At 42.7% G+C, this 115,343-nt stretch carries 105 protein-coding genes, 1 pseudogene and 1 riboswitch (1 of these 107 running past the window's edge); of the genes and pseudogenes, 58 read left to right on the top strand and 48 right to left on the bottom strand.

Annotation, left to right across the window (positions count from 1 at the left end):
* The 3 genes from BUB37_RS05810 to BUB37_RS05800 form a co-directional block, all read right to left on the bottom strand.
* A protein-coding gene (locus tag BUB37_RS05810; protein ID WP_170863117.1) for a tetratricopeptide repeat-containing sensor histidine kinase crosses the window boundary here: on the bottom strand, positions 1–1,401 show its 5' portion. It extends 612 nt beyond the left edge of the window; the window shows 1,401 of its 2,013 coding nt (coding positions 1–1,401); the start codon lies at positions 1,399–1,401; the stop codon falls past the left edge of the window.
* 259 nt (positions 1,402–1,660) lie between these two features.
* Positions 1,661–2,218, bottom strand: coding sequence for a hypothetical protein (locus BUB37_RS05805; protein WP_072990210.1), 558 nt, complete (start codon positions 2,216–2,218; stop codon positions 1,661–1,663).
* Between the two features lie 118 nt (positions 2,219–2,336).
* Positions 2,337–2,735, bottom strand: coding sequence for a hypothetical protein (locus tag BUB37_RS05800; RefSeq protein ID WP_072990207.1), 399 nt, complete (start codon positions 2,733–2,735; stop codon positions 2,337–2,339).
* 129 nt (positions 2,736–2,864) lie between these two features.
* Here BUB37_RS05800 and BUB37_RS05795 point away from each other — a divergent pair, with 129 nt between their 5' ends.
* Positions 2,865–4,097: an IgaA/UmoB family intracellular growth attenuator gene (locus BUB37_RS05795; protein ID WP_094766572.1), complete on the top strand. Its 1,233-nt coding sequence runs from the start codon at positions 2,865–2,867 to the stop codon at positions 4,095–4,097.
* A 144-nt stretch (positions 4,098–4,241) separates the two neighbouring features.
* On the opposite strand, the gene BUB37_RS05790 is transcribed toward BUB37_RS05795, so the two are convergent.
* The 20 genes from BUB37_RS05790 to BUB37_RS05690 all read right to left on the bottom strand — a co-directional run bounded on the left by BUB37_RS05790 (position 4,242) and on the right by BUB37_RS05690 (position 22,985).
* A complete protein-coding gene (locus BUB37_RS05790) occupies positions 4,242–4,946 on the bottom strand; it encodes a hypothetical protein (RefSeq protein WP_072990201.1) in 705 nt (234 codons plus the stop codon).
* 66 nt (positions 4,947–5,012) lie between these two features.
* Positions 5,013–5,414: a hypothetical protein gene (locus BUB37_RS05785; protein WP_072990198.1), complete on the bottom strand. Its 402-nt coding sequence runs from the start codon at positions 5,412–5,414 to the stop codon at positions 5,013–5,015.
* A gap of 1 nt (position 5,415) precedes the next feature.
* Positions 5,416–5,697 (bottom strand): hypothetical protein, encoded by a 282-nt coding sequence (locus tag BUB37_RS05780; protein WP_072990195.1) that lies wholly within the window; start codon positions 5,695–5,697, stop codon positions 5,416–5,418.
* On the bottom strand, positions 5,687–6,235 hold the full coding sequence (locus BUB37_RS05775; RefSeq protein ID WP_072990192.1) for an SMI1/KNR4 family protein: 549 nt from the start codon (positions 6,233–6,235) through the stop codon (positions 5,687–5,689). The genes BUB37_RS05780 and BUB37_RS05775 overlap by 11 nt, the downstream gene beginning before the upstream one ends.
* 212 nt (positions 6,236–6,447) lie before the next feature.
* Entirely contained in the window at positions 6,448–7,212 is a 765-nt protein-coding gene (locus BUB37_RS05770) for a hypothetical protein (RefSeq protein ID WP_072990188.1), read from the bottom strand.
* 15 nt (positions 7,213–7,227) lie between these two features.
* Positions 7,228–7,719: an SMI1/KNR4 family protein gene (locus BUB37_RS05765; protein WP_262987425.1), complete on the bottom strand. Its 492-nt coding sequence runs from the start codon at positions 7,717–7,719 to the stop codon at positions 7,228–7,230.
* A gap of 37 nt (positions 7,720–7,756) precedes the next feature.
* Positions 7,757–8,128 carry a hypothetical protein gene (locus tag BUB37_RS05760; RefSeq protein ID WP_072990180.1) on the bottom strand — a complete coding sequence of 124 codons (372 nt, stop codon included), beginning with the start codon at positions 8,126–8,128 and terminating at the stop codon, positions 7,757–7,759.
* Positions 8,115–8,603 (bottom strand): hypothetical protein, encoded by a 489-nt coding sequence (locus BUB37_RS05755; protein WP_072990157.1) that lies wholly within the window; start codon positions 8,601–8,603, stop codon positions 8,115–8,117. The genes BUB37_RS05760 and BUB37_RS05755 overlap by 14 nt, the downstream gene beginning before the upstream one ends.
* Positions 8,596–8,982 carry a carboxypeptidase-like regulatory domain-containing protein gene (locus BUB37_RS21420; protein WP_072990135.1) on the bottom strand — a complete coding sequence of 129 codons (387 nt, stop codon included), beginning with the start codon at positions 8,980–8,982 and terminating at the stop codon, positions 8,596–8,598. Before BUB37_RS21420 ends, BUB37_RS05755 begins: the two co-directional genes overlap by 8 nt.
* Positions 8,983–9,019: 37 nt before the next feature.
* Entirely contained in the window at positions 9,020–9,721 is a 702-nt protein-coding gene (locus BUB37_RS05745; RefSeq protein WP_072990133.1) for a hypothetical protein, read from the bottom strand.
* 32 nt (positions 9,722–9,753) lie between these two features.
* Complete coding sequence (locus BUB37_RS05740) at positions 9,754–10,494, bottom strand: hypothetical protein (RefSeq protein WP_072992551.1); 741 nt, start codon at positions 10,492–10,494, stop codon at positions 9,754–9,756.
* 111 nt (positions 10,495–10,605) lie between these two features.
* Complete coding sequence (locus BUB37_RS05735; RefSeq protein WP_139278074.1) at positions 10,606–13,284, bottom strand: toxin-antitoxin system YwqK family antitoxin; 2,679 nt, start codon at positions 13,282–13,284, stop codon at positions 10,606–10,608.
* A gap of 26 nt (positions 13,285–13,310) precedes the next feature.
* Positions 13,311–14,636 (bottom strand): hypothetical protein, encoded by a 1,326-nt coding sequence (locus BUB37_RS05730; protein ID WP_072990126.1) that lies wholly within the window; start codon positions 14,634–14,636, stop codon positions 13,311–13,313.
* A gap of 320 nt (positions 14,637–14,956) precedes the next feature.
* Positions 14,957–15,334 carry a DoxX family membrane protein gene (locus BUB37_RS05725; RefSeq protein ID WP_072990123.1) on the bottom strand — a complete coding sequence of 126 codons (378 nt, stop codon included), beginning with the start codon at positions 15,332–15,334 and terminating at the stop codon, positions 14,957–14,959.
* Positions 15,335–15,586: 252 nt separating this feature from the next.
* On the bottom strand, positions 15,587–16,042 hold the full coding sequence (locus tag BUB37_RS05720) for a DUF6789 family protein (protein ID WP_072990120.1): 456 nt from the start codon (positions 16,040–16,042) through the stop codon (positions 15,587–15,589).
* 11 nt (positions 16,043–16,053) lie between these two features.
* Entirely contained in the window at positions 16,054–16,635 is a 582-nt protein-coding gene (locus BUB37_RS05715) for a YceI family protein (protein ID WP_212635260.1), read from the bottom strand.
* A gap of 101 nt (positions 16,636–16,736) precedes the next feature.
* On the bottom strand, positions 16,737–17,288 hold the full coding sequence (locus BUB37_RS05710) for an RNA polymerase sigma factor (protein WP_072990114.1): 552 nt from the start codon (positions 17,286–17,288) through the stop codon (positions 16,737–16,739).
* A gap of 230 nt (positions 17,289–17,518) precedes the next feature.
* The gene (locus BUB37_RS05700) at positions 17,519–21,547 is read right to left on the bottom strand and encodes an NACHT domain-containing protein (RefSeq protein WP_072990090.1); all 4,029 of its coding nucleotides are present in this window, start codon (positions 21,545–21,547) and stop codon (positions 17,519–17,521) included.
* A complete protein-coding gene (locus BUB37_RS05695) occupies positions 21,544–22,593 on the bottom strand; it encodes a radical SAM protein (RefSeq protein WP_072990087.1) in 1,050 nt (349 codons plus the stop codon). The genes BUB37_RS05700 and BUB37_RS05695 overlap by 4 nt, the downstream gene beginning before the upstream one ends.
* Before the next feature lie 2 nt (positions 22,594–22,595).
* Positions 22,596–22,985 carry a hypothetical protein gene (locus BUB37_RS05690; RefSeq protein ID WP_072990084.1) on the bottom strand — a complete coding sequence of 130 codons (390 nt, stop codon included), beginning with the start codon at positions 22,983–22,985 and terminating at the stop codon, positions 22,596–22,598.
* Between the two features lie 319 nt (positions 22,986–23,304).
* On the opposite strand from BUB37_RS05690, the gene BUB37_RS05685 reads away from it, so the two are divergent.
* Both BUB37_RS05685 and BUB37_RS05680 read left to right on the top strand, forming a co-directional pair.
* Positions 23,305–23,985, top strand: coding sequence for a metal-dependent hydrolase (locus tag BUB37_RS05685; protein ID WP_072992549.1), 681 nt, complete (start codon positions 23,305–23,307; stop codon positions 23,983–23,985).
* A gap of 148 nt (positions 23,986–24,133) precedes the next feature.
* On the top strand, positions 24,134–24,676 hold the full coding sequence (locus BUB37_RS05680; RefSeq protein ID WP_072992546.1) for a dihydrofolate reductase family protein: 543 nt from the start codon (positions 24,134–24,136) through the stop codon (positions 24,674–24,676).
* A 67-nt stretch (positions 24,677–24,743) separates the two neighbouring features.
* On the opposite strand, the gene BUB37_RS05675 is transcribed toward BUB37_RS05680, so the two are convergent.
* Genes BUB37_RS05675 through BUB37_RS05655 form a run of 5 tightly spaced genes read right to left on the bottom strand, consistent with a single transcriptional unit; the run spans position 24,744 to position 28,901 of the window.
* Entirely contained in the window at positions 24,744–25,421 is a 678-nt protein-coding gene (locus BUB37_RS05675; protein ID WP_072990081.1) for a type 1 glutamine amidotransferase domain-containing protein, read from the bottom strand.
* A 28-nt stretch (positions 25,422–25,449) separates the two neighbouring features.
* Positions 25,450–26,610, bottom strand: a complete 1,161-nt coding sequence (locus tag BUB37_RS05670; RefSeq protein ID WP_072990078.1) for an iron-containing alcohol dehydrogenase — start codon at positions 26,608–26,610, stop codon at positions 25,450–25,452.
* Between the two features lie 32 nt (positions 26,611–26,642).
* The gene (locus BUB37_RS05665; protein WP_072990075.1) at positions 26,643–27,641 is read right to left on the bottom strand and encodes an NADP-dependent oxidoreductase; all 999 of its coding nucleotides are present in this window, start codon (positions 27,639–27,641) and stop codon (positions 26,643–26,645) included.
* Positions 27,642–27,651: 10 nt separating this feature from the next.
* Positions 27,652–28,284 carry an NAD(P)H-dependent oxidoreductase gene (locus tag BUB37_RS05660; protein WP_072990071.1) on the bottom strand — a complete coding sequence of 211 codons (633 nt, stop codon included), beginning with the start codon at positions 28,282–28,284 and terminating at the stop codon, positions 27,652–27,654.
* Between the two features lie 35 nt (positions 28,285–28,319).
* Positions 28,320–28,901, bottom strand: a complete 582-nt coding sequence (locus BUB37_RS05655; protein ID WP_072990068.1) for a TetR/AcrR family transcriptional regulator — start codon at positions 28,899–28,901, stop codon at positions 28,320–28,322.
* Positions 28,902–29,046: 145 nt separating this feature from the next.
* Here BUB37_RS05655 and BUB37_RS05650 point away from each other — a divergent pair, with 145 nt between their 5' ends.
* From BUB37_RS05650 to BUB37_RS05635, 4 genes are all read left to right on the top strand, one after another.
* Positions 29,047–29,907, top strand: a complete 861-nt coding sequence (locus tag BUB37_RS05650) for an aminotransferase class IV (RefSeq protein WP_072990065.1) — start codon at positions 29,047–29,049, stop codon at positions 29,905–29,907.
* Positions 29,908–29,933: 26 nt separating this feature from the next.
* Entirely contained in the window at positions 29,934–30,551 is a 618-nt protein-coding gene (locus BUB37_RS05645) for a DUF6134 family protein (RefSeq protein ID WP_072990062.1), read from the top strand.
* 45 nt (positions 30,552–30,596) lie between these two features.
* Positions 30,597–31,361, top strand: coding sequence for a patatin-like phospholipase family protein (locus BUB37_RS05640; RefSeq protein WP_072990059.1), 765 nt, complete (start codon positions 30,597–30,599; stop codon positions 31,359–31,361).
* Between the two features lie 127 nt (positions 31,362–31,488).
* On the top strand, positions 31,489–34,437 hold the full coding sequence (locus BUB37_RS05635; protein ID WP_072990056.1) for a T9SS type B sorting domain-containing protein: 2,949 nt from the start codon (positions 31,489–31,491) through the stop codon (positions 34,435–34,437).
* 149 nt (positions 34,438–34,586) lie between these two features.
* Here BUB37_RS05635 and BUB37_RS05630 read toward each other — a convergent pair whose 3' ends face one another.
* Positions 34,587–35,471 (bottom strand): AraC family transcriptional regulator, encoded by an 885-nt coding sequence (locus tag BUB37_RS05630; protein ID WP_072990053.1) that lies wholly within the window; start codon positions 35,469–35,471, stop codon positions 34,587–34,589.
* Between the two features lie 169 nt (positions 35,472–35,640).
* Here BUB37_RS05630 and BUB37_RS05625 point away from each other — a divergent pair, with 169 nt between their 5' ends.
* The 14 genes from BUB37_RS05625 (at position 35,641) to BUB37_RS05560 (ending at position 48,626) form a co-directional block, all read left to right on the top strand.
* Positions 35,641–36,315 (top strand): NAD(P)H-dependent oxidoreductase, encoded by a 675-nt coding sequence (locus BUB37_RS05625; protein ID WP_072992542.1) that lies wholly within the window; start codon positions 35,641–35,643, stop codon positions 36,313–36,315.
* 25 nt (positions 36,316–36,340) lie between these two features.
* Positions 36,341–37,348: a zinc-binding alcohol dehydrogenase family protein gene (locus tag BUB37_RS05620; protein WP_072990050.1), complete on the top strand. Its 1,008-nt coding sequence runs from the start codon at positions 36,341–36,343 to the stop codon at positions 37,346–37,348.
* A 15-nt stretch (positions 37,349–37,363) separates the two neighbouring features.
* Positions 37,364–38,197 carry a DUF4437 domain-containing protein gene (locus BUB37_RS05615; RefSeq protein ID WP_072990047.1) on the top strand — a complete coding sequence of 278 codons (834 nt, stop codon included), beginning with the start codon at positions 37,364–37,366 and terminating at the stop codon, positions 38,195–38,197.
* 1 nt (position 38,198) lies between these two features.
* Positions 38,199–39,305 (top strand): L-dopachrome tautomerase-related protein, encoded by a 1,107-nt coding sequence (locus tag BUB37_RS05610; protein WP_072990044.1) that lies wholly within the window; start codon positions 38,199–38,201, stop codon positions 39,303–39,305.
* A 30-nt stretch (positions 39,306–39,335) separates the two neighbouring features.
* Entirely contained in the window at positions 39,336–40,256 is a 921-nt protein-coding gene (locus BUB37_RS05605; protein WP_244526745.1) for an AraC family transcriptional regulator, read from the top strand.
* 124 nt (positions 40,257–40,380) lie between these two features.
* Positions 40,381–41,226 (top strand): enoyl-CoA hydratase/isomerase family protein, encoded by an 846-nt coding sequence (locus BUB37_RS05600; protein ID WP_072990041.1) that lies wholly within the window; start codon positions 40,381–40,383, stop codon positions 41,224–41,226.
* Between the two features lie 39 nt (positions 41,227–41,265).
* On the top strand, positions 41,266–42,249 hold the full coding sequence (locus BUB37_RS05595) for a zinc-dependent alcohol dehydrogenase family protein (RefSeq protein ID WP_072990038.1): 984 nt from the start codon (positions 41,266–41,268) through the stop codon (positions 42,247–42,249).
* Positions 42,250–42,452: 203 nt separating this feature from the next.
* Complete coding sequence (locus BUB37_RS05590; protein ID WP_072990035.1) at positions 42,453–43,415, top strand: 2OG-Fe(II) oxygenase; 963 nt, start codon at positions 42,453–42,455, stop codon at positions 43,413–43,415.
* Between the two features lie 61 nt (positions 43,416–43,476).
* Positions 43,477–44,262 (top strand): SDR family NAD(P)-dependent oxidoreductase, encoded by a 786-nt coding sequence (locus tag BUB37_RS05585; protein ID WP_072990032.1) that lies wholly within the window; start codon positions 43,477–43,479, stop codon positions 44,260–44,262.
* Positions 44,263–44,378: 116 nt separating this feature from the next.
* Positions 44,379–45,251, top strand: coding sequence for an AraC family transcriptional regulator (locus tag BUB37_RS05580; RefSeq protein WP_072990029.1), 873 nt, complete (start codon positions 44,379–44,381; stop codon positions 45,249–45,251).
* A 110-nt stretch (positions 45,252–45,361) separates the two neighbouring features.
* Positions 45,362–46,207, top strand: a complete 846-nt coding sequence (locus tag BUB37_RS05575; protein WP_072990026.1) for an SDR family oxidoreductase — start codon at positions 45,362–45,364, stop codon at positions 46,205–46,207.
* A 190-nt stretch (positions 46,208–46,397) separates the two neighbouring features.
* Positions 46,398–47,258 carry a nuclear transport factor 2 family protein gene (locus tag BUB37_RS05570; protein WP_094766568.1) on the top strand — a complete coding sequence of 287 codons (861 nt, stop codon included), beginning with the start codon at positions 46,398–46,400 and terminating at the stop codon, positions 47,256–47,258.
* Positions 47,259–47,595: 337 nt separating this feature from the next.
* Entirely contained in the window at positions 47,596–48,216 is a 621-nt protein-coding gene (locus BUB37_RS05565; protein ID WP_072990023.1) for a MarC family protein, read from the top strand.
* Between the two features lie 23 nt (positions 48,217–48,239).
* On the top strand, positions 48,240–48,626 hold the full coding sequence (locus BUB37_RS05560; RefSeq protein ID WP_072990019.1) for a nuclear transport factor 2 family protein: 387 nt from the start codon (positions 48,240–48,242) through the stop codon (positions 48,624–48,626).
* Between the two features lie 43 nt (positions 48,627–48,669).
* Here the strand turns inward: BUB37_RS05560 and BUB37_RS05555 are convergent, their stop codons facing one another.
* Positions 48,670–49,062: a DoxX family membrane protein gene (locus BUB37_RS05555; RefSeq protein ID WP_072990016.1), complete on the bottom strand. Its 393-nt coding sequence runs from the start codon at positions 49,060–49,062 to the stop codon at positions 48,670–48,672.
* A gap of 351 nt (positions 49,063–49,413) precedes the next feature.
* On the opposite strand from BUB37_RS05555, the gene BUB37_RS05550 reads away from it, so the two are divergent.
* On the top strand, positions 49,414–50,133 hold the full coding sequence (locus BUB37_RS05550) for a hypothetical protein (RefSeq protein WP_072990013.1): 720 nt from the start codon (positions 49,414–49,416) through the stop codon (positions 50,131–50,133).
* Between the two features lie 196 nt (positions 50,134–50,329).
* On the opposite strand, the gene BUB37_RS05545 is transcribed toward BUB37_RS05550, so the two are convergent.
* Positions 50,330–51,079, bottom strand: a complete 750-nt coding sequence (locus BUB37_RS05545; protein WP_072990010.1) for a DeoR/GlpR family DNA-binding transcription regulator — start codon at positions 51,077–51,079, stop codon at positions 50,330–50,332.
* Positions 51,080–51,418: 339 nt separating this feature from the next.
* Between BUB37_RS05545 and BUB37_RS05540 the strand changes: the two genes are divergently transcribed.
* From BUB37_RS05540 to BUB37_RS05510, 7 genes are all read left to right on the top strand, one after another.
* Positions 51,419–52,732: a SusD/RagB family nutrient-binding outer membrane lipoprotein gene (locus tag BUB37_RS05540; protein ID WP_094766567.1), complete on the top strand. Its 1,314-nt coding sequence runs from the start codon at positions 51,419–51,421 to the stop codon at positions 52,730–52,732.
* A 522-nt stretch (positions 52,733–53,254) separates the two neighbouring features.
* A complete protein-coding gene (locus tag BUB37_RS21415; protein WP_139278073.1) occupies positions 53,255–53,458 on the top strand; it encodes a hypothetical protein in 204 nt (67 codons plus the stop codon).
* Positions 53,459–53,463: 5 nt separating this feature from the next.
* Positions 53,464–54,756: a Glu/Leu/Phe/Val family dehydrogenase gene (locus BUB37_RS05530; RefSeq protein ID WP_072990004.1), complete on the top strand. Its 1,293-nt coding sequence runs from the start codon at positions 53,464–53,466 to the stop codon at positions 54,754–54,756.
* An 88-nt stretch (positions 54,757–54,844) separates the two neighbouring features.
* Positions 54,845–55,264, top strand: a complete 420-nt coding sequence (locus tag BUB37_RS05525; RefSeq protein ID WP_072990000.1) for a GreA/GreB family elongation factor — start codon at positions 54,845–54,847, stop codon at positions 55,262–55,264.
* Entirely contained in the window at positions 55,261–55,662 is a 402-nt protein-coding gene (locus tag BUB37_RS05520) for a hypothetical protein (protein ID WP_072989996.1), read from the top strand. The genes BUB37_RS05525 and BUB37_RS05520 overlap by 4 nt, the downstream gene beginning before the upstream one ends.
* An 8-nt stretch (positions 55,663–55,670) precedes the next feature.
* On the top strand, positions 55,671–56,516 hold the full coding sequence (locus tag BUB37_RS05515; RefSeq protein WP_072989993.1) for a universal stress protein: 846 nt from the start codon (positions 55,671–55,673) through the stop codon (positions 56,514–56,516).
* Between the two features lie 395 nt (positions 56,517–56,911).
* Positions 56,912–57,172, top strand: a complete 261-nt coding sequence (locus BUB37_RS05510; protein WP_139278072.1) for a hypothetical protein — start codon at positions 56,912–56,914, stop codon at positions 57,170–57,172.
* Between the two features lie 173 nt (positions 57,173–57,345).
* Here BUB37_RS05510 and BUB37_RS05505 read toward each other — a convergent pair whose 3' ends face one another.
* Positions 57,346–58,698, bottom strand: a complete 1,353-nt coding sequence (locus BUB37_RS05505) for a hypothetical protein (RefSeq protein WP_094766566.1) — start codon at positions 58,696–58,698, stop codon at positions 57,346–57,348.
* A gap of 337 nt (positions 58,699–59,035) precedes the next feature.
* On the opposite strand from BUB37_RS05505, the gene BUB37_RS05500 reads away from it, so the two are divergent.
* Positions 59,036–60,517, top strand: a complete 1,482-nt coding sequence (locus BUB37_RS05500; protein WP_072989987.1) for a T9SS type A sorting domain-containing protein — start codon at positions 59,036–59,038, stop codon at positions 60,515–60,517.
* 100 nt (positions 60,518–60,617) lie between these two features.
* Here the strand turns inward: BUB37_RS05500 and BUB37_RS05495 are convergent, their stop codons facing one another.
* Together BUB37_RS05495 and BUB37_RS05490 are read right to left on the bottom strand one after the other, a co-directional pair.
* A complete protein-coding gene (locus BUB37_RS05495; protein WP_072989984.1) occupies positions 60,618–62,846 on the bottom strand; it encodes a nitric-oxide reductase large subunit in 2,229 nt (742 codons plus the stop codon).
* A gap of 10 nt (positions 62,847–62,856) precedes the next feature.
* The gene (locus tag BUB37_RS05490; protein ID WP_072989982.1) at positions 62,857–63,198 is read right to left on the bottom strand and encodes a cupin domain-containing protein; all 342 of its coding nucleotides are present in this window, start codon (positions 63,196–63,198) and stop codon (positions 62,857–62,859) included.
* Positions 63,199–63,729: 531 nt separating this feature from the next.
* Between BUB37_RS05490 and BUB37_RS05485 the strand changes: the two genes are divergently transcribed.
* The 3 genes from BUB37_RS05485 to BUB37_RS05475 all read left to right on the top strand — a co-directional run bounded on the left by BUB37_RS05485 (position 63,730) and on the right by BUB37_RS05475 (position 64,934).
* Positions 63,730–64,203, top strand: coding sequence for a MarR family winged helix-turn-helix transcriptional regulator (locus BUB37_RS05485; RefSeq protein WP_072989979.1), 474 nt, complete (start codon positions 63,730–63,732; stop codon positions 64,201–64,203).
* Between the two features lie 2 nt (positions 64,204–64,205).
* Positions 64,206–64,469 carry a YgjV family protein gene (locus BUB37_RS05480; RefSeq protein WP_072989976.1) on the top strand — a complete coding sequence of 88 codons (264 nt, stop codon included), beginning with the start codon at positions 64,206–64,208 and terminating at the stop codon, positions 64,467–64,469.
* Between the two features lie 168 nt (positions 64,470–64,637).
* A complete protein-coding gene (locus tag BUB37_RS05475) occupies positions 64,638–64,934 on the top strand; it encodes an EF-hand domain-containing protein (protein WP_139278071.1) in 297 nt (98 codons plus the stop codon).
* 148 nt (positions 64,935–65,082) lie between these two features.
* Here the strand turns inward: BUB37_RS05475 and BUB37_RS05470 are convergent, their stop codons facing one another.
* The 4 genes from BUB37_RS05470 to BUB37_RS05455 form a co-directional block, all read right to left on the bottom strand.
* Complete coding sequence (locus BUB37_RS05470; protein WP_072992528.1) at positions 65,083–65,643, bottom strand: DUF4494 domain-containing protein; 561 nt, start codon at positions 65,641–65,643, stop codon at positions 65,083–65,085.
* 254 nt (positions 65,644–65,897) lie between these two features.
* The gene (locus tag BUB37_RS05465; RefSeq protein WP_072989968.1) at positions 65,898–66,761 is read right to left on the bottom strand and encodes an outer membrane beta-barrel protein; all 864 of its coding nucleotides are present in this window, start codon (positions 66,759–66,761) and stop codon (positions 65,898–65,900) included.
* 205 nt (positions 66,762–66,966) lie between these two features.
* Positions 66,967–68,262, bottom strand: a complete 1,296-nt coding sequence (locus tag BUB37_RS05460; protein WP_072989965.1) for a Na+/H+ antiporter NhaC family protein — start codon at positions 68,260–68,262, stop codon at positions 66,967–66,969.
* 49 nt (positions 68,263–68,311) lie between these two features.
* Positions 68,312–68,409: riboswitch (SAM-I-IV-variant riboswitch) on the bottom strand.
* A 72-nt stretch (positions 68,410–68,481) separates the two neighbouring features.
* On the bottom strand, positions 68,482–70,563 hold the full coding sequence (locus tag BUB37_RS05455) for a helix-turn-helix domain-containing protein (protein ID WP_072992524.1): 2,082 nt from the start codon (positions 70,561–70,563) through the stop codon (positions 68,482–68,484).
* Positions 70,564–70,783: 220 nt separating this feature from the next.
* Between BUB37_RS05455 and BUB37_RS05450 the strand changes: the two genes are divergently transcribed.
* The 3 genes from BUB37_RS05450 (at position 70,784) to BUB37_RS05440 (ending at position 73,190) form a co-directional block, all read left to right on the top strand.
* A complete protein-coding gene (locus tag BUB37_RS05450) occupies positions 70,784–71,371 on the top strand; it encodes an ankyrin repeat domain-containing protein (RefSeq protein WP_072989961.1) in 588 nt (195 codons plus the stop codon).
* Positions 71,372–71,398: 27 nt separating this feature from the next.
* A complete protein-coding gene (locus BUB37_RS05445; RefSeq protein ID WP_072989958.1) occupies positions 71,399–72,499 on the top strand; it encodes an acyltransferase family protein in 1,101 nt (366 codons plus the stop codon).
* A gap of 121 nt (positions 72,500–72,620) precedes the next feature.
* Positions 72,621–73,190, top strand: coding sequence for a dual specificity protein phosphatase family protein (locus BUB37_RS05440; RefSeq protein ID WP_072989955.1), 570 nt, complete (start codon positions 72,621–72,623; stop codon positions 73,188–73,190).
* 69 nt (positions 73,191–73,259) lie between these two features.
* Here the strand turns inward: BUB37_RS05440 and BUB37_RS05435 are convergent.
* Positions 73,260–73,520, bottom strand: a pseudogene (locus BUB37_RS05435) (DUF3526 domain-containing protein); the annotation flags it as partial.
* 21 nt (positions 73,521–73,541) lie between these two features.
* A complete protein-coding gene (locus BUB37_RS05430) occupies positions 73,542–74,768 on the bottom strand; it encodes a hypothetical protein (RefSeq protein ID WP_072989948.1) in 1,227 nt (408 codons plus the stop codon).
* Positions 74,769–74,879: 111 nt separating this feature from the next.
* On the opposite strand from BUB37_RS05430, the gene BUB37_RS05425 reads away from it, so the two are divergent.
* From BUB37_RS05425 to BUB37_RS05415, 3 genes are all read left to right on the top strand, one after another.
* On the top strand, positions 74,880–77,234 hold the full coding sequence (locus tag BUB37_RS05425) for a TonB-dependent receptor (RefSeq protein ID WP_072989945.1): 2,355 nt from the start codon (positions 74,880–74,882) through the stop codon (positions 77,232–77,234).
* A gap of 76 nt (positions 77,235–77,310) precedes the next feature.
* Entirely contained in the window at positions 77,311–78,345 is a 1,035-nt protein-coding gene (locus tag BUB37_RS05420) for a 2,5-dihydroxypyridine 5,6-dioxygenase NicX family protein (RefSeq protein ID WP_139278070.1), read from the top strand.
* Positions 78,338–79,606, top strand: coding sequence for a purine-cytosine permease family protein (locus tag BUB37_RS05415; RefSeq protein ID WP_072989939.1), 1,269 nt, complete (start codon positions 78,338–78,340; stop codon positions 79,604–79,606). The genes BUB37_RS05420 and BUB37_RS05415 overlap by 8 nt, the downstream gene beginning before the upstream one ends.
* Here the strand turns inward: BUB37_RS05415 and BUB37_RS05410 are convergent.
* Entirely contained in the window at positions 79,544–79,879 is a 336-nt protein-coding gene (locus BUB37_RS05410) for a helix-turn-helix domain-containing protein (protein WP_244526744.1), read from the bottom strand. The genes BUB37_RS05415 and BUB37_RS05410 overlap by 63 nt on opposite strands.
* A 236-nt stretch (positions 79,880–80,115) precedes the next feature.
* Here BUB37_RS05410 and BUB37_RS05405 point away from each other — a divergent pair, with 236 nt between their 5' ends.
* On the top strand, positions 80,116–81,159 hold the full coding sequence (locus BUB37_RS05405; RefSeq protein WP_072989936.1) for a hypothetical protein: 1,044 nt from the start codon (positions 80,116–80,118) through the stop codon (positions 81,157–81,159).
* 105 nt (positions 81,160–81,264) lie between these two features.
* Positions 81,265–82,044 (top strand): C40 family peptidase, encoded by a 780-nt coding sequence (locus tag BUB37_RS05400; protein WP_072989933.1) that lies wholly within the window; start codon positions 81,265–81,267, stop codon positions 82,042–82,044.
* Between the two features lie 113 nt (positions 82,045–82,157).
* On the opposite strand, the gene BUB37_RS05395 is transcribed toward BUB37_RS05400, so the two are convergent.
* Together BUB37_RS05395 and BUB37_RS05390 are read right to left on the bottom strand one after the other, a co-directional pair.
* The gene (locus tag BUB37_RS05395) at positions 82,158–82,538 is read right to left on the bottom strand and encodes a response regulator (RefSeq protein WP_072989930.1); all 381 of its coding nucleotides are present in this window, start codon (positions 82,536–82,538) and stop codon (positions 82,158–82,160) included.
* 362 nt (positions 82,539–82,900) lie between these two features.
* Positions 82,901–84,190, bottom strand: a complete 1,290-nt coding sequence (locus tag BUB37_RS05390) for an aryl-sulfate sulfotransferase (protein WP_072989927.1) — start codon at positions 84,188–84,190, stop codon at positions 82,901–82,903.
* Positions 84,191–84,628: 438 nt separating this feature from the next.
* On the opposite strand from BUB37_RS05390, the gene BUB37_RS05385 reads away from it, so the two are divergent.
* Positions 84,629–85,228 carry a DUF6642 family protein gene (locus tag BUB37_RS05385; protein ID WP_072989924.1) on the top strand — a complete coding sequence of 200 codons (600 nt, stop codon included), beginning with the start codon at positions 84,629–84,631 and terminating at the stop codon, positions 85,226–85,228.
* Positions 85,229–85,320: 92 nt separating this feature from the next.
* On the opposite strand, the gene BUB37_RS05380 is transcribed toward BUB37_RS05385, so the two are convergent.
* Positions 85,321–86,352 carry a nucleoside hydrolase gene (locus BUB37_RS05380; protein ID WP_072989920.1) on the bottom strand — a complete coding sequence of 344 codons (1,032 nt, stop codon included), beginning with the start codon at positions 86,350–86,352 and terminating at the stop codon, positions 85,321–85,323.
* 250 nt (positions 86,353–86,602) lie between these two features.
* Here BUB37_RS05380 and BUB37_RS05375 point away from each other — a divergent pair, with 250 nt between their 5' ends.
* A complete protein-coding gene (locus BUB37_RS05375) occupies positions 86,603–86,812 on the top strand; it encodes an ABC transporter permease (RefSeq protein WP_072989918.1) in 210 nt (69 codons plus the stop codon).
* A 163-nt stretch (positions 86,813–86,975) separates the two neighbouring features.
* Here BUB37_RS05375 and BUB37_RS05370 read toward each other — a convergent pair whose 3' ends face one another.
* Complete coding sequence (locus tag BUB37_RS05370; RefSeq protein ID WP_072989915.1) at positions 86,976–87,416, bottom strand: DsrE family protein; 441 nt, start codon at positions 87,414–87,416, stop codon at positions 86,976–86,978.
* 492 nt (positions 87,417–87,908) lie between these two features.
* Here BUB37_RS05370 and BUB37_RS05365 point away from each other — a divergent pair, with 492 nt between their 5' ends.
* From BUB37_RS05365 to BUB37_RS05355, 3 genes are all read left to right on the top strand, one after another.
* Complete coding sequence (locus tag BUB37_RS05365) at positions 87,909–90,500, top strand: tetratricopeptide repeat protein (protein ID WP_094766564.1); 2,592 nt, start codon at positions 87,909–87,911, stop codon at positions 90,498–90,500.
* A gap of 448 nt (positions 90,501–90,948) precedes the next feature.
* Positions 90,949–91,836 (top strand): ABC transporter ATP-binding protein, encoded by an 888-nt coding sequence (locus BUB37_RS05360; protein ID WP_013995684.1) that lies wholly within the window; start codon positions 90,949–90,951, stop codon positions 91,834–91,836.
* Between the two features lie 32 nt (positions 91,837–91,868).
* The gene (locus BUB37_RS05355; RefSeq protein WP_072989911.1) at positions 91,869–95,513 is read left to right on the top strand and encodes an ABC transporter permease/M1 family aminopeptidase; all 3,645 of its coding nucleotides are present in this window, start codon (positions 91,869–91,871) and stop codon (positions 95,511–95,513) included.
* A gap of 175 nt (positions 95,514–95,688) precedes the next feature.
* Here BUB37_RS05355 and BUB37_RS05350 read toward each other — a convergent pair whose 3' ends face one another.
* On the bottom strand, positions 95,689–96,996 hold the full coding sequence (locus BUB37_RS05350; protein WP_072989910.1) for an NAD(P)/FAD-dependent oxidoreductase: 1,308 nt from the start codon (positions 96,994–96,996) through the stop codon (positions 95,689–95,691).
* A 277-nt stretch (positions 96,997–97,273) separates the two neighbouring features.
* Here BUB37_RS05350 and BUB37_RS05345 point away from each other — a divergent pair, with 277 nt between their 5' ends.
* The gene (locus BUB37_RS05345; RefSeq protein ID WP_072989909.1) at positions 97,274–97,741 is read left to right on the top strand and encodes a response regulator transcription factor; all 468 of its coding nucleotides are present in this window, start codon (positions 97,274–97,276) and stop codon (positions 97,739–97,741) included.
* Positions 97,742–98,040: 299 nt separating this feature from the next.
* Here BUB37_RS05345 and BUB37_RS05340 read toward each other — a convergent pair whose 3' ends face one another.
* Entirely contained in the window at positions 98,041–100,419 is a 2,379-nt protein-coding gene (locus BUB37_RS05340; protein WP_072989908.1) for a hypothetical protein, read from the bottom strand.
* Between the two features lie 553 nt (positions 100,420–100,972).
* Between BUB37_RS05340 and BUB37_RS05335 the strand changes: the two genes are divergently transcribed.
* From BUB37_RS05335 to BUB37_RS05285, 11 genes are all read left to right on the top strand, one after another.
* Positions 100,973–101,545 carry a Crp/Fnr family transcriptional regulator gene (locus BUB37_RS05335; protein ID WP_072989907.1) on the top strand — a complete coding sequence of 191 codons (573 nt, stop codon included), beginning with the start codon at positions 100,973–100,975 and terminating at the stop codon, positions 101,543–101,545.
* Positions 101,546–101,663: 118 nt separating this feature from the next.
* On the top strand, positions 101,664–102,146 hold the full coding sequence (locus BUB37_RS05330; RefSeq protein ID WP_094766563.1) for a cupin domain-containing protein: 483 nt from the start codon (positions 101,664–101,666) through the stop codon (positions 102,144–102,146).
* A gap of 33 nt (positions 102,147–102,179) precedes the next feature.
* Positions 102,180–103,277: an L-dopachrome tautomerase-related protein gene (locus BUB37_RS05325; RefSeq protein WP_094766562.1), complete on the top strand. Its 1,098-nt coding sequence runs from the start codon at positions 102,180–102,182 to the stop codon at positions 103,275–103,277.
* Positions 103,278–103,411: 134 nt separating this feature from the next.
* Positions 103,412–104,350: a cyclase family protein gene (locus BUB37_RS05320; protein WP_072989906.1), complete on the top strand. Its 939-nt coding sequence runs from the start codon at positions 103,412–103,414 to the stop codon at positions 104,348–104,350.
* Between the two features lie 19 nt (positions 104,351–104,369).
* Positions 104,370–105,578 carry an MFS transporter gene (locus BUB37_RS05315; protein ID WP_072992513.1) on the top strand — a complete coding sequence of 403 codons (1,209 nt, stop codon included), beginning with the start codon at positions 104,370–104,372 and terminating at the stop codon, positions 105,576–105,578.
* Positions 105,579–105,585: 7 nt separating this feature from the next.
* Positions 105,586–106,527, top strand: coding sequence for an aldo/keto reductase (locus BUB37_RS05310; RefSeq protein ID WP_317616546.1), 942 nt, complete (start codon positions 105,586–105,588; stop codon positions 106,525–106,527).
* A gap of 57 nt (positions 106,528–106,584) precedes the next feature.
* On the top strand, positions 106,585–107,544 hold the full coding sequence (locus BUB37_RS05305; RefSeq protein ID WP_072989905.1) for a TIGR03571 family LLM class oxidoreductase: 960 nt from the start codon (positions 106,585–106,587) through the stop codon (positions 107,542–107,544).
* 496 nt (positions 107,545–108,040) lie between these two features.
* Complete coding sequence (locus tag BUB37_RS05300) at positions 108,041–108,331, top strand: type II toxin-antitoxin system TacA family antitoxin (protein ID WP_072989904.1); 291 nt, start codon at positions 108,041–108,043, stop codon at positions 108,329–108,331.
* Positions 108,328–108,825 carry a GNAT family N-acetyltransferase gene (locus BUB37_RS05295; protein ID WP_072989903.1) on the top strand — a complete coding sequence of 166 codons (498 nt, stop codon included), beginning with the start codon at positions 108,328–108,330 and terminating at the stop codon, positions 108,823–108,825. Before BUB37_RS05300 ends, BUB37_RS05295 begins: the two co-directional genes overlap by 4 nt.
* 777 nt (positions 108,826–109,602) lie before the next feature.
* The gene (locus BUB37_RS05290; RefSeq protein ID WP_072989902.1) at positions 109,603–112,197 is read left to right on the top strand and encodes a hypothetical protein; all 2,595 of its coding nucleotides are present in this window, start codon (positions 109,603–109,605) and stop codon (positions 112,195–112,197) included.
* A gap of 11 nt (positions 112,198–112,208) precedes the next feature.
* On the top strand, positions 112,209–114,593 hold the full coding sequence (locus BUB37_RS05285) for an alpha/beta hydrolase family protein (RefSeq protein WP_072989900.1): 2,385 nt from the start codon (positions 112,209–112,211) through the stop codon (positions 114,591–114,593).
* Positions 114,594–115,069: 476 nt separating this feature from the next.
* Here the strand turns inward: BUB37_RS05285 and BUB37_RS05280 are convergent.
* Positions 115,070–115,343 (bottom strand): integrase core domain-containing protein (locus BUB37_RS05280; RefSeq protein WP_139278069.1); only part of this gene is annotated, 274 nt, incomplete at its 5' end.

The raw sequence follows: 115,343 nt of genomic DNA, 5'->3' as shown, positions 1-115,343 counted from the left end.
CGAGGCTTTTATGCTTTTCAGTTCCTGTTCCTTTTTGAGGTTCGAAATTTGCTTGGCGTTCAATTCCTCCTGTTTTTTGGCCAAAGCCCTTTGGGTCCTTAATTTTTGGTAATACACTACGAGTAGAATACCCAAGGGAATACTGAACACGATGAAGCCTATGAGGTAGGCATTTTTTAGTTGTTGCGATTTACTGGCCTCGGCCTCGGCAAGTTCCCTGCTCTTTTTTAACAGGATTATTTTGTTTTCGTTCTCACTTCTGTCTTTTTGTAGTTGAAGAATGGTGTTTTGGTGTTGTGAGGCCTCAAGCTCCTTTTCAAGGTTTAAGGCTTTTAGGGCCTTTTCCTTTTGCGAAATTTCCAATTCGTTCTTTTTTCCTTGAAGTTTTAGAAATTCGATTTCCCGTTGTTTCTCCTTGGTCTCATAGGCAATCTTTAATTCTTCGAACTGTTTGTTTTTTTCGATATTGAAGACACTGTCCCTAAGGGCCCCGGCTTTTTTTAGGTAGGTAAGGCTTTTTTCATAATTGCCCATGTTTTCATAGACCGAGGCATAGGTGTCGTATAAGTTCAATTGGTAGTTGATCGAAGGCTCCTTATTTAAAAAAACGGTCGCTTGATCCAAATAGGGCAGGGCCTTAAAGCCTTGCTTAGTCTTGTTATAGGCGATGGCCAGATGCAACAAGGATGATGTAGTAAGTAGTTGGGCGCCAATTTCCTCTGAAAGGGCTATGGTTTTTTCATAATATTCTATGGCCTTTTTGTAGTTGCCGTCTTCAAAGAATATTTTGGCGTAACCGATATAGATATGGCATAAGGCCATGTTGTCCTTGTTTTTTAAGGCCAGCTTTTCGGCCTTATCGTATTCTTGTTTTGCTTTCTGGCTTCTATTCGTCTTTAGGTAGACCTCACCGAGATTAATGTACTTGCCCAACTGTAAATGCTCGTTCAAATATTGATCGGTGGTCTGGTGGAAGTATTTTTCAGCCTCCGTATAATTCTTTTTGTCTAGTAATAAGACGCCTATTTGGTGGAGTACGGTGGCCTTGCTTCTTGCGGAGTAATTTTCGGAAAAAACCAGGGCCTTTTGATAGTTTTTCATGGCGAGCAATGATTTTCCCTTGCCTTTGTAGACGTCTCCCAAAACCCGATAATTATTGGCGTGAAATTTAATTTTGGTTTTTTCGTCGCAGGTTTCGATCAAGGGGATGTTTTCCTCTAAAACGGCGACGGCTTCCGAAAGGTTACCTTGGCTGTTCAGGGCAACTCCTTTTGCAAACTTGATCTGTATGAGCAGTTCCTTTGCGGGATGTAGCGATGCAGCGGAATCCAGGACCTTTATTCCCTCGTCATAGTTTTGTTGCCGGTCGATCAGCACTAGTCCCTTCTTGAACAAGTGCAAGGCTTCCCCAGGTTCTTGTGACCAACAGATTTGTACAAGAAAAAGGGAAACAAGAAATAAGCCTATATTTTTATACCGGGGCAACAAGAATTGGGAGGGTTGTTTTTTTATTTCATCTTTTTTAAATAAAACACTAAAATAAAGGAAATGTTGTTTGGTTATTTGAGGAACTCTAAAACTCCGGTTCATGACCGGTCGATGTCGAAGTTCTCCGTGTAGGGCAAGGGGGAATGACATTTCGATTTTGCCGGATGCCTTTTTAAGCAGGACTTTTACGCTTCTTTTTTCCATGGGCGGTAGAAGTGTTGCACTCCATAGCCTCGATCAAGTTTAGGATTTCCAAATTGTTTTCATGGTTGAGTTTTCCGTAGAACCGCATTTCGTTTTTTTTGTTTTCCGGTCGATATAGCAGGGTTTTGCGGTCTATTCGCCGTAATTCGGTAAAGGGTAGTGTATCGTTGGTCGAGAAGGGGACAAGGCGTATTACGGAATCTTTTTCCGCCCAACGGATCTTAAAAGACTGCGTGGTGGATTTATTTTCTATATGTCCCGTACCCTTCTTATCGAGGTGTAATGTTATTTGCGTTATCGCCCCTTTCATATAGTTATATGTTGTGTACGTAATCTGTTTTTCCGCCGCTTGTATTTGACTTATCAGGTCATTTTCATTTGTATGATTTTCATATTGTTCGAGAGAAAGGCCTTCTTGCCTATGGGATGTATTTACTTTATTTTGACCTTGCAGAAAAGAAAATCGTTCACAGGAAGAAAATAAGGTGAAGCAGAGAACCGTGATATGTAAATGAAGTACTTTCAAATGTATTTTACTTTTTAAAAATGCTTTGGGATGCTAATTTCCCTTTTTGGCTACGGATAGAAGAACAACCGTTATACAGAACAAAAGGATCTGTGTTGATTGCTTTCATTAAAAGGGGTCAATTGTCTTTGTATATGTGTGTCGAGAGTGCCCATTGTGCAGCTTTGTCAAACCGCAGGGCCTTGGAAAAAGCGTTTATTTTCTTAGGGTCGTATACAAAGGAAAATGATAAATCGATAGACGCCTGTAAATAATCATCGCCTATGGCTCTATACAGGGTAAAGGATTTAGTGTGAAATTCGAACCCCTGAAGCGATAGCTTTTTACTAGTCCTTGCGATATAGTCCGTATAGTCTTGAAACACATCACCTACGGCTTCATTTTCAACGAGGTGCTGTGAAATGGTCAGATTTATATCGGCCATTTCCTTTGTTTGCGGATGGTCTTGACTCCATGAGCAATTGAGGAGGCAAATTGAGAAAAGCCAGGGGATACCCAATCTAAACTTTGTCTTCATACGATTGTTTTTTACAAAAGTAGGTGGGCCCGCAAAAAGTAAAATCCCTGTTTTCAGGTATTTTATCCTTGGCTAAAGTCAGGATATTTGGCAACGTGTCAAAACGCATATCCAATTAAAACCCTATCTATGAACACACTTTATATCGTACTTGTTTTCGGAGTGCTCCTATACTCTTTGTACAATGCCATCATATACAACAAACGAAGGTTACAAGATAAAAAAACCACTAAAGAAGCCCTTGATGCCATGGTTTACCATCGGGAATTGACAGAAGAAGAGCAGAGGCTTTTGGATGGGTTGCAAAAAAGGAAAGGGCTTAAAAAAACGCATAGGAGAATAGATGATAAGGTCTATTTGATCAAGGGCGGGTATAGAAGACACGGTATCGAAACACGCTACAATACCACATGGCACAATTTAATTGGCGGATTGGAGGTGACGATGGACGACCGTGCCCTCGACTATATAAGGGATATCAATATAGCGGAAGTGGTCAAGACCGATAAATTCCCCTTAGTTATTGGCCTGAACCATGATTTTTCCCTTTTGGGCCATATCGCAGCCGAAAAACAACTGGAAAGCGGGGCATTGGGAAAAATGCCCGGCAGTGGGGCAGAACTAATCCATAACCGGAAGCAAACCGTGCATGAGATACAGGCGGTCGAAAAATTATGGCAGGGGACCCTCGGTGCCTTTATAATGGTTGCGGCCTTGTTCTTTTTGGCCTTGACATCGATATGGGGGGTCGACGTGCAATGGGGAGCCATTCCGGGGGGGATACTCTTTTTAATTGCCTTGTATTTTGTTTGGCGCAAACCCAAATACACCAAACCCAAGGATGTAAGGGTATTGAAGGGCATACCCAGCTTTACGGCTATTTTGGATGCCGCCCAAAACATAAAGGGCGTTAAGGCCTTTATCGGAAAGACGGAGCTAAAATATGAAGGTCTATGGTTGCCTTTTATGGCCTCGGGTGACGATAATACGGCTGTGGACGTAGATGTAACCATCGATGGTCGGCTCATGCGTTTTGGTCCGCACTTGTCCTTGGGGGACGAAGAAAAGCAATTTCCTTCAAAAGCTTGGTATCGCCACGGTATCATTGCCATAATAGCTATCATAGCCGCTATTGGGGTATGGACCTTGGTACTTAGATCAAGATATTATGTCTTGATCGAGTGGGAACAAGGTCTTCCCTTTATTGAAGACGTGTTTCTGTCCGTACCGGGCATCTTCTTCGTTTTAAATCTATTCTTAATCGCCATACATGGGCCCTTGGCCATAATAGGATATAATTATACTAAAAAACGAAAAAAGAACATTCACCGATATTATTCACAACTTATTGAAGTACAATAACCGGTCATCGGCTTTCAACAAAGACATGGACAAAAAAATACCGAGGGCGACAACCCTCGATATTTAATTACCCCTTCTGAAACAAGGCAATGACTTCAATTCAGCCTTTTTTAATTATACTGATAGGAAAAACTGAAGGGGAAGTTAATTAAAGCTTTTGGCATTGGGGTTAACCTGCAGGTCGTTGATGGTGGCATTTTCCCATGCTTTGATATTGAGGCCTAAAGCGGTATTGATTTGTTTTAGCTTTTCGAGACCTTCCATTTGATTCTCCTTAGGGCAAGGAAATCCGGTCTCGAATACCAATTGCCCTTGTTGGTAAAACCCAAAGAGGTACATGGTGTGGTTGGAGTTTACCCAGTAAACCACAGCTTTGTATTGGTCGTTTTCCTCATATAGATAGGTTTCATATAAGGAGGCCCTATAGGTTTCGTTTAAGGCGTCGGCACCGGAGAAAATTACATTGCCGCTCTCCCTATAATAATCTTTTAAGAACAATTCCTGGGGTTGGTACAATAGCATGCCGTACATAAAGGATTCTCCCCAAACGGAATCTTTGAATATTACAGATTGCTCATCGTACACAGGAGGGTTTTCTTTGTTTGTTTTTTCAAAACCCTTGAATTTTCCCATAAAGGGAAAAACTTGGTCTAGATTGGTAAAAACATAGGCATCGCCATCGTTATCAATAATCCACTCGTTATCAAAAGGCGCTTTTCGCAACCACGCTTTTAAGTTTTTATTGGTAAGTTGGGCCACATCATCGTCCCATTCCAAAGGTTTCTTGGTGTTACATGAGATAAAGGAAAGCGTTGTAACAAAAAAGAAGAAAAAGGTTTTGATTTTCATGTGTAGGTGTTTTATTCGTTCATTAATTAGGGTGCCAGAGCACCTTTTTTTATAAGAAGCCGGGTTTCATGCTTTTTGGGAAGTGGCTTTTAATAGCTCTTCCTTGATGGCGCGTCTGTCGTTTTTATGGAATTCCTTAAGGGGAAGCTTGATTGTTTTAGAGGTTTTCGTAGTAAAAACAAATTTTTTGCCCTTTTCCATAAAATAGGTATCCTTTAAATCGCTATACCGCACCATACGCTTGGCCTGTATGGGGCTCAGGCTAAATTCTAAATGATCTTCGTCCAGAATCAAGGCCTTATGGTTCTGTTGCCAAAAATATCTGAAGATTAAAACCAGAAGCGGCGGAATCAGTATAGGGTTGATGCTTCCGGTCTTTTTAAAAAACATAAACGAGATGCCTATAACGACTACAATGGCAACAAGTATGATTTTGTTGGTGTTCGGGTTGAGTTTATATACTTTCATTTTAATTTGTGGTTTGTTCGATAAGTTTATTGGATGCCAAAATTCCGATTACCCCGGCGGGGATAAATAGAAAAGAGGTGTATTTAAACAACTTGGCACCTATTGCTGATTTACTTGTAAACAGGGCCAACATGAGGCCTATAAGGTTCAGTGCCAAGGGAATTGTGCAAAAAAGGCCCACGCTTCTGCGCATGGGGTCGTTGTCCAGCGCGAAAGAAGCCACTATGCCACAGTGCACCAGAAAGCCGATGTACATGCCTATTGGAATTTTTTTAATTGTCATGGTATCCTTGTTTTTGGTGAACCCAGTTTTTAAAGAGCGAATCGTTGACATTCATAATTTCGCTTCCGGTTTTGGGTATGGTGACATGAAATGTAGCGCTTACCCATTTTTGAAAATCGGGGTTTATACTTTCATCATCGTCATCACTGTTCCATTCCTCAGCCGTTTTTGTCATATCTGCACTGCCTATTTCCGAATAGCCTATGGCCAGTAGGCGTAAAAAATCGACAAAAGAATCGGCCAATATGTAGAGGGCATCTCCTTCGGAGCCTAAATGCACAATTTTTTGATGGCCATCGTCATCTATCCATAAGGCGTAGAGCGAACCATCGGGTCCTGTTCCAAAAACACCGAATCGGTCGGATACATCCTCGGAATCGAACCACGAACCTATGCTCTCGCCATCATCTGCCATTAACTCAAAGCCACCGCTGATGGGATAATCGTTTTCATCGACCCAGTCGCACAATAGTTTTAATGCTTTGGGAACCGGTATGGTTTCTGGAATGCCATTTTTAATTTCTGAAAAAGTTCTCATGTCATTAATTTGAATTGTGAAGAGCCAAAATTATGAGCGGACAAGATGGTATTTATCCCCAAAAACAGGGATTTCGTTGAAGTGGTGATTATAAAGAGAGAGAGTTATAGTACTTGGTACCTTTAAAAACGGCTTTGTAAATAGTTTTTTTGGTTTCCGGTCTCTATAAAATCATCAGTTTTAATGAAAGTTAATAGCACAGGATTTTTGATTTATAGTTCAGAAAGTAAGTGGTCTACAATGTTCTTTATATTTGGATCTTTAAATGTTTTGGTCCTTGTTCCATTTCCGTTTTGAATAAGGATTTTGAGGACGGACGTATCACGACTTTCCCAACCATAGTGGAAGGTATAGCAGGTTTGGGTAATGGTATCGGTAAGGCTTAGGCTGCTTTCTGGTATTTCATAGGGTTCTATGTCGTCTGAATTATGGGTTACACTAAATCTATGACCGAATTTTTCCTTGAAAGTATTAATGGTATCTAAGATCCATTGTTCGGGTTTCCAATCACGGTCAAAAACATATAGTTCCCTTTCGTTTTTTAATAGTTGCTCACGAGAAAACCAAGCGTGACTATTTAGAAACTCGTTATTCGTTTTTATAAGTTGGGCATACGCCTTGATTTGTTCTAAACAGTTACTTTGATACCAATTTAACATTACATTGTTGGTATGAATGTCTTTGTAGTAAGATATAAGTCTTTTAAAGGGGAGGTAATTAAAATTGTCTTTAAAACACGGCATTTTGCCATTAATAATTCGTTTAAACACACCATAAAAATTTGTGTTGCCATTGGATAACATCTGAAAACGTATTTCTATAAGTCTATTGTATATTTTATTACCATATTCAAACACATAAAAGGTGTTTTGGTTGATGCTAGGAGCTGTGTATTGTTTTAACTTATAGTGATATTGGCAACTAAGAAATTTAAATTCTTTTTTAATGGAATTTTCTATTGAAAGCAACTTACCCATAAATCAAAATTTATTTTATAGTTCTTCATCGGTTACCAAGTTTGTGGTAAGACTTCCGAATGAATTGGTAAGAAAATACATGTTGTTTAAGATTTCATTCTCATTATCAAACTCATATTCTTCTTCGTGGTCCCAAAAGTAAACAGCCCCATTCGTACTATTTGAGGAAACATCCAAGCAGATTTGGTTTCCACCAGGGTCATCTCCAATTGCAAGGAACCTTTTAGGTATGCGACCGTCGTAAATTTCAATATTCCAAACTAGTCCATTTTTGCCTTTCAATAAACCATTCAACCAATTGATTGCAATAATACCTAAATCTGGGTTTTTAGTAAACAAACATGGTTCAGGATAGCCGCCATTATGGTTGAGTAAAAACTTGAAATAATCGGTTGGTAAATGTATTTTGTAGTATTGTTCCAATGCAAAAACTTCGGCTTTGCTTGGTTTGTAATTGGGACTACGATAGGTTACAGGATGTTTTTTCATGGTTTTTAATAATTCAATTCGTTAATTTCATCTATACACCCTTTTATGAGTGCAATTAAACTAGCGTACTCATGATTTTTGTATAACTTATATTTGAAGCATCACCTAAACAGAATTTGCCATGTACCCATCGTAAGGTGTTACAATCGTTTTGCCCAAGCCAAAGTTCACCGTCTTCCCACCACTCAAAAATACTTTCATCAGTACAGGAATGAAATTCTAAAACGGCTTCATATCTAAAATTATTAGCTACAGTATATAGATCTAGTAATTCGTTAATAATCATTTTATTAACTCCAAAAGCAACTGCGCGATATTTGAAAGCTTCTAACTCTTTTTGTGTAGCTGGAATCAAGGCGCTTCTGTGTTTTTTAGGAAGTGCGTGCAACAATGCCTTTATTTCATCTTGGTTGTTAGTCGTTTTCATAACTCATGTGTTCGCCAAAAGTGTCAGCACAGGGTTTTAACCATTGCTGCATTTTAGAGTTCTTTTTTAAATACTGTTTTGGTTCTATTCCTATTGTGCTTATATCAATATGGCGTATAAATTTTACATCGAGTGCTGATTCTAAAGCAGGGATTATAAGCGGAAATTTAGTATAAGATGCTAGTTTTGGCCACGGTATTAGTCTGCGATATTTAAGCTGTTGTGATTCTACCGTTAGTCCACTTTGTCGCCATTGCGCTATAAAAAGTCGGTCTTTTCGTTCTAGTTGTGCTATCCAATCTCCTGAAATGCCCATGCTTAATGTAAGTTTTAAATCTTCAGGTTTTAATTGGTTACGGCTGTAAAACCAATGTTCAATATTTACCGTGCTCATGGTGAGTTTCATGACCCAATATTCCTTATTGTATTTAAGGTTTAAGGATGAAAGCCAGTTTTCTAAAGATTCTTTATTCATTAGTTCTATAGTTTATTTTTTTCTTTAAATATATGGTGTCAAGATTACGGGAAGCACCTTTTTTAGTGCCGCCACCTCGGGGATTGATAAATGAAATATAGGTGGTTTTATAGCCTTCTTTTTTTACAGGGATGTTATATGCAATAGGAGGAGCTTCCATAATGAATAATTCTGAAAGTAAAAATTGGTTGTAGCGTTTTTCTGGAAGATAAAAATACCCACTACTATCCGTTGTTGTTTCCCCAATGGTACAATTTGCGATAGGGTGTTTTTGCATATTGACTACGGTTCCATAGAGTGCATGTTGTTCTAGTCTAGATATGCAACTAGAGAGTGTTACTAAAAGTACGGCTATGGTGATTGTTTTGTTGCCAGTCATTTGTCACAGTTGTTATTTTCGAGGGTTCTAATCACTATTATCTCAAAATACCTTTATCAGCCTCTATATAGTTGCATATTTTTTCAAAGTTTGGCCATTGTTGCACTTTACCCTCATTATCCGTCATGCTTTCTATCAATTCGGGTTGAATGACCTCCGAATAGGGAAAGGCCTTTTGGTCTTGCCAATGGCAGTTTTTGTTCGCTTTATATTCGGGTATTTCAAATCCCCAATAATCATGGGTAAGCAACAAATGGGCGAATAGTTTTTGGGCCCTTATGCGCCCGTGATTGTAGTGCGCTATAAAGCTATTGGCTACGTGAATGGTTTTGGCCACATAAATGTCGCTACCGGAACAAATGAAATTTTCCGCCTCTAGGTTTCCCATTACGACCAAGGAAGTGTTGATATCTATTTCTGCATCTATGATCAAATGGTCTACGCTAAGGTTGCCATTGACCACCATGCTGTTTTCCGAAATAGAAGACAGGTCCAGTTGCTCTAAAACCAGATCGTGATCGTAATATAGTGCCGTGGGTTCGGGCACTTGAAACGCTTGCTCACTTGTGGGCATTGTTTCTAGGTACGCCTCGGAAAGCAAGCCCTTCAATTCACCGAGCATATCTTCTTGCTCCTTTTTTCCTTGAGGGCTATTGCTGTATTTGTACTCTTCAATTAACCTGAGTGTGGGGAAGTCGGGAATCTCCTCCGATAGTTTTATAAGGCTCTTTGTTGTCATGGGCGGTATGGGGTATACGCTTTTCTATCCGTTCAATTAGTGCAGTTACCATCGATTATATCCTGTAGGGTGGGATTGTATGCGTTCCCTTGGGTAATAAAACTAATGGTTTCGACATTTTCGGCAAGGCAATTGTCCAAGGCACAAAAGTCGCTTAAATTGGAATTGAGATATATTTTGATTTCAGAACTATGGGAAAGGCCTTCAAGGGCACTAATATCCGTTAGGCTGTTATTGTTCGTCAGTAAGAGCTCCTGGACTTTACTTAAGCTGTTGAATCCCTCTAAATTCCCCAGCGCAGGGTTGTTCATTACAGACAGTTGTACACCCACCGTTTCTAGATTTAACAGACCTGATAGGTCATTAAGAGTGGGGTTGTCGTTGATGTTTAGGGCTTCCGAAAGTTCGGTTAAATTTTCAAGTCCGTTTAAAGAGATCAACTCGGGGTTATTGCTTATTTGCAAATTCTTTAGGCTTGCAATACGCTCCAACCCCTCAAGGGAAGTCAACATATCGTTATAACTGATAATGATGCTGCCCTGTACTTCTTCCAGATGGGCCAATGCGCTTAAATTTTCAACATTTTCCGTATAATGAACGACCAGATTACCGCCTATTGTTTTGTAATTCTGTATGTTGGGGTCATCCAAATCCGCTTGGGAACGAATCTCCAAATCCCCGTCTAAAAAGGTGCTTTCAGGAGTGGCATCATCGTCCGTATTACAAGAAAGAAAAGTAATGATGGTTGCCAGTAAAAGTAGGGACTTTGTCATTTTTATGGTTTTTGGTTTTTTCAAATGTAATGTGGCCGTATGGCACAAAGCTCCCTGAAAACAGGGATATTGCTTTTTTGGGCAATACCCGATGCCATGACGCTTTGCGGACTACGGATTATCAAATAGATCAATTTGTAGAAGATCACTTCCCCTTACTTTTAAATCATAGCCCAGTCTATAAGACAAAATACGTTCGCCATAATCTTTGTACAGTTTTGGGACAATCTCGGCACCAAACAAAAGTTCTTGATTTTCGTTGTAGGCTTTTAAGGTAACGGTACCGTTCTGTTTGCTTAATTGGGCATATTTCTCCGAAGGAAACCTACTGGAGGTTTTTAGCCAAACGGTGCCTTCTTGCAACTCACCATTCTTGAAAACGGCTTTGTACTTGGGCCTGTTGTTGCTATACTGAACCACTTCGCCCTGCAATTCGCGGTACGCCTCGGTATAGGTAAGCAGGCGTTTACCCTCTAGATCATAGACCTCTTTCTTTTGGGTGTGTTCATCGAGATAGGTGGTAACGGTTTTAATGTTTTGGTAATTGTCTTGAAACTTAATTTCGGTCAGTCTGGTGTCTTTAACGATGCTTCCGTCTTTATATATTTTTTCGTTGCCATACGAGTCGACCAAAACACCGTCGTAGGGCTCGTTGTTTTTATATAGCAGGCGATAGGTTTTACCGGTATTTTTATCGTAAGATGTGGCATAGCCTTCGCGTTTGCCATCCTTATACAAGACTTTCGATATCTCCTTTCCGGTTTTGTCATATGTAATGGTATAGCCGTCTTTTACACCATTTTTGTAGTTCTCCTCTAAGGTCTTGGTATTCTTTGCCTCGTAGGATGTTCGGATGCCCGTCCATTTTATGAAGGTACCGTGCTTTTTATCGTTAAGATACTGTCCTTCTTCCTTAATGGTTGTTCCATTCCCGGCGTAACGTATATACTTCCCGTGTCTTTTTCCCTCCTTAACCTCATATTTTCTATGGGTATTGTTGTTGTAAACTACACCAGACCACGGTTTTCCGTTTTTAAAAACAGCCTTGCCGATCAGGGTGCCTTGTCTGGAGTAAAACGCCGATTCGCCATTGGCATTGATAACTTCGCGAAGCATGTTCTTATGGCCTTTAAGGCTCCTGTCATACTCCATCCGGTAGTCTTTACGGCTTACGAGTTCGCCATTTTTTTGGGTTGATATTTCCTTAATTGCATCGGATTGGGAATGATACTCATAAAAAGTACCCGTCTGGGTCGTATAATCGAACTCTGAGATTTGTTCGCCTTTTTCGTTAAAGAATACGCCTTTTTCCTTCTCTTCGGTCTCCGGGTTATAGAACAGCTCGGATCGTTTGTTTCCGTTGCTAAAATAGAAGCTGTGCTTTATCGGTTTTTCGTTTCGGTTATAGACCATCTCTTGCCTAAAACAATGGTCGTCTCTATAATCAAGTATGGTTTTTTGGGTCTTTTTATAGTCTTTGAAGGTGGTCTTCTCTACAATTCTATTTTTATGGTCGTGAAAAAACAGGGTCCCCTCTACGGGAATCGGGCGATATGATCCATTCTCCAGTTTATCCGGTAAGCCTCCGTTTTTGCTCAAGGCAATCTTAAGTGTTCCCATGGGTTTTCCTATGGTGTCGTAGTACGTTACTACAGAATCTTTTAGCTTGGCAAATATCTTTTTGGAGTTGGGGTAGGGGTACTGTGCCTTGATAACGACGCCGTTTTTATAGGTGATTATTTGGTTGTTTTCATTTCGAACCGTACCGTTCAACTCCCCGTTGATTTTGGTAAGTTCTCCCAGTTTTTTGCCATCATCGGTATAGCTAACGACTTTTACCACTTCGGTGTCGTCATAAAATTTTTCGCTTGTTAAAACACCAAAGGTGTTAAAGGCTTTGCTGTTGACCCGTTTTTCGTTCGCATAGGTTTCGATTAGCCTTACCGTTCTTTCGTCATGGTAAAATTCAAAACGCTTCCCCTGTAATATTGATAAGTAACTGAGTTCGCCCTTATACTGCAAGGAGCCCATAACCTTCCCCTTTTCGTCAAAGTAGGTTTTAAGCTTTTGTATGGTATCAAAACTACTACGTTGTTCTCCGTTAGGGTAGTAGGCGTAAGAATACAATTCAAAGCCGTCCTTGATCCTCGCAATTCGCTTAGGGCGCATGGGCATCTTGTAATAACTTACCGAGGTGCCGTAGTCATTGCCATAGTCCAATGCATGGTAGGTACCCAATAACTTTCCTTCGGTATCATAGAACAGCTTTTTGTAAACGCTGCCCTGCTTATAGAAATATTCCTCGCGGGCACCCTTTTTGTCGGTATCGTAAATAACTTCCTCTATTGGGGAATTGTCCTTGTAGGTAACTTCCCGTATATGATAGATGCAATTTTCTTTTGCTGCCCCATTGCTTAGGGGGATGTCATTTTCACGGGTATTCTTTTTACATGTATCGTACTTATAGTAAGTACAAACGCCGTTTAATTTATTGTTTTTATAAGTTTCGGTTTGCATTGCTTTACCATCCCTACGGTACCAAGAGGCCTTTCCTTCGAGGAGCACGCTGTCCTTAAATTTGGAAAGACCGGTCATTTGCAGGGTACCGTCCAGGTAATAGTCGTTAATGCGATAAAGGCCAGAGGCTTCCTTCTTAACCGGCGGCCTGTAATAATGTGCGCTGTCTTTGGTGGTTTTGTTCCAATTATGGTCAAACCATAGGGTGTCTTGTTGGGCCAAGGCGTTTATGGAAAAAGTCGCTATTAAAAGTAGCGTTGTATATAATTTCATGGAGTTGGTATTAATGGTATTCGTTTTTATAAACTATTATCTGGGTATAGGCCATTGTACAGTTCGTTAAAGAGGTGTACGGACCAAAAATAACGTTCGGGCTGATTGCCTAGAATAAGTTCCATTTCTTCATTTTCTTTAGAAAAGTAGACCAAGTAGTCTTTCTGATACGATTTATAATAAAACATATCCAGCCCCACCTTTATACCAAGCATAGGCAATATCTCCTGTTTAAGGTTTTCTTGATTTATATGGCGCACATGGTACACAAAGGGTTTTGCGGGAAAGGGGTGCTCGTCATCATAAGAAGAAGAACTAAAACGCATGTCGCTTACAATTTGACGTAATTTTTTATAGTCAATCTGTGGGAAATAAAACATTGTGTTCTCAATACTGGTCAAGGTGCGTTCCCATAGCTTCTGTAAGGGGTCATCGGGTTTTAGAAGCAGGGTATCGTTTGTGCTGTTATTTAAAAAATAGTCACGGGTATTCAGTAGTTTTGATTTATAATGGATATAAAGTTGTTCCGGGGCTGAATCGTTCCACAAAAAAGAGCATTCTTCATCGGGGTTGTTTATTGCTATCAAGTAATTTTGTGTTTTTTTCCCAAAAAGACGTTTAAGGATATTTCTATGTTCATCTTTTTTCTCTCTAAGAATCTCTACATATTCTTCCAGATTATTGTAAAGCCAGTAAGTGGTGCGGTCCTGTAACAAGTCGCTGTTCAATATCTTAAAAAAGTTCTTGGAATTTATGGAGCGGTCTGTAAAACAAACAGGGGTTTCAGGTCTTTTTTTCTCGTATAGCAAAGGGAGCAGTTCAAAAGCATCCTTTATAGGTATGCTGGGGTCTGCAATGGTATCGGAAACCTTAAAATAAGAATTGTTCAAACATAGTTTTTGTAATTCTTTAAGGTCGTTGAATGCTACTGGCAAGAACACCAAGTTATCGCCGTCGATATCGATAATCAAAACCTTTTGTTGGTGTTTTTCAAATAGCCCATTAAGGAAATTATAACTCGCTACTTCGTCGGTTTCGAGTTCTTCGTTGGTGTGGTCATAGGGAACTTCAATGTGATGGAAAAATTTATAAATGTCCAAAGCATCATACATATCAAAACAATAGTCGTTCACATAAATCAACTCCAATTCGTCTAGTTTATCGATGATGAAAAGGGTGATTCTGTCTTGAGGTGTTAGTTTTTTCTCAGGATACAGCTTTTCGAAGTCAACTTTTTTCCTATGATAGAAAACAGCTTCCAGTTCGTCTTTTAATTCGGGGTTAAAATGTGATTTAAAAAGTACTTCACAGATGCGTGTTAATGTGTTTAACGACTGTTCTTTGAGGTTCATACGAGTAGGTGTTGTTACTTTGAACCACAAAAATGCTATATAGGCCGAGAGGATTTATCCCTATTTTCAGGGAAATATCATTTTGTGACGGGGAAGAATATGCCCGTACATCTAAGGTTTAAGGATGTTTTAGGCAAGGCGGATCGGCAGTATATTTTTATGAATTTGAATAAGTGCTATGTGATGGAGACACGGCGTGTCAGTGCCTTACAAGGAATCGGGAAAAGGGCAAAAATCACCTAGACCCTCATGTAGGGTATGATGGTTATTCTATGGCAGAAGGGCAGTGGTGGAGGAAACCCGAATATCACCCGGCGTTGTCAGCCCTTAACGATCGGGGCGTATTTGTCCCAGTTGGCGGCAATGGCCCAAAGGTTGATGGCGAACATGACCAAGGGTATCACAAGGCCCGCCATGTCGTGTACCAGGTGGTGGACCATGATACCAACCATTACGGGGAGAATGACCAAGGCTCCCAAGGCACGGGTCTTGGGAATGGCGATCAAGGCGCCCCCGATAATTTCGACAAGGGCCACCAGTGGAAAAATCCATTTTACGGCCATAAACCCGTTCATCACCTGCATCATCGCTTCCGATACCTCGGGCATGGGCATGTAGTTAAGGAATTTGTTCAATCCGGCATTGATCATCATTAGTCCGAATAAGACACACAATACGGTAAGTACTTTGCTTTTCATGGTTCTATTGTTAGGGTTGGAATATTTATAAAGTTAATCATTATGGCTTATAAAAACAACGGTTTTCTTTTGACAGCCAGTTGTTTATGTAAGGTTGTGTTTGACCCGTAAAGACCTGAAGAAAACAGGGGCTGCCTATCGGTAAACCTTGTTTTCAAATTCCCCGCCCTTTTGTTTTGGTTTTGTGTCGGGCACAAAAAAAGCCCCGTAAAGGGGCTTGTGGATCCATGGTCCGTATTGTTGTAGACCGTTCTATGCCGTTTTCGTTGCGCAGGAGCCATTCACAGAATACGCCTCGCCAAGGGTTTTGGCCACGGCCATTCCAAAAATGATGTGCCCCACTAAGCTACCGATGGCATTTAAGACCATGGGACCTTCCATTTTGGGCATGGACATCATCATTCCCATTGTTCCCATCATCAATTGGGCAAAGGCAAAGGCGATAATGCCGAATACGGTGCCTTTTAGCCAAACATTGCCGATTTTGTGTATAAAAACGAACCAATAGGTGTAGGCGAGGGCAAAGGCTATTCCAATCATAAAATGCATTATCCAGCCTATAAAAAGGGGCATTCCCAACATTCCCGAAAGCATTTTTGGAGGCGACATTTTGGGCATGCCCATCATGGGGGCGATCATCATTACCACGGTCATTACGGCCGTACCGATAATACCTGCCCATACGCTTCTTTTAATTTTTGTGTTCATAACTGATCGGTTTATTGTTTACGGTTTAACTCCATTGGAATATGAATTCGCACTTCGTCGCCTACGACCATGGTAGCGGCCCAGTCTCCCGTACCAACGCCGTAATCGGTTCTGTCGATCGTCGTATCGATCACTACCCCTAGAATAAGGGTGCCCTTCATCATCGGATGCTCCATTTCTCCCGTTATTTTCATGGGAAGCTTTACATTCTTTGTTTTGTCCTTAATGGTCAATTTTCCGTGCATTACATATTCCTTATCGGAATTTTTTGTGAATTTGGTAGATGTAAAGGTTATTTTCGAATAGGTCGCCGCGTCAAAGAAGTCCGCCGATTGCAGGTGCTTGTCCCGTTTGGCGTCATCGGTATCAATGCTGTTGACCGCTACCGTAAAATCGGCCTTGCTTCCCTTTAGGTTGTTGGGGTCGAAATGTACCGTTCCGTCAAAGTCCGTAAATTTTCCGGTAACCGCCGAAAAGAAGTGGTTTACGGAAAAATTGACGGAGGTGTGCGACTTGTCCACTTTCCACATAGAGGCATTTTGTGCGTTTACCGAAAGTGTACCTAAGGCAGTAATGGCTACTGCGAAAACCATTGTTTTGATTGTTGAAACCATTGTATTTTAATTTTAAGGTTACGATAGCCAAAATGAACTATCCATACCTTTATACCAATGGTTTCAAAAAATCACCCAGGTCACCCGACTTTTTTTAATTTTTCTTCTTTCTCCTTTACTTTTCTGATTTGCTCTACACACTTATGCTTTTGGTTTTGAGCGTTATGGCGTGAAGAATAGCCATAGTCTTTTTGAATTTGCCCAATGGCCTTTTCCTTAAAGAAAATGTCGTGGATAAGCCTGTTGCAATGGTCGGTAATTTTGAGCAAATAGCCCTTGAGCCTTTCCAAATAGTTTTTTTCGTCTTCAATGGAATCGTTAATGGAGCTTAAAAAATCGAAGGATTGCATTTCGTCTACCGAAAGCTCGTAGTTTTTGTCGCGAAGCTTTTTAAACCACAGGTTTTTGCAAATGGCATAGACATAGGTGTCTATTGATGCCGTAAGTTGAAAGTTGTCTTGTCTAAGCTTTTCTACAAGCACCATCATGGCATCTTGAAAAAGGTCTTCGGCATCGGCTTGGTTTCCGCTGTTGTTTTTTACAAACTTTGCGATTTTGGCAAAATTGTCGCGGTACAATTTACCGAAGGTAAAGTTGTTCTCGGTCTTTAAGTCGATTGTAATGTTGTTCATGTTCCATTGGTCGTAATTTTTTTGGATTTCCTACAACAGGGTAGGGACAACGGTTTTGTTTTGGGGACATGCCCATTTAACCGTGGTTTTTGGTACACCCGTTTCGGTAAGGCTTTCTTCTGCGCTTTCCGATTTCAGCGGGATACAAAAAAAGTCCCGAAAAGGGACTTGTGGGAATGCGGTTTTTTGATTGGTGGGGGGGAGGAAGGTGCGCTTGTTAAATTAGTTTTTTAAACAGTATCTTTATATTGTATTATTTTCCTTAAAGCTTTATATGATGGATTCAATTCATTGTCTTGATATTTTCCAAACTCTCCATACTTAGATACAAATTGATACCAAACATATTCCTTTTTCAACTTTTCAGTCAATCCTTCTATTATCTCTTTTTTAGCATAATAAAGTTTTGAATTTTCCGTCCAAACAATTTTAGTTACTTGTTCACTTTTCTTATTGTAAAAACATAAGTCATTAGGATTAAATTCCAAGTCTAACATTTTAGAAAGCTCAGGATTTAAAAATTCAAAATGAGGGTTTTCAAAACGATTAGTTGTCCAACTAGTCCATGAATATTCTCGCATAACATCGATTAAATTCAACCCATCATTATAGTAGTCATCTTCACTTGGAATTACAGAATCACTCCAATTTATTTCTCCTGAGTATATTTGATGAAAAGAAGTTGAATTATGATGAAATCTTCCGGAATTAATAGTACTTTTTAAATTCTCAATATCATTATCAGGGATTAGAAAACTACTGAGATGCACATTTATTCTTGTGTCATTATTGCCTTCTTGAGTCATACTTAGAGAAAGTAATACCCATTCATCATCTGTATATAAGTCGTGAATTAGAAATTCGTCTACAAGATTATCGTCTTCTGAATTAATCCAATCTTGTATATTATCACCTTTAGTAGGAAATAAACAACTAGTAATTAACTGAAATTTTCTTGGTAATCTAGGAAATGTTGGGTCAAAAAAATTGTCACTACTTCTGAATCTTTTTCCATCTTCTGATTTTAAACGCCCATCTAAAACGAGATAGCCTACCAACTCAAAATATGATTGCCATAAGTATTTTTCTGAATATTTAATCAAGTTGTCATTTCCTCTACTTCCTCCATATTTGTAATTCCTATCTTCTTGGAAATCCTTATTTATTAATTCAAATCTACTTTCATCATAGCCTTTCATTTTTACATTACTTAATATGATAGCAAGACATTCAGATGATGTAAATGTATCTCTTTTATCGTAATGGTCAGAAGCAATACCTTTTATTTGATATTTATTAAAATCATATAAGTCAAGACCAAAATGCCAATCGTGATAAATGTTTTTTCCTATTTCTTCTTTGATTTTTTCATCAATCGAAATATTGTAATTTTCTTTCGAGAATAATACTTCTTTTGTAAAATCCAGATTGAAGATTGTTTTGGCAAATTCTTGAATGGTAAAGATGTATTCTATAATGCAAATATGTGTATTGTCAAAATTAGGGATGAATTGAGTCTCTAAAAATGTAAGACAGTTTTGAGTGAAATTTTTACTTCGTATTGACAGGGTAGTACCACAAATTGCAACAACAATCGATTCAAGACTATTTATATCTGGAAAAGAAATTGTAATGTTTGCTAATTCTAATAATTTTTCAGGATGTTTTTTACCAATTAAAAATAAATTTTCAGTTGCTAAACTTCTGATTGATTTATCACTTGAAGTAGTTGATAAAAATGATAAATACAAATCTTGTTCAGTATTTCTTTCTATAATACTACTTTTTAAATAAATCTGATTTATTTCTCTAAGTAAAGGGTGAACAGAATGTTTATTTTTTCTAATTAATTCGCTCCAATGTATATCTATTTCAACTTGTGATAAAGAAGAAAGAACTTTAATTGTAAATTCACCTAAGCCGTGAACTTCTTTTTTATAATTATTTTCAAAAAGTTTTTCAAACAATATTTTTATATTCCGACTGTCTTTGGCTTCATTTTGAATATTTTTTAGAATTTTTATTTGTCCTTCAGGGTTATCAACAAAATAGTCAATGTTGTTATATGCTTCTTCTAAAACAGAGTCGTTTTCAAATAATTCGAATAATTGAATGCCAAATCTGGTAGGTAACAAGTGCAAAAGTGACATTAAGATATCTTGACGAAGAGGATGGTAAGTTTTTTCGTTAAAAAGCATCTTCTCCACACCAAGTCCAATTAATGCGTTTTTTACTTGTTCCGACTTTGTTATATTATTTAGAAGGACTTTTGATGCTATAGCATATCCTGCAACTAAATCGTAAGTAAACTGAACAGTTTCATTTTCGTCATCTAAGTTTTTTTGAAAACATAAACCTTCATCCAATAATTTTTGAGTTAGACTATTCGAAATTGTGGGACTTTCAGGAGCCACAATAGAATGAAAATCTTCAAGAGATATTTCTCTTGTATTATTCTTCCATAAATTAAGACAGTATTCACTTATTTTGCCTTTTACTCTTTTCTTTAGAATTTTATCAATTGAAGAGTCAACAATACTTGACTTTTCCTCAATTTGATGAATATAGCTATCAATACTTTCAAATACGTTTTCTAAAGAAATGTGGAGATTATCGGAATCTTTATTTACTTCTGAAAAAATTTTTAATAGAAGTGGATTGATAAATAAATCTTGATTAAAATTCCAAGATGTTGGTATGATATTGTACTTCTTAAAGTATTTTGGTATTGCTTCAAGTCTTTGTTTTTCAGTAAGTCCGCTAAGTGTTTTTGCATTTGGTATTTTAGTGATGTCAGGTTCTTCGAAAATTGCTTCTACATAACGATTTCTACAAGTTGTAATTAATAAAACATATTCAAGCTCGTTAATATCTCTTATAATATCTTTAATATTAGATTTCCAAATATCGTCAAATGGTTTACTTTCATTTAGACCATCTACTATAATTGGTATTTTAACACCTTTTGTAAATCCTAGAGTATTTAATGCTTGCAAAAACTGTTTGAAGGTGTATTGAGTGCTTATTCCTAATTGCTCTAATATTATTGTTTGTGGAAATTCAGTTTTTCTAAATGACGAACCCAAGATTAATAATGAAGGAATATTTTTTTCTAGTGTTTCTACACATATATTACAAGCTATATTAGTTTTACCGTAACCAGCACTACTTAGAATATGAATGTCCTTTGTTTTTACATCATTGATAAAATCTAATAGACAGCTTTCCTCATCTTCTTTTGATGATATAAGATAATCTCTAAGTTTTGTTATTGAAGGGACGAGATATCTTTCATTTGTATGTATTTCATTCCAGTTTTTCTCATCAATAATGTATTCTTTTGATTTGATTTTCCTATCTAGAATAATTGCTGAACTTTTATATTCTTTAGCGAAAGAAAGCAATAAGGATTTAAGAATTTCGACTTTTCCTATTGATAATCCGGATGTAATAATGCTGATGGCTTCTTTTGATATTTGAACACACTTCTTTAGTAATGCTTGAGCTGTTTCTATATATTCTATATCAAAAGCCGTGAATTTAGCATTAAATGAGTCGTCTTTTTCTATTTCATCTAAATCATCTTGTAAGTATTTGATTTTTATTTCAATCTCTTCAAATATTGCTTTATAGCTCATTACAAAAAAGACTTCATCATCATAATGTGATGGTGTATATAAGTCTGTGTCAAATTTCTTTTGTAAATCTTCTATTCTCCTTTGGGAATATTTTTTAATAAATTCAAAACCAATAAAATTCGTATTGAAGTAATGGTTAAAGACATCATTGAATTTGTCAAATTCTTGAGTCAGGAAATTGGTGAATGAGTCTTTGTTCCAATGAGAAATTATTATATCTGATTTTAGTTTTGCTAACGTTGTTTTTAGCTCAATAAATTTATCTTCAACAAAACTTCCCGGAGTACAAATAATCCATAATTTTATATTAGGATGTCTTTTAAGTGTTGTAGTAAAACCTTTTTCTAACTCATCACGCCTATTTGCTGTAAGTGATGTATTTTCTTCACTATTAAACCACCATTTCACCTGCCAGCCAATCTCATCACCAGCGTTAAGATTCAGTTCAGGACAGTCTGAATGAAGTGTAAGATAATATTCTGAGCCTGGTGTATTGTAGAAGTTTTCAAAATAACCATAATCCTTATATTTTATGTACGCAACTTGAAAACAAAAAGATTCAAAACTAATATCTTTAGCTTGTTGATTTTGCTCAAATTGACTCCATTGAAAACTTGTCATATAAGAGCTTTTGCTGGTTCACTGGTTTTGCAAAGATTAATTTGGTCGTAATAGGGACAACCACCTCTACAATTGCTTGAGTTTTTGCACTCTCTTTGACAAGTGTTTACTTGAGCACTTCGATACGATTCCCAATGGTTATTCCAAATTTCATCAAATGAATTATCTTTCAAACTATGGTTATCTCTGTTGTGACTAGTAAACGAACAAGGTTTAACAACTAGATTTTCATCAATATATGCTGAAAAAAATGCACACTCACAAGGCTCAATAAAATCAATTGTAGTATTTGTAAAGTGCATTAGCATTGGCATAAAACAAGAATCAAAACCAATATTTAAAGAGCACTTATTTTTATCAATAAGTTGACAAAACTTTTTTAAGTCGTCATTTAGTTCAAGACATAAACTGTCGTCACCTCTTCCCATTGGTTTAAATGTTAGAAAAATGAGAGAGTTAAAACCTTTTAAAATATCGTTGTGGTTTCCTTCTAAAATTTCAATTCCTTGCTTAATACTCTTCTTATCCAGAATAAAATGGATATTTGTTCTTATACCTTCTTCAATGAATATCTGAGCTTTTGATTTAGGAATACTTCTAATATTTGGAAATGAAATAGCAACAGCTCCTACGAGAGGTTTAATCTCAGCAGCTAATTCTTTGGTTATGTGCATAGCATTTGTAGTGAAATTTGGTACTACATTGTATTTACGTGAAATTTTTAATATTTCTATAAAATTAGGATGTTCTAATGGTTCACCACCGCCAAGAGCAACTTGAAAAACATTACCCCATCTTTCGCTATTCAATGATTTAATGGCAAATTCATAATCTTCTAAACTCATAAAAACATTGTTCGGAACACTATCCCGATAACAAAAGGAACACCCTTTGGTACAATGATTTGAAATTGAAATATCTACTAATTCCGGTAGAGGTGCTCGATAAGGGTCATCTTTAAAAGTTTTACCCCATCTCATCGTAACTCCAGTTTCATTGTCAGCTACAAAATTGTACCCTTCACTATGTCTTCTAATTAATGCCATATCTAATAAGTTTCTACTTGTGTTGAACCAAAGCCAGCTATTTTAGCAATTTCTCCTTTAAGAATATATTCTCCAAATATGTAACTCCACAATTCTTCATCAGTCATTTTTTCAACATCAACTTCTTTTCCTTCTTCTTCAATCCATTCTCTATTAGTAGTATCTCCATCAGTTGCAAATTCAATCTTTTTGAATAACATTTCTTCCCCTTCCATATAAATTCTCGTACCATTTTCAGAAATGTCATTTTTCAAAAACTCGGTTACTTTTTGAATTTCTTTATCTCGGTAATCACCATAGAATCTTTCAAACGTTTCAACAATATCTTTTTTCATTGTTATAATGTAGCTAACAGAACTACTATTCGATACGAAGTCATTTCTTATTTTCATTTTTTTAGTTTTGATATGAATAATCTCTTTTTGTTATTCGTTCTGTTTCGAGAAATTACATTTTTTAATCTGTACTTTGTTTTTGCTTTAATGAGAACGACCAAATACCCCAAAGGGTTTTCGATCCACCCAAATTAATAATTCCATGGCTGTTATAGGCCATTCGTATATAAATCCTATCAACAGATTAATCAACATAACCCCTTAATCCTAAGCTATATGGGGTTTTGTTTAAGGCCTATCCTTGTTATTTAGTGCCCCAGGGTTGGAAAAAAACATTTCCCTTAGTAATTTCATTCCCGTTTTAAAATCGATACCCATGAAGATCACACATTACGGCCACAATTGCCTGGCCATAGAAATAGGAAACAAGAACATTATCGTAGATCCCTTTGTTACCGATAACGACCTGGCGAAGGACAAGGTGGACATTATGCAGCTAAAGGCCGACTATATTTTCCTTACCCACGCCCATTACGACCATACCCTCGATGCCGAGGCCATTGCCAAGAATACGGGCGCTACCATTGTCAGCAATTTTGAGATCTATAGCCACTATGCCGAAAAGGGACTCAATGCCATGCCCATGAACCTGGGTGGGGTACGCGAATTTGATTTCGGAAGGGTAAAATACGTTACCGCCCTACACAGTAGCAGTTTTGCCGATGGCAGCTATGGCGGTAACCCGGGCGGCTTTGTCTTTACCCACGGAGAAAAGAGCATTTACGTGGCGGGCGATACCGCATTGACCATGGATATGAAACTGATCCCCATGCAGACCAAGATCGACCTGGCCGTACTGCCCGTAGGCGACGTGGTGACCATGGGCGTCGACGATGCCATTATCGCCAGCGACTTTGTGGAATGCAACCGGGTTATGGGCGTGCATTACGACTCTTTTCCCTTTATAAAAATAGACCACGAAGCGGCCAAGGAAAAGTTTAAAAAGGCCGGAAAGGAACTGCTGTTGCTCGAAGTAGGGGAGTCCGTCTCCATTTAAACAGGATATTGATCGTTTACAAGGCCTGGAAACCTCGGTTTTCAGGCTTTTTTATTTTGTAATGGACCTTATCTGTGTCCCATTTTTAGGTACATTCGTTTGCATTATACTGTAAATGCGTAACTTACATAACTTAAAATACAGTACGATGCAAAAACTTGTGTATTATGTGGCCGTTTCCTTGGACGGATTTATCTGTGGGGCGGATAGCGATATCAGCGGCTTTGTAAGTGAAGGAAGCGGGGTGGTCAAATACATGGCGGACCTACAGCAATACGAGACCACCATCATGGGTAGGAATACTTATGAGTTTGGGTATGCCTACGGATTGCAGCCTGGGCAACCCGCCTATGCGCATATGGACCACTACATATTTTCCAAGACCCTAAAATTTGACAATACGCACGAGAAGGTTCATGTGGTTCCCGATTATGATGTGGATACCATCCACAAATTGAAAGAAAGTTCAAAAACCGATATTTATGTATGTGGGGGCGGCGTTTTTGCGGGATGGCTCTTTGACAAACAACTGATCGATGTGCTAAAGGTAAAGGTCAATCCCTTGATCCTGGGTAAAGGGGTACGCCTTTTTGGGGAATCGACACAAGGCTGCCAATTGGAACTTGTGGAAACCGAATCGCACGATGGCGGTCTACAGCTTAACAGCTACCGAGTACAATACGGTGCATAAGAGCCAAAACCATAAAAAAGCCTGCGAACCAATGCTCACAGGCTTTTATCATTTGGTGCATTTTGCCCTAATTTAAACTGGCCAACAGTTTCTCGGCCACCAATTCGGACGAGGCAGGGTTTTGGCCCGTAATCAAATTACCGTCCTGTACGGCATAGGCGGCCCAATCATCGGCCCTCGAAAAAATGCCTCCGTTTTCTTTGAGTGCGTTCTCTACCAGAAAAGGCACTACGTCGGTAAGCTGCACCGCTGCTTCCTCGGTATTGGTGAATCCCGTCACCTTTTTGCCCTTAACCAGAAAGTCGCCATCCTTTCCCTTTACCTCTTTTAGAGCGGCTGGGGCGTGGCATACGAAGGCAATGGGCTTGTCCTGCTCATTGAACTTTTCGATCAAGGCCTTGGAACGGGCATCCGTTGCCAGATCCCATAGGGGACCGTGTCCACCGGGATAGAAGACCGCATCAAAATCATCGGCCCTCATATCGGCCAAGACCTTGGTGTTCTTGATCTTTTCCTGTGCAAGGGGATCGTTGTTAAATCGCTCGGTGTCCTTCGTACTGGCATCGGGCGTATCACTACTGGGGTCAATGGGCGCGGCGCCCCCTTTTGGGGTTGCCAAGGTAATCTCGGCCCCTTTGTCCAATAGGGTATAATAGGGATTGGCAAATTCCTCTATCCAGAATCCCGTTTTTTTTCCTGTATCCCCCAATTGATCGTGGGAGGTTAAAACAAACAATATTTTCATCTTTTTAGTCTCTTAAATTAGTAGCGACCTAGTAGGCCATTTTTACGATTTTCTCGGCATCTTGCGGCCTTAGGGCCTGGCGTTCGCCAAGTCCCTTCCAGCCACGGTCGGTAAAGCGTTGTGCAATGGTTTCAGCCGTACCTTCATAGTCCGACGTGTAATCGGAGAGCTTGGTATCGATGCCCAGTTCCTTAAAAAAGGCTTCGGTCTTTTCAATGGCCGCATAGGCCTTATCGTCCATACTTCCTTCGGTAAGGTTCCAGACCCGTTCCGCATACTGGGCCAATTTTTCCTTTTTAGCCTCAAAATTGTACTTGTAATGGCTAGGGGCAATAACGGCCAAGGTACGTGCGTGGTCGATGCCAAAGAGGGCCGTAAGCTCGTGGCCCATCATATGCACGGCCCAGTCGCCGGGAACCCCTTGTTGAATGAGTCCGTTCAGCGCCATGGTACAGCTCCACATAAAGTTGGCCGCCGCCTCATAGTCACTTGGGTCTTTTAGCACCCGTGGGGCCACCTCGATCAGGGTCTGCAAGATACTCTCCGCAAAACGATCCTGTAGAAGTCCCCCAGCAGGATAGGTCATGTATTGTTCCAACACATGGGTAAAGGCATCGGTGATTCCATTGGCCAGTTGCCTTTTTGGAATAGATCGGATGACCTGTGGATCCAGAACCGAAAATTGGGGAAATAGGGCCGGGCCGCCGAAGGCCAGCTTTTCTTGGGTCTCTTTTCTAGAGATAACGGTACCCGAATTCATTTCAGATCCCGTGGCCGGTAGGGTAAGTACCGTACCAAAGGGCATGGCCTTTTCGGGACGCACCTTGTTCTTTACAATATCCCAGGGTTCATCGCCTTCGTACACTGCGGCGGCGGATAAAAACTTGGTACCGTCGATCACCGACCCCCCGCCAACGGCCAGTAGGTAGGTAATATTCTCTTCCTTGATCACTTTCAGGGCTTCCATAAGCACGGCGTACTCGGGGTTGGCGGGAATACCGCCGAACTCCACCACATCGCTTGCCGATAGGGCCGTCTTTACCTGATCGTAAATACCGTTCTTTTTGATGCTTCCACCTCCGTAGAGCATCAATACCTTGGCATCCGAAGGAATTTCAGAGGCCAACTTTTCAATGGTATCCTTTCCAAATATGATTTTGGTCGGATTTTTATATTCAAAATTATTCATCACTTTTTTATTTATGGGTTATGGGAGTGGGCTTAGATTTTAACCACCATCTTCCCTTTGTTTTTTCCGTCGAACAGATCGATAAAGGCCTGGGGCGTATTTTCAAAACCTTCGACGATTGTCTCTTCGTAGGTTAATTTACCCTCTTGCAGCCATTGGGCCAATTGGCCGATTGCCTGCGGGAATTTGTCCGCATAGTTCGAAACGATAAAGCCTTGCATCAATGCACTGTTCTTTACCAAAAAGGGCTGTACTGCCAGTCCCTTGGGCGCTTCGGTATCGTTGTAGACCGATATGGCCCCACAGATGATGATACGGGCAAACTTGTTGATGCTGAACAATACGGCATCGGAAATGGGTCCGCCTACATTGTCAAAATAGATATCCACCCCCTTGGGTGCCGCTTTTTCGATGGCGGCCTTCATATCGTCGGTGGTCTTATAGTTGATGGCGTGGTCGAAACCGAATTTCTCGATCAGCATTTCGGTTTTTTCATCGCTACCGGCAATACCGATAACGTTCAGCCCCAAAATCTTTCCGATCTGTCCCACGACACTGCCTACCGCACCGGCAGCCCCGGATACGACCAGGGTTTCGCCGGCCTTGGGCTTGCCAATTTCATGGAGTCCCAAGTAGGCGGTAAGGCCCGTCATGCCAATAACGCCCAAATAAGCACTTAGGGGCGCCTTGTCCTTCGATACCTTCTGTAGCCCCTTGCCATCCGTTACCTGTTGGGTTTTCCATTCGAGCATTCCCGAAACAAAATCGCCCTCCTTAAAATCGGCGTTCTTTGAGGCGATCACTTCCGCTACGACCCCGGAGCTTATGGGTTTTCCCAGTTCAAAAGGCGGCACATAGGATTTGGCATCGCTCATGCGCCCCCTTAAATAGGGATCTACCGAAATGTATTTGGCCTCCAAAAGCAGTTCGCCATCTGAAAGGGAAGAGGCCACCGAGGTTTCCTGAAATTCAAAATCTTCCAAGGTGGGCCTGCCTACGGGCCTTTTCTTTAATATGATCGTCTTGTTCATCTTTATCTTCTTAATCGATTACGGTAACAAGGTCTTCCTTGCTCCTTCTTACTTTTACCAAGTTCACCAACCAATCCTCTTCCGTATTTCTATAACCGATGGGCAACAGAACACAGCTACGCAGCCCTTTTTCCCTCAAACCTAGGATTTCGTCGACCGCATCGGGGTCGAAACCTTCCATAGGGGTGGCGTCTACTTTCTCAAAGGCAGCGGCGGTCAGGGCTTCGGTAAAGGCGATGTAGGCCTGTCGGGCCGCATGTTGAAAGTTTACCTCCGGATCGCGTTGTGGGTATATGCCCAACAATTGCTGTCTGTAGTTTTCCCAGCCCTCGTTCTTAAACCCTCGGATCTCGTTGGTAAGGTCGAACATTTTATTGATGCGCTCCTCGGTATAGTTGTCCCAGGCGGCAAATACCAAGAGGTGCGAACAATCGGTGACCACGGACTGGTTCCAGGCCACGGCCTTTATTTTTTCCTTTATTTCCGGATTGGTAACCACAATGATCTCAAAAGGTTGCAGGCCACTTGAGGTAGGGGCAAGGCGTGCCGCTTCCAAAATACGGTCCACTTTCTCTTGGGGCACTTTTTCCCCGTTCATCGCCTTGGCGGCATACCTCCATTTTAGTTTATCAAGTAATTCCATTCTGTTGTAATTTATTATTTGTTATGTTGTTTGTGTTATTCTGATTTGATACTGTTCCAGGCGGCCAGGTAGGCCGACTCTAGTTCTTTCTTCCCAATTTTAAATACACCCCTTTGCTGCATCAGCATTAAAAAGGATAGGGGATTTACGGTGTAGGCATACAAGATATAATCCGATAGGGGTTTGATACTGCCCTCTTCCTTACCACGTTTCCATAGATCGAGCAAGGGCTGTAAATGCTTGATTCCCTCTTGCCTGATAGGTTCATCGATAATCGGGGTATTGTCGCATTGGGCCAAAAACATGGCCTCTTGGCATTTGTTGAGCTTAAACTCGGCAATGCGTTTCCAGATGACCTCAAAACCTTGCTCAACCGGCATTTTTGGGTCGTAGGTCTCAAAGGCATAGGCCGTGAAAACGGACTTTACCTCTAGGTACACCTGGTTTACGAGATCTTGTTTGTTTTCAAAATACAAGTAAATGGTACCTGGGGAAACATTCGCCATTTTGGCTATTTTAGACATGGGGGCCGCGTGAAAACCGTTGTTGTTCACCAGTTCCATGGTCGCCTGTACCAAGGCGTTCCGTTTGTCCGTACATTTTTGAAGTTGTGCCATTGTTCTCTAATCTGGTACAAAGATAGAGAGAAAATGAATGAACGTTCATTTTTTATCTGCCTTTAACGAATGTTTAATAATTCGCTTCCATAGCCCTCTATCGCAGAATTGCCTAATTTTGTCCTTAAGGGAAAAAAACGAAAGAATGGCCGACTACCCCGAAGTAGTATATTTAAACGGAAAGATCATAAAGTCGCATGAGGCCAAGATATCGGTTTTTGATCGGGGGTTTATTTTTGGCGACGGGGTCTATGAGGTAATGGTTCGTATCGACCAGCGTTTTTTTTACAAAAAGGCCCACATGGAACGCCTTCAGGCTTCTTTAAACAAAATCGGTATAGCCTATGATGTCGATGCCCTTGAAAGGGAGATTCCCGAATTGCTCGCATCGTCGAACCTAAGTCATGATGACTGTCTCCTGTACATTCAGATAACCCGTGGCGTGGCCCCTCGAAAGCACGCCTATCCCGAGGGTATAGAGCCCACGGTACTTATGTACGCCCTTTCCAAAAAGCTGCCCGACATCAATGCGGTACACGCCAAGGTAGTTACCACGGACGACCTGAGATGGTTGCGCTGCGATATAAAGATGACCTCGTTGCTCGGCAATGTAATGGCCAACGAATATGCCATGGCCAACAATTGCTACGAAACCTTGTTGGTGCGCGACGGACAGATTACCGAAGGCTCGCATAGCAACGTGTTTTTTGTCAAAGACAGTAGGGTCTATACCCACCCGGCCAATACCTTGATCTTGAACGGCATCACCCGACAGATCGTGTTGGAACTCTGTGGCCAGCTCAACATTGAGGTACGCGAAGAGGCCATATCCTTAAAGGACATAGCAACTATGGACGAGGCCTTCTTAACCGGTACGGCTACCCAAATTGCATCCATCCAACAAATAAACAATCACTATTTTTATAAAAATGAAGCCATAGGCACTCTGACCCAAAAATTGCAGACGGCCTTTTTAGCGCTAAAAAAACAAAAAGAGCTTAATTAGTTTACAACCTTCATCCCCCGACGCCCATGGTATCCGTTAACCAAATTATTTTCTTCCTATTTGTTCTCACCCAGATGGGAACGGGGGAAACCCCACCCGATATAACTACCGCGACGGATTCCTTACGTTTTGATATCGTAATGAAGGGAAAGGTAGTCGGAAATCTCGAGGCCATCAGAAAAAAGAAAGAAGGCAAGGTGCGTTTTCAAAGTTCGACGACCATAAAAACAAGGGTCATCACAGATATTGAGGTCAATTACAATTACGACGTGGTCTTTGAGGACAAGGTCTTGGAGCAGGCCTACGTGACCATTGAAGTCAACCAAAAAACGCACGCCAATACCACGACGAAACGGGAGGGAAACGGCTATCAAATCTTGATCAACGACAAAAAGGACAGGGTGGTAGAGGAGCCCATTAACTACGCCACCATACAGCTTTATTTTGAAGAGCCCGTGAATACCACCCGCTGCTATTCGGAACAGGACGGGACATTTAACAGCCTTGTGCCCTTGGGCGGCCACAGGTATAAAAAAATCAATTCAAAAGGCAAGGAAAACACCTATTCGTATTCCAACGGTTATCTTGAAAAGGCAAATATCGATGGGGGCTTGGTGAAATTCGATATTGTGGCCCATAGGTAAAACAGAACAGAGGGCGCTATTGTGCATTATATCTAATAAATAAATATGGAGATAGGCTTAGTGTTATCAGGAGGCGGTATAAGGGGCGTTGCCCATATTGGGCTGATAAAGGCCCTTGAAGAACACAATATATACCCGACCTATGTTTCGGGAACAAGTGCCGGTGCCATTGTAGGGGCCTTGTACGCAGGTGGGGTTCCGTGGTCGGACATCTTGCACTTTTTTAAGGTCATTCCCATATTTCACACCAAGCGGTTTGCCCGTAGAAAACCGGGCTTTATCGACACTGAAAAGTTTTACGAGGAGTTTAAGAAGTTCTTTCCCAACGACAGCTTTGAAGCCCTGGCCAAAACCCTGTTCGTTACCGCCACCAATATAATCAAAGGCGAACTAAAAATCTTTCACAAGGGCGAATTGATACGTCCGGTATTGGCCTCTGCTACCTTCCCCGGGGTGTTTTCGCCCATCGACATCGACGGAAATTTTTACGTCGATGGTGGAGTTCTCAACAACTTCCCCGTAGAGCCGCTTAAAATACCCTGTAACCAAATTATCGGTAGTTATGTGAGTCCGCTTAAAAGCATTGGTGCCAAGGACCTCAAGCACTCCTACGACGTGGTGGACCGGGCCTATAAATTAAAGTCCGCCTCCGACTCCCTTGCGAAGTTCAAGGACTGTGATTTGGTCGTTTCCCCCGAGGAGTTGAGCCGTTTTGCCACTTTCGACATGCGAAGTATCGACACCATCTTCGAGATAGGATATCGAAGTGCGGGCGAAGCCCTAAAAACCTATAAATTGACCGGGCGCTAAGGCCTTGGGCGATATCGAACAGTGCTTCCCCAAGGCATGAAATTTTAGTGCTTATTTTCAATAATTGTATATTAGTGGTATCCGAGACCGTTATATTTTGTTGGTCAACGCTTAGATGTATCATTGCATGAAATTATATCTCTTACTCCCGATTCTCTTCTTTTTTCAATTTATTGACGCCCAAGTAACCCCCGCCGAAAAAGCCGCCCTACAGGCTTTTTATATCGCTACCGACGGTCCAAATTGGGATAGTGAAACCGATGGGGACCCAACGAACGATTGGGATTTTACCGGTCCCGTTACCGATGATTGGTATGGATTGACCATAGTAGGGGGGCATGTTGTTGGTATGGATATGAACCCCACCGACAACGGTTATGGCAACAATAATTTAACGGGAGTAATTCCCGAAGAAATAGGGGATCTGTCCTTTTTGCAAACTCTTGATTTGAGCAATCAAAATCTGAATGGTACTATTCCCAATAGATTGACAGAACTTACGGAATTACAATGGCTTCAATTAAAAGCCAACAATTTTACCGGCACCATTCCCAGCGATATAGATAATTTGACAAAACTTATCCATTTAGATATATCGAGCAACCAAATGACCGGGGAAATTCCTTTGGCGGTTACCCGGCTAGCGAACTTAAGAACCCTTAACCTTCGGGGCAATAAACTCAGTGGGGAAATACCTATTGAAATCACGGATATGATCAACTTAAGGGTTCTTCGTTTGGGCAATAATCAATTTACGGGTACTGTTTACCCGGAATATGGAAACCTGACCAATCTCACGGAACTCGGACTCGGAAGCAATCAACTTAGTGGGGAAATTCCCATAACCCTTCAGTCCTTGATCGATTTAAGGATTTTAAATTTATCGCACAATCAACTTACGGGTACATTGCCAGTGGAGCTAAGATCATTGATAAATGCGGAAATCATTGATTTCTCCTATAATGGATTGGTTGGCAATATTCCTCCTGAATATGGGGAATGGCTAAGCATTGTTAGCCTAAGCCTATCAAGCAATCAATTGTCGGGGCAAATACCGGAAAGTTTCAATAAACTTGTTACCCTGGAATATCTTGACCTAGGGCATAATTCCTTAACCGGAACCCTTTTTCCCTCTTTCTCTGCTTGGACCAAAATAAAAACGCTCAATTTATCGGCTAATCAGCTCTCCGGAAATATCCCCGACAGTTATGCTTCTTTTGTAAACTTGGAAAGCTTGTGGTTGTCCGATAATCTTTTTTCCGGTGAATTATCCCCGTCGTTTTCACAATGGACCAACATTAAGAGTCTTTATTTGTTCCTCAATAATTTTAGTGGGGAAATTCCGGAAACCTATTCAAGCTTCGTCAACCTGGAATATTTGAATATATCGAAAAATCAGTTCAGCGGGGAGCTATCCCCATCTTTCAGTAATTGGTTAAACATCAAGACCCTTGATTTTGGCCACAACCAATTTGAGGGCTCGGTGCCAAATTTCACAGGGGTACTTACGGGTACTGATTTTCTTGAAATTCGCAGTAACAATTTTCAATTTGGGGATTTTGAGGACGAGTTCGACTATTACGACCAAAGCATTGCTGGTTTTCACTATAGTCCCCAAGCCAAGGTCAACGATACCGAAACATTTAATCGTTGTACCGGGTCCAGTTTAACATTGTCCACAGTCGTTAGTGGTTCGGCCAATGTATACCAATGGTTTAAGGACGGCGCACCCATTTCCGGTGCAACGGATGCCGATCTTGTCTTGGACCCCTTGTCCGTTTCCGATGCCGGGGTATATACCTGTGAGATAACAAGTACCATTGTTACCGGTCTTACCCTTGAGCGCAACCCCATTACGATTACCGTTAACAACAATGGCCCCACGGCCAATGTGGTGGCCGATATTTATAGCTGCGACCTTGACGGTGACGGGTACACTACCTTCGCTATAGACCTTGCCGATATCGAAGCACAGGCCATAGGCACGCAAACCGGGGTTACCGTTTCGTATTTCGATGTTTCGGGAACCCCCCTGGCCCTTACCGACCCGTACACCAATACCGTCCAGGACCAAGAGGCCATTACCGTTAGGGTGTCCGATTCGGGAGGTTGCTACAATGAAAGCGTTTTTAACCTTATAGCCACACAGCCCATAACGGCGGACAGCCTTGAAGACGTAATCGCCTGCGGTAGCTACATATTGCCGGCACTGAATACGGGCAACCGTTATTTTACCGGGACAAACGCAAGCGGAACGCAATTGCAGCCGGGAGATGAAATTACAAGCTCCCAAACCATTTACATCCACACCGGGGCAGGAAATTGTGGGGATGAAACTAGTTTTAACCTTACCATAGATGCCCCGGCCACCGTCGACCAACTGAACGACGTTACCGAATGCGAGGCCTACGTACTACCCGAATTGGTCAATGGCAATTATTATACGGAAAGCGGCGGACAGGGCATTGCCTTGTACGAAGGGGACAGCATTACGGAAACCACGACCCTCTATGTTTATAAGGAATCGGGGTCCTGTTCCAACGAATCCAGTTTTACGGTAAATATAGTCCCATCCCTATCGGTCGACCAACTGAACGACGTTACCGAATGCGAGGCCTACGTACTACCCGAATTGGTCAATGGCAATTATTATACGGAAAGCGGCGGACAGGGCATTGCCTTGTACGAGGGGGACAGCATTACGGAAACCACGACCCTCTATGTTTATAAGGAATCGGGGTCCTGTTCCGATGAGTCCAGTTTTACGGTAAACATCGACCTGCTTGCCTGTGAAGGCCCCAATGACCCCAAACGGGTGCTGTTTCCCAAGTTCTTTACGCCCAACAACGATGGTGTAAACGACAGGTGGAAGGTAGACCAAGAATTCTTTACCCTGGAGGGGACCGTTTCCATCTACGACCGCTACGGTAAGCTTTTGTCTCACTTTGATGCCCTTAGCGGTTCTTGGGACGGCACCTTGAACGGCCGTAGGCTACCTGCCAGTGATTATTGGTTCAAGTTCGTGGAAAGGGATGGGAAAACTACCATTACAGGCCATTTTTCGCTTAAAAGGTAATTCAGTTGCCATTTGTTTAGGTAGCACTAAAAACGATTGCCATAAACGGCACGGTGGTACATTAGGTTATAAAGAACACCGTAAAACATAGCTTGCTTTATCGACCGACGACGCCCTTCCTGGAAGGGGTGGGTCGGGGAAGCTGATTTTTAAGCCGTACACACATTACGGGTAAGCATACGATACTCGCCCTGGTTCTTAAATTCGCGAATGGAAAGTCCCACATAGCGCTTAAAGGTTTTACTTAGATGGCTTACATCGGTAAAGCCCAGCTCGTCTGCAATTTCGCCCAGGGAATAATCGCTGTTCAACAGGCGTATCTCCACCAATTTTAAGCGGGCCTTTATAATGTATTCCCGTAGCGACATGTGTACCTGTTTCTTAAAATATTCGCTAACGTAGGTGGGCGACATCGAAAATCGGTCCGATAAGGACTCTATCTTAAGTTTTTCGGGGTCGCTTATATTTTCATTGAGGTATTGCAAAATGCGTACGATACGGTCGTCGGTCTGGTTTTCTATCGATTCAAAATAAATGGTCTTCTTGATATTGCGCATCAAAATCTCCAAAATACCGGTGAGCAGACTTGTAATAAGTCCGTTGAAAGACTCGGTCTGGTTTCGTGACTCTTGCAGTATCATATCTATCAGACGCTCCATATGCTGGCGATCTACCTCCGACTTTATAATACTACCGGGCAGCTGATTGTAGTTCGAGAGTATATAGGAAGCCTCGTTGAACCAGGCCTTTCTATCTATGGCCGATCTACCTACCTGTTTAAAAAAAGTATCGGAAAACTTTAAGAAAACGAATGTGCTCGGTTCCTGTATCGTAAAAGAGTGACATTTTAGTGGGGGATGCAAAAAAATATCCCCCTGGGCATAGGAATGCTCGTTGTAATTAATACACTGTTTGCCCTGGCCTTGCCTGACCCATACCAGTTCAAAAAAATTGTTCTTCACGGGGCGTTTCTTCCACTCCTTCAGCGTCAATTCTTGTATTTCAAAAGGTTTATAAGCTTCTATTACCTCCATTTTAGGGAAATTTAGGGCCAAATCTACACCATAATCGCCTATAATCCCTTAAAAAAGGCGTACAAACCTTTATTTGTACATAAATACCCATTTTTTTTACCACAAACATCCTGGGTGGCAGGCCTACATTTGCACCACAATTATCAATCTCATACTAAAAAACATACAAATGGATACACCTAACATTGCAAAGGAAGCTATAATCAACGCATTCAAGTTTAGACACGCGACCAAGGAGTTTGATCCTACCAAAACCATTTCGGACGAGGATATGAGATTTATCTTGGAAACCGCTCATTTATCCCCCAGCTCATTTGGTTTTGAGCCTTGGCATTTTATTGTCGTTCAAGACAAGGCGTTACGTGAATCGTTAAAGCCGGTGGCTTGGGGAGCCCCCATAAAATTGGATACGGCCAGCCACTTTGTTTTGGGCTTGGCCATGAAGGCCCCCATGGTAAAGCACGATTCGGAATACATCATGCACATGATGAAGGACGTAAAACAACTGCCCGAAGAAGTTATTGAAACGTATTCCAAATTTTATAGGGAATTTCAGGAGCGGGATTTTAATCTTGACAGTGATAAAAAGTTATTCGATTGGGCTTCAAAACAAACCTATATCGCCTTGGGCAATATGATGACGGCCGCCGCCTTGACGGGAATAGACAGTTGCCCAATCGAAGGTTTCCACCAAGAAAAAGCGGAGGCCCTGTTACAGGAAAAATTTGGGATCGACACCCATAAATACGGCCTTGCTTATATGGTCGCCTTTGGACATAGAAAGGCAGACCCTGAGTTTCCGAAATCGAGAAGAAATTTTGAGGATATCGTTACCTGGAAGTAAACGCATCCACCTAAATAAAACTACCATGAAAGCTATAGGATACAAAGAGAATCTTCCAATAGAAGATAGTAAATCATTACAAGACGTAGAATTGGCCATGCCAAAGGCCACGGGTCACGATATGCTGGTCGAGATAAAGGCCATTTCGGTCAATCCCGCCGATTATAAAGTCCGTGCCAATATGCCCGTAGAAGGTGATGATTGGAAGGTGATCGGTTGGGACGCTACCGGAATTGTAAAGGAAGTTGGCGAAGACGTCACACTTTTTAATGTTGGTGATGAAGTTTGGTATGCCGGCGATTTTACCCGTCAAGGGAGTTATGCCGAGTATCAAATTGTAGATGAGCGCATTGTGGGCAAAAAACCGCAAAGCTTGTCTTATGCGGAAGCAGCTGCCTTACCCTTGACTTCGCTTACGGCCTGGGAAATGTTGTTCGATAGATTGGAAGTGGCCAAAAACGATGCTAGTAAGTCCATTTTGGTCATTGGTGCCGCCGGTGGTGTGGGCTCCATTTTAGTGCAATTGGCTAAAAAATTGACCAAATTGAATATTATCGCTACCGCTTCACGTGAGGAAACTACGGCTTGGTTAAAGGAATTGGGTGCCGACTCGGTTATTAACCATAGAAATAAACTAAGTGAGGAGTTCGAGAAATACAGTCTTCCTGCGCCAGAATATGTAGTAAGCCTAAATGCAACGGAACAACATGTAGATGAAATTGCCAAGTTGATCAAACCCCAAGGTAAATTCGGATTTATTGACGACCCCAAATCATTGAACGTAATGCCTTTTAAAGGTAAGGCCGTGTCTATTCACATTGAGTTAATGTTTACCCGTTCCATGTTCCAAACAGAGGATATGATCGAGCAGCACCACATTCTCGATAAAGTTTCAGAATTGATTGATAACGGCACTATAAAAACCACCTTAGGGGAGAATTTCGGGACCATAAATGCCGAAAACCTTCGCAAGGCCCACGCTTTTTTGGAAACGGGAAAGGCAAAGGGGAAGATTGTTTTAGAGGGATTTTAAAAATCGATTTTAAAAATGAAAAAGAATATTTTAGTTGCATTCGCACTACTTGTTGGGGCATATGCAAACGCACAAACGCCAACGACAGACGATATTAAGTCTAAAAACGAAGTTGTCACCGCAGGCCAAGTAGAATGGGGATGGTTAAATCCGCTACGAGGCGATAAAAGTCCGGCCGCAGGAAAACTTTGGGGCGACCGTACCAAAAACGAACCCGCAGGATTTTTAGTAAAATTTAACAAAGGATTTTCGTCGCCACCGCACATTCACAACATTACCTATCGTGGTGTGGTTATACAAGGATTGTTGCACAACGATGATGAAAATGCCGAAAAACAATGGTTGCCAGCGGGTTCGTATTGGCAACAACCTGCAGGCGAAGCACATATCACCGCGGCTGATGGGGAGGAGAATATGGCGATCTTAGACATTCAAGAGGGGCCCTATTTGGTAAAACCGACTTCAGAAGCTTTTGACAATGGGGAACGCCCCGTGAATGTAGATCAATCGAATATGGTTTGGTTACATGCCAACGATATCCAATGGGTGTCCGACAAAAGTAAGGTGGAAACCGCCTTTTTGTGGGGCAGTCACGATGAAAACCAATTGCGTGCGACACTTTTAAAACTACCGGCCGGTTTTAACGGAAGCATAAAAAACTTGAGTCCGAATTTCAGGGCAGTGGTTATTTCCGGAAACTTAGGCCATCAATTTTCTAAAAAAGAAGCTAAAAACGAATTACGACCGGGCTCGTATTTCGGGGCTGAAGAAAATGCCAAGGCCTTCATTTCCACAACTAAGGAAACGGTTATTTACATACGAAGTAATGGTGATTTTGAGGTAAAGTAAGATGAAAAAGACAAGTTTACTATTGAGTTTATTTACTTCGGTCATGGTCGTTCAAGCACAAAAAACCTTGGCAGAAGCGGAAACCTATGCCACGGTAGACCAAGCGGTAGGCAATATTGCCTTTACCCACGATGGGCAATTGGTATACAGTCACCACCCCTTTTTTGCACCGGAAATTCGAGTGGTCAAGTTCGATAAAAAAACAAATACGACCACCCCCTTCCCCAATTTGGAATGGAACACCCCAAGAGCTACGGATGATAATTATTTGAGCAATGTTTTGGGTATCCGTAATGATGAAAACGGGGTTGTTTGGATGATCGATATGGCCCAACGCGACAATGTAACGCCAAAAATTGTAGGCTGGAACACCAAAACCGATGCCTTGGAGCGCATTTACTACTTGCCAAAATCAGCAGTGCCAGCAATTGCACAACCCAACGATATGGTAGTGGATACCAAGCACGGTTATTTTATCATCGCCGATGAAGGTATCGGTAACGGGGGCGATGGGAGCAAAGCGGCATTTATTATTGTTGATATGAAGACCGGAAAGACACGTCGTGTTCTCGAGGGTACGCGTACCACAAAACCTGAAAATACTCCTACCGTAATCAATGGCAAGCATCTGGCAGTAAATGGAAAGGATTTGTTTATCGGCAATGACGGAATTACTGCCGATGCTAACTTTGAATATATCTACTACGGACCTTTGAACGGACCAAAAATCTACCGTATCAAAACCGTGGATTTGGTCAACGAAGCCCTGACCGATGCCGATTTGGACAGTAGAATAGAAACGTATTCCGACAAACCCAACAATGGAGGAATGTCCATCGACAAAGAGGGAAATCTTTATTTAACTGCGCTGGAAACCAAAAGTGTTGCCGTCGTCATGGCCAAAGACCGCAGTGTAAAAACCATGATACAGGACGAAAATATGGTATGGCCCGATGGCGTAAGCTACAACCATGTAGACGGTTACATGTATGTTTCCGCCGCCCAGGTAAACCATGGGGCCGTATTTAACAATGGGAAGGACAAATCAACAAAACCGTTTTACATCTTTAGGTTCAAACCGGTTGTAGAAGGGGTTTATTTTCGATGAAAATTAATATGGGCTTAACCCACTTAGAGGTTGTTTTTTAGTATCTTACTTAAAGAACTGCCCTATAAGGAAACAAGAAAATCGCATATGGCCCGTACCATTATAGAAAATATTGTAATTGCGAAATACGAAGAACAGACTTTCTTTGAATTTTGCAAATACACGACCATTCGTTTTTTTGAAATACTGTATTTTGAAAAGGGAACGGGAACTATAAAAATAAATGGCAAAACCGTTCCCTACACCTCAAATAGTATATTTGTTTTTATTCCGGATGATATTTACATCGTAAATCCCGATTCCGCTACGACTACCGTGGCCATAAAGTTCTTAAAGAGCTTCTTCAGAAACACATCTTCCCAAAACGGAAAATTGCCCGTAAACGGTTGGTTCCGAAAAATCGAGGAAATCCTCAATAGTGAAAGTCATCAGCTTCGTGAAATGCAGTTTGAAACCGAATCGGATAGATTACACTTGGTATCCTTGATCAATATGGTTGCCACCGAGTATATGAGAGAACAGACCTTCGATAATTTTATCATTCAAAATTCCCTGTCGGTCATATTGCATCTTATTGCTCGAAACATTCAGTTTATCAATACGGCGGAGACCGTAAAAGCAGTAAAATCATCCAAGATTCAGCAAATCATCAACTACATTCACACTAATATTTACAATTCCGAATTGCTCACTACCAAGAGCTTGGCCGAAGAATTTCACATGGCCGACAATTACATCAGCGAATACTTTAAAAAACATACCGATGTATCCTTAAAAAAGTACATCATCAACTACAAATTAAAATTGGTGGAGACCCGATTAAAGTACACCGATGCACAAGATTCGGAAATTGCTATCGATCTTGGTTTTACAGATTCTAGCCATTTAAACAAGATCTTTAAAACCTACAAAGGCATCAGTTTGAGGGCATTTAAAGCCAATCTGGCCTAAGTCATTGCCAGAAACCTTATTTTTTACCAATACCGCTGGTTTTTCTACCAAAATAAAGCTTGGGTACCCAGGTAACTTTGTCCTGTACTAATAACAGAAGACTAAATAACCTAAACCCAAGATTATGGAATACAAGAATTTTCAAACATTTACGGCAGAACAAAAAGGAGGAATTTTAACAGTGACCATCAACTTTGGGCCTGTAAACGTACAAGGGCAAGAAATGCTGGCAGACTTAAGCAGTCTTTGTCTGCGATTAGAGCGGGATAGAAGCGTAAAAGTAGTCGTTTTTGAATCTTCAAATCCAGGATATTGGGTATGTCATTACGATACCAATTTACTTAGGGACATGTCCACAGAAGCCGTGCCAAGAAACGAAGTACAGCTATTGGATTTACAGTCTGTTTTAGAAAGATTGAGCAAGGTACCACAAGCAACCATAGCAAAAATTGAAGGTTTTGCACGTGGTGGCGGACACGAAATGGCATTGGCCTTGGATATGCGTTTTGCGGTGAGGGGAAAAGCCAAATTTATGCAAATGGAAGTAGGTATGGGCATTTTACCTTGTGGTGGTGGGGCTTCACGTATGGCAAGACAAACCGGTTTGGGAAAGGCACTGGAAATTATTTTGGGTGCCAAGGATTGGGATGCGGACGAGGCAGAAAAATTCGGAACCATTAACAAGGCATTGGATGCAGATGAGATCGGACCTTATGTAGATGCCTTGGCGGAACGTATCTCCAAATTTCCAGCAGATTCCATTGCGGCTAGCAAACGTGCGGTTTATGCGTCTATAGACTTACCGATCAAAGAGGCTTTAAAAGAGGAAGCCTACCAATTGTTTCAGGCAACAAGCAAAACGCCTGCCATCAAAAGATTCACCTATGCAGATGAAAATGGTGCCCAGTTTGACCATAACAACCAAAAGAACTGGGAGCAAATGGTGATGGATATTCAAGAAGTAAATTAATAAAACAAGAATTACAATTAAATAAAAATAGAGATTGATATGAAAGCAATGTTATTGAACAGTTACGGAGAAAATGCAACGTTTACGGCAACTGAAATTGAAAAACCAGCAGTAAAAGCAAATCACGTATTGGTAAAAATAGCGGCATCTAGCGTAAATACGATAGACACTATGATTAAGAATATGGGCTCCGATTTGCCCTTGTCTCCTGCTACACCAGCCTTATTGGGAATGGATTTCTCAGGAACTGTGGAGTCGGTTGGCGATGGGGTCGAAGGTTTTAAGGTAGGCGATGAAGTCTACGGTTGTGCCGGCGGATTAGCCGATTTACCAGGAACCTTAACGGAATATATTGTAGCGGACAGTAAGCTTGTAGCGCACAAACCAAAAGGCTTAACTATGCGCGAAACTGCAGCCTTGCCATTGGTGGCCATTACAGCATACGAAGGATTGACAAGGGCAGGCGTACAAGAAGGACAAAAAGTATTGGTACACGGTGGTTCCGGTGGTGTTGGTCACTTAGCGGTACAATTGGCAAAGTATTTTGGAGCAGAAGTTTTTGCTACAGGTACAGGTGATAATCAAAAAGCTATTGTTGAAAAATTTGGGGCCACGTTCATCGATTTTAAAACTGAAAAAGTAGCCGATTATACTGCAAAATATACCGATGGTGGTTTTGATGTGGTTTTTGATACCGTGGGTGGTGCAAACCTGAACAATTCCATTGAGGCGGTTGCCTTAAACGGACACATTTCCACTACGGTTTCCTTATGTGAATTAGACTTAACGCCATTGCACTTTAAAGGTGCCTCATTGCATGTTGTATTTATGTTGATACCCATGTTGCACAATTTTAAAAGGGACGTACACGGTAATATTTTAGAGCGTTTAGCTGAAATTTCCAACGAAGGATATTTAACTCCAATAGTAGATGAAAACAAGTTTTCGTTAGAACAGGTGGGTGATGCTTATGCCCACTTACAAAGTGGAAAGGCTATTGGCAAAATAGTAGTTGAAAATTAAAGGTGATAAGGATATGTAATGTATCCTTATGGTTGATTGGTTGTGTTAAATGCCTCTTCTTAGAGGCATTTTTCTTTGAGGGATATCAAAACCTTATTTTTTACCAAAACAACCCTTTTTACTACCAAAGGCAAGCAGCTCTTCGTGCTTAATTTTGTTATAGATAAAAACAATAGCAGTAGCTATTCTTAAAAATAGATATTATGAAAACAATGGAACATACAAATGCACTTGCAGAAGCTCGTGCTCTAGAAGTACCATCAAGAGAGCTATCATTAAGACGCGATCCATCGGTTTCAAAATTTTGGAATGACAATCGTAAATTGTTAGAAACTGCTTGGGTACAATGGGAACAAGAAAACAAAGGCAATTTACTATTGCCAGATGAATCTTTGCTAGCCCCAAAATTGAGAAAAGTCATTAACGATGCTTGGGAAAACCCGGAAAAAGAAACTGCTGTAGCCGATTTATGGGAAGAAATTATTCCTGGAGTTTATGAAACGCAATTTTTCGATTTAGAGCGTTTGGCAGATTTTAGAAAGTATTTAGAGGATGCTGTAAATTCAGGAATTCCAAAACGTGCACCTTACGGTATTCAATTAAATCGTTACGGGATGATGTTAGATCCTCGTTCCGAAGGTCATTTTGCGGCACCAAGTTTCCAAGCATTTTATAACGCTATTATGGACCGTTATATGCGTCCGATTTCTCGACTTTTATTAGGGACTTACGGCTATGACAATCAAACTTTCGGATTTTCAATACAGTACAATCCGGATAAGGACAAGGATTTACACGCACATACCGATGCTTCATCAGCAACCTTAAATATCAATACCAATTTACCTGATGAAAAATTTACAGGTTCGGTAGTAGATTTTTATGACAAAGCTTCTGGTAAAACGGTACAAACAAAGTTTCAACCTGGTAAAGCTATTATCCATAGAGGTAATGTACCACACGCCACACATCCAATAGAAAGTGGGCAACGCAGTAATTTAGTAGTTTGGTTATACGGAGACCGTATGCAAATACCACGTGGCAGTACCAGTAGTTACGGAAACATCGGTAGCAATACCATTAAAGATGTCGCTCTGGAAAATGTAACGGCTCGTCAACGGTGGAGTTTACCTGATGGTCCTAAAGATACCGTTGCACCGTTTTAAAAAAACATAAGAAACTGGCAACATTGGTGTTGCCAGTTTTCATCAACATTAAAAAACAAAAATGAAACATATATTGATAACAGGAAGTACGGACGGCATAGGCAAATTATTGGCCTTGCGTTTAGCAAAAGAAGGTCATTTTATAGCCATTCACGGTAGAAGTGAAACCAAATTGGCGGCTACAATAAAAGAAATCAAAGAGCAGTCCAACAATGAAAACATACAGGGCTTTTTAGCGGATTTTTCGGACTTAAATGCAGTGAAAAAAATGGCTAAAGAAGTTGCCGAAAAGATGCCGATAATTGATGTGTTGGTCAACAATGCAGGTGTTTTGATGGCAAACGGCAAAAGCACTAGTACCGATATACGATTTTTGGTAAATTACTTTGCTCCTTATGTATTAACCAAGGGATTGTTATCCAATATAAAGGCATCGGCCGCACCGCGAATTGTAAATTTAAGCTCCGCTGCACAGACAAGCATCAATATACAGGCGTTAGGGGGAAAAACAGGTTTGGGTGCCAACGAAGCTTACGCGCAAAGCAAACTGGCACTGACCATGTGGAGTTTTTACTTGGCGGAACAAGAACCTTCGATTACCGTAGTGGCGGTAAATCCGGGTTCTTTATTAAATACCAAAATGGCCAACGAAGCCTACGGGCAGCATTGGTCCCCAGCGGAAAAGGGAGTCGACATTTTATACGATTTAAGTATGACCGACCTGGCCCAAACTGGTAAATATTTTGACAACGATAAAGGCTTTTATTCAGATGCACATCCCCATGCTTATAATCCGCTTAAAATTAAAGGATTGATAGATGTTACAGATACATTGCTGTCTATTTAAATTTACAAAAAACCTTTACCCCCTTGAAAATGTGAAATTTCATTTTATCCCATAAGTAACCCGTTTAAAATCCTACTTTTGATTCTTTTACGGCGTTATTTTCACAAAAACCGTTAGTGATCGAGATACAGAATATTAAATTCAACAACGAAACAAGGCCCGACCTGGGCTTTGAATTGATTCGGCTGGAAGACCTTTTGGCGCGTGAGATCGAGCAAGATATCACCCAACTGCACAAGGTGGCCTTCTATCAAATCTTGATCATTACGGAAGGGGAGGACAAGCACACCATAGACTTTACCGATTACGAATACGGTCCACAAACCATATTTACCATTAGGAAAGATCAAATACACCGTTTTTTTAAAAACCCACGGACCAAAGGATTCATATTGATATTTACCGAAGATTTCTTGGCCAGCCTGTTGAGCCATAAAGAAGTGGCCCGCTCCCACGAACTGTTCAACGAATTCTTGACCTCACCAAAAATAAGCGTCGACCATGAAGATTTTAAGCCCATTGCGTCCCTAATGGCGGATATTGAACTGGAATACACCAAAAATTACGACGAATTCTCAAGTGGTATCATTCGAAATGCACTGCACATATTGATCTACAGATTGTTCCGTATAAAGGTAAGGCAAGGTGCGACCGTGGTTCAGCATAAGTATGTGAGCGATTTTATCCAATTTCAACACCTGATAGAGGAACGTTGTTTTGAGACCAAAAAAACCTTGGACTACGCCAATTTAATGGGCTGTACGCCAAAGACGCTTAATAATGTATGCAAGGCCATTGTCAATAAATCATCCAAAATGGTCATAGACGAGATCTTGGTCACCCAAATAAAGCGCTTGCTGATCAATACCACAATGTCTATTACCGAAATAGCCTATACGGCTGGTTTTGAAGAACCTAGCAACATGTACAAGTATTTTAAAAAGCATACCGGGGTTACCCCGGAAATGTTCCGTCAACAACACTTATAGCAACTTTCCCTTTTTTACAGTACATCTGCATTTTTTTATAGTCCTGTCCCTCACCGTCCGATATACTTTTGTCCTATAGATTTTAATTCACTTTTTAAAACATAAGGAATATGAAAATTGCTGTAACCGGAGCCACCGGAAAATTAGGCAGACTTGTTATTGAAAAACTAAAGGAAAGAACCGACGACAGTACTATTATCGCATTGGCGAGAACACCGGAAAAAGGGAGGGACCTGGGAGTTGAAGTACGTGCATTTGACTATGCCAATGTCGCACAAATGACCGAATCTTTGGAGGGAGTGGACAAGCTTCTTATCATATCCGGCAGTGAATTGGGCCAGCGCATTGAGCAACATACCAATATCATCAATGCCGCCAAAAAGACAGGGGTAGGTTCGATCGCCTACACCAGTCTCCTAAAAATCGAGACCTCTACATTATCCTTGGTACCCGAGCATAAGGCCACCGAAAAAGCATTGGCCGAATCCGGAATTCCGTACACCCTGTTAAGAAACGGGTGGTACACCGAAAACTATACCGACTCATTAAAAGCGACCGTTGAACTTGGTACCTTATATGGTGCATCCGGTAACGGGAAAATCTCATCCGCTACGCGGGAAGACTTGGCGGAAGCAGCCGCTATCGTATTGACCTCGGAAGGTCAGGAAGGCAAAATATACGAACTGGCAGGAGACGAGGCCTTTACCATGGACGACTACGCCAAGGAAATATCCAAACAAACCGGAAAGCCTATCCCTTATGTAAACCTTTCGGAGGAAGAGTACGCACAGGCGCTTCAAGAAGCGGGACTCCCAGCCCCAATTGCGGCGTTCTTGGCCGGATCCCATACCGCCACCGAAAAAGGGGACTTGTTCAATGATAGCCGTCAATTATCGGAATTGTTGGGTAGGCCCACAACCCCTTTGTCTAAAGCAATCGCCGACTCCTTGGCATAGAGGCCCTAAAAAACAAGTAGAACACAAGGTGCAGGTCCGCCAGGGTCTGCACTTTTTTTGTTCCAGGGTGGAAAACAAACTATGGGGGTATTGAAACTTTCCGTTTTTTACAGTTTTTGGGCGCTTTTTAATAGGCCCTAGGCTATTACCTCCATCTATTTTTGCCCCACATATAATTAAACAAAAAACAATGAAAAAGACATTTTTATTTACAGTTTTAATTTTAGGTCTATGCCTAACCGCGTGTAGCGACGATGACGATGTGTCGACCACTGAAATTTCAAACGAGGAAAAGGTGATTGCCTTGCTCAAATCAATTGAAACGGGAGACCAAGAACCCGCCGCTTACATCAATCCCGATAAATACATACAGCACAACTTGGGCGTAGCGGACGGATTGGCCGGTTTTGGTGAAATTTTGCAGGCCTTGCCCCCAAATTCAGCAAAGGTAAATACGATCAGGGCCTTTGAGGATGGGGATTATATATTTACACAAACAGACTACAACTTTTTTGGTCCGAAAATAGGCTTCGATATCTTTAGGTTCGAAGACGGCCTGATCGTAGAACACTGGGACAACCTACAGGTAACCCCTGAACAACCGAACCCAAGTGGCCATACCATGATCGACGGTGCCACGGAAATTACCGATTTAGACAAAACCGAAGAAAACAAGGCCTTGGTAAGGAACTTTATAAGCGATATTTTGGTAAACGGCAATATGGATCAAATTGGGAATTACTTTGACGGGGACCACTATATTCAGCACAATCCGAACATTGCGGACGGTCTGTCGGGCTTGGGAAGCGCCTTGGCCGCCATGGCCGAACAAGGGGTTACTATGGAGTTTTCGGTAATACACAAAGTATTGGGACAAGGTAACTTTGTCTTAAGCATCAGTGAAGGTTATTTTGGAGGGGAACACACCTCTTATTACGACCTCTTTCGGGTAGAGAACGGAAAAATAGCCGAACACTGGGATGTTATAGAAACGATTGCTCCCGAAGCGGAAAGGCTAAATACCAATGGTAAATTTAATTTTCCGGATTAAGGGCGAGGAGCGAACAATGAGTTCAATGCGGATGGAAAAAATGAAGGGAAGACCATTGTGTACGTTAATGAACAAGATGATTCGGAAGTAAAAAGGCAGCCGTTTGGCTGCCTTTTGTTTTAATGCACAAAGTATCTAATACCAATAAAGTGAACGACTCTCAATAAACCTATTGATAGATAGCTTCGTCTACCTATGGCCAAGTCTGCCCCATGTATCAAAACCTGAATAGTTTTTTTAGCTAACTTGTGCCTTTAATTCCTTAACGGTATTTTATTGAATCAGAATTGTAACACAATTTTTTCATCTGGCACCGTAAAGAAAAACAGTAGTTTAAATGGATAACATCCTGACCTTTTCCATTACGGTGTTCACTGGCTTTTTCGCCATAATGAACCCACTTTCGAACATGCCCATTTTCTTGTCGTTGGTGGGAGGGGCAGATCGGAAGACCCAGCGTAACATCAGTAAAAAAGCGACTTTTACGGCCTTTGTTATCGTTACCCTCTTTCTGGTACTGGGCAAGTTTATATTCCTTCTTTTTGGAATTACCATACCCGCCTTTAAAATTGCCGGTGGGATCTTGGTTTTCTTTGTGGGCTTCGATATGCTTCAGTCCAAAAAATCGAATGTAAAACATTTAAAGGAAACCCATATTGATGAGGATATCGCCATTTCACCCCTCGCCATTCCCATTTTGGCTGGACCCGGTACCATTGTTACCGGCATGAACTTTGTTTCAAATGCAGGTTATCTGAAAATTGGCATCGTCATATGCATATTCGGACTCCTGTGCTGGATGACCTATTTCACTTTTATGCTCAGCGAAATGTTCATTAAAAAAATCGGTCACAACGTCATATCCGTTATCGGAAAAATCATGGGATTAATCATTGCGATCATAGGCACCGATATGGTCATACAGGGAATTAAAATTTCATTTGCCCTTACAAACTAAATAGACTTTTTTTCTTTCCTAAAATGAGACAGCTAGATACCGAAAAAAACAAGAAAAACGCCATGGCCTTTTACCGAATGGCCTATGAAGGAAATCCCAAAACCGCCATTGAAACCTATTGCGAGGGACAGTATATTCAGCACAATCCGCATGTAGCCGACGGTCCGCAAGGCTTTATCGACTATTTTGAAAGAATGCACAGGGAGTACCCTGAAAAATCGATTGAATTTGTACGGACCATTGCGGAGGGCGACCTAGTGGCCCTGCACACGCATCAAATCTGGCCCGATGACGACCAATATGTTACCATGGATTTTTTTCGATTCGATGAAAACGGGAAAATCTGTGAACATTGGGACGCCATCCAACAAATACCCAAAACATCGGCAAATACCAATACCATGTATTGATGATTATTTGTATTACGGCGACAAAAGACTGTAAAAGCCATAATCACTTTCCTAGTTTTAAGTCCAAGGCCCAGGTATTGTCCTTTACATAATTAAGAAGTACTACAAAAAAGGCCACATGGATTAGTTGTGACGGTAAAATGGCCCAGTTCTCTATCAACGTGGTCCCAAAGATCAACATAAGCATGATCAACGCTCCCAAAAGAATCGCCTGCCTGGTAAAAAGGCCTATCAGCAATAGAAGCCCTACGCACAGTTCAAGTACGGGAAGTGCATAACTAAAGGGGGTAACAATGATTTCGGGCAACATGGAGCCCTCAAAACTTTTGACCATCCACTTACTAAAACCCGACAATTTGGGCAAGCGCACCAATCCGTGCCCGAACATGCTTAAGCCAATGGCCAAACGAAGTATTAAATAACCGGTCTTATCCATTTATCTTTTATTGCAAATATAAAGATAAAGGGCACTAGAAGGGGGGAGGTCTATAATAAATTCCTCGAGGAAGCGAGGAACGAATACCTTATAGAATATAAATGAGAGGGTAGTTTGGATCGTGGGTCGTGGTCATCCGAAAATTGGAGGTATTTGCAAGACCCTTGCCATATAGGTATGGTTTTACTGACCGAAAACCTTAATTTTAGTCCCGTGCATTGGGACTTAAGGTTGGTGGTCGTCGAAGAAGAGGCTTGCCCCAGGGCTTGCCACATAGGCTCAATCCCTACCTTTTCCCTTGTACCAAAGTTTTGACAACCCTTTTAATAATTTAAGTTATCTATTCAGGCTATGAACAAGGCAAAGGAAATTTTCTACCTCAAACTGTATTCCATCACGTTAACCGCTATTCTGTTGGCATTGGTGCTCACTTCCTTCACCCAAAAAAACACAACCGGTAAATTTGACGAAATCACGGTGGAACGAATAAACGTGGTTGAGCCCAACGGTGATTTAAAAATGGTAATCAGCAACCAAAACCGGCAACATGCGGGAATGTTCGATGGGAAAGTTCTCTTCGAAGGTCGAAAAAGACCGGCCGGAATTGTATTTTTTAACGAGGAACAGGACGAGGTGGGAGGTTTGATGTACCAAGGAAACAAGGAAGGCGGTTCTTCGTGGATTTTGTCGGTTGACCAGTACAAGACCGACCAAGTTATGCAAATGCGGTATTTGAGAAACACCGACGGAGAATCGAGGTACGGTATACAGTTCTGGGACAAGGACGAGGACTATACCATGCCCGTTATCGCCCAAAAAATCGATTCGTTGACCAAGGAGGGCAAGGGCATGGGCGAGGCAATCGAAATCATCAAAAACGCAAAGGAAGGAAATCCCATAACGGCCGAACGGATGTTTATCGGAAAAACATCGGATAAACAAGCGGGACTCTTTATTCAAGACCAAAAGGGAACCGACCGCTTGCGAATTTATGTCGATAGTACGGACCAACCCCGTATCGAAGTGCTCGACAACAAGGGCGAGGTAGTCAAAAACCTTGTCGCCCACTAGGGGATTTGTAACCGATACCTCTTGGTTTCAAGCTACTCTTACAGGTCGGCCGTACCTCGGGTTACGTGTTCCTGCCAAAGGTTCTTAGCATAAGGGCTTCACACTTTTTTTGAGGACAATCCGATGGAAAGTCAATCCGGATTGCGAGGTTTGGTCCGCTCCTTCTTCAGGTTGCATCCCTTGAAAGGGTAGGCTTTTAGAGCAAGGATATATTCATTTCCTTGAATTTTTGCAAAACGCCGTCTGCGGGATCAAGTTCGGTTACCAAGACATCAATATCTTCAATATTGCAGATCTTGTACCGTTGAAAGGAAGCAATCTTTTCCGAAATAACCGGGGCGACCACCTTTTTCGACGCTTTGATCATGGCTTTTTTCATTTCAACGATTTCCCAATCGAACTCGGTCAGCCCGTGTTCCAGGTCGATGGAGTTCGTTCCCATAAAACACAGGTCCGCCTTCATGTCCGACAGCATGTTTATCGCAGTTCCCCCGACGGCAATCTGCGAATCTTTCGACAGTTTTCCACCGATCAATATCACTTCAACATTGTGTTTTTTGACCAATTGGTTGGCAATGGCCAGGGAAGGGGTAAAACAGGTGATGGTCAGGGAATGGGGCAGTTCCTTTGCCAATTCCAGATTGGTCGTTCCTCCGCTGAACAAGACCACTTGTCCGTTTTTAAGAAGCCGGATGGCCTTTTTGGCTATTAAGGACTTTTTTTCAATGGAGTACACTTCCTTTTCGGGAACATCGTAATGGTAAAAACCCAATGAAATGGCACCCCCGTGTACCTTCTTAAGTTTTTTTTCATCGTGTAACTCCTTTATATCCCTTCTTACGGTATCGACAGATACATCGACCAGTTCGGCGATATCGGTCAAAAGTACACGGTTGTGTATTCGCACCTCGTTCAATATGAGTTGTTTTCTTTCCTCTTTTAACATATATGAACTATTAAAAAATTGTAAATGCAAGTTTTAATTGCATATAACGACATCAATATACCTTTTTATTTGATTATTACTTAATAATTCGTGTTAAACTGCAAAATATTGCAATAAATTGCATCATATTGCATATTTTTGATAGAAATATCTCGCGGTTGCATCCTTCCTTTCAATCTTTGAAGGGCAATGGTATACCCTCGGGATAAAGTAACTCTTCTTTTAAATCAAATGTTCAATTTTAAAACCGGCCAATGAAAAAAGGATTGAATCCAATACGCCATTGAAAACACCACGGGAACTGCACAGTACCGAGGTACCCGTGAGGTTTTGGGAATTATGCAGTACGGCTCGCAAAACGTTGCCGACTACTATTCGGAAACCTGGAGTGCGGAATTGACCACGGGACGTTATTTACTATGGCAAAACGCCTACGTATACGCCCTTCCGAATACCGCCGATTTAATCGTGCTGGGCGAAAAGTACAACGCCCCCAACTATGTGGCCGTGGGAAAGATCCTCAGGGCCTACATCTTGGGCATGACCACCGACCAATATGGTGATATTGTCATCGAGGATACCTACGACGGGGAATCGGCCATGAACATTACCCCTGGGTTCGTCACCCAAAAAGAGGCCTATCAGACCATTTTGACCATGTTGGACGAAGCCATCGCCCAACTCCAAGAACCCAGTGAGATCGACCTGAACCTCGAAGATGGCGATGTGCTGTACCAGGGCAACCAAGACAACTGGATCAAGTTCGCCTACGCGATAAAGGCCAGGTACCTGAACCATTTGAACAAGAAAAGTTCGGGTGATATGGCCTATGACCCCGATGCGATCATAGAGGCCTGTGACATGGCCATCAACTCCAACGCCCTTAACGCCCAAAAGAATTACGGCGGGGGCGAAATGGAAAACGACAACCAGCCCTTTAGCGAAAATGGATACGGCTCCACACGCTTCGACTATTTTTCCCACTTTTTTGTTGAATTGTTGAAGAACCCACTCCAATTGGATACTCCCTACGAAGACCCAAGACTGCCCTTGATCGTCCCCGAGGCGGTCAACGGGGGCTATCGCGGTGTGGTAACGGGCAGTGGAGTCGATACCACCACCGATGAAAACGCCGGGGACAACTTCTCGGTAGGAAATGGTGGATTTTATACGAGTCCCACCTCACCGACCTATATGATGACGTATAGCGAGGTCAAGTTTATTTCTGCCGAGGCCCGGTTCAGAAAGGGAGACCTCGCAGGCGCCTATGCAGACTTTAAGGAAGGGGTAAGGGCCGATTTGGAAAAGGTGGGGGTAAGTGCCGATGAAGGCAATGATTACCTGGCAAAACTTGATGAGGAAATTGGAACATCGGGCATCAACCTATCCCATATCTTTGTTCAAAAATATATTGCCAACATGCTCAATCCCGAAACCTGGGTAGACATGCGAAGGGCCGATTACAGTTCGGACATCTATCCCGGTTTGGAACGTCCCGAAAACGTAAACCTGGATATCTTCCCCAATGAGGACGATTGGATCCAAGCCATGATGTACGAATACAATGAAGAAGATCGCAATTACGAAAACATGCCCGACAACAACCCTTATATAAGGTTGACAACTCCCCTGTGGTGGAATACCGAGGAATAAAGGGAAGTACATACATTGAACAAAAGGGGCTGGTCTAGCCCCTTTTTTTATGCCTTCTGACCAGCCCATCCGGGGCAGTCGCCCCATAACCATGCACGGCCCTATTCTTCGCTGTACTATAGCCCAATACTACGCAGGTGGGTAATTTTTCCCCAGCAAGGGTAGTGGGTCCTTATTTTTGACTACAATCTATTTAATTGATAATCAGTGTATTGCACTGTATTGTTATATTTCAAACGAATAGGCATGCACTTTGTTACATCTAAAAGCGGACAAGGCCTTGTTAGCCTTTTTCCCATCGACCTTCAAAGGAAAGGTTGGCCGACCGGAAGGATCGGCCAGGCCGAAAAAGAAAGCATGTACCGTAAAGGGATAGGGAAGGGGAAATGGGCGAACCAAGGAAATACAAAAGACAATAAAGTTGGGTTGGATGTTAGACCTGTCCGATAGGGATGTTTTGATGTTCAAAGTTTAGATGTACCAACGGGCAGGTCTATTATAGGATTTTAAAAAATTGTAAGGATGAAAAAACTGTACGGAAGCATTTGTTCTACTTGCAAATATGTTGCAGGATGTACGTTGACCCGTGCCAAGGACCGTGTCTGTTCGTGTAGCGAATATGTACACCGGTTACAGCAGGACAATGGTCCCATGTTTACCCTGACCCTTCAAAGTATGGGAGAGAAAGGGTTCCGGAACTTACATGAAGAACTCGTTTTAAACTAAACATAATGATTGCAAAAACACAAAAAAAGAAGAACAACCTAAAACAGGGGATGTTGAACAACGTCATGCGCCAGTTCGACAATGCGGCCGACATCATCGACCTGAACCCCAATATTCGCAAGATTTTGGAGGTGACCAACAACGAGTTGGTCGTCCACTTTCCGGTTCGCATGGACAATGGGGAGGTAGAGGTGTTTACCGGCTACCGGGTTCAGCACAACAATTCCCTAGGGCCTTATAAGGGGGGACTCCGTTACCACCCTACCGTCGATATCGATGCCGCACGCGCCTTGGCCATGTGGATGACCTGGAAGACCTCGTTGGCCCGGTTGCCCTATGGTGGCGCCAAGGGAGGCATCCAATTGGACCCTAAAAAGTATTCGCAGGCGGAGCTCGAACGGATAACCCGACGCTTTACCTATGCCTTGGGCGACAACATCGGTCCCGAACTCGATATTCCCGCCCCGGATGTCAACACCAATGCCCAGACCATGGCGTGGATATTGGATACCTATATGTCGACCAAGTCGCCTACCGAACGTTCGACCAATATGCATGTGGTAACCGGTAAGCCTATCGGGGCCGGAGGCTCTGAGGGCCGGGACCGCGCTACGGGCTACGGGGTATTTTTGACCATCAAGTTTTGGGCAGAGCAAAAGAAGGTCGATTTGAAGGACAAAAAGTTTATCGTTCAGGGTTTCGGAAACGTAGGGTATTGGGCCTCCCATTTTTTGGAGAAGGAAGGAGCCATTCTTACGGCCGTCCAAGATGCCTCAGGTAGTATCTATAACGAAAACGGCATTTCGGCCGAACAGCTTTGGGCGTATTCCGAGGCCAACAACAGGAACATAAATGGCTTTTCAGGCGCCAATTCCTTGGAAAACGGGGATTTCTTCGGTTTGGATTGCGACATTATCGTCCCTGCCGCGCTGGGCAACCAGATAACCGCCAAAAATGCCAAAAAGATAAAGGCCTATCTGATTGCCGAGGGGGCCAACGGTCCCACCGATGTCGAGGCCGAAGAAATCCTGCTTAAAAAGGGCGTCGATATCATACCCGACATCCTGTGCAATTCCGGAGGGGTAATAGGCAGTTATTTCGAGTGGTTACAGAACCGGAATGGGGAGATATGGCAACTCGACGAGGTAATGGCCAAATTGGAAAAGAAACTGAAGGAGTCCTTTACCAGCGTTGTGGATACCGCCAAGAATAGAAATGTGGATATGCGTACGGCAGCCTTTATCATAGCGATCGAAAGGCTGGAACAGGCCTATGTACAACGGGGCATATTCCCATGATGGAAATTTGAAATTAAAAAATGGGACGAGGCTGCAATTGGGTAGCCCCCCGCAATAGCGGTCTCGTCCTTGTTTTAAAAAAATACAGATGAAATACGAAAAATTGATAATAGAAAAAAGAGAGTTTGTATTACTCAAGCGCTTTATGAACTTGTCCAAGTACTACAAAGACGATACGCTGGGCGAATCGATAAAGAAACTGTCGGGCGAACTGGAATTGGCGTCGGTTTGCGATGAGGCCGATATGCCAAAGGATGTCATCCGTTTTAACAGTACCGTAACCATCGCAGCGCAAAACGGTTGGAAAAAAAAGTTCCAGTTGGTGATGCCCAACCATGGCGATGTGAAAAATGACAAGATTTCGATTTTGACGCCCATGGGCGCCGCCGTAATCGGTTATGCGGAAGGCGATTCCATCACGTGGAAGTTCCCTGCGGGCGAACAGACGATGACCATCGAAAAAGTAGAACAGGAAGGTGCCCCGATCAATTTAAACATGGTGTTATGAATGCGACAAAACCCTTTTATAGCCATGAGTCCGACAGTAAGATAATGCTGAAAAAGGATAAATTGGAGGTACGTGGCTGGACCGACGACCTCGAGCATGTGAACGAAGAGGTCGAATACCTGTTGCAGCTATACGACCTTGTGCCCTATGGCCTTGACCTGTACCAACAGCTTCAAATGATACGCCGTGAAAACCAGTTGAAATTGGGGGCCTTGTACCGTTACGAGGCTACCATCCGAAATGCCGCCGAATGCGACACCACGGCCTGCGATGCCTACTACCTACACAATCATGAAAAGAACAGGAATCTCTACCTCGACCATATCAAGGGGTACCGCATCCTGAAAACAAAGGTGTTCAAGAAAATTCTATTGCGCACCAAACGAGGAACCCAATAACAAACGACATGAAAAAAAACATTCTATTGCCCACCGATTTTTCGAAGAACTCATGGAACGCCATCCAGTATGCCATTAAACTCTATGGCAAAGAGCAATGTGATTTTTATATACTGAACACGTATACCATTGACACCCATGTTATCGACACCCATACCCTTTTAGATCCCGACCACTCCTTCGACAGATTGGCGGAGAAAAGGTCTAAAACGGGATTGGGCGATATCATGGTACGCCTGACCTTCGAGAACGACAATCCCCTCCATCATTTTTACGTCCTTTCCCGTTCAACCCCTTTTGTCGCCACCATCAAAAAACTTACCGATGAGATAAAAATCGATTTGATCGTCATGGGGGCCAAGGGCATGACCGACAGGTCTGAGGGGCGATACGGCAAAAATACCCTTTCCGTTATCGAGAGCATCCGCGATTGTCCGGTCTTGGTGGTACCGAAGGCCGCAACCTTCCAACATCCGGAAGAAATTGTTTTGGCGACCAACTTCGACAGCGACTTTAAGGTAGAACAGATAAAGCACCTCGCCGAAATCGCCCGAATAAGCGGGGCGAGCATTCAGGTTCTCAGCTTTGAAGACCACAGCCTATTGAGCCCCAAGCAGATCAAGAACAAGATGTTGCTGCGCAAATACCTTAAGCATGTCGATTATCGCTTTAACGTACTTCACAATGTAAAGATGGCGACAGCGCTCAGCTGCTTTGTCAAAATAAGGCAGAGCGGAATGATCAGCTATATCGACAAAAAGCCCTCGTTCTGGCAATTGATGGGCCTAGGCAAGCGAACCTTGGGCCAACTGGGGTTCTATAAGGACGTGCCCGTACTGGCCCTGCACGCCTAACCGAACAATTGCTTTATGTTTGCCTAATGTTGGCCAAGGCGTTTCGACACAGGCAAGCAGGGGCCGCAAAACCAATGTGGGGGAGTGCGGGCGTTTAACCGAAATGCCTTTTCCTATATAGGCCTGATGCTTCCCAGAGCCCACCCCTTTAACCTCCTTCCGTACCTGCCCATAGGAGGAAGGGGATTTTGATGGTTGCCAAGGCTTGCTACAATACCCTTATCGTCTCCTTCCAAAGCGTTTAAGCCTAAAAGGCCCGGTTGGCGAATTTACTTTACGAATCGATTCTCCCTGTTCACAGAAAACAAGGGGCCGATCGCTGACCCTTAAAAACGGCTTCCCTTTTTATCCACAATTTTGCCCCATAACCTTACATCATTCAATCAATGTTTGGAATGAAAAAAGTATACCTCTTTATGGTATTGGCCATGTATTTGGTCTTTACCCCTTCCTGTTCGGACGGGAATATTTTAACCAGTACGACTACTGACGGGGAAAATAATGAAACCGTACTTGGCGACGACGGCAAAGTCTATGGGGAGGACTATTCGGACAACTCCTGCTTGAGCCCCGGTGCTAATTTTCAGGCCGCAATCAACGAATTGAAAGGCCATATGGCGGAAAGGGCCACGGCGGTAGACAAGTATTTGAATTAGCGTGTTTTTATTTTGTGGTCGAGAAGACCGGTATGGGTCCAAAAAAGGCCCATCGCTATAGGTCGATGGGCCTTTGAAAGCCTAAGGGCATTACACAAACAAAATGTTTTCGCTATGTACAATTAAGAAAATGGTCTCGCAAGAAACCATTTTCCTTTTTAGGATTTGGCATTTTACTTATTAAAGGAAGGAAGCTCGACCACGTAAGACTCTACCGATTTTCCATCGTCTTCACCGCTCCAGTCCGAACCAAAAAGCACTCGTGTTCCGGTCGGACTGATGACGGCATGGGGCTCTCCCCAGTAATCGAATTCGTCCTCGTCTGCCCTGTGGTGGCCGATACGGTATACTTCCACGTTTCCGGGCTCAACTCGTGCGATCACCAACTCTTGGTCCAAAAGCTTTTGTCCGTCTTGCTCATAGCCCATCATCGAAGCGGCGATCCATCCCGGGTTTTTATGGGCAACGGCAGAGATATGGGTGCCGCTCTTGGGGTAGTCGTATCCCAGTTCTTGGGAAATAACGGGCAAACAATCCCCCGTATTCAGGTCATAGGCGATAATGTTGCCTAGGCATCCCCCATTGGGGCCCTCGCCAAAGGTTACGGAAAAATCGGCATCGGTTCCGTTGGCCATCTTGCCCAAACAGGAATGTTCCATTTTTTGCTTGTTAAGCCTGGCAACCAATTTTCCGTCCGTGCCGTACGACGATACGTTGTGGTAAAACAAATTGCCACTGGGGGCGGGCATGGTGGCCACGTAGTTGACATCGTCAACGTCAAGGGCGGTGAGCTTTTGTGTTGAAAATTTATAGGAAAAGGTTTTGTCGTTATCACATCGGAAACCAATGGCATCGGAATCCCAAGACATCATTTGAACGTCGTTGCCCATGCTGATGCTTCCCGTACAACCGGAAATTTCCCTTAAGTTCACCATAACCTCCTTGTTGCGGGACGATACGGAATACTTGATAAAGTCGTCGGTCGACCGATCGAGGTAGTAAAGTATATCGGGGTCGTTAAAATCCCAGAACAACTGCTCTATGTCGTCGGGAGCCACGTCGTCAAGGTTTCGGATAAAGGTATAGTCCATGCCGTCCAACAGTTGGTGAACGCCGTTGGTCTGATCGTACAAGATCATTCGGCTCTCATCGGCGTTCCACGCCTGAATGGTACTGTACATCGGTTTTATGACCCCGCCATCACCGGCATCGGTAATTCTTCTGATCACCGTACCGAAAGAGGGGTCTACTATGGTCTCCAAGTATCCGGGCCTAGGCACATCCTGCATAGGGTGCGGCTCGAGGTCGTTGGCGGTAAGCTCGGTTGCTATGTCGACGGTCGTGGACCCATCTTCCTCATTTGTATCTTCTTCGGTGGTGTCTTCCCCTTCATTGTTTTCCTCCCCTCCGGTATCTGTCGTTTCTTCCCCGTTATCTTCCTTGATTATCGGGAAATTGTCGCTGGTACAGGACGTAAGTGTCCAGCCAAAACAGAAAATTGCTAAATAAATTTTTAAATTTTTCATATTGTACTAATTATTTTGGGGTTTTTAAGAATGTACGGAGTACTCCAAGGGAGTGGATGTTGCCCCGGGGAGTTATCCGAACCCGTACCGCCATAAAAACCTACCCGCATGTAGCTTTTTTTGCACGCTTTTTTGAAGGCCCGATAGGGTAGCGCACGAGGGGGGCACAATAATTTCCGGATGGGTTCGCCCTGTTTATTGTTGTTGCTCCGAGGATTCTGACAAGGTTCAAAAAACACAACATTCCATCCTTGCTTACGTTAGTTAACTAGTCGTCTCGTTTGACCTCTTTTTTTTTAAAATTTTTTTAATCTTTTTTTCAAAACCATTAAAAAAGATGAAAAGTGCATGTTTTTTTTTGGTGCTTATAGCAAGTACATTCCTTTACCCAATAGCGGCCCAAAGTCCCGAGGCCCTTCCCTTGTTCGATATATCACAGCTCACCTATGAGGGAGGTTTTCGTATAAGGGCGAGTCAGAACGGTGTCTCCGATGTCAATTATTCACAAGGGCCCATTGCCTACAATTACGAGAACCATTCCCTGTTCATCGTGGGCCACACCCATCAGCAGGCCATAGCCGAATATGCCATTCCCGATATTGTAAAAAGCGAGCAATTATCGGAGCTTAACATGGTAGAAAGTCCCATACAGGTCTTCAGTCAGGTATTGGACAGGGCGGCGGACGGAAACCCTGAAAAATTGGACAGGGTAGGGGGGCTCTATTACGTCAACCACGGTGGACAGCCCAAACTGATCGTCAATGCCTTCGAGTATTACGACGCCCCGGCCGACAATACCTTGAGTACCCTGATTATAAATAATGCCAGTGACATTGAAAACTCCCAGGTCAGTGGCTATTTTCGGTTTGACGGCGGTGCCGCACATACCTCGGGCTGGATATCGCCCATCCCCGAAGCTTGGCAAGAAACCCTTGGGGGCTCGCATATTACGGGCCACTCGAGTGGAATCCCCATTATATCTCGATGCAGTGTCGGCCCTTCGGCCTTTGCCTTTGGGATGAACGAGGCCCTGAACGCCACCGACGCCATCGAGACTACGGCCTTATTGGACTTTAACCTCTCCCATCCCTTGCACGAGGACTTGGGCAACGAATCGGGGACCAATGATATCTGGACGCACCTGTCGAGGGCTACCTACGGTTTTATCGTTCCCGGTACGCGGACCTATCTGACCATCGGAAGCAGTGGCGGTCATGAAAGCGGCGTTTGTTATAAATGTGTCCAAGACAACGGCAACCTATGCGGGGGCTATTGCACCCCGGAAGCCGATGACAATTACCAATATTATTGGCTTTGGGACGTGAACGACCTGGTAGCGGTCAAAAACGGAAGTTTGGAGCCCCATGAGGTAAGGCCCTACGACCACGGTTTCTTTAATACCCCCTTTCAGGCCAACGGCTCCAAAAAAATCGGGGGAGGAAGTTTCGATTCCGCTACCGGAAATTTGTATTTATCGATACAGAGTGGAGATACCGAACAAGGGGTTTATGCACGACCACCGGTTATTGCGGTGTACAATGTAAATGGGGAAGTGCTTACCGACAATACACCCATCGGCACTTTGGAACTTACCATGTACCCGAACCCGACCTCGGGTATGCTCTATATTGAGGGACTGCCGGATAGATCGCATATTCAAATAAACGATATGGCCGGAAAACTGGTGAGGACCCTTACTACCGACAAGACCGTATACGAACTCGATATGGGCCAACTTTCCTCAGGAGTCTACGTGGTATCGGTTCACGACATGAGCAGTCGAAAGGTGGTCACCGAACAGATCATCAAGGTCGATTAAGCCTTTTGGGCCCACCGAAGACATGCAAAAACAAAAGCAGAAGGCCGATAAGACCTTCTGCTTCTTTTTTGGGACACCTACCATAGCATAGGGGGGCTACTTATTCGCTTTTCAATTTCCTTCTAAAGCTGTATAGGGTTTCAGAGATGGTAAACCAACAGAAATAGAATATACCCCCGGAGAAAATAATATCGCCGATCATTCGTAACCATTTCAAGGTCTGTACGGTCGGTGAGTACAACAATTCCGAATCGCGGGCGAAGGAATAGCCCTCGGTTATCGATGTGTAGGCCTGAATGATCCCTACGGGAAGCAGGCTAAAAAGCACCATGGCCACCAATCCAATATTGAGGAGCCAGAAGGCGCGGGTCAGTTTTTTGCTTTCCCAGGCCCGGTCGGAATAAAACCGCAGGCAGATCAAGATGAAGCCCATGCCCAACATACCGTATACGCCGAACAAGGCGGTATGGGCGTGTACGGCCGTCGTATTCAGCCCTTGGATATAGTACAGGGCAATCGGCGGGTTGATAAGGAAGCCGAAAACACCGGCCCCGATAAAGTTCCAAAAGGCCACGGCGATAAAGAAGAATATGGGCCATTTGTATTTTTGCATCCAAGACCTGCTTTTTAGAATGTTCCAGTTTTCCCGTATTTCAAATCCCATTAGGGTTAGGGGAACCACCTCGAGCGCACTAAAGGTCGCGCCCAGGGCAATGGCCTGAATAGGCGTACCCGAATAATAGAGGTGATGTAGGGTACCGATAATACCTCCCGCCAAGAAAATGGAAGCCGAGGCTACGGACACCCGACCCGCCGTTTTGGCCGAGATGATCTTCATTTTAGAAAAGATAAAGGCGATAACCACCGTAGCAAAGACCTCAAAGAATCCTTCTACCCAAAGGTGGACCAACCACCATCTCCAGTAGTTGATCACCGGTAGGCTGCTGTTCTCCCCATACATAAGTCCGGAAAAAAAGAACATACCTATGGCCATTACCGAAAGCAAGAGTATGATCAACAAATGTTTTGAGGCGTCGTTCTTACGGATGGCATATACAATATGCCTACTTACCATAATGACCCAAAGCACCAGTCCTATCCCCAAGAATATTTGCCAAAAGCGCCCAAGGTCCATGTATTCGTAGCCTTGGTGGCCAAAAAAGAAGTTGGTGGTCAGGTTCAGGAATTGGTGTACCCCGAGCCATTCGCCCAGCATAGACCCCAAAACAATGACAAGTAAGGCGATGAAGAGAAAATTGATACCGAATACCTGGTATTTCATTTCCTTGCCCGAGATCATCGGGGCCAAAAACAGTCCTGTCGCCAACCAGGTAGCCGCAATCCAGAACACCGCCAATTGGGTATGCCAGGTACGGGTAATCGAATAGGGCAGGTAATTGGCCAGGTCAAAACCGAAGAAGGCCTGTCCCTCTACCGTATAATGCACGGTTAAGATTCCCAGAAGCACCTGTAGGCCGATCAAGAGCGATACCACGATAAAGTACTTGAGTACCGCCTTTTGCGACGGAAACATCTTCATTCCCGTCAAGGGGTCACTGTCGGGCTTGGTGATGATCTCCCCTTTTTCATGGTTTCTTAAATAGTAGTAGGTAAGAATACCGATGAACAGGAGCAATAGTACAATGGACAGCCCCGACCAGACCAGGGAGCCCTTGGTAATAAGGTTGTCGATCAAGGGTTCGTGCGGCCAGTTGGAGGTATAGGTGTAATCCTTACCCGGCCGGTTGGTACTTGCCGCCCAGGAGGTCCAGAACAAAAAGGCGTTCAATTGCTCCAATTTTACCGGATCGGTCAAGGCCCCTTTCGGGATGGCATACTCTTCCTTTCCTTCGGAGAAGATAGAGGTATAATGCTCCACATTGGCCTTAATGGCCGCCCACCGCTCCTTCGATATGGTCAGGGTATTGTTGGTCTTATCAAAGGTGTTGGTCTTGATATCTTTGATCAAACGGGCCTTAATGGCCGCCTTGTTCTCGACATCCAAGCTGTTATAGGCTTGGTTAAAATCGGTTTCGGACCAGTATTCCAGCAAAAATACCGCCTCTTTGTGTATCCAATCGGCCGTCCAATCGGGGGCGACATAACTACCGTGTCCCCAAATGGATCCAACTTCCATCCCGCCGATGGACTCCCAAACATTTTGTCCGACTTGAATGTCCTCCTTTGTATATACGATCTCTCCCGTACCTTTTACCCGTACCAACTCCGGTATGGGAGGTTGTTTTTGATAGACTTCCGTTCCTACCCATATAAGCACTATAAACGAGAGTATTACCACACTGGCAAATGCAATCCAAACTTTTTTCATCGTGTAAATTTTATTGGGAAACTTTATTAACGCGTTCTATTGTATCAAGTACCGAAATGGACAGGCGTACGATACAATTCGAAATACAATCCAGGTCATGGGGTACATTGGCTTCCAGTGCGACCATATCGCCCCGTTTAAGAAGTTGTTTCCCGCCTTCGATGCCGAAGTCGACTTCCCCTTCAAACAGTTCTATGACTATGGGGTAGGGGGCCTTATGCTCCTTCATAAATTGTCCCTTCTTCATGACGATCCTGAGTTCCTTGGTACTGGGAGTTTTAAGTAAGACCGTCACCGTAGGGCTTTGGTTGTCTTGATAGCTTATGTTTTCGATTAAGGATGCTTTATTCATAGTTCTATTTATTGATAGGTGATAAGCTTAGCGTCCTAAGCCTTTCGATGTTTATATTCCTAAGCTGTTAGGTTCACAATTGGCGATTTGCATTGATGTTCCGATGCTTATACAAGAAAGCTTACTTCCTTTTTAGATTAAAAAGTATAAAAAGGTCTTTTTATCCGATTTAAGATTCTTATGCGTCATAAATATATTTTAGAACAGTACGCTTCATAAGATGTACCTCATCACAGCTATACAAAGTGCGAAGATCACATCGAACTAATAGGGAAGCAATATCCTTCTAATTATCGGGGCGAAATTAAACCTAAAATTAATAACGGACAAATTTATCCGATTTAAGTTTGCTATTTTTTGAAAAGTTAATTGCCAACCCGTAAACATGCATTAGGGAATACGTATTAGGGGAGGTGCGGCGGATAAAATGAACCGATTGATTTCCAATTTGAAAATAAAAACATCAAAACTTCGTAACTAGTTACGTAAAATAACATACATTTGCGTAACCAGTTACTTAATTTAGGCTTAATGGAAGATTTTCTAATACATATGGAGTACGAGGGACTGACCAGTAGGCTCAAACGCCTAAGCGATGCCTTGCTGTACAGCACCAAGGACCTGTACAAGAGCAAGGGTCTCGACATAGAGCCCAATTGGAACCTGATATTCCGCCTATTGCAGGAACACCAGGCCATGACCATAACGGAAATGGCCGACACCTTGCAATTTTCGCACCCTGCGGTGGTAAAGATTGTCAAAAAAATGAAGCGGAACGGATATATCGCTACCCAAGAAGACGATAGCGATAAGCGCAAGCAAGTACTCTCCCTGACCCCAAAGGCACATAAGCACATTGCCGTATTCAAGCCCTACTGGGAGGCGGGAACCGAGGTTACCCGCGATATTTTGGCCGATAGTCCCCATTTCATGGAAGAACTGGCACGGATCGAAGAGAAATTAAACGAGGCAAATTATAAGGAACGTACCTTAAAAAAATTGTGAACATGAACCTTTATGCTGAAATTTTGGGCTATATGGCCATATTGGCGGGCTTTTATGCCGTAACCAAAAAGGATATGGGCGGCTTTAGGCTATGGCATATGATCTCCAGTTTCTTCTATGTGATCTACGGCGTGTTTTTGGAGTCGGGCCCCTTGATTATTTCAGGAGCTATCTTCTGTGTCATACATACTTACCATCTGCGCAAGCTACGGCAGCAACAGAAAGGACCAAAGCTCGACAACCACACCAACTGCCCTTCCTGTTGATTTTCTTTCCATAGGTAAAAATGGGCAAGCATGCCGGCTGCCGGGAAGAATAGGCCTGCTTCATCTATGAATTTGACAAATTCGTAGGATCATCGCCCGTATTCGTCTATTCCTTTTATGCCGAAGGGGGGATAGGCCTACCTTTGCGCGCTCAAAAAGTCATTAACTATGAAGAAAACAATTTCATCTCTAGCGCTTGTATTGGCCCTAACGGCCTGTAACGGCGTCAAGAACGTAAACACGTCAAATGTTTCCGATGCCGCCACCTTGTTGGCATCCTTAAGTTCGAACTCTACGGTTCAGCAAGTGGCCAGCCTTTTCAGTTTATTGGATACCAATAACGACGAGGCCATCAGTTCAACGGAGGCCATCGGTTCCGTGGCCGAAAATTTTGATGTATTGGATACCGACAGCGATTCCAGTCTTAACCTTAGCGAATTACAGGGGATTCTTTCCCTATTGTAATATATAAACCGAGTGTTATACAGTTGGGGGCATTCGTATGGATGCGCCTTTTTTTTCGTCCCTACGGCAAGCGCCTTGATCGGGGCCAAAAAAAAAATCCGCCAAGTGTTTGCAAGCGGATTTTTTTATAGTTGGGGACTGCTGCGGGCTATTCCTCCTCGTCCGATAGCACATCGGCCATCTCCAGTTCTTCGTCCATATCGTTATCGGCCGGTACCGAAGCTTTCAGGGCATTGAACCTTTCCAAGCGGTCCAGTTCGTCCTCCTCGCCCGAAAAATAAGGAAATACGTCCATAATGGGCGATTCCGAAATGGCCGGTATGGTATAGTCGCCCATGGTGTCCTTCATAACGCTGACCGTGTTGTCGTAGGCTTCCTTGACATCGTTGGCCTGTACCAATAGGTACATATTGGTCTTGCGTTCCTTTCCGCTTTCCTCGTCAAAGGCGATCAGGGAAACCTTGGATTTGAACCATCGGTCGGAATTCTCAAAGGGATGGATCTCGGCGTAATTGGCTACCTTGATGTTGGTGATCTTGATTTCTTCGGTATCGCTCAGATAAGCGGACATCTCTTCGGTAATCCTGCTTTCGGCCTCGGTATACGAAATGGCATCGACCAGAAAAGGTTCGGTCTTTACCCTGAGCATGCCCGATGTTTCATCGATTTTTTTGTATTTAATTTTGCACTCGTACCAGGTTGCACTCATAATAATTTGTTTTTGGGGTGCCAAATATAGGGTATCGCCGAGGCCCAAAATGAAAAAAACGCGAATAGATATCCACAATTTCACCTTGGGGTTTGTACCGTTCGGGGTGTGAAACGATTAGGGTTCGAATAGTACATCAAAGCTTCAAATACCCAAACCTTCTTCCTTAATGGACAAACGAAAACGGCCCCGGTAAAACAAAACATCTTACCGGGGCCGTACATGGGGCGTTGCACCATTGAAGGGTCGAAAGCCTAATTGTTCTTCTGGGAACGTTGAAACTTGTAGGTAATCCCAAAATTGAGCCCGAACGACGAATAGGGTACCTTTTGCGACAACTCCTTGGAGGTATCGGTATTGGTATTCGACAACTCGTCGACATAGTTGGTTTTGCGTACATAACCCTCGGGAAGGTTATCCAAGGTATACAGTCCGCTTACCGCTACCGTACCGTCCGGAAGTACCACATCGGTATTGAACTCGGCAATTTCCGAATCCTTTCTTTTTAAACTGATGCCGTAGTACTCGGCCTCCACGAAAAGGCTGAAATTGGAATTCAGGTTAAACTTATAACCCATGGCACCTACAAAGCCCAAGGGAAATTTTCCATGATAATCTTCCTTGTAATTCGTCTCGGAATACGAGCCTTCCGGTACGCCAAAGGCTTGGGCCTCGGCTTCCGAAAAGACGGATTTTTGGTACACGACCGCCTCTGTTTTTCCACCCAGCTTGATCAAGGCGCCAAAACGGCCGTACAGGCTATTGGTAAATTTATACACCAAGGAGGCCGAAGCGCCAAAGGCACGGGCCCGGGCGACCGCATCTACCTCCGTGTCGGGCAAGTTGACCACCGATATATCCTGGTCCGTACCCTGCAAGTAGCCCACGCCAAGGTCCACACCGAACGAATCGTCAAAATAATACGTTCCCCTGATCTGTACATTGGCGCCTTCCCCATAGCTCCCATATGCGTTTTCGGTTTCGGACAGGCTTACGCGTTCCCCTAGTTTCATGGTCGCACTACCAATGGCATAACCGGTACTTACGGAAACTTCCATCTGTCCGTACGATACTGCACCGATCAAAACAGCCGTACATGCTGTAATTAAATGTCTCATACTAATAAGTAAAGTTTAAAGTGAAAAAAAACGGACCTGGAAAAGCCTATGGGGGATGCCCCTTGACTTTTACATAGCCCTAATTCAAATTGAGACCGTAAAGATACCCTTAAAAAGAATTTTCCTGCAAAATCCCCTTTGGTTTTAACACCAAAAAATGTCCCATCCTTGGTCATGGTTATCGGGTGATATCCCGTACCAATAGCTATTTCGCTGGTTTAAAAATGATAAAGAGCAAGGTATAGCCAAGCAAGAACAAGAGGTACCAGGTATTGAGCACCAGATCCGGATAGTCCAACCTTCCCTTTGAAAAGCTTAAGATCATCAAAACCTGCGCCCCGTAGGGCAATAATCCTTGTGAAATGCAGGCAAAAATATCAAGAATGGAGGCGGTGCCCTTAGTATCCAGGCCGTAATCATCGTTTATGGTCTTGGCAATGGGGCCGGCTATGATAATGGATACGGTGTTATTGGCTATGGCCAAATTGGTCGTGCCCACCAAGGTCGCGATGCCCAACCGGGCCGTTTTCTTGCTTTTGATGCGTTTTTTTATATTGACCAGAATATAATCGATCCCTCCATTTCTTTCCACCAAGGCCGCCAAACCTCCCGTGAGCAATGACAATAGAAAAATCTCCGTCATATTGGTAAACCCGGTATAGGCGATCCGGGACGATTCCATTAGCGTAAAATCCCCGGAAACAATTCCCAGGAGTCCCGCTGAAACAACTCCCAGCAACAAAGTCACGAACACATTGACACCTAGAATGGAGAGAACAATGACCAAGACGTAGGGCAGTATTTTTAGTACCGAATAGCTATAGGTGGCCGCCTCCGTTTCGGCATATGTAAGGTCCCAACCCTGAAAGAGTAGGATACCCGTGGTAAGCAGGGCCGCAGGCAAGGCAATTTTAATATTCTGTCTGAACTTATCGCCCATTTTACAACCCAGGGATTGGGTGGCCGCAATGGTGGTATCGGAGATTACGGATAGATTATCCCCGAACATACTCCCTCCCAACAAGGCACCGCACAAGAGGGCCAGATCGGCACCGCTTTCATCGGCAAACCCGACTACAATGGGAGACAGGGCTACGATGGACCCCACCGAGGTACCCGTGGAGACCGACAAAAACCCTGCAATGACAAAGATTCCCACATAGATATAACGAAGGGCGATTAAGTCCAACCCCATATTAACGATGGCATCCACACTTCCGGTTTTTGTGGTAATGGCGGCAAAGGCTCCGGCCAAGAGATAGATCAAGCACATGGTCAATATCTTCTCGTCACCACAACCTTTTAAGAAGGTGCTAATCTTTGCTGACACGGATTCCCCGAACATTATAAATGCTACCACAACGCCAACTATAACCGCCATAGGGGCGGGCAGGGCGTAAAAATCGCTTTGGTGGACACCAACGCCCAAAAAGGTAAAAACAAAGACCAAAAGGGGGATTAACGCCGAAAATTTAGGGGTGACCTTGCTTGTAACTGCCATTGCTCCATATGCATTTCAAAAAGGAAACAGCGGCAAATACGAGGACGTATGGGGTAACATTTGTTCCAACGGATTGGCCTATCTCTTGAGCACCTTGCTTGTTATTGCAGGTTGCTATCTCCTCTTTTGAGATTCTTGATAATTAATTTAAGCCGGCAAAAGTAGGGTATAAAACCATCGGCCTATCTTAAAAAAAGTTAATTTCCCGGACCTGCTTCCTTAGAGTAGTTTTTTGGCTTGCAAGGTTTCCTGCAACCGGTCGTGGTTCTCCCAAAACCGATCTTCGATTTTTTGCATTACCGATTCAAATTCGGGATGTTTTTGTAAAGGTGCTATTGCGGGATCCAATTTCATAAACAACAGGATCCAGTATTGGTAATGGTTTTTGGTCGCAAATTCCTTGAGTTGGGCAATCGCCAGGTCGAGCTTTCCCTCGTGGGCATATCTGACCGCCATACTGGCCGGCTTATAAATGGATCGATCCCGTTCACAATAGTCTACATACATCTTGAAAAACCGGGAAGCCTCTTCGGCAAACCCCATTTTTTCATATACCAAGGCAAGTTTAATATCTTCCTGGGGGTAGATGGCCAACCCTTTTGATGTTCTAATTTCATCAAACCGTTTGTAATAGTGGTAGGCACTGTCGTATTCCCTTTTAAAATAATGCAACTTGGCGGTTTCCTGTAAAATATCCAAGCGGTTAGTGTCTTTTTGCAATTCCGTTTTGATAAGGTTAAGGGTTTGTTGCAAATCCCTGTCCTTGGCGTATAAAATATAGGCCTTTACGTAGGGCGCGTAGTAATTCTGTGGATTGAACCGCAGGGACGTTTCAATATAATCCAAGGCCTCTTCGGTAAAACCCGATTGAATGAGGGCATTGCCCAAATTTAGATAGATGTAACTCCTAGCTACGGAATCATTGGCCGCAATATCCAATTGGATTCCCTTCAAGGCATATTCGAGGTATTTTCCGGTATCGGGTATAAAATTGGAATACAGGAGGGCCAGCATCTGTACCACCGCCGAAGAATTCGGATTGTATTCCAAGGCTTTTTGAAGGTGGGGCACCGCCAAGCGATAATCGCCCGTATGCTGGTAGTAAAGGGCTTTGGCCATAAGACTTTCGGCAAGCTTGGGATCGTAGAGCAGGGCTTTATCGGCATAATTGTTAATTTGCTCCGTGTACTTCTTTTCCTTTTTATAAAGATCCAAATAGTAATAGGCAATGGCCAGATCGGCATAGACCAGGGCAAACTCGGGATCTTCTTCCAGGGCTTTTTCAAACAAGGGAATAGCTTCTTGCAAGCCTGCTTCCGATCTCAATAAAAAAGGCTCTTGGGCCTTGAGGTAGTAATCATAGGCCACCAGGTTATCGGTAGGCTTTTTATCGATCTGTTCCCATTCCGAAGGGGTCACGTTCGCCTCAACGGCATTGGCGATCTTTTTGGCCACTTCGTTCTGCAGGGCAAAGATATCTACCACTTCGTGGGTATATTGTTGTCCCCAGATGCGGGAATCGGTAGCGGCATCGATCAACTGTATGTTCAGCAGCACCTGATCGCCCACTTTCTGCCCGCTGCCCTCCACAATATAACTGACCCCCAGGTCGGAGGCTATCTCACCGATGTTCTGGTCGGAATTGCGATATTTTTCTACCGAAGTACGGCTGACCACCCTTAGATCCTCGATTTTCTGCAGGTTGCCCAAAGCGGCCTCCATCAAACCATTTACAAAATAGAGGTTGGTCGAATCGCTGCTCTCGTTTTTAAAGGGAAGCACCGCAATCGATTTTTCAATATCGGGTCTCTGGGAAGCCTCGGAACCCGGGGAGAAGGGGTTCCACAAAAAAAAGGACCCTATGAGCAACAACAAAATTGCCCCTGTCAAAGGCCATTGAAAGCGTTTTAAAAAAGGAAGCTGTTTTTCGGGGACCTGCCCGGGATCAAGAATCGTTTCCGTCACAGCGTGTTTGCCCACTTCCCCGGGGGGATAGCCATAGTGTTCCCTAAAACATTTGATAAAATAGGAAGTACTGCCAAAACCCACGCGATAGGAAACCTCGGAAACCGTAAGGTCGGAATCCTTCAACAGCTCCATCGCCTGTTGTAGGCGTACCTGCCGAATAAACTGACTGGCCGAAAGTTGGGTCTGTTTTTTACATTTCCGCAAAAGGTTGGAACGGCTCATGTGCATGGCCGCCGCCAGTTCCGATACCCCAAAATGCTCATCGCTTAAATGGGCTAGGATCAAGGCTTCGGCCTGCTCGGTAAACGGACTTCCTTTTAACGGGTTCGGCATGGTATTTTTTTGGTGGCGGGCCACGGGTTAAACAAATATAATCGAATACGCGCCAAGATAAAAATAAGGGAGTTGCGTCATAATTTATATGCCTGCGCCATAATTTTTATCACTTCCGCAAGGCTTATACACATTGCCCCATAGGTGATTGGTGCTGCATCAGCGTATACGGGACCTTTGGAATATCAAATTATTAGTCAAATCACAAAAAAGTAAAATCATGAAAAAACAAGAAAACCGTCCCGTCAAACAAATGAGCTATGTACTCCTTATTATAGCCATGTGCTTAGCCGCCTGCGGACAACAAAAACAGAAGGGCAATGACCAAACCATGGCCAAGACCGAAGTAAGCGCACCGGATATTCCCCTGACACAAGCCGTGGTAAGTGGCAACCTCGAAGCCGTAAAGCAGCATATCGAAGCCGGTACCGACCTTGACGAAAAAGATGCCCTAAGTGGGGCCACCCCTTTAATGTCGGCCATAACCTTTGACAAGACCGAAATCGCCGCTGCCCTTATCGATGCCGGTGCCGATCTTGAAATAAAAAACAACGACGGTTCCACCGCCCTTCACGTGGCCGCGTTTTTTGGTAGGGTAGAACTGGTACAGTTACTAATGGACGCCAAGGCCGACAAAACCGTCAAGAACAACTATGGCGCTACCCCCCGGGAAACGGTCTCCGGACCTTTTGAGGACATGAAACCCATCTATGAAATGATGCAGCAGCAATTGGGGCCTATTGGATTGGACCTAAACTTGGCCGAACTGGAAAAGGCACGTCCCGTTATCGCCATGATGCTACAATAACATATAACCCTTCAAAAAACGACAGTCATGAAAACCGTTCGACGTTACGATATAGACTGGCTAAGGGTCATCGCCATAGCCTTGTTATTGATCTACCATATAGCCATTGTTTTTCAGCCCTGGGCCATGTTCGTTGGCTTTGTACGCAGCGAAAACGCCCTTGAGGGATTGTGGGTACCCATGAGCATGCTCAATGTGTGGCGCATTCCGATTCTATTTTTTGTATCGGGAATGGGACTCTTTTTCGCCATGCGAAAGCGCAACTGGAAACAACTGATAGGAGAACGCACCCAACGTATACTTATACCCTTCCTGTTCGGTATCGTGGCCATTTCGCCCCTGCACATGTATCTTTTTCAAGCCTTCTACAAGCAGCCGTTGACGTACTATCCCCATACGGGCCATCTGTGGTTTTTGGGCAATATTTTTGCCTATGTCCTTATTTTTCTTCCTGTTTTTCTTCTGTTGAAGCATCGCGGGGCAAGGCTTAAAAAGCTATTGGAAAAATTAATGGGTACCGTGGCGGGGCCACTGACCGTTTCCCTGTTCTTTGTACTGGAGGCCATTTGGGTAAAGCCACAGATCTACTCCCTTTATGCCGAAACCTGGCACGGCTTTTTTCTGGGAGCCCTGGCTTTCTTTTTCGGATACCTGTTCGTCTATATCGGTAGTCCGTTCTGGAATACCCTGAAAAAATGGAAATGGGCCTATTTGGCACTGGCGCTAGGGCTGTACACCCTACGACTTATAGCGTACCATATGGAAGCCCCGGGCTATTTAATGGCCTTGGAATCGACCTGTTGGATATTCGGTATTTTCGGACTTGCGTTCCAATACCTTAACAGGCCCGGCCGACTGTTGGAATATTTGAGCAAGGCGGCCTACCCGGTGTATATCATCCATATGTTCGCCTTGTATTTAGGGGCTTGGTTGATCCTCCCCTTAAACATACCTCCCTTTTTACAGTTCGTAGCCATTACCGTATTTACCTTTACGACCTGTTTTATACTATACGAGTTTTTGATCCGAAGGATTGGGGTTTTACGCCCCTTGTTCGGGTTACGCTTGGAAAAATCACCAAAGGAAAAATCATTGCAAGGGCATCCTACGGCCAAGGAAGCCATTTAAATAGTCTATTAACATCCGGCCCTAGAGAATACTGGGGCTGGATTTTTTACCGCCAAAAGGGAGGAGCCCCCGATTACATTTATCCCTCTTTCCTATCTTTGTCCTTCCATAGTACGGTACCATGCATAAAGTATCCGCTTTTATCTTCCTTTCACTGATATCATTGGCATTTTCCTTGCCCAACGAAGCGCCTCAAGAGGGCGGGTCAGAAAAAATAGCTTCCGATCACTTTCATAATTTATACCGGGTAAGTGATGGCTTATACCGATCGGAGCAACCCTCAAAAAAAGGGATGCAGGAGTTGGAAGCCCTGGGCATACAATCGATCCTGAACCTTAGACGCCAAAAAACGGATGAAAAGAAACTAAAGGACAGTAAACTGCATTTGGATCGTATCCCCTTAAAAGCCTCAAAATTGGACGAAGCGGATATTTTTAATGCCTTGTACCTATTACAACAAGCGGAGAAACCCGTACTTGTGCACTGCTGGCACGGTTCCGATAGAACCGGGGCCATTGTGGCCGCCTATAGAATGGTTTTCGACAACTGGAGCAAAAAGCAGGCCATTGCCGAATTTACCGAAGACCGTTTTGGCTACCACCAAGGCAGGTTTCCCAATCTGATTACCCTACTTGAGTCTTTGGACGTTGATGCGCTCAAAAAGAAATTGGGGCAAGAAAGCAGCTTCTAATGATCAATGTACAATCCACAAAAAAACAAGGGCCGGAAATTTATCCGGCCCTGTCAATTTATAACTTCCTTATAACTTTCGAAGTTTATAAGCCCCTAAGCCGCCCAAGACCAAAGTAATGAGCAAGGTAGGAAGCACCAAATAACCCCAGTCTATGTCGCGTTTCGCTGTATAATACGCCACTTTGTATTTGCTCCAATCGACCGAATCCGCAGGTTTGTTTTCAAAGATTTTAGTGTAAAACCCCAAACGCAGGTTCTCGTGAAACTTGCCCAGTTCTTTTAAGAAGCCCAAATGGCTAATCATATCCGTTCCCGCCAATATGTTGAAACTAAGTTGGGCGTGGGTGGGTCAGGCTTCGGTAAAGGTTATGATCAACGACCCGTTCACCAACCTATTTTCATTATCTATCCCACTAAACACCCCTTCTTGCGTACTGTTTTCATTCTTTAGGTAATAACTTTTAAAATAAATGTTCACCCGCTCCAGGGCGATAATGCCCGAGAAATTAAACCTGAAATTAATTACCGATCCCTTGTTCAAAAGCTCGATACGGTCTTTTTCGATGTAAACATTCTCGGTAAGGGTAACTATTTCGTAGTTCGTAGGGCGTATCTTGAACTTCAGGTTTTCCTTGAATCCATCGGCAAAATCAAAGGTAACGTCATAGGTGCCCGGAAGCTTGCCGTATAGGGAGGCATAGGGACTGTTACTGGACAGTTCAAGGGCATGCCGGGGTACGACGCTGGGGTTTACGATACGTTTGTTCCTTATTTCCATGGCGATATAAGGGGGAATGTTCGGGTCTTTCGACTTTTCCTCCATTTCCTCCTTGGTGGCACATTTTTCCAAAATGGAACGTCCTGCAACGGTATTGGTAAACAGATCAAAGGTACAATAGGTACCGATCAGGTATTGGATGTTCGAAGGGGCCCTGTGCCCCAAATAATAGATCTCACTGGCCCCGTCGATGTATCGGTCGCCCGAAAGGGTATTCGTTTTTATGGTGAGCGTATCGCCCTGCCGCTTGATGCTACCGTGGCTGTAATACTCCCTCATACTGCCATCGGCCAAGGGATACATAAAAATATGCTTTATTTTTTTCCAATTTTTGGAGATGATGGTCTGCCCCTTTAAAATAGTATTGTCCTCCCCAAAATAGTAGTTGATGTAGTAATAGGTAATTTCATCGTTGTTGCTGCGGATCAGGTCGAGCTGTTTGTCGTGCTCGCTTTTAGAGAGCCGGTATTCCCCTATAAAGGCCTCATAATCGCTATACCCCAAATACAACAGAATAATGTTCTTATAGTATTGGTTCAATTTGATAAGGGGCTTTCCTTTTTCGAGGTCCCGCGATTTATCGTAGAGGTACTTTCCATTGATAAACTCCGAGCCCAATTGCTCAAAATCGCTCTTAAGGCTCGGCTTGTTTTCATCATAGGCCCCATAGCCGTATAGTTGAAATGTTTTGGGCAGCTGTGCCAACCCGTGCCTGTCCATAAATTCCTCATGTACCTTATTGAGTAGTATTTTAAAGTATTCCGAGGTCAAGACCAGTGAACCAGAGCCGGTTAGCATAAATTCCTATTTTAAATTTAAAATTATGAAAAATATTTTTAATACTTAGAATGAATCATAATTAATATTCAAGGGTATACTTTTAGCAGGTAAACTAATCTCAAACAGGACATGAAAAATTCAATTGCACTCGTTCTTCTTTTGGTTTCCAGCTTGGGTTTTTCCCAAACTTTGGTCACCGGTAAGGTAACGGACCAAAACGGGGAACCCCTGCCCGGGGCAACGATCGCCGAAAAAGGAACAACGACCGGGGTGATATCCGACTACAATGGAAATTTTGAAATCACGGTCTCCTCAACCGAAGCGGTGCTATCCGTCTCCTACATCGGTTTTGAAACCCAGGAAATACCTGTTTCCGGCAAATCCCATATAGAAGTAGGGCTGGAGGAAACGGCCGTATCCCTGAGCGGGGTTACCGTGCAAGGTTTCTCGGGCGTAATGGGCAAGTCACGTAAGCGAACGGAATCCATCCAAACCACGCCCGAATCGGTTACGGCCCTGAATTCGGAAGGTATAGAAAGGGCGGGTATTACCGATATCAGCTCCTTCTCGAGCCTGGTCCCCAACCTAAAATTCAATTCTTCACAATCAATTGGGTTGAACTTTATTACCGTCCGTGGTATTCCCCAGGTGAGGGGAGGCGATGCCCCCTTGGCCTTCGTTATAGATGGGGTCACCGTTCCCGATCCCAGTTTGTTGAGCCAAGACCTGTACGACCTGGCATTGGTCGAAGTAGTCAAGGGCCCCCAAGGTGCCCTATATGGCAAAAATGCCATTGGCGGTGCCGTAAACATTTACACCAAGGACCCCACCAACAAAATGGGCAACCAGCTTAAACTGGGGGGTGGCAACGGGGGCTTTAAGCTGGCCCAGTTTGTCTCTTCCGGGGCGATCATCAAAGACAAACTGTTCTATCGTTTTTCTACACAGTACAAAGATTTTGACGGCTTGTTGACTAACGAGTTTCTGGATAAAAAGGTAGACTTTAGGGAGGATATCAATGTAAGGGGGCAGTTGAAGGCAAGGTTGTCCTCCAATTTCTCCATAACCGGTTCCTACCAATATTTTAATATAGATGGCGGTGCTACCTACTATTCGGTCAACCCAACGGGAACAGATGGGGAATTTACCGGTGGCATTCTAGACCCCAACCCATCGGACGGTAACAACGTTATCTTTTCCGATGTCTTGGGAAGATCGGAAATGACCAACAACTACGGTACCCTTAAAATGGACTATAACCTATCTGGGGTGAAACTACAGGCCATAACCTCGTTCAACAAGGTAGATCGTTCCACGAACGGTGATCTGGATTTTCTGGAGTTGGACGGATTGACACAGGGCGAGGAAATTACCACCAAGACCTTTAACCAAGAGATTAGGCTTACCAATGCCAAAACGAATACCAAATTCGATTGGAGCCTAGGTGGATTTTATCAGAAAATCAAAAAGGATTTTTATCAAAACGGTACCACAGGGGTCGATTTTGGCGGTCCCGATGCCTATGATACCGCCGATTACATCAATGAGACACAGACTATTGCCCTGTTCGGTTTTGGAGACTATAAATTGACGGACAAACTCACGCTATCCGCCGGTTTCCGTTTGGATATGGATAATTTTACGCAAGACGATCTCCTATTTGCGACGAATTCCGAAAGGGACAATAGCGAATTTCAGCCCAAGGTATCCTTGTCCTATCAAGCCAATAAAAATGTATTGCTATATGCCAACTACGGCCGGGGCTATCGGAACGGGGGCTATAACGCACAGCCTACCGATTTGTTCAATGGCGATTTTGACGATGAAACATCCGACAACTACGAATTGGGATTTAAGACCAGTTCTTGGAACGACCGCCTTATCTTCAACGGTTCGGTATTCTACTCTACCTTGAACAACCAGCAACAATATATCCTGGACCTGACCACCTTTATAGCAGGTGTGTACAACTATGATAAAAGCGAGGTGTTCGGCTTTGAACTCGAATCCCGTGCCAGATTGTCTAACTTCTTGGATGTCTTTGCCAATTTTGGTCTGACGGATGCCGAGATCGTGGACGGTGGAACCACCGGTGGCGAAGACGGTACCCTTACCGACAATACCGCCTATAACGGTCAAAAAACACCCTTTGTTCCCGTTAGTACCTTCGGCGTTGGACTCGAATCGTCCTTTGATATTACCGATAATTTAAAGTTCAGCGGCTTCCTAAACCTCGATACTACGGGCAAGACCTACTGGCACGAGAGCAACCGGGACGCCTTTACCACCGATGCCTATTCTTTATTGGATACCCGTTTGGGACTTTCCTATAAAAACTGGAAGCTTGAACTGTGGGGCAAAAACCTGACCGATAAGGCGTACTACCAAGAATTCTCCCCCGGAGAGTTTGTAGGGAGTCCCGATGACGTGGCCTGGAGAGGGCAGCCCTTGACCGTTGGAACCTCCGTTTCCGTGAAGTTCTAAAACCCATTCATTTTACCTAAAAATACCATGGGCATCGCCAAAGATGCCCTTATCATCCTATTTTTTAAACGTACATATGGAAACCAAAAGAGCTCGTTTTTCTAGAATATTGATTGAAGAAATGTTCCAGGTAAAGCCTGGGGAGACCGTGGCCATAACCGCCGATCTCGGAACGGAAAGGGCAACCATCGATGCCATGGCGCAAGCGGCGCAAAAGGCCGGTGCACTGCCCTTGGTCATGTACATTCCCCAAGCCAAAAAAGACAGTCAGGCCGGAATGAAGGATTGGCCTTCGGAAGCCCTGACTGCAGCACTGTTGAAAGCGGATGTATGGATCGAGGCCAATGCCGTCGTTATCCTGTATTCCGATATTTGGGAAACCGCCATGCGCAACAACAAAAAACTGCGTTATTTGATCATTGCGGAAAGCAGTATCGATTCCCTTGACCGTGTTTTTACGGGCTATCGCATACCTGACCTAAAAAAGTTGTTGGAAAGGCTTACCCATATGGCCATGAAGGCAAAAACCGTTCGCATTACCAGTAAAAACGGTACCGATGTCTCCTATGCCATCGATACCGACTATACCTTTGACTACGATGATGGCGATTTTTCCATGCCGAAGTTCGGTACGGCACCGGGCTTTGTAAACATCGTACCCAAACTGCACAGTATGAACGGGCGTATCGTCTTCGATTATTTACAGCATGCCCAACCTACGAACAAGCTGTCCTTTTTATTGAAAGACGGAATTATCACCGAAGTGGAAGGGGAGGGGGCCGCAGCATTTAAGGACTACCTCGCCTCCTTCGAAGATGGGAATATGTATAAGATTTCACACAATATGCTGGGATTCAATCCCAAGGTCCATAAAATTACGGGCGAACTGGTAGAGGACGAACGTATTTGGGGCGGGGTCGATTTTGGCTTCGGACATACCAGTGCCATGGATATGCCCCCCTTCGGACAAATGGCGAAATCGCATTTTGACGGCGTAGTGGCCAAGACCAGTATTTACTTCGATGACGTTCAAATTACGGACAATGGCGAAGTTTGTCACCAAGAATTAAGACCTTTGGCAGAGCGCTTGTTAAATACCGTCAATGTCTGACCACGAAAACCAATACTGCACGAGTAAAGTAGCCCCGAAGGACTTTGTGTCGGGTTGGGTCGTTGCCCTTATCATCGCCAGTACCGGCCTGTCGGTATCCACCCTGTTCTTGGGTTCGGAGATTGCCTTGGCCCTCGGCTTCGAAAAGGCCCTTATTGCCTTTGGGGTATCGACCTTGGTGTTGACCCTCATGTGCATGGCCACCACATTGATAGGCAATAGGTCAAGGTTATCCACCTATATGATCCTCCATTTTAGTTTTGGGGAAAAGGGGGCCAAGATCGTCAACTTTATTTTTGGGGTTACCTTGGTCGGCTGGTTCGCCGTAGCATTGGAATTATTGGCCATTGCCATTTTTGATACCACAATCAGCACTTTTGCCATAGAAATTCCCAAATCGCTCATTATCATCGTAACCAGCTTGTTTATCACCATTACAACGGTTTATGGTATACGCAGTATCGAAAAGGTGGCCAATATCTCCATCCCCATTTTAACCGCCTTTTTGGGCTATGTCTTTTACCTTTCCTTGGAAAAATTGGAGAGTCCGTGGCAACTCTTCGATTATGTACCTGCGGAAAATAGCATGACCCTTTTTGAGGCGACTTCCATATTGGTGGGGGCCTCCATCCTGTTTCCGGTCTTAATGGCCGATTTCTCAAGGTTTATCAAGACCGACAAGCAAAGCCTAGGCGCCGTTCTTGGCCTGACCATTGGAACGCCCTTGGCCTATATATTAAGTGCGGCACCCTCGATACAGACCGGGGAAGTGGATATCATTAAAATAATGGAACAATACCATATGGTGATTCCCGCTTTTTTATTGCTGTTTATTTCTACCTGGAGCACCAATGCCACCAATTTGTATTCGGCCAGCCTCACCTTTACGACCATCCATAAAAAATGGACCTTCAAGAAGGTGACCATTGTATCGAGTATCTTCGGAACCCTACTCGCCATGCTGGGTTTTGCCACCTATCTTTTCGACTTTTTGGAGTTCTTGGGCATTTTTGCCCCGTCTATTTCCTCCATATATTTCATCCACTTTTTTTGGGTGAAAAACCAACAGTACCATCTGGACGAGATCCGACCTTGGGAAGCAACGGCCCTGATCAGTTGGGGCTTAAGTTCGGTAATATGTATTTTCACCTATTTGGAAGTATTTCAGCTTACCGGAGCTTACTTTATTGATTCCTTTCTATTGGGAGGGCTCTTCTACCTCATACCCAACCGAAAGAAGATTTTTAACAAAAAGCCTTAGTTGTACAGGATGTTTTGGTGCGAAATCACATGGTCCTTCACCTTGGCCTGAAACGCTTGCGGGGTTTGCCCGGGGCAATTTAAAGAAACGGCTAAAATGGGAATGATCCTTGAACCCGAGGTTGTACGCTATTTCCTTGATCGTATTCTCACTGTGTAGAATTTGTCGCTTGGCTTCCAACATAAGTCTGTTATGAATGAGCTGTACCCCCGTTTTATCAAGCTTTTCCTTTAAGATTTGATTGAGACGTTTGGCGCTGATGTGATATGACACACCTCACAATGTTGGGCATCGGAATCATCAACGTTATGTGCAAGCGCATGTAAGCCTGCCACCTTGAACAAAAGCATCAAGGTTACAAAAAACAAGGCAGTTAAGTGCTTAATGTTTTTCATTGCAGGCCGTAGAAATAAATAATATTGTAGATTGTGACAGGGATATAAGAAAAAACACACGGACTTTTCGGAAACATCAAATGGGAATCACATGAATTGCCAGCATAGGGCAAGTTGACCACGGCTCGTTATTCCAAGCTTATAAATACGGACACCCCCTGTAAATTTGGTACCTTTGTAGTCTCGACGGACAAGTCCAAGCCCGAAATAGAACGGCACAACTGTGTCGCCCCGATGAGGGCAAACGAGAACACCCACTTGAAAATGAAGGACATACGCATGAAGACCTTACGAAAGAATTTCAGTGTATACCCTATATGTTCAATACTTACCGGCCTTATGGTATTGGCCTGTACATCGACCAAGCAAAACCGGCAGATAAGCACTTCGCCAGCACCGGGACAAGGCAAGCCACAGGAACATGGCAGTCCCGGAACGGATGCCGTACAGGATTACGGTTACCACATACACGAATACATCAGCCTCAAAACGCCCCCGACACCCACGGAACCCGACTCCCTGGACCAAAAGGACAATCCGATGGAGAAGGAAGAGGATGCATCTTGGGAAGCCTTTTTGGCCAAATCGAGTCCCGTCGCCCAAAAAATCGTGGAGAATTATCTGAACAGTGAAAACAAAGAACCCGGGGGGCATTGCCTTACGGTAAGCAAGGGGCGTTTTACCCAGGCCTATAAAGAAGTTCACGGCCATTTGCCCTACCAAGACCTTCCCGATAGCATGGCCACAAAACTATATACGCCCAAACAGGTCTTTAACCTGCTATACGCTACGGCCTCCGATGAAAGCGAGGGGTGGAAGAGCCTTCCTAAAGCCTATCGGGGCAAGGGCAATGCCGGAGCCTTGGCATATGCAGGAATGGGAAGCTTGGTCGATTCTACCGGGGTATGGAGCGGCCAATTAAGGCCCGGGGCCATGTTGCAAGTATGGCGGTACAGGGAAGATTACGAACAGGTAGTACAAGGTACGGATGTGGAAAAGCTGGATCCCTATGGGCATTCCTTTATTTTTATCAACTATGTACGCGATGAAAAAAATAAGATTGTCGGACTTCGAATAGCCGATCAAGGTTTTCAAAGTTATCGGCCCTTAATACCTAGGGACTACGAGGTATGGTGGGCGGTAAACCTGAGGGTCTAAGGGCAGTACATCGAGTAAATCAAAAAATTAACACCGGCGGTGTAATGTACAAGCGATTAATACGTTACCTTAATAAGACGGAACCCCTATAATCGATATAAGAACATGCTCTTTTTTTCCCTACTTCTTAGTTTCGGGCTTACCAACGAAGTACCGCCTAAAACGGACGGGGAAGCTATCCATGTCGCGGTTGTCGAAACGGCTTCCACAAAAGTAGGAGCAGAACGTTTTACCAAGGGGAGGCCCGGTACCCCTAGGCCGGCTTCGGACAGTATCACCGCCTCGTATACCCATACCAAAATGAGTGCAGGCCAACTTCGTCTGCGTTTAAGGGAAGGGCTTCGTCAGGGCACGGTTTCCCTAGAAACAATAAAAACCGCCTTTACCGACCAGTTGGTAGACAAGATCATTCCCCATTGGTACGGTACGCCCTGGAGTTGGGGAGGGCATACGACCGTACCCAAGCAAGGAAAGATCGCCTGTGGTTATTTCGTATCGACCACCTTGCGCGATATGGGCCTAAACCTCAATCGCTATAAACTGGCCCAAAAATCACCCATTGACGAGGCCAAAATGATCAGCTGTGGTGCGCCCATCGACAAAGTAGAACAGGATACCCCTGATGAAGCCCACGAAGAAATCGATAGGCTGACCCAAGAGGGACTCTATTTTATCGGTTTTGATGAGGGACACGTAGGCTATCTTTTAAAAAGGGAAGGGGAGTTGTTCCTCATCCATTCCAACTATCTGGCTCCCGTGTCGGTTTGTATGGAAGCCCTCAAGGAATCTAGGGTCTTTAAAAAATTCGATACGTTTTACCTTGTTCCCATATCCCATAACGAAACGCTCTTACAGCGTTGGTTAAACGATGAGCAGGTGCTCTAGACTTCATTCTCCAAAGCATTGAGATTTACTCGAACCCACTTCGTAGACAGATAGGGAGGGAAGCGCCCATGCACAGGGACAGGCCACTGTGCTGGAGACGACCGGTTATAAGATCATATCAAACGGGGTATTTTTCCTTCCAATTGATTGCGAACCAAATCGATTGAACCGTGAAGCTCACTTTTTGTATAGGGCTTTTTGATAAAATCGGCGCATCCAAGCTCTCTTGCTATACCTTCAAAACCTTGTTTGGTAGAGCTGGATATAAACGACATACGGTTCGAGAACATTTCCAGAAAGGAAAACCCGTTCATACCGGGCATTTCAATATCGGTCAATACGGCTTTTGGTTTGGCCACCTGTATATATACCCAGGCATCGTAAGAATCAAGAAAAGAGGTTATACGGCCTATAAAGGGATGGGTTTTGGCCAGGTTTTCGGCCAAGGACAACCAAAGCGAGGAGTCGTCCACAATAACGAGGTCAAGTTTCATAGTTTTTAGGTTTCGGGTATTTAAAACTATTTCATTGTTGCGGAAGGAGAAATTAATTTGGACGAAAGACACGTAAGTATCCTTAAAAAGCCCAAATCAGGGATTTTTCAAAGGCGAACCCCAAAAAACCATGGTTGGATGAGGGCTTGTTTTCCGTTTCATTGGCTATTATAGGACAAAATAAACTAGACCCAAGGTTCTATACCGATTTCGCCCAGGGGGTGGTACCAATTGGTTCCATGTGATGCCAATCCATAAATACGGACTTCCCCATAAGACCCATAACCCAATAGACCGAATAAAAATAGCGAAGGCATGCCCTCGCTATTATTCCATTTGCACGTTTTATGAAATGATTTGCACTATAAACCCAATGCGGTCAAGGCCGGAGAGCCGATTTCCACCGGATAGGTTCTCCAAAGTTCACTGTAATTGGTATACTTCCACAAGACCTCGCCACTCTCGTTTACTTCCCAGATGGTACCGGCCGTTCCTTCCCCAATTAAAGTATTTCCATTGCCCATTCGGCCGGCACTACTGGTGGTCAGACTATATAGACTGGTATCCGTGAATTCCCAAACCACCGAAGGTTCGTTATCTTGACCCGCAACCAGTGCATAGGGTAGGTTCAGCTCATACTCCACAACCGCCGACTGGCCGTCGTACTTGTTGTTTGAAAAAACCAACATGTTGTTCGTATCCAAAAGGTTGGGATAATGCACACGGTTCAAGGTAACCTCCCCAACATTGTCATAGGTTTCCGGGTTTCCAAAACGGTAGACCAGGTCTCCACCTAAATTATAGTTGCCCCCAGAGCTTGAGGCCGCTTCCTCGGTGGTCGTACTGTGGTCAATGACCCATACCTCGCTGTAATAGTTCACCGTTACGTAAATTAAATCGTTGCTTTCATCAACGGTGATGCCATTGGCATGCATAAGGTCGCCATCCGATTGGCTGCTGTTATAATTGACGTCTATTTTATTGGGGTTGTCCACGACCACTCCATAATTGTCTTTTGTACTGTCGTAATCTTGAACAAAATGGTCCTTGGCATGCCATTCCCAGGCAATTTCACCGGTAAGGGGATTCATTTCCACAATAGCTTCCGGATATATCGCATGGTTTCCTGAAAAGCCCATTTCAGTGGCCTCGTCGGCGGTGACCTTTTCCCAAACCAGGAATATGATATTGCCGTTGGACAAATAATCCACATCGTGATGTGCCCTATGCTCGTTGCTCGAATAGCTAACTTCCCAATCAATGGACTGGTCCGCATTTATTTTTCGAAACGTTCCGCCATAGCCTCCAAACGAAATGCTCGAATTGGACGATTTTAAGGACAAGAGCAAACTGCCATCGTCCAAGAGCTGGGCCTCATCGCCTAACTCATCCCCATCCAAATCCCACTCAAAGAGTTCGTTCCCATCATGGTCTATTAAGAATACGCCGTCGGTTCTGGTATCGACCACTAAAATGTAAGAGTTGGTGTCTATTGCATTGTCATCATCGCTTGTGCTATCATCGTCCGTAGTTTCCCCTAGTGCCTCTTCGTTGTCGTCACTGCTACAACTGGCGACCACGGTCGTTAATGAAAAGAGTAGTAGCCATACACCTATACTGCTTGTCTTGATTTTCAGTACTGATTTTTTCATGATCTTCAATTTTTAATAGTTGTCAATGCCTCTTTACCTTAGGCCTTGGTTTATATATTACCCAAGATTACCGCAAAATTTCCATTGAAATCCAACGAATCAATGAACGCCCTGTATGGTTAAGCGAATAGTTGGATTTATTGGGTAATTGGTTTGGGGTGCTTGCCTATATCGTATAAAAATGGATTATTTCAGGTTATACCAATCAAGGCATATCGCCTTTCATACAGGGTATAGGCACTTGCCAAATACCGTTTTAAAAAAGGGGAGGTCGGGTAGACCTTCCTTTTATATATAATCCCCTTTTATAGGCCGATGACCATCACCGTGAGTAGGGGGCAGGCATTGGTCAACTCATAAATTAATACAAAAACGCCCCTAATAACAGTGGACTTGCCTTAATTTTGTATCCCATATACCCCATTTAAATTCAAAGACTTGCTAGAGAAAAGACGTCAGCTGCCCCAAAAACAATTTACGGATACCGATTATTTCATTTATTGTTTGGAAGGCGTTCAAGAAGTAGAAACGGACAAGGTTACCGAAACACAGGAAAGCCTGGGGCAACTGGCCATGAAATACGGGGTAGCCAGCATTTATAAAACATGCGATACCATTGAAGGGCTCGAAGATAGCCTAAACGCCTTGGTCTTGGACGACCATAATTTTAAGGATTACGAAATCATCTACCTGGTCATGGCCGGTGAGGCCAATAGCATTTGCCTAAACGGCTACTACTACAGTTTACAGGAAATTGCCGAGCTTTTTGAAGGCCGTTTGCGCGGAAAGATCTTGCACTTCTCCAATGCCAAAATTCTGGACTTGGACGAAGATGAAGCGCAATATTTCTTGGATATCACCAACGCCAAAGCGATTTCCGGCTATGGCAACGCCTATAAGGGAATAAGCAGTGCCAACTTGGACAAGGCCTTCTTCAACCTCTTTAAGGAAGACGATAATATGTTCGATGTGGTAGAGGAGCTGCACCAAAGGCATTACAACGTGTGCAAATTGCTCGATTTTAGGTTGTATTATTAAGGCCGGATGGAAGGCCCCGAGGGAGGTTTTATTTTTCGACGGGAGGGCCTGCCGCTATATCCACAACGATGTAAAAGGCAAACAGCCCCCTGTTAATCCACAAACTGGTTGATATGTGCCCAAAAGTCCTTTTCCATCTGGTCCACATCGATATGGGTATAGATTTGAATATGCCGCTGCGTATTTTCCTTGGGCGTCTCAAAGGTTTTTTGCCTTGTCCATTCCGGATGTACCAAGGCCTCGATAAGGGCCACGTCCCACATGGTCCATTTGGTTTTTTCGGGGTCTTTTTGGGTCCACCACCGTTCGTAGCTTTCCCATCGGTCCACCAGGTAATCGGCCATACCGCCCTTTCCCTTTAAATGGGCATCCACCCTTGTTTTATGGAACACGAGGTGCTGGCTCGTGGTGGCGGTCATGACACGTATATCGAGTCCGGGCCGGTTCAGGAGTACATTTACCGCAATACTGTCGTTTCCCGAATTGAACTCCTTTTTATTATAGCGATTGGACACGGGGTCGTGCCAAAACCCCAAATAGTTCACCTGCATCTTGGGTACAATGGTAGAATCGGTTAAGATGGCGGACGCCACATTGGTACAGGATCCCAGGATCACCAACTGCAATTTTCGGCCTTCCTCCAGTTCGTGGGCCTTTTTTACGATAAACCGGGCCGCCTCGGAGTCTTGGGGAGCGTCACTTGCCTCCAACGGGGCGTTACTGCCCAAGGGTAGGGGGATGTCCGTCCGCCCCAACAAGGCCATCAAGTGTTCGTTGATTTCCTGGCTCTCGGCCACCGTACTGTCGCTTGCGTAGGGCGAGGTGTGAAACTGTGCCGATGTAATCGCCAATAGGTCGAACTTGGGTTCGTTTACCGCACGGACAAGGGCAAACAGGTCGTCGACCTCATTGGCCGTATCGGCATCGATGATCAGGGGTATTCTTTCGGTATCGGGTTTTGGCTGGGACTTGCAGGCATTTAAGGCCGCCAACACCATGAAGGGCAGTAAGCCCCTTCGTATTTTTTTTAACATACCGCTACGGTTTTTTGTAAACGTTTTTTCGGACAAATACCGTGGCACACCAAATTGAAAGGGCCGTTCCGGGGCGGTATTGCTTTCCATACTGTTGTTTTTGTCGCTACTTCCTGTATTTGATTACACTCTTGCCCTTTCAGGGCGGCGCAAATCTACGGGACCAATTTCCGGAATGGAAACCCAAACCCAAAAAATCGGGCCGACCGACCGGCCCCGGGCGGCTTGGGCAATAGGGAGGCAATACCTGTGGGCACTTTCGGGAATTGACTTAAATCATAGTGCGTTGAAATTATTCGAATTACTTTTTGGGACCAAATAAATCATCAATAAACGAATTATGAAAAAACTGAAATGGATAATTCCGTGGGTTTTGGGCCTTACGGGCAACCAAATCATCTACAAGCTCACCGGTTTTTACATTCCCACGGCATTGAACTCCATCTTGGTAGGTTTCGGTTTCTCCGTTTTGGTGGGAATCGTTTTCGGCTATTTCCCGGGCCGGAAAGCCGCTAGGCTAAATCCCATCGATGCCCTGCGCTACGAGTGATTTTTTTCAAGGCCTTCTTCCCAAAACGGTATAAGCAAAAAAGCATCACGGATATCGCGATGCCTATTTGGGGTTCAAAACCTCTTTTTTTGATAAGAGGAAGATTATATGTTTTTGGAACCTGTGGGAAAGGGGACTTAAAAACGCTTTCCCAGCCATTGTTTTATAGGCTTATCGTTTTAAACCCATTTTCCTGCAAGCCGAAGAAATAGGTAAATCCATTGGAAGTGGTTTCCACATAGGAAGGATAGTCCGATTTTTTGACGCCCAATTTATTCATGGCAAATTCACAGACTACAATACGGATCCCCAGTTTTTGGGCTTTTTCGACCAAAGGCGCTAACTCCTTGTTGGTAGCCAGGTCCTTTACGACCTTTCCGATCAATACAATTTCAAATTGAATAGCCTTGCTCTTGTTCTTATATTCCTCACCTGTCATTACCGATGCCATAAAATGATTGGAATTTTGGACCAACAAGGCATACTTACCGTCGTTTTTGATCGAGTTTTCTATCTCTTGTACACTTTGCACTTGGGCATTGACCGACATCGAAGTCGTTAAACTTAAGGCGAATAGGGCAAAGAGTAAAAAAAGCTTTTTCATTTTTAAAATTTTTTAGTGTTGTTCAAAAAGAGTGAATTTGTAAAAAGTACCAAATTTTAGACAAAGGTATCGTCCAACTTTTTTTTGGGGCGTAACCTTTGTTACAAGGGGCAAACAAGCCATTACGCCGACCATCGACATGTGGCCTTGCAAGATACGGGCGTGCTTTTTGTGGACAAAGTGCTAACGGGCGAAGCCGTGGTAGGCGGTAAGGGCAATTGATGTGGAATTGGATTGTGCTACAAACCCTCGACGGAAACCTGTCACCGGATAGTACGCTGCACCCCTAAGAATCGGACAAGCGGAGAATCCAAAAAAACAATGCGAACCTTAAAATGAAACTTAAAATTCTGGGTATATTTAAGACGTCGCTAAACCCTATGGATACTGCTTAAAGGCAAACCAAAGCTTTGTCTACGCCCGAAGACCGAAACGAAAATTTCCCTACGGTCCTAGCTGCACAGTTAACGCTTATCAAAAAAAGACGGACAAATGGAACCTATGACAACGGCTTGGATGGTATCGACCTTATTGGGTTCATGGTTGGGGAATCGAACAGATTTTTGGCTTTGCCAAGGGGCGAACAAGCTTTACCAGCGAATCAAGCACACCATTGATGAACCCGCGAACCATCACATTCAAAGGGCGATCAGAAAGTCATACCTACAAGCCACCTTAATGGCCGTAAACCATATTTTACCTCAAAGGAAATGGTACAACTTATCGAATGCCGGCTGGGATAATATAAAAGAGCTCGAGCGCTATCTCAAAGCGCAAATCGATATAACGGACAATGAAAATCAATATGTAAAAAGCTCCGTATTGGACGAATCACATCGTGAAATCCTTTTCCCGAAGAAAAAAACTTCCGCCGATAGAATGGACGAATTAATTGGCAACCTTAAGGAGGGCATAATTCAAGAACTCGAAGGGCATGGCCGAAGGGTAGAACTAACGGTTAAAACCTGTATTAGGGATGGGTGGAAAGATGGGGGGAGGAACATGGATTTTTATAAATTGACCTGTGCTTTCTTTACCCAGGAGTTGAAGGAAACCCCCGAGTTATCCACCTATATCCAGACCGAGTATTTAGATAGCATACAAACGGAAATAGGAGAGGTTAACATAAGCGTTGCCGAACTGTCGCAAACCCTTTATATTTTTTTTGAGGAGTACAAGGATGTATTGCCCTTACTTCGTAAAATACACGCTACGCTCGAAGAGGTCAAAAAAGACCTTGGGAATCTGCCCGGGAAAACGGCTCAAATCGTTCTGCAAGGGATTGAAAACCACTCCATAACATCGAGACAGCTTGCCATCTCAGAAGAATATCAATCGTATATTATTAAAATTCAGGAGTATTCGGATGCTATAGGTTCCATAAACTCACAAATATGGGCGGTACAGGTCGCATTGGAAAGTGTGGATGAAAACACCAAGTCGCTATTATTACAAAACCTTGCCAACCTAAAAAGACAGCTCCTTCTGAACAGTGATAAAAAAAACAAAACCGAAAACACCCTTAACACGTTTGTAAGCAATGTTATAGAACTGGCACAACAACTCAAACGGACAACGAAATTAGATTCCGACAGATTGGAAAATGCCAGAAGCTTATTTAAGGAAGGTAAATACCGGAGGCTCAACGAGGTGCTGAATGAGGCGGACATAGACCATGATATTGCCGAATATGAAGCGAAGGGGACAATGTTGGCAAATGAACTGATCATTAAGGCACAAAGTACGGTATTGCTTAAAGAGGAAGGGTGGTTTCAAGAAGCCAATCGGCTATTTGCAAAGGCAATGCGACTCATCGAAAATTACAACACGACCTTTAACTACGCATTCTTCCTTCAAAGGCATAGGCAAATACTACAGGCCGAAGGGGTATATGAAAAAGCCTTGAACCACATTTCGAACGAGTTTCAAAAATCCACCATCTTGAACAATTTGGGACTTTTGCAGCATGATAAAAATGAATATGGGAGAGCGGAAAAATCCTTTGGCGAAGCCTTGGTGATACGACGAAAATTGGCCGAAGGCGATTCACTGGTCTATTTACCCCAAGTTTTGACAACCCTGAACAGCTTGGCTAATTTGCAACGTGATAAAAAGGAACATGGGAAAGCCGAACAATCCTATAACGAAGCCTTGGCACTGTTAAATAAACTGGCCGAAGTCAATCCACAGACCTATTTACCTAAAATAAGTGTCATACAGAACAATATGGGACTTTTGCACAGCACTAGGAATGAATTTGACAAAGCCCAACAATCCTATAACGAAGCCTTGGCAATTGCAAAAAAATTAGCCGATATCGACCCACAGGCCTATTTACCCGATGTTGGGCTTACCTTGAACAACATGGCGCTTTTGTACAGGAAGAAGAATGAGCCCAATAAAGCCGAACAGTGCTTCGAAACTGCCTTGTTTATAATGAGCAAGTTGACCAAACTCAATCCACAGACCTATTTCCCCGATGTAGCCGGCATCTTGAACAATTTAGGCGATTTGCAAAGAAAAAAGAAGGAGTTGGAACAAGCCGAACGATCCATTGAAACGGCCTTGTACATAATGAGGAAATTGGCCGAAATCAATCCACAGACCTATTTGCCCCAGGTTGCCATGACCTTGAACAATTTGGCCAACCTACAAGTGAATAAAAAGGAGTTGGGAAAAGCGGAACTTTCCTATGAAGAAGTTTTGGCAATGACAAGAAAATTTGCAAAAGCCAATCCACAGTCCTATTTGCCCAATGTAGCCGGCATTTTGTGCAATTTGGCGAACCTACAGCGGGACAATGATAAATTTGATAAGGCCCAACAATCTTATGAAGAGGCCTTGTCCATAAATAGGAAGTTGGCCGAATATGATCCAAGGGTGTATGAAATTCCCCTAGCGGATACCAAACTGGATTTGAGTGTTTTTTATTTGAAATATTCTATTGACGATAAAAAATCAAGGGCATATGCAAAGGCAGCGTTGAAACTTTATACCAAATACGATGCAAGCGTACCCCATGCGGCCCAAAACGGGAAGGTAGCCCAGGATATTCTCAATTTTTGGGGGAACGGGGAAATATAATTGGGGCTATCGCCATTCATTGTACTGCAGTTTCGTTTTTTTGGCAGGAGGGTGGATTGGCATTTATTCGCCCCCTAATTCAATCTGCTTGTATCGAAGAGGCTGGTTGATTATCCTTGACTTCATGGTAAAAACCTACAATTACCTAAAATATCGAAATAGATATTCGATGCTCCACGGAAGATCATTCCCGGTGGAGCGAAAAACTTAATTCCATTTGCGTTTATTGTAATTAAAAGATCTATTTTAATCGAATAGAAAAAAAACTATTCAATCAGTCGCGTTGGCATTGGTTAAAAGCACTAATGGTAAACGTAGTTTTAGCTTCCCCTTTATAGTTTTTTTCGTGCATGCTGGAAAATTCATTCTGTAACCGAAGAATGAGTTTTTCAAACCCCTGAAACCAATGCATCGAGTACCCATAATTAACCAACCAATATTGAAAAACATGGAGTTAGAAATCAAGAATTTAAGTAAAACGTATTCCAATGGCGTTCAAGCCTTAAAAGACGTTACCTTGACCATTCCCCAAGGAATGTTTGGTCTACTAGGCCCAAATGGTGCAGGTAAATCGTCTTTAATGCGAACCTTGGCGACATTACAACAAGCGGATTCCGGCTCCGTTACACTTGGCGAAATAGACATTTTAAATGATAAGTCCGAGGTGCGAAAAATTCTTGGATACCTTCCCCAAGAGTTCGGGGTATACCCAAAAGTGAGTTCGTACAACATGTTAAACCATATTGCCTCCTTAAAAGGGGTGTCAAGTAAAGGTGAGCGTAAAGACTTGGTAGAATCCTTACTGACAAAAACCAATCTTTGGCATGTGCGGAACAAAAGCTTAGGCACCTATTCCGGTGGTATGAAACAGCGATTTGGTATTGCCCAGGCCCTAATTGGTGATCCACGTTTAATTATTGTAGATGAACCCACGGCCGGTCTCGACCCTGCGGAACGTGTTCGATTCCATAACCTATTAAGTGAAATTGGTGAAAATACCATTGTAATTCTCTCTACACATATTGTTGAGGACATTTCCAATTTATGCAACAATATGGCAATTATTTGTCTTGGTGAAGTTGTTGCAAAGGGCAATCCGGCTGTTTTGACCGAAGCCGTTAAAGGTCGCGTTTGGAAAAAAGCTATAGAGAAAGTGGAACTAGAAAGCTACCAGTCGGGGATGCAGGTCATTTCTACGCATCTTAAGGCGGGGCAAACTATAATCCATGTTTTAAGTGATGATAAGCCAGATGCTTCCTTTGAAGCTAGTCCGGCCAATTTAGAGGACGTTTACTTTGCTGAAATTACATCTCGTATGGAGACTGTATCGGCATAATTGCTTCATTCATTCACTTAAATCATTCAATTATGCTTAAAGAAATTTTTCTATTCGAAATCAAATATAGATTAGGTCGCCCGGCAACTTGGGCCTATTTTGGAATCCTGATAATTTTCGGACTTTTTGTGGCTATCGGAGGTAATGGCCCTGCATCGGAAAAGGTTTTTGTCAACTCGCCAGTGGCCATTGCAACCGTGCTGTCCACTATTAGTGTTTTTGGTATTATGCTTTCAAGTGCTATTATGGGAGTCCCCGTTTATAGGGATATTGAGCACAAAACGGAAAATTATTATTTCTCTTTTCCCGTAAGCGAAAAGGGGTACTTGTTAGGTCGTTTCTTAGGCTCTATGTCCGTACTTTTTTTTGTCAGTCTCGGGCTGCACATAGGCCTGATCATCGGTTTTTTAATCGGCCCGTATGCGGGCTATGAGGAAGCGGAGCGATTTACCGATTTTAATCTGTGGCATTATGTGCAACCTACCTTGATCTTGTACTGGACGAACTTTTTCTTCGCAGGCTGTATTTTTTTCGCCCTGGTGAGTCTAACCAAAAAAGTAATGTTAGCCTATGCGGGTGGCGCTATTCTTTTTATTGTCTACCTCGTTACCATAACACTTACGCAAGACATAGAAAACAAGGATTTGGTAAGTTTAATAGATCCATTTGGCCTTGGAACTTACGAAAATACCATCCAATATTGGACGCCTGAAGAACAAAATACCCAGACGGTTCCTTTTAATGGAATGTTGTTATGGAATCGCATCATTTGGGTCGGGGTAGGATTAATGACCCTTTTCTACACCTTGTTTAGATTCGACTTTCAACGATTCTTGAACAAGAATTATACCTCCAAAAAGAAAGACGACAATTTAGATACGCCCAAAGCCTCAGCTGCATTAACGAAAATACCTCGTGTGGCAAAGGTGTTTTCCGGAGCATTGAACTTCAAATTGTTGTTTCGGTTGGCGGGAATAGAGTTTAAAAATATCATTAGGGATAATTTTTTTAGGGCCATACTTATTGCCGCGGTTTTATTCTTGTTTTTTGATGCTTGGTTTGGCTTCCCTACCTACGGAACACCCTCTTTACCGCTTACCTACTATATGTTGGAGGTCAAGGACTTCACCTATATCATTCTCATATTCATCCTTATCGTGTTTATGACCGGCGAGGTGTTGCATCGGGAACGCAATGTCAACTACGATCAAATTTTCGGCTCATTACCTATACCCAATCGCATTGTTTATGGTTCAAAATTCTTGGCATTGGTGATGGTGGGTTTTATTCTTGTAAATATGGTTTTGGTCAGTGGAATGCTCAACCAGGTTATAAAGGGCTACTTCAATTTTGAATTTGACAAGTACTTCACCGACTTGTATTTAATAGAATTTCCAAAGTACATCATATTTGTCATGCTGGCCTTTTTTGTGCATTCATTGGTCACAAAAAAGTTTATGGGCCATGTCATTGCCATTGCCATATGGGCCTTGCTTTTTGGTTTAAATAGTTTGGCCGAAGTTGACAATAATCTATACCTCTATAGTTACGCCCCACGTTATATCGTCTCCGATATGAACGGTTTCGGGCATTTTGGTGAGGCCTTGTTATGGTTTAGGATGTATTGGTTGGCCTGTGGGGGCGTTTTAACGGTCATTGGTTACCTCTTTTGGAAACGGGGCACGGATTCAGGCATAAAAGCGAGGTGGCAATTGGTAAAGGAACGCCTAAACCTAAGGACTATGGGTATGGGCCTGGCCCTGTTGGCCGTATTTATTGGTTCAGGCGCATTTATAAATTACAATACCAAAACGCTCAATAAGTACAGAACGGATAAGGCAGGTACCATCAAATCAGCCGATTATGAAAAAACCTTAAGTAAATATCACAAAATAGCGCAACCCAAAGTTGTCGATGTTACGGTTGATGCGGATTTAGTGCCCGAAGAACGTTCTGCCACCATCAAAACCAGGTATGTAATGGTAAATAAAACGGAGGAAGTAATTGACTCGCTCCACTTAAACTGGGGGGCGGAAGGCTTGCTTAAGAAAGAAGTGAAGTCATTTACCATAAACGGCAAGGTCCCCAAACTGGGAAAGCGTTATGACGATTACGGCTATGAAATCTATGCCTTTGATCCCCCCTTGCAACCTAAGGACACCCTTACATTGACATTAGAGGTAGCGGCCTCTTACAAAGGTTTTCCCAATGAAGGTTACGGTTCGGATATTGTCTATAATGGTACATTTTTAAATAATGACTATTTTCCGTCATTCGGGTACAGTCCGGAAGAGGAATTAACCAGTGACCAAGATCGTAAAAAGTATGGTTTGCCCATAAAAGACTATCAGTATCCGGAACAAACGGATGCATGGGGAACAAGCAATTTGCTCTTTAGCGATGATGCGGATTATGTCACTTTTGAAGGCACTGTGAGTACCGCTCCCGATCAAATTGCCATAATGCCCGGCCAGTTACAAAAAGAATGGAAAGAAAACGGTCGTAACTATTACCGGTATAAAATGACGGGAGAATTGAATTTTTTCTATAATATTTCCTCTGCAGTGTATAAGGTACATCGCGAAGTTTGGACAGGTAAAGGCGGAGAGAAAGTGACTATTGAAATATTTCACCATCCAACGCATACCTACAATATTGATCGCTTTGTAAAGAGCGTAAAACACTCCTTGGATTATTTTTCAGAAAATTTTGGAGCCTATCAATATAAACAACTTCGTATCCTGGAGTTTCCCCGGTATCAATTTTTTGCCCAATCGCTTCCCAATACCGTTCCTTTTTCAGAGAGTTTCGCCTGGGTGGGCGATTTTAATGACCCCAATGATGTCGATTACCTCTATTTCGTCACCTCCCATGAGGTGGCACACCAATGGTGGGGGCATCAAATTTCTCCATCGGCGACGCGAGGTGCAAATCAAATTTCAGAATCCATGGCGGAATATGCGGCACTCATGGTAATGAAGGAAGCATATGGTGATGATGCCATGCAAAAATTTCTTAAAGATGAATTGGATACCTATTTAAGAGGCAGGGCCAATGAAAGTAAATTTGAAAAAACGCTTTTGGACAACGACAGTCAAGCCTATGTCTGGTATCAAAAAGGAGGATTGATACTGTACGGACTTCAAGATTTAATAGGTGAGGCCAACTTAAACAAAGGGTTCAAAGCCTATACCGAAGCAGCGCGTTTTAGGGCTGAAGCCCCCTTTACGACGACCTTGGAATGGTATGATTATATGAAATCGGTAACACCGGATTCGCTCAAATATTATTTGGAAGACAGTTTTGAAAAGATAACATTGTATTCCAATAAGGTTACTGATGCTAAATATAAAAAACTAGTTGATGATAAGTATGAAGTGACTATAACTGTAGAAAGTGCTAAGAATTACTTTGACGGAAATGGCAAATTGTTAGCCGCAGGAGACCGGCCCAATTTGCTCGATATAGCAGTGTTTGACAATGACATTGAAAACGATCAGGGCATGACCGTTAAATCGCCTTTGGTAGTAGCACAAACATGGGTGAAACCTGGAAAATCAACGCATACCTTTATAACCGATAAGGAGCCCCTTAAAGCGGGGATCGATCCATATAATAAAATGATCGACCGTGTTCCTGATGACAATATCATGACGATAGATGAAATTTTGGACTAGTGTTTTTCATCGGGTATAGTACAGCCCGCCCGAACCTAGCCTTCATGCCGGAACGATTTATCGGGCTGCTTTGGTACGGGCCGGGCATCCATAAATCCCTATGGAGGGCTTCGTCAATGCCCCCCAAGGGATTTTTTAACCCAGTCCGTTCTTTTTTCCAAGAAATGGGGTGCCGTTAGACATCCTTGCCCTTCATCATCTTGTTCCAGTACAAATAGGGCAAACCGTATTTTTTGAGCATCCAAAGCCTCCAATGTTCCTTTGAACTGTCGTTGATCAACAGGTTTTTGAGCTTTGGGTCTGGCGTAAAATTGTTCTTGTAATCAAATTCCGCCAACACCATTTTTCCATAGTCGGTGACCAAGGGGCATGAAGAATACCCATTGTAAGACATATTGCCCTTGTGCTTGGTCTTGATCAAGGTATCGATATTGTCGACGACTATCGGTGCCTGTTTGCGAATGGCGGCACCCGTTTTGGCCGTTGGCAGGGAAGAGACATCCCCCAAACTGAAAATATTGGGGTATTTCTTGTGCTGCATGGTCTTGGGATCTACGTCGACCCAGCCCGCTTCGTTTACCAAGGGGGACTCCCTTACGAATTGGGGCGCCACCGAGGGAGGGGCGGTATGCAGCATATCGTAGTGAATGCCGTAGCGATCGCCGTCCTGGGTTACCTTTACATCCTTGTAATTGTACTGGAAGGATTCATCCAAAAATTCGTTGTCGTCGTCACCGGACATTACAACGCATCCACCGGCGGTAATATCCTTGCCCATTTCGTACCAGGCTATTTTCTTATCGCCATCCACGGCGACCAGCTTATGGTGGAACCTCAGGTTGATGTCCTTTCTATCGACCACCTTCATTAAGGTTTCGGCAACCTGCTTGACCCCGAAGATTACCGTTCCGGAGGTGGCAAATACCACTTGCGTATTCTTGCGTACACCGCTCTTTCTAAAATAGCTTTCTGCCAGGTACATGATCTTTTGGGGTGCCCCGCCACATTTAATGGGGGTTGTTGGCTGCGTAAAAAGGGCGGTACCCCCTTTAAAATTTTTAATAACCTCCCAGGTGTGCTTCGGATTGGTGTAATTGCTACAGACCACCCCTTTGTCGATGGCCTCCCCCAAACCGGGGACGAGGCTGAAATCATAGGTGAGTCCCGGCGCCACTACCAAATAATCATAGGTAAAATCACCTTTGTTCGCCGTATGTACCGTATTGTTTTCGGGGTCGAAACCCGTTGCCCTGTCCTTGATCCAAGTGGCCTTTTTCGGCATAACGGAGGCCATGGGTCGGGCTGTTTTGTCATAGTCATAGGTACCGGCCCCTACCAAGGTCCAAGCAGGCTGATAATAGTGGGTGTCCGACGGTTCGATCACGGCCACATCCTTGGCCTTTTTTTGTTCTATTAACTGTGCGGCTACCATAATTCCGGCGGTACCGCCACCGATTATAAGAATTTGATGATGTGTGCTCATTTGTAGTCTGATTTTAGGAATTTGATGAATATAGGGCTTTATAGTTGGCGTTTCAGTAACATTGGTTACATAAGACCAATGGCAAACCCCAGGTTCTCAGATATATGGGGATGTAGGTAGGAGGGCGGTAAAATGCCGTTTCCGGCTTTGCAAGGCATGTTCGATGGCCTCTTGCCACTGGGGTTGCAATGGTACCGGAAGGCCGATTTTTTCAACGAATGGGGAGCGGAAGTCCGTGCAGGGCATCTGAAATTTGGGTTCGGTAATCAAACTCGCCATGGAATATATATTGGAAAGGCCGCATAATGAACGAAAATGGGTTCATGTGACCTATTTTTACCGGTGCGGACGAAAGGACGGAAGCCCCGTCACCATTCAGCATCAAAGCATTCCCTTGGCATTCGACGACAACGAGGTGCCTTATATTTTTGTCAATGTCTTTACGGATGTTTCCTTTCTTGCTCCGACCGAGCTTCCCCAGGCTATTCTGTGCAACCGCAAGACCAATGAAACCTTCCATATTCGACCCGAGCGACCGGAACTGACCAAAACAAAGGACTTGTTCAGTTTACGCGAAAAGGAAATCATACGTCTGCTGATCAGCGGGCTCAATAGCAAGCAAATCGCAGCACAACTTTTTATAAGTCAAGAGACCGTACGTACACATCGAAAGAATATTCTGCGAAAGGCGAACATGAGCACTACGAGCGGTCTGGTGGCTTATGCCATAATCAATGGGCTTTGAGGTAGGGGGATGTGACCCTTAACCACCTTACTTTAAAATTTATGCTTAAAAATAGAGGTGTTTGGACATTGTATTGTTATTCAGTTGTTTAAGTATAAAAAATGTCGCTATGGATTCTAAAATAAAAGTTATCTTATACTGCCTTTTCCCCATCCTTAACGCAGGATGGCTCATTGGGCGGGCCGACGCCCTTGTCCTGGGCGATCCGATGGTTAGGATGGGGGGCTGTAGGTTTGGAGTGGGCGGTTGAATTCCCGTTTAAAATCATGTATTTTTATTCTTTGTGGATTATTTTTAGGCTAATGTCCTATAACCGATAAACGAGCTTCACTGGGAGTAAATCCTCCACTGTTCAATAAACTTACTTTCCATTGGCCATGCGGCTGCAAATCGCGCAAGGCATCGAGGTTTTGCCCATATATTTCATCAAAAACAACACTTCCCTCTTCTAGGTGCAAATTTTCCGCCGAGATGCCGATCATTCTCCCATCGGGTAATGAAACCTGTATTTCTGTACCATTGCCGGGCAAGCCACTTCCCAAAATCCTTAGGCTAAAATTTAACAACCTATCCCCAACACTTCCAGTTACCCCAGCTGCCCATTGATTGTTATTTGATAATGAGCTTCGGTACATCGGAATATTGCTATCCAATTTGGGTTTGTTTAACTGATGTTTAAAGGAGGGTACCGTATTCCAGAATTCTGTAGCGGGAGGGGCAAATATAAACTCCTTAAAAATATTCTTGTCGTCCGATGGCACTTGGGATTTTAGGCCAAAACGCCACAACGAATAATATAGCATTCGAACGTATTGCTCGTAACTGAGTTCCTCTTGGGACGAATAGCCCATGATATTATTTGGGGTCCCCCCCTGAAGTCCTAAAGCAATGGCATCGTAAGTACGTAAACCTTGGTTTCCTGCGGCCCTGCATAACCCGTTGCCATCGATTATGGACTCTTGTAAATCGCAAGGTGGACCTAGTTGTTCGCAGGGTACCGGCACTATTCCGCCACATACGACATCCGTTAGGTCTCCATCAGGTCGAGCCTTGCCGTAGTCGGGAGGAGTATCACAGACCCGATCACCTTTTATGTAGCAGGAATCATCGGAGTTTGGATCTAAATTTCGATGTAGGAGTTCTGCGGTGGACGTGTTCTTATTGCCATCAAATGTATGGAACAATCCTAAGGCATGTCCAATTTCATGTGCCAAGGAGCCTGCAGTTGCCACTATTGTCGAGGGAGAGGTAGTTATACCTTTACAGGCATTCGTGGCCAGGATGTTTATGGTTTTGTCCATTCTATGGATACTAATCGATGAACTTCTTAAATCGCATCCTGATGGCGTTGCAACATATCCCTCCATTCGGACGAATCGATAATTGGAATCCCGGGTGTCGCCTCGCCGACCGGCCCAAGAGTGGTCGGTAGTGGCAAGATTATCTCCTTCTATCGGGTTATACCAACTATAAAGTGCAACCGTGTTTTCAGGTTGTGGCCTGGTTGGATCATAAATGTAGCCTTCCTTTCTTATTAAATGGTAATCAGGAGCTTTCGTATCGTAAATCGAACCATCCCATTCAGGGTTTGTAGTAATCAAATTATCCCCTCTACTGGGACTATACCAACTGTAAAGGGCCACGGTCCCGGCGGGTTTGGGTTCATCGGGCGGAAAAATGGAACCTTCTTTTCGTTGAGGAATATAATCAGGAGGATTCATTTGGCCATCAATCTCTGGGTCAATGCGCCATGAAGGATGTGCAAATGCCAGTTGGTCATTTCTACGGGCACTTTTCCATGAATACAACGGAAGGAGGGCAGGGTCATCAATAGCCAATTGTTGATAGCGAACGCCCACCCTTACAAATTTCAAAATTCTGGTATCCAAGCCTCTGGCCTTTTCCATCAGCTGATTTAACTTATCAATGGCCTTGTCAATGGTGTCCATGGTTTGCATATTTTCACCTGACCCGTAGGCAGGTAGTCCGCTATCCGCATCAATGTGATCATATTGAAAGTGAAAAAATAAAGGGACTATGTTATAGCTTCCGCTCGGATGGTTAAAGTAAGGCAGTACATATCCTTCACGACGAACATAGTTGTAATTGGGTGCTTTGCTGTCGACACCTTTGAATCCGGCCCACGCTCTGCTGGTCGTTACAAAATTATCGCCCCGATCCGGACTGTACCAACTGTATAGCGTAGCTGCTCCGGTTGGAGGGGGAGCATCGGGATCATAAGCGTATCCCTCCAAGCGTACAAATCTATAATCAGGAGTTCGGGTATCACCCCGGTTACCTCTCCAACGCGGATCCGATGTCATGAAATTATCTTTTCGGCTTGGGCTATACCAGCTATAAACCGCAACGGTACCTGGCGGCTGTGGATTGTTTGGGTTAAAGAGGCTTCCCTCTATACGGCTAAAAGTATAGTCAGGTGCCTTCCTGTCTCCTCTAGTCCCACGCCATGCCGGGTTGGTGGTTGTAAAGTTGTCACCTCTACTTGTACTATACCACCTATAAAGAGGTACATAGACAGCAGTTGAAATGTCCGTTTTCCCGATACTTGCTCCCGTACATTTCCCAGGGCCCATCCCGTTCGAGGGGATTTTCGCATAAGCCATGAAAAAAAAGAAGAACGATGGGGCAGCTACAAATAGTATTTTTTTTAGGTCCATAGTTTTATAGTATTAGTTGTTAAACCTTACCCCTGTTTAGAAAGTAGGATAAACCGGATTTTGGAAAAAAATTGAGTCCAATAAGTAGCAATTCAATTGCGATTATTGAATCAAATATAAGGTAGTGGGACCCTCTGGATGTGGAGTATTGTATGAGTAGTATAATCAATTGTGTAATTGGACGCTTTTTACAAAAAAACTACTTATACATGGTTAACAATCAAAAGGTTATGATAAAATTTATGTTTAAGGAGGTAGTTAGGTACGTCCTGTGTTAGGTCATAGTTCTGGCAGAAAATAGAGATTGAGGATCGTTATTTTTTGGCCTAGATGATGTCCGGGCAAAGTTATTACCGTCTTTATTGATTTCTTTCCAAAACCTTTTTTCTCCATCGGCCTGGTTCGGTACGCCCGGGCTTATTGGGCCATCCGCCCGCTTGCCCCGAACGAAGTCGAAGGGTAGGGGGCAGTGCTCTGTATTATGCTTTATTTATCCTTTAGGAGCGTTATTATTTTTCTTGGCTTATCTAGTAAAGAAAAGTATTTTTACTTTATGGAGGATAAGTTGCTGTTGCTAAGACAACATTTTGAAGAAATCGTTTCTTTGACCGATGAGGAGTGGGACTTTGTACAATCGCACTTTGAATATAAAAGCCTGAAAAAGCATCAATTCTTAATTCAAGTGGGGCAACCTGTAGACTTTGAATATTGGATTATCAAAGGCTTGGTAAAAGCGTATTCCATAGACGAAAAAGGCAAGGAGCACATTCTTCAATTTGCCATGGAAGACTATTGGGTGAGCGACCATTGCGCTTTTCAACATCAAAAACCCGGGACTATCTTCGTGGATTGCCTTGAAGATTCCGAGTTTTTCTGTTTATCCTTGGAGAACAGGGAAAAGATTTGTTTTGAAGTACCTGCGGTCGCCAATTTTTTCAGAATTAAATCCAACCACGGTTACATCAATCTGCAACAAAGAATCCTTTCTTTACTTACCATGACCGCAGAAAGCAGGTATGAGTACCTATTAAATAAACTTCCAAAATTGATTCAACGCGTTCCTAAAAAATTAATCGCTTCCTATTTAGGCGTATCCAGAGAGACCTTAAGCCGTTTTAACAGCTAAAAGTGACCTACATCACTTTTCAAGATTGACATACATCACAAAAAATCCGTGATGTATGTCCTCGCACACCCCTTGGTTTACATAGAATTTTGTATCGAACAATTAAATACAATGTACTATGAAAACTACAAGAACACTTTTTCTATTATTTACGGTAATTGCCATAGGTTTTAACGCCTATGCCCAAGAAGACAAAAGACCCTTAATGGGTAACTCTTACGGTATTATCAATATTGACGAATACGTTAAGTTACTACCAGAAAACCACAGCGGTATTATCAAAGACATCAGATTAATAGACCGTGAACACGCAGGTGTAAGAATCTTTAGGTTGTATGACGAAGTGCCTATGCACTACCACTCCAAATCTGATGCCTACCTCTACATTTTAAATGGCAAAGCAGAATTTTATGTAGCCGATAAAGGTCCTGTTGTTGCGGGAAAAGGCGACCTATTATTTTGGGGCAATGGCACAGCACATGGAAACGGAAAAATTTTAGAAGGTCCGTTAGACGTGCTCGTTTTTGATGCCATTGCCAGAGACCCAAGCGATGTAATCTGGGTAGACCCATCAACCCAAAAGAAATTCTTAGGTAACTAATCAAATCACATTTACTTTTTATAAACAATAACAATGAAAACTATAACAATTATAAAAACAGTCTTGTTCGCACTTGTAGTGAATTTTACAATGCTTGCACAAGCACAATTGGAAACCATAGCAACATTTCCAGAATCTAGACCAGGGAATATAACCGTCTCTAACGACGGAAGAATATTTGTAACAATGAGCGCCTTAAGTGCTTCAAAATATATGGTGAAAGAAATTTTGCCTAATGGAGAAGCTATTCCATTTGGTGATAAAGAATGGATTGTAAAACCAGAAAACGGAAGTATAAAAGGTATCAATTCAACCATCGGAATTCAAGCCGATGCTAACGGAATACTTTGGGTGTTGGATATGGGTAATGTGAAACAAAATCAGGCTCCCAAATTGGTTGGTTTTGATTTGGTAACCGGTAAGGTCACAAAGGTTTTTCCTATTCCGAATACGGTATTGTCATCAAAACCTTTTTTACAGGATTTTGTAATCGATGTAAAAAACAACACCGCTGTCATTGCCGATATGACCGATGCTTTAAATCCGCCAATTGCACCTGCTTTTGTCGTGATTAACTTAGAAACAGGTTATATAAGACGAGTTCTGGAAGGGAATGCCTCACTTTTGTCTGCTGATGAACCAGTGAAAATTCACGGTAGATTGGTTTCCCACAAAAGAAAAGACGGCACTACCATTCAGCCAAGATATCCTTTAAACCCAATTTCCATAGATGACGAAAACAATTTCATCTACTATGGTGCAATGGGAAACACCAAAATTTACCGCATTCCGTCTGCTGTTATAGCTGATGAAAGTAAGCAAGATAGCGACCTGAATAAGTACATCGAGTTTTATGCCAACAAACCAAAATCTGACGGATTTAAAGTCGGTGCAAACGGTAAAGTGTATGTAACGGATGTTGAAAATTCAGCCATTGTTGAAAGTACGCCTGCTGGAATGAAAACCATTGCACAGTCTAAAAAGGACCTGTCTTGGCCCGATGGTGTTGCCATATACGGAAACTACTTGTACATCGTAGCAAACCAGCTTCATAACCTTCCTTTATTGAATGAAGGAAAAGATGCCAGTAAACCGCCTTACTTGGTGTTGAAAATGAAGATTGAAGAGTAAGTATCTCTAAAAAAATGGGTGATGTATGAGCAGTATTAAATGTGACATACATCACTTTAAAATGGTGATGTACATCCTCGCACACCCCTTACGTTAAACGGAAATTTGTATCAGAAATTTAAAAACATATTAAAATGAAAACAATAGTAAATACATTAAAAAAAATGACATTGGCAGCTACACTTTTTACTGCTGTAGCTACAAACGCACAACAAGTACCAACGTCACCTTATGGGGCAGACGATGAAATTGGCGCACTTAACCTTTTGAATGAAGAAACGGTTTTGGATGCCGTAAAATTGGTTAAAAAAGGAAAAGTATATCGCCTAGGAATGGTGGTAAACGCACAAACCGCAGCTTTCCGTCACAGATACTTTCATATTGAAACCTTACAACCAGAAACTGCTGCTGCAGGTTCTAACAAATTTACTTATGTAGATGACCAATTAATTGGTTGGACAGGTGTTGGGTCTCAAATAAACGGATTGGCACATTACGGTAGAGACAATGTGCATTATAACGGACATAAAGTTGAAGATTTTCTAACCGTTTCTGGTGTAAAAAAATTAGGTCTAGAAAAATTACCTCCGATTGTAACTAGAGGTGTTGTATTGGATATGCGCTCTTACTACGATCAAGATATTGTAAAAGAAGGCACTGTTTTTACAGTAGAAGACATTGAAAAAGTAGCCAAAAAACAAGGTATTGAAATCCGTAAAGGTGATGTAGTGCTGTTTTACACGGGGTGGACCAAATTAATGGGTAAAGATGACAAACGTTACCTAGCTGGCGGACCTGGAATTGGTACGGAAGCTGCACATTACTTAGGTAAAAAAGGAATTGTAGCAGCAGGTGCAGACAACTGGTCTTTTGAAGCGGTACCACACGAAAACAGCGCACTTTCTTTTCCTGTAAACCAAATGATGGCAACCGAATACGGTGTACAAGTTTTGGAAAACATTCTTGTAGATGAATTGGTTGAGGATAAAGCTTGGGAATTCCTTTTTGTATTAGGCCACCCTTTGTATGAAGGCTCTACACAGGTACAAATAAACCCGGTTGCCATTAAATAACAATAAACGATTAGAAATTATGGAAACATCAACGATATATAGCGATACTACGGTAACAAAAAAGAAAAGTCTACCAGCCGCATTATGGGCATTGACCATAAGTGCATTTGCCATAGGAACAACGGAATTTGTAATTGTAGGTTTATTATCTACCGTTGCAAGTGACCTAGGCACATCATTAACATCAGCAGGATTATTAGTAAGTCTGTACGCCATTGGTGTAGCCATTGGTGCACCCATTTTAACTGCCTTAACAGGTAAAATCCCTAGAAAACAATTACTAATGGGCATTATGTTGCTTTTCATTATTGGTAACGGATTGGCAGCTATCTCACCAAGTTTTGAGTTGTTGCTATTATCAAGAGTGGTAACCGGTTTTGCTCACGGTGTATTTTTCTCTATCGGGTCTACCATTGCAGCTAGTTTGGTACCAAAAGATAAGCGAGCAACTGCCATTTCCATAATGTTTGCGGGTCTAACGGTAGCTATTGTAACTGGTGTGCCTTTAGGAACATACATCGGTCAAAATTTTGGGTGGAGAGCCACTTTTATTGGTGTTGCCCTTTTAGGATTAATAGGTGCATTAGCTAGTTTAGCTTTGGTGCCTAAAAACATCAAACAATCGGCTCCATTACGCCTTATAGACCAATTAAAAGTGATTAAGAATCCGTCTATTTTATTGGTATTGGCCATTACCGCATTTGGTTATGGCGGTACCTTTGTCACCTTTACCTACTTAACTCCTTTGTTGGAAGAAGTAACCGGTTTCTCTTCGGATATGACCAGTGTATTCCTTCTAATTTATGGTATCGCCATCGCCATAGGAAATATTATTGGTGGTAAGGTCTCCAACAACAAACCAGGTAAAGCCTTATTGGTCATGTTCGCCTTACAAGCCCTAGTGTTATTTGTGTTGTACTTCACGGCTTCTAGTCAGCTTTTTGCCATAGTGACCCTGTTTTTTATGGGAATACTAGCGTTTTCAAACGTGCCGGCATTACAACTATACGTCGTAAAAATGGCTGAAAAATACCTGCCTGGAACAGAAGACGTAGCATCTGCCTTAAACATTGCAGCTTTTAACGTCGGTATCGCTATTGGTGCTTATGTTGGCGGAATGGTCGTGGAATCGAGCTTAGGTATTGAAGCGACGCCTTGGGTAGGAGGTTTGTTAGTCATCGTAGGATTCTTGTTGACCCTAGTTTTATTCAAAAAAGAAAAAATATAAATATATAATGGTGACTACATTAAAATTTAGAAACAACGACGAAATGCCAATTTTAGGCTTAGGAACGTTCCGGTCTGAACCTAATGAAGTGTACAATGCGGTATTTTTCGCAATTAAAATGGGATACAGACATATCGATTGTGCTGCGGCTTACGGAAACGAAAAAGAAGTGGGTAAGGCCATTGCCGAAGCCATAAAACAAGGTTTGGTCACACGTGAAGATTTATGGGTTACCTCAAAATTATGGAATGCTTCCCACGGAGAGGAAAATGTGATTCCTGCGCTGCATCAAACTTTAGAAGATTTACAACTCAATTATCTAGACCTGTATCTTATTCATTGGCCTGTCGCCCTTAAAAAGGGAACGGAAATGCCCGAAAGAGCATCAGATTTTGTTCCACTTTCAGAAGTGCCATTAACCAATACTTGGAAAGGGATGGAAGCGGCTCTGGAAGAAGGGCTTACAAAACATATTGGCGTGAGTAATTTCAATGAAAATCATCTTAAGGAAATAATGGCGACTGCAGTACATCAACCAGAGATGAATCAGGTTGAAATACATCCGTTTTTACAGCAAGAAGCATTACAATCCTTCTGTGTACAAAACGATATCCTGCTCACCGCTTACGCACCTTTAGGTTCGCTTGTAGATGAAAATAGCACGCTACGTTTGTTGGAAAATGACACCATAAAAACCATTGCCGAGGCAAGACATATGTCGCCTGCACAAGTAGCATTGGCGTATACGATGCAACGAGGCATTGCGGTAATTCCTAAATCTATAAATGAGGCTAGATTACTTCAGAACCTAGAGACGTTAAACCATACGCTTACCGAAGAAGATATGGCGATGCTGAAGGATTTAGACCAGGAACACCGCTTTATAGATGGTAAATTTTGGGAAGTTGACAACGGACCATACACAGCAGATAGTATCTGGAATGCTTAATCACATTGTTCATCAGGTGTCTTAACGGATACCTGATGAATTTAATAAAAACACACCATGAAACCATTTGATAAACTATACCAACCAGGTAAAATGACACTTGGTATGGAGTTCCCCTTAGATAACGATTGGTCATCAGAGGGCAATCGCAAACGCTTGGAAGACAACAGACCTTTTGGCGTGCCAGACATTTCCAACCATTTAGCATTGGCACAACAAATTGACGATGCCGGCTTCGCAGCTTTATGGATGCGAGATGTTCCTGTGTACGACCCTAATTTTGGCGATGGCGCTCAATTGTTCGATACCTTGCCCTACTTGGGCTATTTATCGGCAGCTACCAAAAACGTTTTGTTAGGTACGGCAGCCATAGTATTGCCATTGCAACAGCCTATAAAATTGGCAAAAGCCGCTGCGACCATAGAAAATTTAAGTGATGGTAGACTTTTATTAGGCTTAGGTTTGGGCGATAGACCTGTGGAGTTCCCAATGTACAATATCGATTATAAAAAAAGACCTGAAATCTTTAGAAATAACCTTGACATCATTAAAGAAGCTTGGAAAACCAATAGCGATTTAAAATCCAAGTATGATTTTTTAAGCAGCGGTATTGAAGTCTATCCTAAACCGAAAAAAGACATTCCGCTAGTCGTAGCCGGTCATTCCGGACAAAGTATTAATTGGATCGCCAAAAACGCACAAGCTTGGTTCAATTACCCAAGACCGGTAGCAGAAACCTTGGAAAACAGAAAATACTGGTGTAATGCTTTGTACGATGAAGACCAAGCCGCAAAGCCTTATATCACGGCTATACATTTAAACCTGTCCAAAGACGACAATGCGACTTTTAAACCACAACGTTTTGGTGGCACCGTGGGCATCAACCATCTTACCGAATACTTAAAAGCATATGAAAACGTAGGTGTCAACCATATGGCTATCAATCTCAGAAAATCCGAAACTCCCGTAAGTGAAGCTATTGCCAAAATTAAGGAGGTGGTATTACCCGAGTTTTAATATCAAATTCAAAAGGGCTTAAGAGAATTTTAGTTCATAGCTTACTTATTATTTCTTAAAGGTATTCATGAACCTCCTTCGTCGGTTTGGCAAAACACGTGATAAAATGATTGCTCCAGTGGAGGAATTATTTTAGCGGCGAGATGATGCGGCTGCCTCTCAAGCAGTACATTAAATTATGCACAAAATAGATAGAGTAGGGGGCTTAAGAGTTACAATGGATCCTAAAATCTAGCGACTGAGCGCCATCGCGCCTGCTGGCTCCTTCGCTAAAAATGTACTTTGGGTACATTTTATTTACGTTCGGCCGTGTTTCGCAGCCGCATCATCTCGCTCAAAGTATACTTTGCCGTATCAAGAAAAATAGAAAAGAGAATGAATACTATTAGAATACGGTAATAGGTTTTATATAATAGCCGCTATATTTTGTACGGAAAAGATTCGTACAATCATTTGTATAGTACGGAAAATCTACGTACATTTAAAAAAAATAATCATGAAAACAAAAGCGACTAACGAAGAGAAAGCCCGATTCGATACGAGACTCCCTAAGAAGCAAAAAGCGTTTTTTGAGAGGGCTGCTAGTTTAGGAGGCTTTCGCAGTCTGACTGATTTTGTTATATCTGCTACTCAAGAAAAAGCAAAATTAATTGTTAGCGATTGGGAAAAAGTTATTGAAAGTGAAAAAGATAGCGAAATTTTCTTTGATGCTATTGTTAATGCGGGTAAACCTAATGAAAGTTTAATTGAAGCTGCCAAACACTACAATGAATCAGTTTCAAAATGAGTTTCCTAACAGAAGCCTTAGATAGTTCTCATATTAAAAAGGAGTTTTCTTGCGGAAAAGAAATGCTCGACAATTATATTCAGAAACAAGCAAGCCAAGATGTCAAAAGAAAATTATCGGCTTGCTTTGTTTTTGTTGGGGAAGATAAAATAGTACAAGGATATTATACCTTGTCAAATAATGGGATTCCTCTTGAACATGTTCCCGAAAGCTTTAAAAAAAAGCTTCCTAGGTCATACACTTCAATTCCAACAACTTTATTAGGAAGGTTGGCAGTTGGCAAGAAGTTCAAGGGAAACGGTCTTGGGAAACTACTTCTAATTGAAGCACTTAAAAGGAGTTATTTGATTTCAAAAGAGATTGGGTCATTTGCCGTGATTGTAGATCCAATCGATGAAGACGCAGAAAACTTTTACTCAAAATATGGTTTCATAAAGCTTCCTGACAGTGGTAAAATGTTTTTACCTATGAAGACTGTTCAGCAACTATTTTAAAAATATGTATGATAGCAAGTGCTTAGGAATTATCTCGCAGATGCCAGCGCTGTGTCTCGCGCATATTTTAAAAGGTCTACCAGACCTTCCAAAATACTGCCGTGCGGCAAGCTGACGAGAAATGCGTAGCATTCATAAGCACCTATAAAAATCAATAAAAATCTCGCGAATAATGCTTTAGAAAAAAATCTGGCACACATTTCCTCGAATACGAGAATTTTAAATCAATCTAAAAGGTTAGCTTTTAAATGGCGTTGGCAAGCGATGGTAATCCCGATGTAAAATCGGGACGAGCGATTGGCTGATGCAATGAACATTCCAGCGCGATAAAAAGTGATTACCCAGTGGGTGATCGCTTTTTTCGGCGAGATGGTGCGCTGGCGAGGATATAGTCCTAAAGGCCGATATCTGCAACTATGTAAAATAGACCTAAAATGGTCTATCCGCCAATTTACTATGTTTGTACTATAATGTCGCGCATTATGACACTTTGCTTGGGTAAAGCAAAGTATTTGGCACTACACTTTCTATAAATTTTTCTTCTAAAAAGTTTCTTCTAAAAAGGTAATGGAACACTTATTAACTGACTGACGGCAGGAGGGAAGGCAATTTGTGTGGATTGGTATTTCTTACAACTTACACATAATTTCTTACTATTTATACATCAAAACATTACCATAAGAGTAATTGATATAACTTATTGGATAGTGTGTTTAAATATTCATGTCCTCAATATTTAAATAGGTAATCATCTTTCATTTACTAAATGCACCAATTATGAAAAATCAGTCTTCTTTAAATGACGTATTTCGATTTGTAGAACTGAAACCCTCGAACATTCTGAAGGCTTATCCGCTCATAGAGACGGATAAAATTGCATCAGCTAGATTAAAAAGTAAGTCAGAAAAAATTTCAATCGCTAAAAAATTTCTAGGCGGCCTAAAAGATTTGAATTCCGGGTTGAACTATGGCAGAGAAATGAAATCTGAATTGGATACTGGAATCGAATACGAAGAAACAACAGTAGAACAGTTGTATAGTGCTTTTATGAGTTCAGCAGGAACTGATGTTGGATTAGATGATTATGTTTCTGATTTAGAATTATTATCCGAACTCATTTATTTCTCCCATTATGATGATTTCAGAAACCTCTCGATGGATAATCTTAATCTGTATTTGGCATATCAAATTCTATTAAAAGCAAAGGAGAATGATAAATTAAGAGCAAAAAAATTGAGTAAAGTTTTGGGATTAGAAAGCACTGACACACCATTTATAAAAAATGTTGGTGTTGCAGATCTCTTGGTAGTAAAACAACATCTTTTACGGTATGAAGAAACCGAAATTGCCCACATAGAAAACGTTATGATAGGTGAGACGCGATCGCGCGAACATCGACATCTTGATAGATTTGAGGAGACATTATTGTATGAAAATGAAAAAAGTGTCCAAACCGAAAAGGAGTCTGAAACTGCCGAACGTTTTGAAATGAATAGGGAAACAGCAAATACGATTCAAGAAGATCAAAAATTCAGTGCTGATTTATCAATTTCGGGTAAATGGGGGCCTGTAGTTAACTTTAGCAATAATCTTGCGTTTAGTTCGCAGGTTTCCGAAACAAATGAGGTAAATACTTCTTCAGAATATGCTAAGGACATCATGGATCGCTCATTAGAAAAAGTGAATGAGCGCGTGCGAACAGAACGTGTTACAAAGATTATTAAAGAAAATGAAACCAAAGATTTACACTCATTTACTAATGTAGCTGTCGAAGGTTCTCCGCCTATCGAACCGAAACAAATTAGTGGAATCTATCAATTTGTAGATAAGATTTATAAAGCACAGGTATTTAATTACGGTCAACGACAAATGTTCGACTTAATGATTCCAGAGCCTGCTTCCTATTTACATCATTTGAACGTTAATGATTCAGAAATTTCAAACCATGGCTTGGTGGCCCCACCAAAATTTAATATAAGCCCATTTGATATAGATTATGAAGAGAGGGAGGATAGACAGGGAGTCAATCCGGCAACTCGCAATCCAATAACCTTCAGAGGCCGTTCCAACAACTATTATGCGCAATTTGTTAAAAAGTATGGTGCTACAGGGGTTAAACCACCGCCGTCAGAAAAAATAGTTACATTTTCAGTTGAGAGACCAGAGGCAGAAGCATCTGAAAGTGGCAGCAGCGTTAGAGAATTTGTAAATGAACATGAAGGTGGAATAGATGAAGCTGGGTGGTATTTTTACCCACCTTCGGTATTCGAAATTGATATTCCAAAAAAGTATAATCCTACAGAAATTGACATGAACATATCGGCTTTATCGGATAATACTGATATCGAAGAATTAGAATTTTTTCTAAATTTCGGAAGTGAAAAAGATGAAAAGTATACTTTAAAAGACCATCATTTTGCATTAAAAATTGGTGGTGATCGTGGTTCTAGGCATCTATATTCTTATACCGGAAACATTAATTTAGAGGAAGACAATCGATCATTATTGAAGCGTTCATTAGAAGATAATAACAAATTCAAGATGAGCTATTTTTCTCAAGATTCAGGAAATCATACTATCACTTTTCACATTACCTGTAAACCATCTGACGAACTGATAAAAGAATGGCAACTTGAAACATACGATTTTATACAAACTGCCTACCAAGACCGTCTTATGGAATATGAAAGCAAGTTGGCCCAATTCAATGCGGACAGAAAAGCACAAGATAATTTTGAAAAGAATAATTATGGTGTCCCTCCAAGTAAGCAAAAGCAAGTCATGTTAACAGAATTAAAAAAACATGCGATATCGATTTTTACCAATAATTTTGAAAAAGGTCCAAATTTTATGGCAGAAAGCCCCGTAACTTCTGGCACAAAAGAGAAGCCACCAAAAATTGATAGGCAAAAGGCCAAAATACACGGTGACCATATTCGATTTTTTGAAAATGCCTTTGAATGGTCGCAGATGCAATATGCATTATACCCGTATTTTTGGTCTGATTACGATAAATGGGAGGATAAATTTAAAACTGACGACACTAATTATGAATATCAGCAGTTTCTACAAGCTAGTGTGGCTCGTCTTGTGTTACCTGTTCGTTTAAAATTTGAAGAAGCAGTTGCTCATTATCTGGAAACTGGTGAACCCTGGAACGGTAAAGGGACACCTGAAATCAATGATCCATTGTATGTCTCTATTATTACCGAAATCAAAGAGAAATCAGGTGTTACTGATAAAGAACCAATACCCGAAGGAGAGCCTTGGGAAGTGCGACTGCCAACAAGTTTGATAAAACTTAAGCAGGATGATAGTTTGCCAGAATGGGAAGAAAGCCCAGAGGGAAGCTGGGACTGGAACCCTGTTTAATTAGCTATCACATGATTCTAACGGAACATAGGTCACAAAGGTGGGCATTAAAGGCAATGTTAGAAGAAAGACATCATTATTATGAAATGATGGCAAAATGGCCTTATGACTTTGTAAAAGATGTTGCTTCCTTTTATTGGCGTGATACCAACCAATCGGAATTTACCGTAGGTATAGACTTAAATAAAATACAATTGGCGGTGTATCTTCCAAACGCTGATAATAGGGATAATGTTCATCCTGTCCTAGCATTTCACGGAACTGGACTAGAGCAACTAACTGATATAAAAACAGATTTAAATTTAGTTAGTACAGGTCTAGATAAATATATTGAGTTCGAGTTTAGAATAAGCAAAATTATACAAGAAATTAGTGAAACATATAGCCGTAAGATAATAGTAATAGGATATAGCTTAGGGGGTTGTTATGCACAGTATACGTATTTGAGAAATTGGATATTTGTAAAAAACATAATTACCTTCCAGTCCCCTATGATAGCCTCGTATCTGGAGTCAATATTATTGCTTAGATATGGATTTAATATTGATGACATTAAATTAAAACAACAAAAAGACGGAAATGCACATTATTTAGTTTATAATGATCCTGTTCCTGATCTTGCTAGAAGATGGGTGGAATCTCCTGTAAAATATGTAGTAGGAAATTTATGGATATTTAAGTTTAATCAAAATTTAGGCCCAATTGATGCACATAAAAAGTTAATTTTTGATGAATTTATATCACATGATAGTTCGCAAAATGAAAGAAAATCAGTTTACATTAACCGAAACCTAAATAGGGCAGTTAGGTTAATTAATAGTATTGAACACATAAGTATTCCTTTAGATGGTTTAGGCCAGCGTGATAGTATTAAAACACGAATATTTGAAGATAGAAAAATAGCTTTTAATGAAGCGATTACAAAGGCGAGAAGTCCACGTCGAGCCCCCCTAGACCCTAGAGCTCTAATTGCACTAGGGATAGTTTCCTTTTTTCAGCCAGATAGGATCGTATATTACATTATCGCTCTTTGGAATAATTATTCTTTGGAATTTTTACGCTATAAACCGAGGCCTGGTACAGCTAGATATGCGAATTTAATAAATCTTAGAAATAGAGTTTTATCATCTAACCCTAATGATGATTTAAATGATTATCAAAAGAATTATCTCAAAGAGATTTTTCTTAGTCTTAGTAGGCAATTGAGTCAAAGACCTGGAAACAGATATATGACTTACAAAGGACATTTAACAAACATTGGACTTGAGGTCTTAAAAGAAAATGCAAATCCGAGGAGTATACGTAATAAATCCGATGAATTAATACTTGAAATTTTTAACGAACAAAAAGATCCGAATTCCAATTATGATAATTATAAAATCAATCAAAATTCTTCAAGATATTCGACATTAAGGTATCAATGGAGGGAGCTTTTAGTGAGTATATTATTAAAAGACTATTATTACCTCGTTCCTTTTGAAAATGGAACTAACACATATTTTAAACCACCATTAACATATCCTCTAGGAAGTCAATCCAACAGAGATTTTCAAAAACGAAGTCAAAAGGTTTTCATGATAAGAAATGTTAATTTTAATACTATTTTAAATAGATTACCGGGAATTTTGAATCATTATAAGAATGAATATGATTCGGATTATAATAGCGGGGAAATAGCCTTTACTATTGACTTAAACAATACAAATGATTTGAATATTTCAGACGCATATATATATAATTTCTTACATCATGTTATGAATGAGGATAGTTCAATTGAAGGAAAACTTGTATCTCGTTATTATAGAGCACATTCTTACTATATAGACGGGCTTAAACAAGATCCTTTACGATTACTTTCAGATTCAAAAAGAAAAAGACTTTTTTCTGATGATGAGCAGTTGGTCAATGGCGTAAACAGAGAGTTTCAAGAGTCTTATAATATAGAAACATTTAAAGAAGAGGCAAAATTGGTTTCAGGGCGCACTAGAAGGATTATAGCCAAAACTAAGAATAGGCAGAAGTTAGGTGAGTGGTATAGTCATTTATTTGCAGGTTTCACAAGTAACAGAGAAGAAGCTATCCGCGGAGGAATGATTGCAACTAATTTTTTTGGCAATAGAGAAGATTTACCTAGCGGAATAATTCAAGATGATGTCATAAATTTTTCGGGAGGAAGATTGGTTGGCTTAAAAAAAGTAGGCAACAGCATCCCTGATATTTTGTTAATATGGCCTGAAAGGCATTTAATATGGATAATAGATCCAACCTACAGATATGACGTTCCATGGCATAATTTTAAAACATCGTATTATATATCTGTAATTAAAAAAGTCCTTCAAGACTGGACTGTTGAAGGTGTCGATTATAGGGACGATGGAAGATTTACAAGAATCTAATCAGTTATTTCAGTAATGGAAACTTTAATTAATCTAATATCAATCTTAGAGAAGAAGTTCAGGTAAATAACATTGCTAGATAAATACTAAAACTAGTAACAATGAATAAAGCATATATAGCTGGAGCACTAAAGCAAGCTGATCAGGCTTGCTCAATAAATACACATTTATAATAAAAGGTCTCAATGCAGAAGAAGCTTACATTAATGCTCAGAATCAAATAAAACATTACTATAAAGCAGACGCAAATTATCATTTTGAATTACAACTCATGCCCAAGTAACCAAAATCTCCTATTTACTATGAGGTAAATGGCCTAAGAGAATTTTAGCTAAACAATAGGCGAGGGGAGCGGCCATATTCTAGAGGGCTGGTATTTAGGTTTGTTGACCTCCTCAATGTTTCAAAGAGTTCAAAGCAGTCTTAATGTTCATCCCCCAATTAGTAGGACAGGTTTTCTACAAATCCAGGTTAATTTATGCTGCTTTTTTAAATATGTCCATTGGTCTATCATAATCGATTGATTCATGTCTTCTTTCCTTGTTGTAATATTCAAAGTATTCTACCAATAGCAGGAACAGGTCTAGTCCGTCACTTGGTGGGTTCAGGTATATCTTCTCGTACTTCACGCTTCTCCATAAGCGCTCTATGAAGGCATTGTCCGTTGCCCTTCCCTTACCGTCCATGGAAAGTTTGATCTCTTTGCCCAATACGGTACTTGAGAATTCATCGGAGGTGAACTGGCTCCCT

Origin of the sequence: Pseudozobellia thermophila, from assembly GCF_900141855.1 — a bacterium.
GTDB lineage: Bacteria > Bacteroidota > Bacteroidia > Flavobacteriales > Flavobacteriaceae > Pseudozobellia > Pseudozobellia thermophila.
The sequence above is the reverse complement of the archived record's forward strand: the minus strand, read 5'-3'. Positions and strand labels throughout refer to the sequence as shown.

What these genes read in the sequence shown, in the direction of transcription:
- BUB37_RS05635 (WP_072990056.1), top strand. Translation starts at nt 31,489, where the DNA reads ATGAAATTATATCTCTTACTCCCGATTCTCTTCTTTTTTCAATTTATT.
- BUB37_RS05680 (WP_072992546.1), top strand. Translation starts at nt 24,134, where the DNA reads ATGCAAAAACTTGTGTATTATGTGGCCGTTTCCTTGGACGGATTTATC.
- BUB37_RS05550 (WP_072990013.1), top strand. Translation starts at nt 49,414, where the DNA reads ATGAACAAGGCAAAGGAAATTTTCTACCTCAAACTGTATTCCATCACG.
- BUB37_RS05770 (WP_072990188.1), bottom strand. Translation starts at nt 7,212, where the DNA reads ATGGGTAAGTTGCTTTCAATAGAAAATTCCATTAAAAAAGAATTTAAA.
- BUB37_RS05480 (WP_072989976.1), top strand. Translation starts at nt 64,206, where the DNA reads ATGAACCTTTATGCTGAAATTTTGGGCTATATGGCCATATTGGCGGGC.
- BUB37_RS05310 (WP_317616546.1), top strand. Translation starts at nt 105,586, where the DNA reads ATGGTGACTACATTAAAATTTAGAAACAACGACGAAATGCCAATTTTA.
- BUB37_RS05755 (WP_072990157.1), bottom strand. Translation starts at nt 8,603, where the DNA reads ATGAATAAAGAATCTTTAGAAAACTGGCTTTCATCCTTAAACCTTAAA.
- BUB37_RS05505 (WP_094766566.1), bottom strand. Translation starts at nt 58,698, where the DNA reads ATGAAAAATTTAAAAATTTATTTAGCAATTTTCTGTTTTGGCTGGACA.
- BUB37_RS05510 (WP_139278072.1), top strand. Translation starts at nt 56,912, where the DNA reads ATGAAAAAAGTATACCTCTTTATGGTATTGGCCATGTATTTGGTCTTT.
- BUB37_RS05355 (WP_072989911.1), top strand. Translation starts at nt 91,869, where the DNA reads ATGCTTAAAGAAATTTTTCTATTCGAAATCAAATATAGATTAGGTCGC.
- BUB37_RS05540 (WP_094766567.1), top strand. Translation starts at nt 51,419, where the DNA reads ATGCAGTACGGCTCGCAAAACGTTGCCGACTACTATTCGGAAACCTGG.
- BUB37_RS05640 (WP_072990059.1), top strand. Translation starts at nt 30,597, where the DNA reads ATGGAGATAGGCTTAGTGTTATCAGGAGGCGGTATAAGGGGCGTTGCC.
- BUB37_RS05495 (WP_072989984.1), bottom strand. Translation starts at nt 62,846, where the DNA reads ATGAAAAAAGTTTGGATTGCATTTGCCAGTGTGGTAATACTCTCGTTT.
- BUB37_RS05715 (WP_212635260.1), bottom strand. Translation starts at nt 16,635, where the DNA reads ATGGTTTTCGCAGTAGCCATTACTGCCTTAGGTACACTTTCGGTAAAC.
- BUB37_RS05665 (WP_072990075.1), bottom strand. Translation starts at nt 27,641, where the DNA reads ATGAACAAGACGATCATATTAAAGAAAAGGCCCGTAGGCAGGCCCACC.
- BUB37_RS05390 (WP_072989927.1), bottom strand. Translation starts at nt 84,190, where the DNA reads ATGAAAAAATCAGTACTGAAAATCAAGACAAGCAGTATAGGTGTATGG.
- BUB37_RS05350 (WP_072989910.1), bottom strand. Translation starts at nt 96,996, where the DNA reads ATGAGCACACATCATCAAATTCTTATAATCGGTGGCGGTACCGCCGGA.
- BUB37_RS05675 (WP_072990081.1), bottom strand. Translation starts at nt 25,421, where the DNA reads ATGAAAATATTGTTTGTTTTAACCTCCCACGATCAATTGGGGGATACA.
- BUB37_RS05625 (WP_072992542.1), top strand. Translation starts at nt 35,641, where the DNA reads ATGGATACACCTAACATTGCAAAGGAAGCTATAATCAACGCATTCAAG.
- BUB37_RS21415 (WP_139278073.1), top strand. Translation starts at nt 53,255, where the DNA reads ATGAAAAAACTGTACGGAAGCATTTGTTCTACTTGCAAATATGTTGCA.
- BUB37_RS05730 (WP_072990126.1), bottom strand. Translation starts at nt 14,636, where the DNA reads ATGAACCTCAAAGAACAGTCGTTAAACACATTAACACGCATCTGTGAA.
- BUB37_RS05460 (WP_072989965.1), bottom strand. Translation starts at nt 68,262, where the DNA reads ATGGCAGTTACAAGCAAGGTCACCCCTAAATTTTCGGCGTTAATCCCC.
- BUB37_RS05670 (WP_072990078.1), bottom strand. Translation starts at nt 26,610, where the DNA reads ATGAATAATTTTGAATATAAAAATCCGACCAAAATCATATTTGGAAAG.
- BUB37_RS05500 (WP_072989987.1), top strand. Translation starts at nt 59,036, where the DNA reads ATGAAAAGTGCATGTTTTTTTTTGGTGCTTATAGCAAGTACATTCCTT.
- BUB37_RS05295 (WP_072989903.1), top strand. Translation starts at nt 108,328, where the DNA reads ATGAGTTTCCTAACAGAAGCCTTAGATAGTTCTCATATTAAAAAGGAG.
- BUB37_RS05600 (WP_072990041.1), top strand. Translation starts at nt 40,381, where the DNA reads ATGGAATACAAGAATTTTCAAACATTTACGGCAGAACAAAAAGGAGGA.
- BUB37_RS05335 (WP_072989907.1), top strand. Translation starts at nt 100,973, where the DNA reads ATGGAGGATAAGTTGCTGTTGCTAAGACAACATTTTGAAGAAATCGTT.
- BUB37_RS05450 (WP_072989961.1), top strand. Translation starts at nt 70,784, where the DNA reads ATGAAAAAACAAGAAAACCGTCCCGTCAAACAAATGAGCTATGTACTC.
- BUB37_RS05735 (WP_139278074.1), bottom strand. Translation starts at nt 13,284, where the DNA reads ATGAAATTATATACAACGCTACTTTTAATAGCGACTTTTTCCATAAAC.
- BUB37_RS05490 (WP_072989982.1), bottom strand. Translation starts at nt 63,198, where the DNA reads ATGAATAAAGCATCCTTAATCGAAAACATAAGCTATCAAGACAACCAA.
- BUB37_RS05440 (WP_072989955.1), top strand. Translation starts at nt 72,621, where the DNA reads ATGCATAAAGTATCCGCTTTTATCTTCCTTTCACTGATATCATTGGCA.
- BUB37_RS05570 (WP_094766568.1), top strand. Translation starts at nt 46,398, where the DNA reads ATGAAAAAGACATTTTTATTTACAGTTTTAATTTTAGGTCTATGCCTA.
- BUB37_RS05285 (WP_072989900.1), top strand. Translation starts at nt 112,209, where the DNA reads ATGATTCTAACGGAACATAGGTCACAAAGGTGGGCATTAAAGGCAATG.
- BUB37_RS05790 (WP_072990201.1), bottom strand. Translation starts at nt 4,946, where the DNA reads ATGAAAATCAAAACCTTTTTCTTCTTTTTTGTTACAACGCTTTCCTTT.
- BUB37_RS05555 (WP_072990016.1), bottom strand. Translation starts at nt 49,062, where the DNA reads ATGGATAAGACCGGTTATTTAATACTTCGTTTGGCCATTGGCTTAAGC.
- BUB37_RS05690 (WP_072990084.1), bottom strand. Translation starts at nt 22,985, where the DNA reads ATGAAAATAAGAAATGACTTCGTATCGAATAGTAGTTCTGTTAGCTAC.
- BUB37_RS05365 (WP_094766564.1), top strand. Translation starts at nt 87,909, where the DNA reads ATGGAACCTATGACAACGGCTTGGATGGTATCGACCTTATTGGGTTCA.
- BUB37_RS05740 (WP_072992551.1), bottom strand. Translation starts at nt 10,494, where the DNA reads ATGACAAAGTCCCTACTTTTACTGGCAACCATCATTACTTTTCTTTCT.
- BUB37_RS05290 (WP_072989902.1), top strand. Translation starts at nt 109,603, where the DNA reads ATGAAAAATCAGTCTTCTTTAAATGACGTATTTCGATTTGTAGAACTG.
- BUB37_RS05470 (WP_072992528.1), bottom strand. Translation starts at nt 65,643, where the DNA reads ATGAGTGCAACCTGGTACGAGTGCAAAATTAAATACAAAAAAATCGAT.
- BUB37_RS05700 (WP_072990090.1), bottom strand. Translation starts at nt 21,547, where the DNA reads ATGACAAGTTTTCAATGGAGTCAATTTGAGCAAAATCAACAAGCTAAA.
- BUB37_RS05560 (WP_072990019.1), top strand. Translation starts at nt 48,240, where the DNA reads ATGAGACAGCTAGATACCGAAAAAAACAAGAAAAACGCCATGGCCTTT.
- BUB37_RS05375 (WP_072989918.1), top strand. Translation starts at nt 86,603, where the DNA reads ATGAAAAAACTGAAATGGATAATTCCGTGGGTTTTGGGCCTTACGGGC.
- BUB37_RS05340 (WP_072989908.1), bottom strand. Translation starts at nt 100,419, where the DNA reads ATGGACCTAAAAAAAATACTATTTGTAGCTGCCCCATCGTTCTTCTTT.
- BUB37_RS05395 (WP_072989930.1), bottom strand. Translation starts at nt 82,538, where the DNA reads ATGAAACTTGACCTCGTTATTGTGGACGACTCCTCGCTTTGGTTGTCC.
- BUB37_RS05345 (WP_072989909.1), top strand. Translation starts at nt 97,274, where the DNA reads ATGGAATATATATTGGAAAGGCCGCATAATGAACGAAAATGGGTTCAT.
- BUB37_RS05455 (WP_072992524.1), bottom strand. Translation starts at nt 70,563, where the DNA reads ATGCCGAACCCGTTAAAAGGAAGTCCGTTTACCGAGCAGGCCGAAGCC.
- BUB37_RS05445 (WP_072989958.1), top strand. Translation starts at nt 71,399, where the DNA reads ATGAAAACCGTTCGACGTTACGATATAGACTGGCTAAGGGTCATCGCC.
- BUB37_RS05320 (WP_072989906.1), top strand. Translation starts at nt 103,412, where the DNA reads ATGAAAACAATAGTAAATACATTAAAAAAAATGACATTGGCAGCTACA.
- BUB37_RS05760 (WP_072990180.1), bottom strand. Translation starts at nt 8,128, where the DNA reads ATGAAAACGACTAACAACCAAGATGAAATAAAGGCATTGTTGCACGCA.
- BUB37_RS05595 (WP_072990038.1), top strand. Translation starts at nt 41,266, where the DNA reads ATGAAAGCAATGTTATTGAACAGTTACGGAGAAAATGCAACGTTTACG.
- BUB37_RS05545 (WP_072990010.1), bottom strand. Translation starts at nt 51,079, where the DNA reads ATGTTAAAAGAGGAAAGAAAACAACTCATATTGAACGAGGTGCGAATA.
- BUB37_RS05360 (WP_013995684.1), top strand. Translation starts at nt 90,949, where the DNA reads ATGGAGTTAGAAATCAAGAATTTAAGTAAAACGTATTCCAATGGCGTT.
- BUB37_RS05425 (WP_072989945.1), top strand. Translation starts at nt 74,880, where the DNA reads ATGAAAAATTCAATTGCACTCGTTCTTCTTTTGGTTTCCAGCTTGGGT.
- BUB37_RS05370 (WP_072989915.1), bottom strand. Translation starts at nt 87,416, where the DNA reads ATGAAAAAGCTTTTTTTACTCTTTGCCCTATTCGCCTTAAGTTTAACG.
- BUB37_RS05325 (WP_094766562.1), top strand. Translation starts at nt 102,180, where the DNA reads ATGAAAACTATAACAATTATAAAAACAGTCTTGTTCGCACTTGTAGTG.
- BUB37_RS05685 (WP_072992549.1), top strand. Translation starts at nt 23,305, where the DNA reads ATGAAGATCACACATTACGGCCACAATTGCCTGGCCATAGAAATAGGA.
- BUB37_RS05775 (WP_072990192.1), bottom strand. Translation starts at nt 6,235, where the DNA reads ATGAGAACTTTTTCAGAAATTAAAAATGGCATTCCAGAAACCATACCG.
- BUB37_RS05515 (WP_072989993.1), top strand. Translation starts at nt 55,671, where the DNA reads ATGAAAAAAAACATTCTATTGCCCACCGATTTTTCGAAGAACTCATGG.
- BUB37_RS05300 (WP_072989904.1), top strand. Translation starts at nt 108,041, where the DNA reads ATGAAAACAAAAGCGACTAACGAAGAGAAAGCCCGATTCGATACGAGA.
- BUB37_RS05710 (WP_072990114.1), bottom strand. Translation starts at nt 17,288, where the DNA reads ATGAACAACATTACAATCGACTTAAAGACCGAGAACAACTTTACCTTC.
- BUB37_RS05620 (WP_072990050.1), top strand. Translation starts at nt 36,341, where the DNA reads ATGAAAGCTATAGGATACAAAGAGAATCTTCCAATAGAAGATAGTAAA.
- BUB37_RS05305 (WP_072989905.1), top strand. Translation starts at nt 106,585, where the DNA reads ATGAAACCATTTGATAAACTATACCAACCAGGTAAAATGACACTTGGT.
- BUB37_RS05475 (WP_139278071.1), top strand. Translation starts at nt 64,638, where the DNA reads ATGAAGAAAACAATTTCATCTCTAGCGCTTGTATTGGCCCTAACGGCC.
- BUB37_RS05585 (WP_072990032.1), top strand. Translation starts at nt 43,477, where the DNA reads ATGAAACATATATTGATAACAGGAAGTACGGACGGCATAGGCAAATTA.
- BUB37_RS05525 (WP_072990000.1), top strand. Translation starts at nt 54,845, where the DNA reads ATGAAATACGAAAAATTGATAATAGAAAAAAGAGAGTTTGTATTACTC.
- BUB37_RS05780 (WP_072990195.1), bottom strand. Translation starts at nt 5,697, where the DNA reads ATGACAATTAAAAAAATTCCAATAGGCATGTACATCGGCTTTCTGGTG.
- BUB37_RS05485 (WP_072989979.1), top strand. Translation starts at nt 63,730, where the DNA reads ATGGAAGATTTTCTAATACATATGGAGTACGAGGGACTGACCAGTAGG.
- BUB37_RS05785 (WP_072990198.1), bottom strand. Translation starts at nt 5,414, where the DNA reads ATGAAAGTATATAAACTCAACCCGAACACCAACAAAATCATACTTGTT.
- BUB37_RS21420 (WP_072990135.1), bottom strand. Translation starts at nt 8,982, where the DNA reads ATGACTGGCAACAAAACAATCACCATAGCCGTACTTTTAGTAACACTC.
- BUB37_RS05420 (WP_139278070.1), top strand. Translation starts at nt 77,311, where the DNA reads ATGGAAACCAAAAGAGCTCGTTTTTCTAGAATATTGATTGAAGAAATG.
- BUB37_RS05795 (WP_094766572.1), top strand. Translation starts at nt 2,865, where the DNA reads ATGAACACACTTTATATCGTACTTGTTTTCGGAGTGCTCCTATACTCT.
- BUB37_RS05380 (WP_072989920.1), bottom strand. Translation starts at nt 86,352, where the DNA reads ATGGAAAGCAATACCGCCCCGGAACGGCCCTTTCAATTTGGTGTGCCA.
- BUB37_RS05655 (WP_072990068.1), bottom strand. Translation starts at nt 28,901, where the DNA reads ATGGCACAACTTCAAAAATGTACGGACAAACGGAACGCCTTGGTACAG.
- BUB37_RS05465 (WP_072989968.1), bottom strand. Translation starts at nt 66,761, where the DNA reads ATGAGACATTTAATTACAGCATGTACGGCTGTTTTGATCGGTGCAGTA.
- BUB37_RS05315 (WP_072992513.1), top strand. Translation starts at nt 104,370, where the DNA reads ATGGAAACATCAACGATATATAGCGATACTACGGTAACAAAAAAGAAA.
- BUB37_RS05575 (WP_072990026.1), top strand. Translation starts at nt 45,362, where the DNA reads ATGAAAATTGCTGTAACCGGAGCCACCGGAAAATTAGGCAGACTTGTT.
- BUB37_RS05530 (WP_072990004.1), top strand. Translation starts at nt 53,464, where the DNA reads ATGATTGCAAAAACACAAAAAAAGAAGAACAACCTAAAACAGGGGATG.
- BUB37_RS05610 (WP_072990044.1), top strand. Translation starts at nt 38,199, where the DNA reads ATGAAAAAGACAAGTTTACTATTGAGTTTATTTACTTCGGTCATGGTC.
- BUB37_RS05330 (WP_094766563.1), top strand. Translation starts at nt 101,664, where the DNA reads ATGAAAACTACAAGAACACTTTTTCTATTATTTACGGTAATTGCCATA.
- BUB37_RS05520 (WP_072989996.1), top strand. Translation starts at nt 55,261, where the DNA reads ATGAATGCGACAAAACCCTTTTATAGCCATGAGTCCGACAGTAAGATA.
- BUB37_RS05650 (WP_072990065.1), top strand. Translation starts at nt 29,047, where the DNA reads ATGGCCGACTACCCCGAAGTAGTATATTTAAACGGAAAGATCATAAAG.
- BUB37_RS05590 (WP_072990035.1), top strand. Translation starts at nt 42,453, where the DNA reads ATGAAAACAATGGAACATACAAATGCACTTGCAGAAGCTCGTGCTCTA.
- BUB37_RS05415 (WP_072989939.1), top strand. Translation starts at nt 78,338, where the DNA reads ATGTCTGACCACGAAAACCAATACTGCACGAGTAAAGTAGCCCCGAAG.
- BUB37_RS05695 (WP_072990087.1), bottom strand. Translation starts at nt 22,593, where the DNA reads ATGGCATTAATTAGAAGACATAGTGAAGGGTACAATTTTGTAGCTGAC.
- BUB37_RS05565 (WP_072990023.1), top strand. Translation starts at nt 47,596, where the DNA reads ATGGATAACATCCTGACCTTTTCCATTACGGTGTTCACTGGCTTTTTC.
- BUB37_RS05720 (WP_072990120.1), bottom strand. Translation starts at nt 16,042, where the DNA reads ATGAACACAAAAATTAAAAGAAGCGTATGGGCAGGTATTATCGGTACG.
- BUB37_RS05645 (WP_072990062.1), top strand. Translation starts at nt 29,934, where the DNA reads ATGGTATCCGTTAACCAAATTATTTTCTTCCTATTTGTTCTCACCCAG.
- BUB37_RS05800 (WP_072990207.1), bottom strand. Translation starts at nt 2,735, where the DNA reads ATGAAGACAAAGTTTAGATTGGGTATCCCCTGGCTTTTCTCAATTTGC.
- BUB37_RS05400 (WP_072989933.1), top strand. Translation starts at nt 81,265, where the DNA reads ATGCTCTTTTTTTCCCTACTTCTTAGTTTCGGGCTTACCAACGAAGTA.
- BUB37_RS05615 (WP_072990047.1), top strand. Translation starts at nt 37,364, where the DNA reads ATGAAAAAGAATATTTTAGTTGCATTCGCACTACTTGTTGGGGCATAT.
- BUB37_RS05725 (WP_072990123.1), bottom strand. Translation starts at nt 15,334, where the DNA reads ATGAAAAGCAAAGTACTTACCGTATTGTGTGTCTTATTCGGACTAATG.
- BUB37_RS05430 (WP_072989948.1), bottom strand. Translation starts at nt 74,768, where the DNA reads ATGCTAACCGGCTCTGGTTCACTGGTCTTGACCTCGGAATACTTTAAA.
- BUB37_RS05660 (WP_072990071.1), bottom strand. Translation starts at nt 28,284, where the DNA reads ATGGAATTACTTGATAAACTAAAATGGAGGTATGCCGCCAAGGCGATG.
- BUB37_RS05630 (WP_072990053.1), bottom strand. Translation starts at nt 35,471, where the DNA reads ATGGAGGTAATAGAAGCTTATAAACCTTTTGAAATACAAGAATTGACG.
- BUB37_RS05745 (WP_072990133.1), bottom strand. Translation starts at nt 9,721, where the DNA reads ATGACAACAAAGAGCCTTATAAAACTATCGGAGGAGATTCCCGACTTC.